This is a genomic window from Zhouia amylolytica AD3 (genome assembly GCF_000511935.2).
Lineage (GTDB): Bacteria > Bacteroidota > Bacteroidia > Flavobacteriales > Flavobacteriaceae > Zhouia > Zhouia amylolytica.
Genome location: NZ_AYXY01000026.1, coordinates 1 through 115343 on the forward strand (window position 1 = coordinate 1; position 115343 = coordinate 115343).

80 protein-coding genes and 1 tRNA gene (1 of these 81 running past the window's edge) are annotated in these 115343 nt (G+C 36.6%); 42 read left to right on the forward strand and 39 right to left on the reverse strand.

Annotated features, from left to right (window positions below):
- Positions 1-401: 401 nt before the first annotated feature.
- The 3 genes from P278_RS13645 (at position 402) to P278_RS13655 (ending at position 3991) form a co-directional block, all read left to right on the forward strand.
- Positions 402-947 (forward strand): hypothetical protein, encoded by a 546-nt coding sequence (locus tag P278_RS13645; protein WP_038268090.1) that lies wholly within the window; start codon positions 402-404, stop codon positions 945-947.
- A 669-nt stretch (positions 948-1616) separates the two neighbouring features.
- On the forward strand, positions 1617-2417 hold the full coding sequence (locus tag P278_RS13650; protein WP_038268092.1) for a helix-turn-helix domain-containing protein: 801 nt from the start codon (positions 1617-1619) through the stop codon (positions 2415-2417).
- A 164-nt stretch (positions 2418-2581) separates the two neighbouring features.
- Positions 2582-3991: an amidohydrolase family protein gene (locus tag P278_RS13655; RefSeq protein WP_038268094.1), complete on the forward strand. Its 1410-nt coding sequence runs from the start codon at positions 2582-2584 to the stop codon at positions 3989-3991.
- Positions 3992-4693: 702 nt separating this feature from the next.
- Here the strand turns inward: P278_RS13655 and P278_RS13660 are convergent.
- On the reverse strand, positions 4694-9283 hold the full coding sequence (locus tag P278_RS13660) for an ATP-binding cassette domain-containing protein (protein ID WP_038268097.1): 4590 nt from the start codon (positions 9281-9283) through the stop codon (positions 4694-4696).
- Between the two features lie 1346 nt (positions 9284-10629).
- On the opposite strand from P278_RS13660, the gene P278_RS13670 reads away from it, so the two are divergent.
- The 12 genes from P278_RS13670 to P278_RS13720 all read left to right on the forward strand — a co-directional run bounded on the left by P278_RS13670 (position 10630) and on the right by P278_RS13720 (position 24775).
- A complete protein-coding gene (locus P278_RS13670) occupies positions 10630-11385 on the forward strand; it encodes a hypothetical protein (protein ID WP_038268102.1) in 756 nt (251 codons plus the stop codon).
- Positions 11385-11777 (forward strand): DUF5675 family protein, encoded by a 393-nt coding sequence (locus tag P278_RS13675; protein ID WP_038268643.1) that lies wholly within the window; start codon positions 11385-11387, stop codon positions 11775-11777. Before P278_RS13670 ends, P278_RS13675 begins: the two co-directional genes overlap by 1 nt.
- A 402-nt stretch (positions 11778-12179) precedes the next feature.
- The gene (locus tag P278_RS13680; protein WP_051413580.1) at positions 12180-12449 is read left to right on the forward strand and encodes a hypothetical protein; all 270 of its coding nucleotides are present in this window, start codon (positions 12180-12182) and stop codon (positions 12447-12449) included.
- Complete coding sequence (locus tag P278_RS16610; RefSeq protein WP_161808364.1) at positions 12439-12612, forward strand: hypothetical protein; 174 nt, start codon at positions 12439-12441, stop codon at positions 12610-12612. Before P278_RS13680 ends, P278_RS16610 begins: the two co-directional genes overlap by 11 nt.
- Before the next feature lie 1174 nt (positions 12613-13786).
- Positions 13787-14524: a phage integrase SAM-like domain-containing protein gene (locus P278_RS13685; protein WP_055725827.1), complete on the forward strand. Its 738-nt coding sequence runs from the start codon at positions 13787-13789 to the stop codon at positions 14522-14524.
- Positions 14525-14641: 117 nt separating this feature from the next.
- A complete protein-coding gene (locus P278_RS13690; protein ID WP_038268106.1) occupies positions 14642-14980 on the forward strand; it encodes a hypothetical protein in 339 nt (112 codons plus the stop codon).
- 115 nt (positions 14981-15095) lie between these two features.
- Positions 15096-16697: a type I restriction-modification system subunit M gene (locus P278_RS13695; RefSeq protein WP_038268108.1), complete on the forward strand. Its 1602-nt coding sequence runs from the start codon at positions 15096-15098 to the stop codon at positions 16695-16697.
- 1 nt (position 16698) lies between these two features.
- Positions 16699-17925, forward strand: a complete 1227-nt coding sequence (locus P278_RS13700) for a restriction endonuclease subunit S (RefSeq protein WP_051413581.1) — start codon at positions 16699-16701, stop codon at positions 17923-17925.
- A 10-nt stretch (positions 17926-17935) separates the two neighbouring features.
- The gene (locus P278_RS13705; protein WP_038268647.1) at positions 17936-18631 is read left to right on the forward strand and encodes a DUF3800 domain-containing protein; all 696 of its coding nucleotides are present in this window, start codon (positions 17936-17938) and stop codon (positions 18629-18631) included.
- Positions 18631-19095, forward strand: a complete 465-nt coding sequence (locus P278_RS13710; RefSeq protein WP_038268110.1) for a hypothetical protein — start codon at positions 18631-18633, stop codon at positions 19093-19095. Before P278_RS13705 ends, P278_RS13710 begins: the two co-directional genes overlap by 1 nt.
- Positions 19096-19281: 186 nt before the next feature.
- The gene (locus P278_RS13715) at positions 19282-22110 is read left to right on the forward strand and encodes a type I restriction endonuclease subunit R (RefSeq protein WP_038268113.1); all 2829 of its coding nucleotides are present in this window, start codon (positions 19282-19284) and stop codon (positions 22108-22110) included.
- 19 nt (positions 22111-22129) lie between these two features.
- Positions 22130-24775 (forward strand): UvrD-helicase domain-containing protein, encoded by a 2646-nt coding sequence (locus P278_RS13720; protein WP_051413582.1) that lies wholly within the window; start codon positions 22130-22132, stop codon positions 24773-24775.
- 11 nt (positions 24776-24786) lie between these two features.
- On the opposite strand, the gene P278_RS13725 is transcribed toward P278_RS13720, so the two are convergent.
- The 9 genes from P278_RS13725 to P278_RS13760 all read right to left on the reverse strand — a co-directional run bounded on the left by P278_RS13725 (position 24787) and on the right by P278_RS13760 (position 31304).
- Positions 24787-25305 carry an integrase core domain-containing protein gene (locus tag P278_RS13725; protein WP_082436177.1) on the reverse strand — a complete coding sequence of 173 codons (519 nt, stop codon included), beginning with the start codon at positions 25303-25305 and terminating at the stop codon, positions 24787-24789.
- Positions 25306-25352: 47 nt separating this feature from the next.
- Entirely contained in the window at positions 25353-25475 is a 123-nt protein-coding gene (locus P278_RS16845) for a hypothetical protein (RefSeq protein WP_262507905.1), read from the reverse strand.
- 182 nt (positions 25476-25657) lie between these two features.
- Positions 25658-25924, reverse strand: coding sequence for a transposase (locus P278_RS13730; RefSeq protein WP_038268115.1), 267 nt, complete (start codon positions 25922-25924; stop codon positions 25658-25660).
- Between the two features lie 149 nt (positions 25925-26073).
- Positions 26074-26652 (reverse strand): hypothetical protein, encoded by a 579-nt coding sequence (locus P278_RS13735; RefSeq protein WP_038268117.1) that lies wholly within the window; start codon positions 26650-26652, stop codon positions 26074-26076.
- 296 nt (positions 26653-26948) lie between these two features.
- The gene (locus P278_RS13740; protein WP_038268120.1) at positions 26949-27863 is read right to left on the reverse strand and encodes a PD-(D/E)XK nuclease family protein; all 915 of its coding nucleotides are present in this window, start codon (positions 27861-27863) and stop codon (positions 26949-26951) included.
- Positions 27864-28048: 185 nt separating this feature from the next.
- Complete coding sequence (locus P278_RS13745) at positions 28049-28573, reverse strand: leucine-rich repeat domain-containing protein (protein WP_038268123.1); 525 nt, start codon at positions 28571-28573, stop codon at positions 28049-28051.
- A gap of 56 nt (positions 28574-28629) precedes the next feature.
- On the reverse strand, positions 28630-28854 hold the full coding sequence (locus P278_RS13750; RefSeq protein WP_038268125.1) for a hypothetical protein: 225 nt from the start codon (positions 28852-28854) through the stop codon (positions 28630-28632).
- Between the two features lie 116 nt (positions 28855-28970).
- A complete protein-coding gene (locus P278_RS13755; RefSeq protein ID WP_038268127.1) occupies positions 28971-30482 on the reverse strand; it encodes a hypothetical protein in 1512 nt (503 codons plus the stop codon).
- A 168-nt stretch (positions 30483-30650) separates the two neighbouring features.
- Positions 30651-31304, reverse strand: a complete 654-nt coding sequence (locus tag P278_RS13760) for an SLATT domain-containing protein (RefSeq protein WP_051413583.1) — start codon at positions 31302-31304, stop codon at positions 30651-30653.
- A gap of 2119 nt (positions 31305-33423) precedes the next feature.
- Here P278_RS13760 and P278_RS13765 point away from each other — a divergent pair.
- On the forward strand, positions 33424-33726 hold the full coding sequence (locus P278_RS13765) for a GIY-YIG nuclease family protein (RefSeq protein WP_038268129.1): 303 nt from the start codon (positions 33424-33426) through the stop codon (positions 33724-33726).
- A 580-nt stretch (positions 33727-34306) separates the two neighbouring features.
- Here P278_RS13765 and P278_RS13770 read toward each other — a convergent pair.
- A tRNA-Ile gene (locus P278_RS13770) sits at positions 34307-34380 on the reverse strand.
- Positions 34381-34541: 161 nt separating this feature from the next.
- A complete protein-coding gene (gene mce, locus P278_RS13775) occupies positions 34542-34943 on the reverse strand; it encodes a methylmalonyl-CoA epimerase (RefSeq protein ID WP_038268131.1) in 402 nt (133 codons plus the stop codon).
- Positions 34944-35102: 159 nt separating this feature from the next.
- Here mce and rbfA point away from each other — a divergent pair, with 159 nt between their 5' ends.
- Together rbfA and P278_RS13785 are read left to right on the forward strand one after the other, a co-directional pair.
- Complete coding sequence (gene rbfA / locus P278_RS13780; RefSeq protein ID WP_038268135.1) at positions 35103-35495, forward strand: 30S ribosome-binding factor RbfA; 393 nt, start codon at positions 35103-35105, stop codon at positions 35493-35495.
- A gap of 63 nt (positions 35496-35558) precedes the next feature.
- Positions 35559-36701 (forward strand): ABC transporter permease, encoded by a 1143-nt coding sequence (locus P278_RS13785; protein ID WP_316930421.1) that lies wholly within the window; start codon positions 35559-35561, stop codon positions 36699-36701.
- A gap of 7 nt (positions 36702-36708) precedes the next feature.
- On the opposite strand, the gene dusB is transcribed toward P278_RS13785, so the two are convergent.
- Positions 36709-37704 (reverse strand): tRNA dihydrouridine synthase DusB, encoded by a 996-nt coding sequence (gene dusB / locus P278_RS13790; protein WP_038268140.1) that lies wholly within the window; start codon positions 37702-37704, stop codon positions 36709-36711.
- An 89-nt stretch (positions 37705-37793) separates the two neighbouring features.
- Positions 37794-40205, reverse strand: a complete 2412-nt coding sequence (locus P278_RS13795; RefSeq protein ID WP_051413584.1) for an outer membrane beta-barrel protein — start codon at positions 40203-40205, stop codon at positions 37794-37796.
- Between the two features lie 274 nt (positions 40206-40479).
- Here P278_RS13795 and lepA point away from each other — a divergent pair, with 274 nt between their 5' ends.
- Both lepA and P278_RS16615 read left to right on the forward strand, forming a co-directional pair.
- Positions 40480-42276 (forward strand): translation elongation factor 4, encoded by a 1797-nt coding sequence (gene lepA, locus P278_RS13800; protein ID WP_038268142.1) that lies wholly within the window; start codon positions 40480-40482, stop codon positions 42274-42276.
- Between the two features lie 176 nt (positions 42277-42452).
- The gene (locus tag P278_RS16615; RefSeq protein WP_161808365.1) at positions 42453-42617 is read left to right on the forward strand and encodes a hypothetical protein; all 165 of its coding nucleotides are present in this window, start codon (positions 42453-42455) and stop codon (positions 42615-42617) included.
- On the opposite strand, the gene P278_RS13805 is transcribed toward P278_RS16615, so the two are convergent.
- On the reverse strand, positions 42582-44453 hold the full coding sequence (locus P278_RS13805) for a cation:proton antiporter (protein WP_038268144.1): 1872 nt from the start codon (positions 44451-44453) through the stop codon (positions 42582-42584). The genes P278_RS16615 and P278_RS13805 overlap by 36 nt on opposite strands.
- Before the next feature lie 141 nt (positions 44454-44594).
- Here P278_RS13805 and P278_RS13810 point away from each other — a divergent pair, with 141 nt between their 5' ends.
- The 3 genes from P278_RS13810 to P278_RS13820 all read left to right on the forward strand — a co-directional run bounded on the left by P278_RS13810 (position 44595) and on the right by P278_RS13820 (position 49182).
- Positions 44595-45455, forward strand: coding sequence for an MBL fold metallo-hydrolase (locus P278_RS13810; protein WP_038268146.1), 861 nt, complete (start codon positions 44595-44597; stop codon positions 45453-45455).
- 50 nt (positions 45456-45505) lie between these two features.
- Positions 45506-47128 (forward strand): S8 family peptidase, encoded by a 1623-nt coding sequence (locus P278_RS13815; RefSeq protein ID WP_038268147.1) that lies wholly within the window; start codon positions 45506-45508, stop codon positions 47126-47128.
- A gap of 164 nt (positions 47129-47292) precedes the next feature.
- Positions 47293-49182 carry a M1 family metallopeptidase gene (locus P278_RS13820; RefSeq protein ID WP_082436178.1) on the forward strand — a complete coding sequence of 630 codons (1890 nt, stop codon included), beginning with the start codon at positions 47293-47295 and terminating at the stop codon, positions 49180-49182.
- Positions 49183-49289: 107 nt separating this feature from the next.
- On the opposite strand, the gene P278_RS13825 is transcribed toward P278_RS13820, so the two are convergent.
- The gene (locus P278_RS13825) at positions 49290-50399 is read right to left on the reverse strand and encodes a lactonase family protein (protein WP_235444299.1); all 1110 of its coding nucleotides are present in this window, start codon (positions 50397-50399) and stop codon (positions 49290-49292) included.
- Positions 50400-50524: 125 nt separating this feature from the next.
- Between P278_RS13825 and rnpA the strand changes: the two genes are divergently transcribed.
- From rnpA to P278_RS13850, 5 genes are read left to right on the forward strand one after another with little or no spacing between them, the layout of a single operon-like run.
- Positions 50525-50914: a ribonuclease P protein component gene (gene rnpA / locus P278_RS13830; protein ID WP_038268150.1), complete on the forward strand. Its 390-nt coding sequence runs from the start codon at positions 50525-50527 to the stop codon at positions 50912-50914.
- 12 nt (positions 50915-50926) lie between these two features.
- Positions 50927-52555 (forward strand): S41 family peptidase, encoded by a 1629-nt coding sequence (locus P278_RS13835; protein ID WP_038268153.1) that lies wholly within the window; start codon positions 50927-50929, stop codon positions 52553-52555.
- 8 nt (positions 52556-52563) lie between these two features.
- Positions 52564-53583: an L-glyceraldehyde 3-phosphate reductase gene (mgrA, locus tag P278_RS13840; protein WP_038268155.1), complete on the forward strand. Its 1020-nt coding sequence runs from the start codon at positions 52564-52566 to the stop codon at positions 53581-53583.
- 11 nt (positions 53584-53594) lie between these two features.
- Entirely contained in the window at positions 53595-54581 is a 987-nt protein-coding gene (locus P278_RS13845; protein ID WP_038268158.1) for a phosphotransferase, read from the forward strand.
- A gap of 22 nt (positions 54582-54603) precedes the next feature.
- The gene (locus P278_RS13850) at positions 54604-55095 is read left to right on the forward strand and encodes a GNAT family N-acetyltransferase (RefSeq protein ID WP_038268161.1); all 492 of its coding nucleotides are present in this window, start codon (positions 54604-54606) and stop codon (positions 55093-55095) included.
- A gap of 208 nt (positions 55096-55303) precedes the next feature.
- Here P278_RS13850 and P278_RS13855 read toward each other — a convergent pair whose 3' ends face one another.
- The 9 genes from P278_RS13855 to P278_RS13895 form a co-directional block, all read right to left on the reverse strand.
- Entirely contained in the window at positions 55304-57043 is a 1740-nt protein-coding gene (locus tag P278_RS13855) for a RagB/SusD family nutrient uptake outer membrane protein (RefSeq protein WP_038268165.1), read from the reverse strand.
- Between the two features lie 16 nt (positions 57044-57059).
- Positions 57060-60578, reverse strand: a complete 3519-nt coding sequence (locus tag P278_RS13860; protein ID WP_082436179.1) for a TonB-dependent receptor — start codon at positions 60576-60578, stop codon at positions 57060-57062.
- A gap of 89 nt (positions 60579-60667) precedes the next feature.
- On the reverse strand, positions 60668-61612 hold the full coding sequence (locus P278_RS13865) for a FecR family protein (RefSeq protein WP_051413587.1): 945 nt from the start codon (positions 61610-61612) through the stop codon (positions 60668-60670).
- 68 nt (positions 61613-61680) lie between these two features.
- Positions 61681-62247, reverse strand: a complete 567-nt coding sequence (locus tag P278_RS13870; RefSeq protein ID WP_051413588.1) for an RNA polymerase sigma-70 factor — start codon at positions 62245-62247, stop codon at positions 61681-61683.
- A gap of 291 nt (positions 62248-62538) precedes the next feature.
- On the reverse strand, positions 62539-62982 hold the full coding sequence (locus P278_RS13875; protein ID WP_038268168.1) for a GNAT family N-acetyltransferase: 444 nt from the start codon (positions 62980-62982) through the stop codon (positions 62539-62541).
- A 12-nt stretch (positions 62983-62994) separates the two neighbouring features.
- Entirely contained in the window at positions 62995-63906 is a 912-nt protein-coding gene (locus P278_RS13880) for a cation diffusion facilitator family transporter (protein ID WP_038268171.1), read from the reverse strand.
- A gap of 5 nt (positions 63907-63911) precedes the next feature.
- On the reverse strand, positions 63912-64346 hold the full coding sequence (gene rpiB / locus P278_RS13885) for a ribose 5-phosphate isomerase B (RefSeq protein ID WP_038268175.1): 435 nt from the start codon (positions 64344-64346) through the stop codon (positions 63912-63914).
- A gap of 678 nt (positions 64347-65024) precedes the next feature.
- Positions 65025-65267, reverse strand: coding sequence for a hypothetical protein (locus P278_RS13890; RefSeq protein WP_038268178.1), 243 nt, complete (start codon positions 65265-65267; stop codon positions 65025-65027).
- A gap of 201 nt (positions 65268-65468) precedes the next feature.
- Positions 65469-65681, reverse strand: coding sequence for a hypothetical protein (locus P278_RS13895; RefSeq protein ID WP_038268181.1), 213 nt, complete (start codon positions 65679-65681; stop codon positions 65469-65471).
- Positions 65682-65775: 94 nt separating this feature from the next.
- Here P278_RS13895 and P278_RS13900 point away from each other — a divergent pair, with 94 nt between their 5' ends.
- The 4 genes from P278_RS13900 to P278_RS13915 all read left to right on the forward strand — a co-directional run bounded on the left by P278_RS13900 (position 65776) and on the right by P278_RS13915 (position 69928).
- On the forward strand, positions 65776-68031 hold the full coding sequence (locus tag P278_RS13900) for a ribonuclease R family protein (RefSeq protein ID WP_038268184.1): 2256 nt from the start codon (positions 65776-65778) through the stop codon (positions 68029-68031).
- A gap of 81 nt (positions 68032-68112) precedes the next feature.
- A complete protein-coding gene (locus tag P278_RS13905; RefSeq protein WP_038268187.1) occupies positions 68113-68787 on the forward strand; it encodes a head GIN domain-containing protein in 675 nt (224 codons plus the stop codon).
- A gap of 122 nt (positions 68788-68909) precedes the next feature.
- Positions 68910-69593, forward strand: a complete 684-nt coding sequence (locus P278_RS13910) for a LysE family translocator (protein WP_038268190.1) — start codon at positions 68910-68912, stop codon at positions 69591-69593.
- Positions 69590-69928, forward strand: a complete 339-nt coding sequence (locus P278_RS13915; RefSeq protein ID WP_038268193.1) for a hypothetical protein — start codon at positions 69590-69592, stop codon at positions 69926-69928. The genes P278_RS13910 and P278_RS13915 overlap by 4 nt, the downstream gene beginning before the upstream one ends.
- Here the strand turns inward: P278_RS13915 and P278_RS13920 are convergent.
- Together P278_RS13920 and P278_RS13925 are read right to left on the reverse strand one after the other, a co-directional pair.
- Positions 69925-71424, reverse strand: a complete 1500-nt coding sequence (locus P278_RS13920; RefSeq protein WP_038268196.1) for a GH3 auxin-responsive promoter family protein — start codon at positions 71422-71424, stop codon at positions 69925-69927. The two genes, P278_RS13915 and P278_RS13920, sit on opposite strands and share 4 nt — an antisense overlap.
- Before the next feature lie 6 nt (positions 71425-71430).
- Positions 71431-72300, reverse strand: coding sequence for a M23 family metallopeptidase (locus P278_RS13925; RefSeq protein ID WP_038268199.1), 870 nt, complete (start codon positions 72298-72300; stop codon positions 71431-71433).
- A 208-nt stretch (positions 72301-72508) separates the two neighbouring features.
- Between P278_RS13925 and P278_RS13930 the strand changes: the two genes are divergently transcribed.
- The gene (locus P278_RS13930) at positions 72509-72700 is read left to right on the forward strand and encodes a twin-arginine translocase TatA/TatE family subunit (protein WP_038268202.1); all 192 of its coding nucleotides are present in this window, start codon (positions 72509-72511) and stop codon (positions 72698-72700) included.
- Between the two features lie 45 nt (positions 72701-72745).
- Here the strand turns inward: P278_RS13930 and P278_RS13935 are convergent, their stop codons facing one another.
- The 3 genes from P278_RS13935 to P278_RS13945 all read right to left on the reverse strand — a co-directional run bounded on the left by P278_RS13935 (position 72746) and on the right by P278_RS13945 (position 76682).
- Entirely contained in the window at positions 72746-73735 is a 990-nt protein-coding gene (locus tag P278_RS13935; protein WP_038268205.1) for a DUF4837 family protein, read from the reverse strand.
- 24 nt (positions 73736-73759) lie between these two features.
- Entirely contained in the window at positions 73760-75322 is a 1563-nt protein-coding gene (locus P278_RS13940; protein ID WP_038268208.1) for a LysM peptidoglycan-binding domain-containing protein, read from the reverse strand.
- Between the two features lie 169 nt (positions 75323-75491).
- Positions 75492-76682 carry a phosphoglycerate kinase gene (locus tag P278_RS13945; protein ID WP_038268211.1) on the reverse strand — a complete coding sequence of 397 codons (1191 nt, stop codon included), beginning with the start codon at positions 76680-76682 and terminating at the stop codon, positions 75492-75494.
- Between the two features lie 213 nt (positions 76683-76895).
- On the opposite strand from P278_RS13945, the gene P278_RS13950 reads away from it, so the two are divergent.
- Entirely contained in the window at positions 76896-78041 is a 1146-nt protein-coding gene (locus P278_RS13950) for a DNA polymerase III subunit (protein ID WP_038268214.1), read from the forward strand.
- Positions 78042-78060: 19 nt separating this feature from the next.
- Positions 78061-78459, forward strand: a complete 399-nt coding sequence (locus P278_RS13955) for a hypothetical protein (protein ID WP_038268217.1) — start codon at positions 78061-78063, stop codon at positions 78457-78459.
- A gap of 36 nt (positions 78460-78495) precedes the next feature.
- On the opposite strand, the gene P278_RS13960 is transcribed toward P278_RS13955, so the two are convergent.
- The 8 genes from P278_RS13960 to P278_RS13995 form a co-directional block, all read right to left on the reverse strand.
- On the reverse strand, positions 78496-79347 hold the full coding sequence (locus P278_RS13960; RefSeq protein ID WP_038268220.1) for a DUF4249 domain-containing protein: 852 nt from the start codon (positions 79345-79347) through the stop codon (positions 78496-78498).
- A 12-nt stretch (positions 79348-79359) separates the two neighbouring features.
- Positions 79360-81726 (reverse strand): TonB-dependent receptor, encoded by a 2367-nt coding sequence (locus P278_RS13965; RefSeq protein WP_038268223.1) that lies wholly within the window; start codon positions 81724-81726, stop codon positions 79360-79362.
- 116 nt (positions 81727-81842) lie between these two features.
- Entirely contained in the window at positions 81843-82727 is an 885-nt protein-coding gene (locus P278_RS13970) for a LytTR family DNA-binding domain-containing protein (RefSeq protein ID WP_051413589.1), read from the reverse strand.
- 71 nt (positions 82728-82798) lie between these two features.
- Positions 82799-83308, reverse strand: coding sequence for an OmpH family outer membrane protein (locus tag P278_RS13975; RefSeq protein ID WP_038268226.1), 510 nt, complete (start codon positions 83306-83308; stop codon positions 82799-82801).
- A gap of 235 nt (positions 83309-83543) precedes the next feature.
- Complete coding sequence (locus tag P278_RS13980; protein WP_038268229.1) at positions 83544-84383, reverse strand: class I SAM-dependent methyltransferase; 840 nt, start codon at positions 84381-84383, stop codon at positions 83544-83546.
- Positions 84384-84493: 110 nt separating this feature from the next.
- Positions 84494-86365 carry a tRNA uridine-5-carboxymethylaminomethyl(34) synthesis enzyme MnmG gene (gene mnmG, locus P278_RS13985; protein ID WP_038268232.1) on the reverse strand — a complete coding sequence of 624 codons (1872 nt, stop codon included), beginning with the start codon at positions 86363-86365 and terminating at the stop codon, positions 84494-84496.
- Positions 86366-86390: 25 nt separating this feature from the next.
- Entirely contained in the window at positions 86391-86813 is a 423-nt protein-coding gene (gene ybeY, locus P278_RS13990) for an rRNA maturation RNase YbeY (protein WP_038268235.1), read from the reverse strand.
- Positions 86806-90099 carry a DUF4175 family protein gene (locus tag P278_RS13995; protein WP_038268238.1) on the reverse strand — a complete coding sequence of 1098 codons (3294 nt, stop codon included), beginning with the start codon at positions 90097-90099 and terminating at the stop codon, positions 86806-86808. The genes ybeY and P278_RS13995 overlap by 8 nt, the downstream gene beginning before the upstream one ends.
- A gap of 131 nt (positions 90100-90230) precedes the next feature.
- Between P278_RS13995 and gltX the strand changes: the two genes are divergently transcribed.
- Positions 90231-91775, forward strand: coding sequence for a glutamate--tRNA ligase (gene gltX / locus P278_RS14000; RefSeq protein WP_038268241.1), 1545 nt, complete (start codon positions 90231-90233; stop codon positions 91773-91775).
- Between the two features lie 128 nt (positions 91776-91903).
- Positions 91904-92836 (forward strand): SPFH domain-containing protein, encoded by a 933-nt coding sequence (locus P278_RS14005; protein ID WP_394331300.1) that lies wholly within the window; start codon positions 91904-91906, stop codon positions 92834-92836.
- 268 nt (positions 92837-93104) lie between these two features.
- Here the strand turns inward: P278_RS14005 and P278_RS14010 are convergent, their stop codons facing one another.
- Positions 93105-94787, reverse strand: coding sequence for a glutamine--tRNA ligase/YqeY domain fusion protein (locus tag P278_RS14010; RefSeq protein ID WP_038268247.1), 1683 nt, complete (start codon positions 94785-94787; stop codon positions 93105-93107).
- 254 nt (positions 94788-95041) lie between these two features.
- On the opposite strand from P278_RS14010, the gene P278_RS14015 reads away from it, so the two are divergent.
- From P278_RS14015 to folB, 5 genes are all read left to right on the forward strand, one after another.
- A complete protein-coding gene (locus P278_RS14015; protein ID WP_038268250.1) occupies positions 95042-97225 on the forward strand; it encodes a T9SS type B sorting domain-containing protein in 2184 nt (727 codons plus the stop codon).
- Positions 97226-97228: 3 nt separating this feature from the next.
- Positions 97229-99253: a PorP/SprF family type IX secretion system membrane protein gene (locus tag P278_RS14020; protein WP_082436181.1), complete on the forward strand. Its 2025-nt coding sequence runs from the start codon at positions 97229-97231 to the stop codon at positions 99251-99253.
- 42 nt (positions 99254-99295) lie between these two features.
- Positions 99296-113176 carry a T9SS type B sorting domain-containing protein gene (locus P278_RS14025; RefSeq protein WP_082436182.1) on the forward strand — a complete coding sequence of 4627 codons (13881 nt, stop codon included), beginning with the start codon at positions 99296-99298 and terminating at the stop codon, positions 113174-113176.
- A gap of 77 nt (positions 113177-113253) precedes the next feature.
- On the forward strand, positions 113254-114231 hold the full coding sequence (locus P278_RS14030; protein ID WP_038268257.1) for a PorP/SprF family type IX secretion system membrane protein: 978 nt from the start codon (positions 113254-113256) through the stop codon (positions 114229-114231).
- Positions 114232-115217: 986 nt separating this feature from the next.
- Positions 115218-115343 carry the beginning of a dihydroneopterin aldolase gene (gene folB, locus P278_RS14035; protein ID WP_038268260.1) on the forward strand. The gene runs 231 nt beyond the window's last position, so the window shows 126 of its 357 coding nt (coding positions 1-126); it begins with the start codon at positions 115218-115220; its stop codon lies off the right edge, out of view.

The following is a 115343-nucleotide window of genomic DNA, read 5'->3' on the forward strand; positions in this document are numbered from 1 at the left end:
GGGTGCCCGTCGAGAGGTATTTTTGCTATCGCAAAACCATGAATTTTATCCTAAATGGTCTCCAAGGCTTCGACCATTTTTAACGGATTCAATTCAAATATACTGCCGACGGGGGTACGCTCCTATCAACATTATTAACCAATTAAAGAATCTTAACCTCGCCTGCCACGGCCTAGGGCGGATTTTATTATAAGGTTAATCCTAACAAACCGTCATTGCGAATGGAATACAGTGGAGTGTGGAGATCTTTTGAAGGCTGGTAACTATTATTGAAGAGATTGCCACGCCTTGCTAACGCAAGACTCGCAATGACGTTGCCGAAAACAATTGAAAAACCCAACATTCATTATGGCATTGTATTTGTGGCATAAAAAATATTATTTTTTTACAATACCACCATCATGAAACTGCACCACCTCATTGTAACGATACTAATCGTTATTTTCGTTAGTTGTTCTTCAGATCCAGCATCTCAAGAAAAAAGTGCTCCCACTTCTGATTTTAATTTACAAACTGATTATAATGACCTGAATGCCAAACTAACGCATTTAGATACCCTAATCGTGGAAACCGATTTGTCGGTTTGTACTTCAGAACGATATGAGCGGCTTACCATTACCCAAAAAGATAGTGTACTTCATTATAGCATGGAGATCAGGGATACTGATAATCCGGCTAAAGTGACACTCGAAACCCAACATTCTAAATCGAGTGTCCGGTGGAACCTCAGCTCATTTTTGACTGAAAACACGAATCGATTCAACCCTGTTACCGATCAGGATCGTGAGCGTATGCGAATTATGTGCAATGGGGATACCTTAAATCTTTATACCCAAAACTTAGTTGATACCAACAAATTCATAGGAGCATACTACACTACAATGAGTGAGCTTTTTCCTTATGCAACAGATTATGACTTTGTGAAGGTAGTTTTAGAGGAAGAATAAATGAATCTTAACAAGATTATTTTATGATTTAATCTTGAAGAAGATATAAACTGTTATTGTATTAAGGGATAAAGGGTTTTTATTCTTCATGTCATTCCGCACTTGTTGCGGAATCTATTGAACTAGAGTTAATTCTTTTATTTTGATAAGGAAGTATCCAACTAAATGACAAAAGCATGTTTCGTCTTTATTCTTTTTTATTCGCGCTGGTTTCTATTGTTTTATATAGGAGCTCATGATGTGCTACGCAATTGCATCGCCAAATGCTTTGCATTCATGAATACCATATAAAACAGTAATTATTACATGAATAAAAAAAGAACCAAAAAACGCTAGCCTTGGGTTTTCAGTGACCCATTTTCATTTTAAATCCTAAATTAACCGAACTCGTCTGTTTCTTGAAACAGACTCAAACAGCGCTTAATTTATACGGATTCTTCAATGAATGGGTCCCCACTTCCAAACCCTATGGCGGATTTTATTATAAGGTTAATCCTAACAAAACGCCATCGCGAACGGAATACAGTGGAGTGCGGCCTGTACGCCTTTTTCATTCATTTGGGCGATCTTTTTCCTTATGCAACAGATTATGACTTTGCGAGGGTGGTTTTAGAAAAATGACAGAATTTTCCTTTATATTTATGTGCTGAAAAATTACAGTCAACTATTTTGAGCATATACTCCGAACATCAATTAAAACACAAATCACGATTTGTTAATAAAATATGGGCTTTAGATAATAGCCAACAAAAAACTGAAATTCAAAATCTAAAAATTCTACCTAATGGCTGTTTCAATTTTGCTTTTTTAATTGGCAAAGGGGCTAAGGTTTATTTAAAGGATACACAATTCCATTATAATCAAGGAATTTATCTTTGTTCTCAACTTACCGAGTACATTAACTTAACTCTTTCAGGAAATTCCAAGTTAATCTTAGTACAGCTAAAGCCTTGGTACTTTTCATATTTTCAACACAGTGATTTTAAAAATTTTGTTGATACCATTTCAGAAAGTTCCCAAAGTGATAAATTGTTTGGTAAAGATGTCAACCTTAATGCCTCGTCTATTTTAGAAGATATAATTGCGATAACTGAACACTATTTTTCCGAATTTGAAAAGTCCAATGTCAAACAAAACACCATTGAGTTAATCTGCAGAAAGATTATCGCTCATCATGGAAACTGCAAAATCTCCGGGATTTTAAAAGACTACCCCTATTCAGAAAGATGGATTCAATCTCGTTTTAAAAAAGCAACCGGTTTAACACTTAAACAATTTTCAAAAATAATTCAGTTTAGAAGCTCCGTAGATGAAATTGCTTTTAACGAAAAGAATGACTCCTTAACCTCGGTTGGTTACAAATCAGGATACAACGACCAATCTCATTTTATTAATAATTTTTATCAGTTCTCTAAGATAACTCCGAGTAAATTCAATCCGGAAAATTATGTGTTGTCTTTTAGGGAGTAGTTCGTTTTTTTACAATTTCTATCCTTTTTATAGTTTTAGTTTTGTCAAAAAGTCACACAATCACTGGGCTATAGGAGGTTCTATTTGTTTTCATAATCGGGTTATTGTAACGATTAAAGAATTTATAGTCTAATCATTAAAATCATCATCAATCAAAAATCGAAATGAAATCTTTAAAGCTATTAACACTAATTGCATTTATCAGTTTAGGTTTAAATGCTCAGAGCAAAGCAGAATCCGAAAATGACACTTATGTCGTAAAAAATGTCAACATCATTCCAATGACTACAAACAATGAGGTCATTGAAAATGCTACCGTTGTAGTTGAGGGTCAGAAAATCTTATCAATCAACAAACCAATTCCCAATAACGCTAAAATCATAGACGGGAAAGGGAAATGGCTCATTCCCGGACTCATTGATATGCACGTTCATAACCTGGCCGATGGTCCTTATACCTCGTACCCTACCAGAGGTCCGGCGATTCATATTGACACCCAAAATCTTTTTACGCTTTATGTAGCCAATGGTGTTACTACGGTATTTGAACTTAGCGCAAGAGCTGAGCATATTGGTCAGCGAAACGAAATATTAAGAGGTGATGTTATAGGTCCAAGAATCGCTTTAGCCGGGTTAATAGATGGTGGCAATGCAAATATGACTGCTACCACCCCTTCCGATGGAAGGCAAACTGTTAGACTGGCCAAAGGTGAAGGGTATGAGTTCATAAAAGTATATTCGCAACTGAACAAAGAAACTTATAAAGCGATCATAGATGAGGCGGAAAAGCAAAACATGAAAGTTGTTGGGCATATCCCAAGTGCATTTGAGGGCCAAACGGAAGAAGCTTTTGTACCGCATTTCGGTCTGGTTGCTCATGCAGAAGAGTTTTCAAAACAAGCTGATCAGTTCACTGATGAAGAAGCTGAAAGGTTTGCCAAAATGAGTAAAAAGAATGGCACCTGGTTAATACCTAACTTGTCCAATCTTGTTTATATAGCTAAACAGGCTCGCTCACTGGATAGCGTTCGGAATCTTGAAAGCTTCAAATATGTTCATCCTCTTATGCAAAGTAAGTGGATTGTCTCTAATCAATATAATGAAGGCTCTAGTGCTAATCGTATTGCTTATTTCGATAAACTCGTTGATTTTCATATTAAGATCGTTAAGGCTTTTAAAAAAGAAGGAGTTCCCATGGTAGCCGGAACTGATGCAGGAACTTCCGGAATTGTTTGGGGGTTTTCTCTTCACGATGAATTAAAACTTTTAAAAGAAGCCGGTTTAACGAATGAAGAGGTTCTGGCTTCTGCGACACGATTGGCAGCGGAATGGTTAGAAATTGACGATAAAATAGGAACTGTTGAAGCAGGGAAGTTTGCTGATCTGATATTACTGGATAAAAACCCATTGGATAACATTAGCAACACAAAGGAAATCTCGGGCGTTTTTGTCAACGGGAAGTGGATTGATAAAAATAAAATCGATACCATGCTCTCGGATGTTGAGCAATGGAACAATGCCAATAAAGAAAACTATAACTGGAAAGAGGTTTTAAGGAAAATCAGAGGTGAGTAGGGTTGGTAAGTACTATTGAAAAGATTGTCACGCCTTGCTATCGCAAGGCTCGTAATGACGTTGCCGAAAACAATTTCTTTCCCACTGCACCCCTAAAGGGGAGAAATTGTTTTTTTTACTTTTGTCATTCCGTATTTATTACGGAATCTATTGATCCGAAATTGGACCTATTTTTTTCCTGATTGGGAATTGTCGAACTGAATGTCAATAACATGTTCATTGTTTATTCATTTTCTTTATTCACCTAAAGAAAACGAATCAAAAGAAAGGGTGCCCGTCGAGAGGTATTTTTGCTATCGCAAAACCATGAATTCAATCCTAAATGGTCTCCAAGGCTTCGACCATTTTTAACGGATTAAATTCATATATACTGCCGACGGGAGTACTCTTCTATCAAAATTTCTAATCGGATATATATGAAGGTTTTCATGAAATAGCTGTGGCTCAAGTGGAAGTGCGTTAGCGATAGCTAACAAAGCATGTAACGCTAGAGACAACAGCGGTTTTGCAATAGCAAAAATTTCCTATAAACCTTCTTGATTTTTTGGTTCGTTTTGCATCAAGGCAAAATGAACAAGGAATATAATATTATAAACGAATGGTTATGGCAATGACGTTGCCGAAAACAATTTCTTTCCCCCTGTACCCCTATGATCTAAATGTCATTCCGCACTTGTTGCGGAATCCATTTTCCATATAACATTACTCCAACACTACTCCAACGCCTATCTTTTCCAGTAAATAAGGGTTATGGTCTATCACTAAAAGATCATTGTTCTCACTTAGTTGTTGCAATACTCCGTACAACAAATCTATATCGGCATAATGCAATCCGATGCTTGGCTCATCTAATATTAATAGTTGATCTTTGGTTTTGTTTTCCAACCAATTGAGCAATAACAGCCTTTGCTTTTCTCCGGAGGACAGTGATTTTACCGTTTGGTCCAATTGTACATGAGAAAGTCCTATTTGACTGAGTGCCTGTAATTGTTTTACGGCCTTGGTCGTACCTGCAAAAGGGGCTATCCAATCCAGTAATTCTGTAATATTCATCCCTAATACTGCTGCAATATCTTTTCCTTCGATGGTATATGCTAAAATAGCTTCCTGATAGCGTTTCCCTTCACAGACATCACACGTTTCTATATGCATGGCCGCTACATCCAAACTTGTGGTTACCACACCGCTTCCCTGGCAATGAGAACACTGACTCGTTTTGGTTTTATATGAAAAGTCTTTGGCCTTACCTCCTGTTTCCTTTGCGAAAACCTTAGTGATCACTTTTAAGATATCTAAATACGCTACTAATAAGGTACTGTTGTAGGCTTGTAGTTTCTTTGGTTCGAAATAATGTACCCCCTGGTATGGCTTCGGAAAATCAATACGGTTGCAATATACGGGTTGATGCTGCTGTAAACTTGGCATCACCACTTCTTTTACCAAGGTAGTCTTCCCAATACCTGACTTTCCGGTTATGGCCGTAATACCTCCTACAGGAATATCTAGTTGAGCTTTTTTCAGACTGTGACGTTCTACCCCTTCGATATGAATATGTTCTTTCCCTTGCTGAAAGTTTATCGCCCTACTTTCTGTTTTCACATACGGATGACATACTTCTGAAGACTGGTAAGCTGCTGCACTTCCCTGAAACGTAATTGCTCCACCCATGCTTCCTGCTTTCGGCCCTATCTGCACTATCTGATCGGCCGCCAATATAATGTCTTTATGATGCTCAATCACAATAACCGTATTGCCTTTGGCTACCAGGGCTTTTAACAGTGCAATCAGATCCGGTATATTGTTTTGCGATAAACCTGCTGAGGGTTCATCCAGTAAATAAGTTACTCCTTGCAGCGGACTATTCAATTGCTTGATGAGTGAAACCCGTTGTTGTTCACCGCCACTCAAAGTACTCGACTTTCGGTTGAGGTGTAGATGGTCTATGTGCAATTGACGCGCTCGTTCTAAGGTATGTTGTAAATGCGCTTTTAGTTTTGCTAACAGTTCAGCGTCAATGGTTTCTATTGGTTGCGTCTTCACTAACCATTCTTCAAATGTCTGTAGGCTCATGGTCTTCAAATCTCGCATAGAATTACCGTCGATGGTTACCGCTAATCGCTCAGGTTGCAATCCGCTGCCCTGGCAATTACTACAAACCTGCGGAGCTAACAAAGCACGCAGATGTTGAATGTTTTTATTCTTACGGGTCAGAAAGTACTCGTCCATTAAATAGGTAAACAAGCCTTTCCACACCATCTTCACGTGTTGGGTTCCCGCTCGTGATTTGGTTTTGAAAGTCCACGTAGCTTCCCAGGTTTTCTCCGGAATTCCATGAAAAATAATCGTCCGTTGTTCGGGTGTCAACTCCTTAAAAGGCGTTTGCAAACTAAAACCATACGCCTTCCCTATTTCAGCTAGAACCGCCATGTATTGTCCACCTGCCTGTCCGTAGTAATACAATGCTTTATTATGCTCGAAGAGTCCGTCGGCAATGCTCAGGGCTGAATCTAATACTATTTTGGAGCGATCAGGGAGTAATTCTTGTCCCACGCCATCACAAACACCACATTTCCCCAATTCGTGAGCATTCGAAAAATGACTGGCCGACCATTCCTTGCCTTCGTATTGTGCTTTTCGGGAAAAGGCAAATCGTAAACTTTTATCAATATCCGTTTGCCTGGCTACATCCGAACGCTCAGAAAACTGCTGATCTTTTCGGGTGATGCAAATGCTAGGGGTTAGTCCGGTGATATGATCTACCTCAAACTGATAATCAACGCCTACTCTGTTTTGTTGATAGCTTGAAAATTGTTTGCTCATTTCCTGTAATCCGTATCCGTGCAGGGTATCGATCACCAACGAAGATTTTCCCGATCCTGAAATACCCGTCACCACCGTGAGTTGTTGTTTCGGGAATGTAATATCAATGTCTTTCAGCGCATGGGTTCGTGCTCCTTTGATACGGATGGTATCGGTGGCTGATGGTTCGGGAATAGGTTCGCTTACTGTAGAAATAGGTTCCGTATTATCTACCCACACATCACAGTCGGACTGAAACAAAGCATGATTCTCAAAACATACAATCCCGGAAGTTTCGTGTTTCAACTGATGCAGGGCCTTTAGCAGTTGTACTACATTCTGCTGGTGTAGTCCGATGCTGGGTTCTTCCAGCAATAGGATGGTTTGTTTATTAGGTTTCGCAAAATACTTGGTTAGTTTAATCCGCTGTGCTTCGCCTCCACTTAGGGTGTTAGAGGGTTGCCCGAGTTTGATATATCCCAGGCCTAAGCGTATCATCAGCTTCAGGGTTTCAGATAATTTCTTTTCTTGCTGAAAGTAATCATAGGCTTCTGCAATGCTGAGTTGATAAATTTCGGCAATGTTTTTATGGTTCCAGTGTACTTGAAGTACTTCGGATTTAAAGCGTTTCCCGTTACACTCGGGGCAAGTCTGGTTGATGGTTCCCATCACACTCATGGAAAGGGTAATAACTCCTGCTCCTTCACACCGCGGACATCGTCCCGCTTTATTATTAAAAGAAAAGGCACTCTTCTTTAGTTGCAAGGTTTTGGCCTCCTCCGTTTTTGCTAGCAGATCCCGAATCTTATCGGCCATGCCTGTATATGTCGCCGGATTGCTTCGCGGTGTTTTCCCTATGGGTTGATCGGTTACTGTGAGTAATTGCAGTGCTTTTTCTTCACTATAGGCATTAATGTTATCTAATACAGCAGCTGTTTTTTTACTTACTACAGCCAAGTTCCTGGCTTTTGGATAAAAGTCTGCTGCTGAAAGCTCTTGCCGCTGGCTATTCAAACATTGGGAAGGGGCACGAAATTCAGCTAGGGTTGGGCTCTCTATCCCTTCTGCCTGTAGAAAGTCCGTTCGCTTTCCGTTAAAGATGACTTCTCCGCCATGAATCCCGGCTTTCGGACCTAATTCTACGATCCAATCCGCTTTTTGAATCAAATTTAAATCGTGCTCTACGACCATAACGGTATTTCCCCGGCTGATCAGACGTCTTAAAATGCTATATAAGTGCTGTTGATAGGTTGGCGACAATCCGATAGAAGGTTCATCAAAAACATATAAGATGCCTTGTAAACTGCTATTTACCTGTTTTATGAGTTTGATCCGTTGTCCATCGCCACTGGAAATATCCATACTCGGTGTGCTCAAACGGTAATGATCCATTCCCAACCGAATCAAATCGTATAATGGGGTGCATAGTTTGTCTACCAATACCTGTTCACCTGCCTGGTATTTCCCTGCTTTCAAGGTATCATACAATTGCTGTAATGGCAACTCCATCCACTCCTGAAAGTTTAATCCTTTCCATCGATATTTCAGATGTTCAGCCTTGATCCGTGCGCCCTGGCAACTTGGGCAAAGTTTAGCGCTGGTAAACCGTAGAATGCTTGGGTTTCTATCGGTCCGAAGAATATTGCTCATTATTGGCAATACCCCCTTGTAATAACCAATCTCGCGTGGTTTCGCTTTAAATCCTTCCCAGCGCAAACGCGATTCCAGGCTGTGCTTTCCGTAGTACACCTGTACCCGCTCACTACCATTCCATATCACCTCTTGTTGTTCGGGGGTTAGGTCTTTCCACGGAATGTCCACATTAAATCTATGTGCTTCACAAACCTTATTCAGCTCCTCCACCGTTACCTGTGAATACACGATATAGCCGTTGGGCAAGGTGGTTACAATAGCGCCTTCACGTAACGTTTTGGTTTCATCCCCCACCAATTTATTGGTGTCAATATATTCGGCCTCCCCAATGCCGCGACATTCCTCACAAGCCCCTTTCGGGTGATTGAAGGAAAACAAGGACTTGCTCACAAAGTGAGATTTATAAGGCTCTGACGCCTGGGTTAAAATGCTTTTGTTTGGATTTTCCGATGGGTGGCTCTTGGACTTACCAGGAGGAAGTTGACTCATGCTTTCTTCTGCAGCATACCGCGCAAACAAAATCCGAAATATGGGCGTCAGTTCGGATAGGGTGCCAAAGGTAGCGTTGATGGACTGAAAACGCCTTGATTGTTCTACCTTGATCACCGGTGGAAGCTCCGCTATATGATCGACGGAAGCTGTGGGTATTGCAGCTGCATTTTGTTGATTGTACGCCGGCAAACTCTCTAAAAAATACCGATAGCTTTCATTCCCGATCACTCCCATGGCCAGGGAAGACTTCCCAGAACCGGAAAGTCCGGTAACCACAATTAATTGGTTTTCCGGGATGGTTAGGGATATATTTTTAAGATTGTTTTGGTAGGCGTTGTGAATGCGCATGTAGAACTTTCTTTTAATAGTATTGCCAAAGGTAAGGTAGTTAGGGCTCGTTTAAAAACAATTTAATTGGCTTTAAAAATGACCGTTTATCTTTATTGATGTTTTTGGCAGACCTTTATCGCGAACTGAATGGGGTGCAACAATTTCTTACCCCTGCACCCCTAAAGGGGGAAATTGTCTTAGGAACCTCTTTGTCATTCCGCACTTGTTGCGGAATCTATGGATTCATTGTTTAGTCTGTTTCATTATCTTAAAATAAGTGACTTCTATATCCCTAAGACTCTTTTCTATTAACTACTTATCCTATGATATGGGGAAGGACTTCATCAAATTTCAGCCCTGTATACTCACAGAATTCACCTATACTTACAAGCTGATGCCTGCTTTTATTATAGTATATCCTGATTTGTTTTAATAGACGACGTGATTGCCTTTCGCCTTTACCTGTTATTCGCTGGATATCTTTGGTATAAATACATGCACGGTTTAATCTATGTTTTAATTTCATTATTATTTGGGATTAGTAAGGTTAGTTCAAATGTTTGTTCTCAGCACCATGAGTGTGAAATCTTAATTAAATGACTTTTACCAAATTCGGTCATTTTCAATAGCATTAGGACACTACATGACAAATACGGCAATAACCAACAATTTAAATTTCATACTCTATCCTAGCCTTTGGTATGCCTTTGGTATTCTTTATCCATACTGGAACCAGGCTTAAAGCACTTCAAACATTCTGGAAATTTTTTATTAAAGCTTCTAATACCACATCTTTAGAAGACATTATGTGGCTTCATTGTATTACAAAAACAATAACAATATATGTTATTTAATTTAATAATACAAATGTATATTCTTACTAAATAATTAGATTAATACTACATATGGACACTTTTGAACATTAAAGGACAATTACGGACAAAGGCTACCAATAGAGGTCTTAGCATTTTTTTAATTGATTTTTTTGTTCGAGGTTTGAGGTATGAACGGGATACAATGATATGAATATCGTTGATTATGAAGAATACACTAATATTAGTTTTGGCATCCATTAGCAGACGGATTCTTGTATAAAACTTTGATGACAAAATTCTAATATCTCTCATTTAACTTAGGTATTAACCATTCCGTATAACTGCTTTTACAGAAATCAGTTATAGACTGATTACATCATATTATTTAGCGCTTTAAAGCACAATTAAAAGACTTACTAAAGTATACTCTTCCAGAAACACTGCAGTATTAATTGAAGGAAGACTTGTGGTGATTAATTGATCAGAATCACCTACAGGCTGAGAGTGTATGCCTTAAATACACGTATTGTATAACAAAAAATTAAAATTATGGCTAAACAAAAAGGGATTATCAAGCTTCGAGGAACGCTTGGTGATATTTCGTTCTACAAGACTCAAGACGGTCACATGGCTCGTGAAAAAGGAGAAATTGATAAGAGTCGGATTGAAAATGATCCGAGATTTAGACGTACCAGAGAAAATGGATCTGAATTTGGGAGAGCTGGTAAAACAGGGAAATTATTACGTGATTCATTACGTATACTTATCCTAAATGCTTCTGACTCTCGCGTGGTCAGTAGATTATTAAAAGAGATCATGGCTGTTATAAAAACTGATTTGATAAATCCGCGAGGTGAACGCACCGTTATTAATGGCTCTCTAAATTTATTACAGGGATTCGAGTTTAATAATGATGCCGTTCTAAGTCAGACATTCTATGCTCCTTATTCCAAAGCCTTTGATCGTACAACTGGGGTCGTCACTATGAATGTAGAGGCATTTACACCAATGGTACATGTTAAGGCTCCGGCGGGAACCACACATTTTAAGATTGTTAGCGGCAGTGCACTTATTGACTTTAAGAACAACAGCTTTGAGATGGCTCAAAACTCTACTGACTATATAGTGTGGAATGGTACCGAGCAAGCTGCAATGGACATTGGGCATACCTTAACAGCAAATAGCGACCTACCTCTATTCACTGTATTGGGGGTGAATTTTTACCAAATAGTAAATGGTGTAAATTATCCTCTAAATAACGGATCGTTTAACGCACTAACATTAGTGCAGGTAGATCAAGTATGATGAAAATTTTCATTAGACGATCATACTTGAAAATGAGTACTACCGGTGATCTTTATATCGATGGACATTATTGTTGTAAAACACTTGAGCTACCCTGGAAAGATAATCAAAGGAGTGTCTCGTGTATTCCTGAAGGGACTTACAAAGTAAAAAGTCGATATAGTACGAAATTCGGTGAGCACTTACTGGTTGAAGGTGTGCCTGACCGGTCGTATATCTTATTCCACCCGGCAAATGATGTTAAAGAACTAGAAGGTTGTATTGCTCCTGTTGAAAAGTTGACTAGTAGTACCACAGGCATTTTTTCGCAGAATGCGTTTCAACAAATACTCTTTGTAGTTCTACAAGCCAAAAAGGAAGGAAAAAGAGTGAAACTAATCATTGAAGGGTAATTGATGGCTGGAGTAATCAAGGAGTGGGGTCTTGTGAAGAGTCGGCAGTAGTCTTGCTAATAACCACTGTGAAAAACCGGTGATTCATGAGTCCCAGAAGGGGTGAATGTTGAAAAGCTCTCATTAGGATTGCCTAAATATTTTTAAAAAAGGGGCATCCTGAATTAATTCCTGTGGACAGACAGGATCTTTCAGAATCTCATCACTATGGTTTACAATCCACTTTGAGAACCTGAAAATCCAAAAGTCTCGGGAAGGATTGACAAAATATGATCTTTTCGACATCCTCCTTCTTCCTTTTATCAATGACGCTCAATTTAAAATTACTAATTCTAGAAGAACTATTAATCCCTCTGTTTATTTATGAGGTAATAAAAATGTTTAATTAAAAATATTATTTATATGAAAACTATTATAGCCAGGGCAAAGGCGCCCACACCAAAGTTTTTTAAAGTCTTAAGAACTATAGGACTGGTATTAGCAACAGTTGGGGGAACCATTGTTGCTTCTCCTGTGGCAATACCCACTTATATTTTAACCATTGCAGGTTATATGACTGTAGCAGGCGGTGTATTGACTTCTGTTAGTCAGCTTACTGTTGACAAGGACAACGAGGATTCGGAATATCTGAACACTCCTCCTGTGAGAAGTATATGGGAGCATGCAATTTGATATAAACACCCGATATGGTATTATTGGCGGTACGCTTTTTAGCGTACTGCCTTTATATGGTTTAGAAGCACTATGGGAAACAGCGATTACAGCGGCCATAGGTGCTAGTATAAGTTTTTTTATGTCTATACTGTTGAAAAAAGTCAGGGAATGGTGGAGCTAGGCGATGGGCGATAAGCAGATTATATTTATAAATAAAGGTTTAAGGAATTTGTATGTGGATAATATTTATAATCTGGCTTATAAAACTAAAACAACATTGTTGTCTGCTCCATTGAATTGTAGTCCTATTCTTACTTTTAATTATTTTTTGTATATTACAACTTAAACCTAAAAAGGCCTCTGGAAAAAAGTTACTCGCAGATCTTTTAGTTGACAGTATTATGCAAGAATTAAACTCAGGCAATGCAGTATGACTATGCAAAACAACAAATGGTTAGTTAAATGATGAAATTGATATAATCTGAAGAAATTTTACATGTAAGATCAGGGATAAATGGTTGAAGCCCTGTATAAAAAAGTAGACCCTAATCTAAATATTTTAACTTATGAGCTATAACAGATTACACTACGGTTAAGACACTAATTAACTTTTGTATTACAAAAACATGAAAGCACTACTCTAAGGGTAGTGTTTTTTCTCAATAAAGCCATAGAACAACGTATTCGCCTTTCTTTAGGTAACACTCTATGGGAAACCATATAAAGCTCTCTTGGTTCAGCCTTGTCTTGCTTTTCGTGTCTATCTATTAGTAAACCATTTCCTTTTTTTCTTTCTGCTCTTAAATAATGGAAAAACAGCTTTTAAGATGCTTGTTGTGCTATATTGAGTTTCGTAATCCTTATACGGAACAAATTTCAATGTATTCAATTATAGTTTTAATTCACGAAATTTTTATTTCTTTTTCGCCATTCTAAAGTTATTTCAAACCAAACATACAATTTAAATGATTTATTTTTTATTTGTCCCTCATTCGTCCCCTTAAAAGAAAATACCCTTGCAAACACTTAGTTTACAATTCTTATAACTTATTCTCCTGTGGTCCCACCTATACTACAATATTGTTCCATTTTGAAACATATTTAATGACAATTGCTAATATATCAGCACTTTAAGTTAAAATCTTCTGCTTGTCATTAAATAACGCTCAATGTATTTCAGAATTATTTAAACCAAAAACACCCTATCGTACACCCTTGATTGGTACATAATTCGCTTTACAAAGAATTAAAGAAACAACAAATTAAATTGTGATGTCAACAGTTAAAAGCACACACGGGGTATTTAGATTTAGCTTAAAAGTTTAGAAGTAACACCGAAAAAAGAAAGTTTAATTATGATGCATTTTGCCTCTAAAGGTAAAAGGTTTAAAAAAAGTATCGGATATAAATGTTCCTTAAGTCCGTGGGATTTTAGTAAACAACGCATTAAAACAGGAAAAGGAATGCTTACAAATGCCTATAAAGTCAATGCCTTTATAAATGGCCTTCAAACCTTTGCTGAAGATTGTTTATCAACTATAATAAAAGACAATGATTCAATAGACATTGATAAACTTTCAACGATTATTAATAATAAAATAAATGGCTGTGACGATGAAAACACAAAACGAGAAAACCAAAAGGTAATAAACTATGCCAAAAATCTAATTGAATCTAAAAAAAGTCGAATAAAAATAACAACCTTTAGATCTTGTAATCAAACAATAAAAATGCTTGAAAAATATCAAGATTCCCACAACACAATCCTAAGATTTGATGAAATTAACCTATCCTTCTATCGTAAGTTTGTTACTCTTTTAGAAAATGAAAACTATAGTTTTAATAGTATTGGTAAGCATATTAAAAACTTAAAAATCTTTTTAAATGATGCTCTTATTAATGGAATCAGTACTAGTACTATATTTAAAAACAGAAGCTTTAAAGTACTTAAAGAGGTTACTACTGAAATATATTTAACTGAAGAAGAAATTCTGAAACTTTCTAACAAAGACTTTAGTAACAGGCCTCGAATAGAACTAGCCCGAGACATATTCTTTATAGGTTGTTATACTGGCCAAAGAGTTAGTGATTAAAACGGATTAACCAATAAAAACATTGATGTTCTAGACGGTCACAAATTTATTAAGGTACGTCAAAAAAAAACTGATACAATAATTCATATTCCTAACACCTCTTCCATAAAAAAGATAATGAAACGTTATAACAACAGCTTTCCTCCCAAATTAAGCGAACCTATTTTAAGGGAAAATATTAAAACGGCTTGTAGCAGTGCAGGGTTTAAAGATTTAATTAATGTTTCATATACAAAGGCAGGAAAATTGGTTAAGAAAGAAATTCCAAAATATCATTTGGTAAAAACACATACCGCCCGCAGAAGCTTTTGCACAAATCATTATGCAGCTGGGAAATCTATTCAAGATATTATGTTAATCTCAGAACGCAAAACAGAACGGGAATTTTATAAATATATAAGAATAGAAAAAGAACAAAAGGCGTTAGCAATTCTTAAAAATGGATTTTTTGATTAACTAATTTGTTCTTCTGGCCATAGCTGTATTACAAAAACTATTTAATACACACAATTCGTTTATTATGGTAAAAATCTTTTTATTTTTAACATTTTAAAATATACCGTACCAATCAATGTCAGAAGAACAAAAAAAGTTACTTGAAAAACAATTATGGGCTATTGCCAACCTACTACGTGGCAAAATGGATGCAGACGATTATAGGAACTACATCTTGGGCTTTATATTCTTTAAATACCTTTCAGAAAAACTACATATATACGCTAATAAAATTTTAGCACCAGACAATTTAACTTACGAGCAATTAGATGAAAATTCAGATAATGGTAAGTTATACATAGAAGCTGTTAAAAAAGCCTGTATTAAAGAATTAGGGTACTTTTTAAAACCGAGTGAATTATTTACATCTATTGCTCAAAAAGGAAACAACTTATCAGAAATTCAAACGAATGAAATTGATGAAGCAAAACAGTTTTTCATCATTGAAGATTTAGAGCGTATTCTTACCAATATTGAGCAAAGTACAATGGGAACAGAATCAGAAGATGATTTTGTAAAACTATTTGAAGATTTAGATTTAACTTCTGGAAAGTTAGGTAGAAACGTAAAAGCCCAAAATGAAACTATTGCAAAAATTATTACGCATTTAGATGCAATAGACTTTCAATTAGAAGACACTGAAAGTGATTTATTGGGTGATGCTTATGAATATTTAATAGGCGAATTTGCATCAAGAGCAGGTAAAAAAGCTGGCGAATTTTACACCCCTCAAGAAGTTTCAACCATATTGGCAAAAATTGTTACTACTCGTAAAAAGCGTTTAAAATCAGTATATGACCCAACGTGTGGTAGTGGGTCCTTGTTGTTGCGTGTAGCCAAAGAAGTTGATGATGTAGGAATGTTTTACGGTCAGGAATTAAACCGTACTACCTACAACTTGGCTCGTATGAATATGATTCTACACGGTGTAAATTATCGTCAGTTTGATATTAAACAAGAAGATACTTTAGAAGAGCCTCAACATATGGCAATAGACTTAAAGGCAGAAGCTATTGTAGCAAATCCACCGTTTTCTGCTAAATGGAGTGCAAAAGGTATTTTTAGTACTGATGATAGGTTTAGTCAGTATGGTAAATTAGCACCAAAAACAAAAGCAGATTTTGCTTTTGTACAGCATATGATTCATCATTTAGATGAAAACGGTATAATGGCAACGGTGTTACCTCACGGTGTATTATTTAGAGGAAGTAGTGAAGCGCATATAAGACGTTATTTAATAGAAGATAGAAACTATATTGATGCAGTTATTGGCTTACCTGCAAATATCTTTTTCGGTACAGGTATTCCAACCTGTATTTTGGTGATTAAGAAATGTAGAGAAGTTAATGAAGATGTATTGTTTATTGATGCATCACAAGGTTTTGAAAAACAAGGTAAAGACAATAAATTATTACCAAATCATATTGATGATATTGTTGATACATATACCAACAGAGAGGTTATAGATAAATACAGTTATAGAGCTACATTACAGGAAATAAAGGATAACGATTACAACCTAAACATACCACGCTATGTAGATACTTTTGAAGATGAAGAGCCTATTGATATTGATGCGGTTGCAGAAGAAATACAAGCGTTAGATATAGAAATAGCAGAAACAGACAAACGTATTGCTTCCTATTGTAAAGAGTTAAATATTAAAGCACCTTTTTGATATGGAAAAGCGTTTAATACCACAATTAAGGTTTCCAGAATTTACGTCAAGTTGGGAAAAGAAGTATATAAAAAGCATTGCTAAAGTTGTAGGAGGTGGTACACCATCAACTACCAATGATGAATATTGGAATGGTGAGATAAATTGGTTTACACCAACTGAAATTAAATTTAATGTTGTTTCAGAAAGTAATAGAAAAATAACAGAATTAGGGTTAAATAATTCTTCTGCTACAATATTACCTAAAGGTACAATACTGCTTACAACAAGAGCAACTATTGGTGAGGTGGCAATAGCACAAGAAGAGTGTACAACAAATCAAGGTTTTCAGTCATTGATTGTAAATAAGAGTAATTCTAATCAGTTTGTGTTTGATTTAATAAAAGTTTATAGAAATGAACTCTATAAACGTGCTAATGGTTCAACTTTTAAAGAAATTAGCAAGAAAGAAATAGAAAAAATTAAGGTTTTAATACCACAACTTCCAGAACAACAAAAAATAGCATCATTTCTTACTGATGTAGATGCTAAAATTACTCAACTAACTAAAAAGAAAGAACTTTTAGAGCAATACAAAAAAGGCATAATGCAAAAAATCTTTAGTCAAGAACTACGATTTAAAGATGATAATGGTAATGAGTTTCCTAAATGGGAAGTGAAGAAGTTGGGAGATATTTGCAAAATCAAATCAAGTAAAAGAGTAATTCAGGAAGATTGGAAAGATAAAGGAGTTCCATTTTATAGAACAAGGGAGATAATTAGTTTATCTGAAAACAAAGAATTTAGAACACCAATTTTTATAACAGAAAAAATGTATGATGAACTTATAAAAAAATATGGTGTACCAAAAGAGAATGATATTCTTGTAACTGGTGTTGGTACAATTGGCAAGACTTACAAAGTGAGAAAAGATGATAGATTTTACTTTAAAGATGGTAATGTACTTTGGATAAAAATAAACAATAAGATAAATTCAGAATTTCTTCATCAACAATTTAACACTCGATTTATTCGTAAGCAATTATCAGATAACGCATCTATTACTACGGTAGCTACTTTTACTATTGATGGCGCAAGAAATACAATAATAAAAATACCATCTATTGAAGAACAAACCAAAATAGCAAATTTCTTATCAGATATAGATATTAAAATAGAAGTTTTAAATACCAAAATAGAAAATAGTAAAGCCTTTAAAAAAGGTTTATTACAACAAATGTTTGTTTAAAATTAGAGATATGGATTTCGAGGTATATTGTGATGAAAGCGGTTTAGAAGCCTTAACTCAAAAAGATGCTCATTTATATATAGCTATTGGTGGTATATGGATGCCAGCAAATTATAGGCCTATATTCAAAGAGAAGTTTAATGAGATAAGAAAAAAATATAATGTGTCTCGTGAATTGAAATGGAATAAAATTTCCCCTAAATTTTTTGATTTACACAAGGAGATCATTGACTACTTTTTTCAAACTGAACAATTAAGATTCAGAGTTATTCTAATTGAAGCTATTAAGGTTGATAATTACACTTTTAATGATAAAGACGGCGAATTGGGTTTTTATAAATTTTACTACCAATTACTTCATCATTGGATTTATGATTATAACAGTTATAATATTTTTCTAGATTTAAAAGAAAATAGAGATAAAGGCAGATTAAAAGTTCTATATAGATGTTTAGATTATGCTAACTTAACATCTGATATTAAACAAGTTCAAGGGTTGCCATCAGATGAATCTTTAGGTATACAATTGGCAGACATATTAACAGGTTTAACTAATGCGAAATTTAACAATAAGATTACAAGTTCTGCAAAATTGGGTTTAATTGAATATGTTGAAAACACTTATTTAGGTAAAGCAATTAAGCCAACACCTAAATGGGAAGAGAAATTTAATGTTTTTAAAATTAATCTTCAAGGTGGTTGGTAATGGCTTATAAAAAAATTAAACCTCATTTAATTCCAGAAGAGGAAAGGGAAGAAAAAATGAGAGCTTTATGGTATGAGGAATATTGTAAAGAAGATATAGAGACTTTTGATGGTGTAAAGGTTAGATTTTATGAAGATATGTTTGAACATTGTTTTTTTGAAAGTTATAATAGAAAAGAAAAGGACAAGTCCATCTTATCTCTCAACAGACTTGAAAAAATGCTTTGGATAAAAGAAACGTTAATGGATAACGCTGCTATATTAAAAAAAGGATGGAATAATACCGAGAAAGTTTATTATACTGATAGACGTGTAGCAATAGTAAAAGAAAACTACGTTGTGGTAATAAGATTTACAGGTTATTTAAAGGCTAAATTAGTAACAGCTTATGAGAAAAACGATATAGAGAATATTTTACAAGGTCCAGATTTTGAAAAAACAGTTGAGTTTTTCGGTGAGAATTAAGCATAAAAAAAACGTTGATTCGGGTTCAACGTTCAAGACCTTTGTAGATTCCCTACCAACGGTAAAGAACATTGCAAAAATACAAAATTTGTTTCACTTGTGCAACAATTATAATTGTATATGAACTACATATATTAAGAATCGCAACTAATATGCCATTTTAATTATAAATAAAAAATTAGGAGTTTGACAAGACAACCAGAACAAGTATTAGAAAATAATTTAATAAGCCAACTCATTAGTTTGGGTCATAAATCAGTTGTTATAAAAACAGAAGGTGATTTATTCAGTAACCTAAAAACACAATTAGAAAAGCATAATAAGACTACGTTTACAGCTTCAGAGTTTGAAAGAATAGTTATCCACTTATCTAAAGGTAACATTTTCGATAAAGCCAAAACCTTACGAGATAAATATGTGCTTCAAAAAGATAATGGAGATAAAGCATATATCGAGTTTATTAATCAAGATTTCTGGTGTCAAAATCAATTCCAAGTAACCAATCAAATTACAATCAACGGTAAACGAGAAAACCGTTACGATGTTACTATTCTTATTAATGGCTTACCATTAGTGCAAATAGAATTAAAGCGTAGGGGTATAGAACTAAAAGAAGCCTTTAATCAAATACAACGTTATCAAAAAGAATCATTTGCTTTTAATAATGCACTATTTAATTATGTACAGATTTTTGTAATTAGTAATGGTGTAGATACCAAGTATTATGCAAATAGCCAAAAACAGAGTTTTAAATTTACATCGTTCTGGAGTGATGAAAAGAATAAAAAAATCACCCAATTAGAGCCTTTTGCAAATATCTTTTTAGAGCCTTGTCATATTGCTAAAATGATTACTAAATACATAGTTTTACACGAAAGTGATAAAACACTTATGGTATTAAGACCTTATCAGTTTTTTGCAGTAGAATCAATAATCGATAGAATAAAGAATAGTGATAAAAATGGTTATATATGGCATACTACAGGTTCAGGTAAAACACTAACATCATTTAAAGCAAGTCAAATAATAACTCAAAATCCTAAAATTAAAAAAGTAGTATTTGTAGTTGATAGACAAGATTTAGACGACCAAACAGTTAGAGAATTTAGAGCATTTGATAAAGATAGTATTGATGGTACAGAGAACACCAAAATGCTTATTAGTCAATTTTTAGACAATAACAGACCTTTATTAGTTACTACTATTCAAAAGCTAAATAGTGCCATATCAAAGGCTAAATTTAGAAAGCAAATAGAAGTTTTAAAAGATGAAAAAATAGTATTCATTTTCGATGAATGTCACCGTTCACAATTTGGAGATACGCATAAGCGTATTGTAAACTTCTTTACAAATCATCAATTATTTGGTTTTACAGGAACACCAATATTTGTAAAAAATGCGATTAGTAAAAAAAGTATTAAACAAACAACTGCAAACCTTTTTCACGAGTGTTTACATCAGTACGTAATTACAGATGCTATTAGAGATGAAAATGTATTAAAATTCTCTATTGAATATTATAATGTATTTAAGTCAAAAGAGGGGATTGATGATACTAAAGTAGAAGATATAAACAAGCAAGAAGTATATGAAAGTGATGATTATCTGAACACTATTACCAACTACATAATAGCAAATCACAATCGTAAAACCCGTCACAGAGCGTTTACAGCAATGTTTTGTGTGAGTAGTGTGGATATTCTAATAAAGTATTATGAGCTTTTAAAAGCCAAAAAAGAAGCAGGTGAACATAACTTAAATATAGCTACTATATTTTCTTATAATGTAAATGAAGAAGATAAAGATGCTAATGGTCAAATTCAAGAAGAAGATGTAAACGATGATAAGCCTGTAAATAAGCATTCCAGAGATAAATTAGACGAGTTTATTGCAGATTATAACAAACAATTTGGATCTAAACATTCTACTAAAGATGGTAATGCATTTCTCAATTATAAAAAGGATATTTCAAAAAGAGTTAAGAACAAACAGATTGATTTATTATTAGTAGTAAATATGTTTCTTACAGGTTTTGATAGTAAGTCTTTAAATACTCTTTATGTAGATAAAAATTTAAACTATCACGGTTTAATACAAGCCTATTCTCGTACAAATAGGATATTAAACGAAAAGAAATCACAAGGCAATATTTTAGCGTTCCGTAATCTAAAGCAAAATACAGACGATGCTATTGCTTTGTTTTCAGATAAAAATGCACAAGAAACCATTATAATAGCACCTTATGAAGAGCAAGTAAAGAAATTCAATGAAGCTTATAAGGTATTAATGGGTATTGCACCAACGGTAGATAGTGTAAATGATTTGGTTACCGAAGAAGACGAATTAGAATTTGCAAAAGCCTTCAGAGAAATAATGCGACTTAAAAATATACTATCATCATTTATTGAATTTAGTTTTGATGATACCTATATGAAAGAACAAGAGTTTGCAGATTACACAAGTAAATATTTAGACTTACACGATAAGATTAAAACAAATAATCAAAAAGAATCAGTATCTATTTTAGATGAAATTGATTTTGAATTAGAATTAATACATCGTGATGAAATTAATGTAGCCTACATAATGCGATTATTAGCGCAATTAAAAGAAGCTAAACCAAAAGACCAGGCAAAACAGAAAAAGCAAATTATAGATTTAATTTCAGGAGAATCTGAATTAAGGAGTAAACGAGTATTAATAGAAAAATTCATTCAAAATAATCTTCCTAAGATAAACGATAGTGAAGCTGTTGAAGATGTATTTAAAAGCTATTGGCAAGAAGAAACTAAAAAAGCATTACAAGCATTAAGTTCAGAAGAAGCATTAAAACAAGACAAAGTAGAAGACATTATAAACGATTATTTATTTACCGGCAGAATGGCAACCGAAGATGAGGTAATTGAAGCATTAGAAAAGCAACCAAGTGTCTTACAACGTGAATCTATAAGCAATAGAATAACCGAAAAAATAAAAGATTTTGTAAAGACTTTTATTAATGGTATAGACAATTAATTTTTCAAAATCTTTTTAAATGATAGGTTATATTGTAGTTGGTGGTATTACTTTAACAGCTATTTCGGTTTCAGCATATTCAAATGCTAAAAAGAAAAAAAGGCTTGAAGAAGAAGCGCGTCAGTGTAGAAGGGAATACTTGTTAAAATGCGAGGAACTAAAAAAAAGCCTTCAAAAACAATTAACCGAAATCAAACAATTCAATCTTGATATTGATTCATTCAGAAATAAAAGAAAGTATCTATCGAATTACGATGCATTTAATTTTAAGTCCAATTACACAGCTTTATTTAATAAGTTAAAAATTACTGATTATAAAGACTTACCAGACTTTCAAGAAGAAATTAGGCTTATTGATACGTTTATTTCTGAATACTTAAATTTTGAGGATTTAATTAAGGTTAGAAATAACATTTTCGTTACTAATGAACTTGAAAAGGTTGATGAATTATTAAGTGATGTTGAAGGTAAATCATTAGATAAACAACAAAGAAATGCAGTAGTAGTAAACGAAGATAATAATTTGATTATAGCAGGAGCAGGTTCTGGTAAAACCTTAACAATAGCAGGTAAGGTTCAATATTTAACCAAAAGATTAAGGGTGAATCCTAAAGAAATATTGCTTATTTCTTTTACTCGAAAATCTGCTGATGAAATGGCTGAAAGAATCCAAAAGAAAATGGATATTTCACTACCTGTAAAAACATTTCATAAATTAGGTTTAGATATAATTGCTGAATCAACAAATGAAAAACCATCAATTTTTGGCTTATCACAAAAGGAAATTTTACAACTACTTTCTTCCTTTATTTCCAATGCTAAATCAAATAAGACATATTTCAATAATTTAATAGACTTTTTAGCATACTATTTAAAACCTTATAAAAACATTCATGATTTTAAATCTGATGCAGAACATCAAAACTATCTAAAAGAACAAAAACTTGAAGGGTATAAAATTGTAAAAAGAAAAACTAAAGATGGTGTAAATATAAAGTATCGAGAAAGATTTAAAAGTCAAGAAGAAGTACTGATAGCAAATTTTTTATTTAGAAATAATATTGAATACAAGTACGAAGAAAGTTACCAGTACAAAACAGCAAGTAAAAAGTTTGGCCAATATAAACCAGATTTTTATTTACCTGAATATAACATATATATAGAACATTTTGGTATAGATGAAAACAACAATGTTCCATCTTGGTTTAAAGGAAAAGAAGGTATATCTGCAAAACAAGTTTATAATGAGGGTATTGCTTGGAAAAGAAATGAACATCAATTTAACGGTACTACACTTGTTGAAACTTATTCTTGGGAACAAAAAAAGGGTGTTCTTTTATCAAGTCTAAAAAATAAATTAGAAGAAAAAGGTGTAGAGTTTAACACAATGTCAGATGATGAACTTTGGGATTACATTCAAGAAAACACACCTGAAGATATTGATACATTTACACAATTACTCAATACCTTTTTAGTATTGTTTAAATCTAATAATGAATCTATTAATAATCTTTTATTTAGATCTAAAAAAGAGGATAACCAAAGAGCAACATTATTTTTAAAGTTATTTGAACCTATATTAAAGAATTACGAAAACTACTTAAAAGACCATAATGAAATTGATTTTAGTGATATGATTAATATGGCTACAACTCTAATTTCAAATACTCAATTTTCATCCCCTTTCAAATACATTATCATTGATGAATTTCAAGATATATCGCAATCAAGATACCATTTAATTAAAGCATTATTAGACCAAAAACCTAATACAAAATTATTCTGTGTGGGTGATGATTGGCAATCTATTTATCGTTTCGCAGGTAGTGATATAGGTGTATTTACAGGCTTTTCAGAATATTTTGAAGCTTCTACAATTTCAGGATTTAAAAGAAAAACAAACAAGTCTTATATAGAACATACATATAGATTTGATAATAAACTTATTGACCTTTCAAGCAACTTTATTTTAAAGAACCCAAATCAAATTGAAAAATCTTTAAAAAGTAATAAGCAATCAAAATTAAATCCGTTAACCATTCACAAATACAATGATGCAGAAAGAAATAGTAATGAAGCACATAAAGTATTAAACCAAGCACTTGATGAAATAGTTAAGAAAGAAAAAGATAATGATGTTTCAATATTACTATTAGGACGTTATGATTTTGAAAGACGTATAATAGATGATTCCAAACATATAACTAAAGAATACAATAAGCTACTTAATAGATACGACTACATATATAAAGAAAATCATAATCTTAAAATAAACTTTCTAACAGTACATACATCTAAAGGTTTAGAAGCCGATTATATCATAATCTTAAATGGTAATTCTGGTACTTATGGTTTCCCTTCTGAAATATCTGATGATCCTTTGTTAAACTTTTTATTGTCGAAAGCAGACCAATTTCCAAATGGAGAAGAAAGACGTTTGTTTTATGTTGCAATGACAAGAGCAAAAAAGCACGTTCATATTTTATCAAGTTATGAATATCCTTCAAAATTTGTTACAGAAATTGAAGCAAACGAACCTATCACATCTTTAAAATGTGGTTGGTGTGATAATGGTAAGTTAATTGAAAGAAAAGGTCCTTACGGGTATTTTTATGCCTGTAATAACTTTCATTATTGTAATTATACTAAAAAGATTGAAGTGTAGCCTTACCCAATTTAAGACACAACTAAATTCAACAAATTTTCATTAATATCATTAGATTCGGGGAAGAGTTCTTCTCCGAATCTGGGTTTATATTCTCTAGGGGATTTATTCCCTAGTGATTGATGCGGATGGTTATTATTGTAATCTTCCATCCATTTATTGCTTAATGATCGTAATTGATGTAAATCGTTAAACCAGTAAGCATCTAATATATCTTCTCTATAAAATCTATTCAAGCGTTCTATATATCCATTTTGCATTGGTTTACCCTGTTGAGTATAACGTATTTCAATGCGTCTTCTATTGCACCATTCACTAAATGTTTTGGATAAAAACTCAGGGCCGTTGTCACAACGCACAGTTTGTGGAGGCCCAACCTCTTCTTCTAATTGTTCTAAAGTTTCAATCAACTTCCTGGCAGGATAGTTTAATCCCGGATCTACAGCCAATACTTCTCGGTTGCAATCATCCATTATATTTAAGATACGTACTTTTCTTCCATCAGAAAGAACATCTGACATAAAATCCATACTCCAGACTTGATTTAATTGTTCTGGAGTCTCTAAAGGATGTTTTATTATATCTGTGATACGCTTTTATGTTTACGTCTTAGTTTAAGTTTCATCTGACGATATACTCGTAATACCCGTTTTTCGATTCCACTGATGGCCTTCGCCACGTATTCGTTTATAATACTCATCAAAACCCCTGGTTGGTAACTTATCAGCCAACTCAGAGAGCTTGTCGATTACCTCGCGACATCACGCTTAGTTTGATAATACCACATGGAACGGGTTAACCCTACTACATCACAGGATCGCTTTATGGATACCTGATACTCCTTAATCAAATAAACCGCTCTATGCTTCTTGTCGGAAGGCCTTAGAACTTTTTTGACAAGAGATCTTTTAACATTCTATTATCAAGGCTCGCGTCTGCATACATCTGCTTGAGCTTACGGTTTTCTTCTTCTAATTCCTTAAGGCGTTTTAGCTCTCGAGTCTCCATCCCTCCATACTTCTTACGCCAATAATATATAGTGCTCTTATCTACACCCAATTCACGAGCAATATCGCCAATGGCTCGACCTCGTTCGTTTTCCTTTAAGATCTTGATGATCTGACTCTCGGTAAATCTACTTTTTTTCATCTGACAGTTTAACGGTTTAAAGTTAATAAATTCGAATTTTAAACTGTCTTACTTTTAGGGAAGGCTACACTTTTAGGGAAGGCTACAGAATCTTTAAGAACTAATTCTGCAAGTTTATGAAATGTCATAATAAATCAAATTTTATTTGATTAAAAGAATTGGAATATTGCTAATATAAATCCAAAAATCGTAGCTAAGGCAGCTATTAAATTAATAACATCCCTATATTTTTGATACCAATCACCAATTATAGTAAGCCAACCTTTATTCGATTGTTTTTTTGAATTTATGGGAGGAGTATTAAGAACAATATTTTCAGCGCCGGTATTTTGACCTAATTTAGTTTTATAAAATTTACCTTCTAAATAAATTTCCCCTTCTTTTTCTAATTTTTTTATAGCGTATCTTTCAAGACCTGGTGTTGATTTAGTAATTGTATATGAATTGTTTTTTATGTTATTAAACACTTTGTTTATAACCCAGTGGTCTATCCCTTGAGTTATTGCTTGAGCACCATCGTCCGTTAAAGCATATTTAACCTCAGAATCAATTTTTTCTGTTGTTATCAAACCCAATGTAATAAGATCTTCGCATTTCCTTTCAACAGAGGTAATTCCAAAAGGGAATAATGCTCTTATTGTCATAAAATCTAAATGGTCGCGTTCAGAAAGTATCTGAATAATCTTTTTCTCTATATTTCCTGGTTTGTTGTAATCAAATTTATTCATTTAGGAGATTATAGTATTCAATGTGAGTTTTATTCCAAATATAATAATAAAACAGAGTTGCTTTTTGGGCAATACAACCTTTTGTTTCCTGCGGGGGGTTACAGATATTATACACAAAACAAAACCTCTGCAACCGGTCACGGGAATTATTCGCTTTCCAAAAAGAGATCAGACTTATTTAGAAGCATCTAACAGTTTAACTTCGTTGAATCTTCGATTTCCCTTATGCAAAAAACAAACCTAGCTCAACCAACACGACATTCATGTTTGGCCATTTCGACCACATGAATGATTAGTTATTGTAACCAGTTTTTATTTTCTTTTATCCAGTTTCTTAGTTTTACCATGTTTTGCAATCCTTTCTCTACAATCTCAATTTGATCGGAAAATTCTTTTGTTCTATCAATTTTTCCCGAATAAACTCTAATTGAAAAACTTTTGCCATGCTTTTCTAGTTTTGCCCATTCAGGAAGTAATTCTTTAATTTTATGTTGTACTTCTTCGGAATATCCTTTGAAAGTTGCATCTGCATTTCCTTGTCTAAGTTTATGATAAAATACAATATCTTTTAAACTATTGTCATATAGCATGGGCCAATCGCTATTGTGCGGTACAATGTCAGGCTTTCTCATAGATAAACTGGGATAGTTAGCTTCCTTAAACCTCCAATATGAATGCCAAAATTTTTGAACTGGAATAGAATTCACTGGTTGATATCCACGTCTTGATTTTTCGCTTGCAATTTGAAGGAGTTGGCTTTTAAATAGATTTCTTTTTGTTCCTGTGAAATCTAATCTTTTTGTAATGGATTCGTAGGTTAGGTAGTTTTCAAATACGTTTTGATTTTCACAGTATAGTTCAGGGGCAATTAGAATTGAAAAAGCTAGATCGCAGTTATTGTTGTTTAAATAGTTTTTTGCTCTTTTTGAATAACGTTCTGATTGTTCTTCTTGAAAAGAGGCCTCTAATTTGTTTTCTATTAGAACAAATACCTTTTTATCAGTAGAGTAATAGGAGAAAAGGATATCTGTTTCTCCTAAGCCAAAATCGGAAATGCTTCTCCAGACTCCCTTTACTGCCGTGAGTTTAGGTAGGTCTAGTTCATTAACAAACCACTCACAGAAGCTATTATCTGTAGAAAATTCTTCAAGTAAAATTAGGTCAACGTCTCTTTCTTGAATTGATTCAACTGGAAGGATATTGTTGTCCATTTCTGAGGGTTGTTTTTAAATTGGTTACAACGTATATACAAACACCATATAATATTTATTCTCAATTTATAAAAATAAAACAAAATCCCCCCAATCTTACTCTGGGCTTTTTCCCATACTTGCAAAAAAACAGCCTCCTATTTACCCGTTCCGACAACACGAATGTTAATTATTGAGCACAGTTTTTATTCTCCTATCCACCATTCAATTCTATCTTTAAATTTATTTTTGACAAAATCATAAGCAACGAAGAATCCTGATTGCAACGATGGATGCTCATTTTGGATGAACTCTCTTTCTTGGTTTTTCATTCGCCAATGTGCATCAAGTCTTTTGAGTTTTTTGAGTTCTAAAATTGGTCTGTAATTTTTATCCCTTAATGATGCACAGGACATGTTAAGTTCAATTAGTTCATTTAAGTCAGTAAATGGTTCCAGACTTTTTAACATTAAATTTTTTGGAGCGAATGTATCCCCACCAAGTTCCAAGGATTTTAACCAGTTCATTTTTCCTATTAGTTCATAATTAACAACCTTAAAAGACCCGAGAATTGAAAGACTCTCCAATGATTTTAACTCAATCAATGATGATATATCTTCCAAACGAGAAAAATTGCTAAGAGACAAGGCCCTTAGTTTCGTTAGCTTTTTGATTGAACTGATGTCTGTAACTGTAGAAGTCCTAATATTTAAAACTTCTAAATTTTCCATTTTGCATACGACATCAAAGTAGTCTTGGTCTACTCTATGGCGTAGGTCGAGCCTCTTTATATGACTAAGGTTGGGTAGCTTTTCCTTCCAATGTTCATCAATTTCTTTTTTTTTGCAGTGGTGCTTGAAGGAAAATCCATAGCTAAAGTCGATATGAAGATATTGTTTGTTTTCAAGACATTGTCTTCATACTCCTGAAAAGCTTGTTCCTCATCCAAATCCGCTATTGTAGGATAATAGGTGTCAACTATCTGGTCTTTTCCAGCAATTGGTGTGTCCATTTATTGTTTTCTCTAAAAATTAAATCAACGATTTGACGTTATTGGTAGATAGCACTGATCTTTCATAAACCACTGAACGCCCTATTTGCCATATACCGTGTTGTGTGCAGTATAAATTAGTAGCCTAGCTCCTTTACATATTCCATAGCTTTATTCAAAACATACTGTTGAATATGTCCTAAAGTTAAGGAGTTTTGTCTTTTAGCCAATTCATCCGGAATTTCTCTACCTGTTGTACGCCAAGTTGGTTCAAAACAAATTACGTCTTTTTCATTTAGTCTTATTTGGATATCAGGTTTTAATGTGAAACCTTCCAATTCTTGTTGCTCAATATAAACAACGGCTTTTATTTTTTCTTCATCTAATGCCTCAATGAAAGCATCTCCTATAGCTTTATTGAGTAGTTTATCTTGGCTATCAGCTAGCTTTTGCAATCTTAGATAATCATAAGCCGTAGCGTCTGTTGTTCTCGAGGGACTTCTTTCTGATGATGAATAATCTTCAAATAATAATTTGAAAATTGAACTCTTTTTAATCACTTGTGTCGCTACTTTTTTCTTTTCTACCTTTTTTATTAATGATTTTTTTATAGAATCTTCTCCAAAAGCACGAACAGAAGCGAGAGATAGGTTTGGATAAATAGGTAAAATTCTAACATCAAGAAGTCGCATTAAAAATGCAGCTCTATCTCTTCGAACTCTCCAATCATTTAGATATGCACTTTTATTGGAAGTGTCATCGAGGGTTGCTATAAATCTCTCTATATCAATTCTATTTTTCAAACCTTGAGTAAGAGATTTCACAGTTCTATCTATTTCAATTGCATCGTCACCAGAAAGTAATATCCACACCTTAGGAATAATCTTATTTTTTAAAAATAGGTCAGTTTTTTCAGAAAGCTCAATGGAAAATGTCTCTAATTCTGTGAAATACTCACCTATTGTTGATACTTTTTTTAATATTTTTCTAGTTGATTCTTTAGTTATTCCGAAAGATTCAAGATTTATTCCATTTATATTTTTAGAAGTTATATCAGCAACATTATAGAAGTTTGATTTATCAATTCCAATAAACTCGTAAATACCTCCATTGGAAGTAATACTATCCCTTCCAACATCCCACGCAATTTTAGCAATTGAATCAGCTGATTCCTTGTCTGTTATTGGCCAAATAATTATTACTTGCCCTTCTGGTTGACGAAACATTACTCTTAATTCTTCAAAGAAAATTTTTAAATCCTCATTTGATTCATTCGGATTATCTCTGTCCTCAAAAACGAATATATTATTTGATTCAGTTCTTTCCTCTTTTATAAATTCAGGAATTTCATCAATGGTAATCAGCCTTGGTATTATGATAATTTTAACATTTGAAAAAAATGATGTTAGTGTTTTTAAGAATGTCGTTTTTCCCGCACCTGATATACCATAAAATATTTTAAACCTCCCAATTTTATTATATGTCAATTGTTTTAAAAGTGATTGTATCTCTATCTTAGCATTGTCTACTTCTTGAACAATTTGGGTTATGCTCAATCCTTTTTCGGTTATTTCCCTTTCTAAAACTTCATATCTTGAAGGTAATCTTAAATATTCCAATTCTAAATCAACTTCAATTTTTTTAATCATAATTATTTATGTTTGAAAGTTTCGTGATATTGCACACAACAATGGAATAAACACCATATGGTATTAATTTTACTCTATAAATATAAAAGAAAATTTTCTCAACTATTAAGAATTCATTATAGCCACTTTCTAACTATCTACCTTTTTTGATTTAATCATTATCCAAAGCTATCCAATATTAGTTATTAATAAATAAAGTATTACTCCTGGAATAAGCATCATACCTAAGTATATTAACCTTGTATTAATGAAATATCTTGAAGGAGTAAAAATCCACTCGTACCATTTTATTGTATAATAGTCAGGATGTTTAAGTCTGAAAAACTTATTATCAATTGGGTCGTGATTATCGTACCTTCTTAATATATTCTGATATTCTTTTTGAAGATTTTGACAAAATTCCAACCTCTCCTTTAACGAGGCATCTTTTTCATATGATTTATAGTTTTGAAGTTCATTATATAAATCAGCCAAATCTAAAGCACAATCGTGAAAGTTTTTTGCTTTAACAGGATAGTTTTGAGAATTTTCAAGGAGAGAAAAAATTAAGACCAATATTGATAGTGCGGTTATTGTAAATGCAATTACATTGGGATTAATTGCATTTGGCTTATATAAATTATAAACAGAAACTAATCCAAAAATAATCAGATATGCAGAAAGAAAACTTATACTTAATGTTGAATATTTCGCTATGGTTTTCAATCGACTATCTGCCGTAAAACGAGTTCCTTTAGTAGACCAAATTTTATGCTTTAGTTCTTCAAGAAAATCTTTATCCAAATGTTCTTTCCCCTTTCCTTTTTCAAAACTCTTTGCCATAAATTGTTTCAATTATTTTCTAACTGTAATTCCATTATATTAATCAGATAGCGACACATCATCCTAATCACAGATCATAAAAATAAAACAAAATCCTCCCAACATTCAGAGGGGAAAATTCCCCTTTCCCTCAAAGAAAAGTAAAAAGACTATATCCGCTTTACGGAAAACCATAATTTATAGAGAAAGGGTTTAGGGTTTTTGGTGGGTTTGGTTACCGCCTGGTGAGAATGCCATGCTTTATTTTTTTAGAAAGGTTGCATAGAGGTCAATATAAATCTAAGTTTATAAGATATATTCATTTCGATATAATGTTTTGTCCTTTTTTACTCGGGGTATTTATTTATTGTATTTAATAGTACCTCATGATGTGCTGCGCAGTTCTTGAAACAAAAACGAACCAAAAAATTCAAGCCTTGGGTTTTCGGCTATCCACTTAATTCTTGATCACTAAACCAGACAAACTCACAGCCAGTTCGGTTCTCATAATTAATGTGGGAACAGCTATTGAAGGTAGGTGAATCTTATAGGTGAGATTGCCACGTCAGGCTAAAGCCTTCCTCGCAATGACGATTCTTTTTGGTTTCTACCCTGTATTGATGATGAATCTCTGGGTTGTTTGGATTTATAATTAATGTGGGGGCATTTTTTGAAGGTAGGTGACTCATTTGGTGAGATTGCCACGCCTTGCTGTCGCATGCCTCGCAATGACGATTCTTAACGGTTTATTATAGTGCTTTAAACGAAGGTTTTCATGAAATAGCTGTGGCTCAAGTGGAAGTGCGTTAGCGATAGCTAACAAAGCATGTAACGTAAGAGACATCAGCGGTTTTGCGATAGCAAAAATTTCCTATAAACCTTCTTGATTTTTTGATTCGTTTTGCATCAAGGCAAAATGAACAATAGATTATAATTTGGGATATCTTTTGAGGTAGGTGACTCATTTGGTGAGATTGCCACGCCTTGCTGTCGCATGCCTCGCAATGACGTTACTGTATATTATTTATAAAAATATATTTATCATTCATTTTCTTTGCTCATCCAAAGAAAACGAATCAAAAGAAAGGATGCCCGTCGAGAGGTATTTTTGCTATCGCAAAACCATGAATTCAATCCTAAATGGTCTCCAAGGCTTCGACCATTTTTAACGGATTCAATTCATGTATACTGCCGACGGGAGTACTCTTCTATCAACATTTTTAACCCATTAAAAAACCTTAACCTCGCCGGCCAAACCCTAGGGCGGGTTTCTTTGTATGTGTTGACAAACTCACAGCCAGTTCGGTTCTTATAATTAATGTGGGAACATATATTGAAGGTAGGTGACTCATTTGGTGAGATTGCCACGCCTTGCTGTCGCAAGGCTCGTAATGACGTTACTGTATATTATTTATAAAAATATATTTATCATTCATTTTCTTTGCTCATCCAAATACATAGTATTCACGAACACATTGACAAAAATAATAAGGACGTGAGTAAAGAAAACGAATCAAAAGAAAGGATGCCCGTCGAGAGGTATTTTTGCTATCGCAAAACCATGAATTCAATCCTAAATGGTCTCCAAGGCTTCGACCATTTTTAACAGATTCAATTCATATATACTGCCGACGGGAATACACTCCGACTAACATTTTTAACCCATTAATGAACCTCAACCTGGCCTGCCACAGTCTAGGGCGGGTTTTTTGCTGGATTTGGTTACCGCCTGAAGAGATTGCCACGTCAGGCTAAAGCCTGCCTCGCAATGACGTTTCTTTGCGGTTTTTTATAGTATTAAATGAAGGTTTTCATGAAATAGCTGTGGCTCAAGTGGAAGTGCGTTAGCGATAGCTAACAAAGCATGTAACGCAAGAGACATCAGTGATTTTGCGATAGCAAAAATTTCCTATAAACCTTCTTGATTTTTTGGTTCGTTTTGCATCAAGGCAAAATGAACAATAAATTATAATTTGGGATATCTTTTGAGGTAGGTGACTCATTTTGGTGAGATTGCCACGCCTTGTTAACACAAGGCTCGCAATGACGTTTTTGTTGTACATATATTAATGAGACCACCACATCAGGCTAAAGACCTCCTCGCAATGACGTTAAATTTGTAATTAGGTATATTTATATCATGATTCGAAAGAGCTTTGTCTACTTTATGACTAATGAAAATAACACCGTTATCTACATAGGGGTTACAAGTAACCTAAACAAAAGAGTGTTTCAACATAAAACAAAATCTTATAAAGGATTTACTTCAAAATACAATTGTACTAAACTGGTCTACTTTGAAGAGTTTTTAGAGGTAAATGAAGCTATTGCAAGGGAAAAACATTTAAAAAACGGGAATAGGAGTCGAAAAGAATCATTGATAAATAAAAATAATCCTGATTGGCAAGACCTGTCCGAAGGGTGGTTGTTTAATGGTATTTGAAGAGGTTAGGGGTTTTTTGCTGGATTTGGTTACCGCCTGAAGAGATTGCCATGCTTTATTTTTTTAGAAAGATCGCAAAGATGTCATTGTAAATTACGTTTATAAGATAAATTTATTTCAATATAATGTTTTGTTCTTTTTTGCATTGCCAAAAAAAGAACGAAAAAACGCTAGCCTTAGCTGTTCGGCTACCCGCTAGTTTTTTGAACACTAAATTATCTGAACTCGGCAATTTGCCTCAGACAGCAGATAATTTTACGTATTCTGCAAATAGCGGGTCCCAGCCTGCCACAGCCTATGGCGATTTTTTTTGTATACGTTGACAATCTCATAGCCTGTTCGGTTCTTATAATTAATGTGGGGGCATTTTTTGAAGGTAGGTGACTCCTTTTAATGAGATTGCCACGCCTTGCTGTCGCATGGCTCGCAATGACGTTTTTGTGGTACATGTATTAATGAGACTACCACATCAGGCTATAGCCTGGCTCGCAATGACGATTCTTTGCAGTTGATATCAATTTCTCACTTAATGTCTTAAAACAAAAAAACCCCAACTATCGTTGAGGTTTCGTGTTACCTGTGGTCCCACCTGGGCTCGAACCAGGGACCCCCTGATTATGAGTCAGGTGCTCTAACCAGCTGAGCTATAGGACCGGCTAAAATTGGAGTGCAATATTACTACTATTTTTAAAATCGTGCAAGCCTTTTTTAATAATTACTCACCTGGTGAGATTTAATATACTCCTACACTTGCGCTTATGATCTATTTTTTGGCTTTTCCGTTGTCATATCCGGCGGGGTTACTCCCGTCCGGTTTACTTAATTTCTTCGCACAGCTCCACCAGCACGCCATTGGTGGATTTAGGGTGTAGAAAAACAACTTTCTTATTATCGGCTCCCTTTTTCGGGGTTTCATTCAATACGACAAAGCCTTCTTTCTTTAATCTTTCTACCTCTGCTTCTATATTATCCACATCAAAAGCGATGTGGTGTATGCCTTCTCCTTTCTTTTCGATAAACTTAGCGATCGGACTCTCCGCATTAGTCGCTTCGAGCAGTTCGATCTTACTTTCGCCGGTTCTGAAAAACATGGTCTTTACTCCTTCTGAGGCTACTTCTTCGGTTTTGTAGGCTTCCGTGTTCAACAGCTTCTCAAATAAAGGTCCTGAAACGCCTAAGTCTTTTACGGCGATGCCTAAATGTTCTATTTTCTTCACGTGTGTGTTTTTGTGTGTTTGAAATACATTGAATATAACTACTGAGAATCCTTACCTGGATGCTTTGTTAGCCTTCTCAAATAAATTTATCTTCACTTCTTTTCAAAACTCAAAGTTAATACTTTTATACTGTAATCTTTATTGTTGTATTTTTGTGCCATGGAATCTAACAGACAGAAAAAAATAGCAGGGGTAATTCAGAAAGATCTAGCCGATATATTACAACGTGCTTTGAAAGATAGTGGCTTAATGGGAACGTTGATTTCAGTCACCAAAGTAAAGGTTACTGTAGACCTTTCTATCGCCAAGGTATATCTTAGTATCTTTCCGAATAAGAATGACAAAGAGATCTTAGAGGATATTCGTACCATTCAGCCTAAAATAAAACACGAATTATCACAACGTACCAAGCATCAATTAAGGAGAATTCCTGAACTTGAATTTTTTATTGATGATTCATTAGAATATATCGACCAGATCGATCGTTCTTTAAAAGGTGGGGAGAATCCTTTGGAGAATCCTGACCTATTAGGCAAAAGAAAGAAATCATAATTATTGTTTTTCCCTTTTTACATAGCGAAACGGTACCTTGTTTCTAAAAGCAGTCAGAATGCTGTGAACATCATCAATATGGTTACCTTTCTGGTGATCGTTATCGGTGCTGCTTCCCTCTTTATTGTACTTTCTGCTTTTGCCGGACTCAAAACCTTTAGCTTGTCTTTTGCCAATGCCTTCGATCCGGATCTGAAGATCGTTCCCGTGAACGGCAAGGTCATTTCCTTCGATTCGGAAACCAATAAAAAGCTTGAGGATATCGATGGGATCGCTTCGTATTCCAGGGAACTGGAGGAGCGCGTTTTTTTAATGCACGATCAGAAAAATCACGTTGCTTACATTAAAGGGGTGGATGAGAACTACAATTTAGTCACCAAAACGGATAGCACGCTTTATGTGGGGGAATGGCTGAATGTCTATCCCGACCAGGTGGTTACAGGGATTGGGATTGCTAATATTTTAGGGCTCGCTGTCAACGACCGGCTTAACTCGCTGGTTATTATGGCGCCTAAACCGGGTACGGGTCCGATCAGGACATCTCAGAAGAAACCTTACAATACTTCCTATGCTTCCGTAAGCGGGGTTTATGCGGTGAATGAGGATCTGGATAAAAAATATGTTTTTGCGCATTTAAGCACCGTTCAGGGACTTTTAGAACGCGGACCGAGTGATATTAGCGGAATCAATATTAAACTTAAAGAAGGGGCCGATACGGCTGTTGTGAGCGAGGAGATCGCTACGGCCTTCGATAATCAGGTGGACGTTAAAACGCGTGCTGAACTGAATGCTACCTTGTACAAAATGCTCAATACGGAAAACCTGGCTATTTACCTGATCTTTACCCTGGTTCTTATCATTGCGCTCTTCAATCTTGTGGGGGCGATTATAATGATGGTACTGGATAAAAAGTCGAACCTGAAAACCTTATACAGCCTGGGTATTACGATAAAAGGCTTGAGACAAATCTATTTCTACCAGGGACTCATCGTTTCTGCCGTAGGGGGTATCATCGGTATTCTGATCGGATTTGTGTTGACGTGGACTCAGAAAACCTTCGGGTGGTTTATGATCACACCATCACTACCTTATCCGATGGATCTGACGGTTATGAATTTTGTGGTGGTATTATTCACCATTCTTATCCTTGGGTATCTGGCCGCTAAAATAGCTTCCCTAAGAATTAACAGGAAGCTGATCGATTAAGATCAGGCTATACCATAAACTCTACATCCGTAAACTTCTCGATTACCTCATCCAGAACAGCAAATATATCTGCTGCATCGTCTGTGGTTACCAATTGCTGACGGTACGGTTTAAAATTCGGGATGCCTTTGAAGTAGTTGGCATAGTGTCTGCGCATTTCCAATACTCCTAATTTTTCACCTTTCCAGTCGATAGACATTTCCAAATGGCGACGTGCCACTCGTACGCGTTCTTCCATCGATGGGGGTGCTAAATATTCTCCGGTTTTAAAATAGTGTTTTACTTCGTTAAAAAACCAAGGGTATCCGATACTGGCTCTTCCGATCATCGCTCCGTCGAGACCATATTCATCACGCATTTCTACTGCTTTTTCGGGACAGTTTACATCACCATTTCCGAAAACGGGAATGTGCATACGCGGATTGTTTTTTACGGCGGCTATGGGTTTCCAGTCGGCATTTCCTTTGTACATCTGTACGCGGGTTCTTCCGTGGATGGAAATTCCCTGAATACCTACATCCTGCAGTTGCTCGGCAACTTCTACAATTTTGATGGAATCGCTGTCCCAACCTAAACGCGTTTTCACGGTAACAGGGAGGTTGGTGCGTTTTACCATGGCTTCGGTAAGTTTTACCATTAGCGGGATATCTTTAAGGATTCCGGCTCCGGCATTTTTACAGACTACCTTTTTAACCGGGCATCCGAAGTTGATATCAATAATATCAGGTTTGGATTGTTCCACGATATCGATAGCTTCGAGCATAGAATCCATTTCGGCTCCAAAAATCTGGATCCCTACAGGGCGTTCCTTTTCGTAGATATCGAGTTTCTGCACACTCTTGGCTGCATCGCGTATTAATCCTTCCGAAGAAATAAATTCGGTATACACCACATCGGCACCATTCTCTTTACACAATGCACGAAATGGTGGATCACTCACGTCTTCCATCGGTGCTAACAACAAAGGAAAATCTCCTAATTCTATGTTACCTATCTTAGCCACAGTATAATTGCTTCAAAATTTCGAGGTGCAAAGATAAAGGATTATTTCAAAATGTAAAAAATTGATTATCTGTATGTTAGTTCTCAGATTTACATCACCGGTTTCTCTTCCAATCGCTCCTGCTCTTCGGATTTGGTTTCTCTGTTGTTATCGGCTAGTCGGAAGTTTCCAAACTTGTATTTAAATCCAAGGGTGATGTTTCTGTTTTCAGCCATCGATTTATAGGCGTTATCCTGGTTTAAGTACTGCGAGCGAATCCACACCCGGTTGGTATTGAAGATATCCGCGATGTTTAAACTGATCGTGGCTCTCTTATTCCACAGCGATTTCGTGAGTCCGAGGTCTACGTAGAACTGATTCTTAAAATGGTACGACCCCTGGATAAAATTAGAGAGGTAATACAGGGTCATATTCGCATTCAGCGTTCCGTCTTTTGCCAGGCTGAATTGGTTATATGCTTGTCCGAGGTAGCCCACGGTATGGTTCTGTTCCCTGACACCTCCACTTTCTAAGGCCACAAATTCATTTTCCAAATAGAATCCGGACATATAGGTATATAAATACCACCATGAGTTTACATACCCGTAATAGGTAAAGTCGAGGCTGTATTGAAATTCATGATCGATATTATAGAAGGATTCGTATAGGATCTGATTCTCATTCTCCTGGAATACGAGCTTGGAGAGATTGTTATTTACATGCTGGTAATAGAGTGAAAAAATGAACTGCCCTTTGTAGGTATAGTCGAAGGCTATTTTATTTTCAATGGCCCTGGTTAAGCTTGGGTTTCCTCCGATGTACTGATCTTCGTTATAGTAATAGCGATATGGATTTAGACTCCCGTACTTCGGGCGCTCCAGGCTTCGTTTGTACGACATGCTATACTGATGATTCTCTGAAGGTGCATACGTAATGATAGACGTTGGAAACAGTTCGAAATACTTTTGGGTATTGATGTCGCCCAAAGCGATTGAATTCGCTTCCACATCGGTATACTCCCCTCTTAGTCCGGTGGACAATGACCATTTTTCCCATTCTTTGTTGAACTGAGCATAACCGGCATATACATTCTCGGTATACTTAAACTGGTCGTCGACCGTGTTTAAGGGTACCACATCGCCGGAATAATTAACCAAACTATTGCTTTTGATGGCACTGTACTTAACCCCTGTTTCAAAAGAAGAGGCTTCTGAAGGGATCGAGAAGTCTAATCCCTGCGTATAGATATCATTCTTTTGTTCTGCATAAAAATCGAAACTATCGCTACCGGTGGACGTATTATCGACCGCGTAATAGTTGGTTTCCAGAAACTGATTTTGAGCGTCTTTGTAATAGATATAGTCCGATACCAGATTCATGGTTGCTCCTTTCTCACCTATTTTCAATTCATAGTCGAGGGTTACAGATACGTTGGAACGGTCGTTGTCCAGATCGCTATCGGTATTGAAGTAAGAGGCTAACTGCTCGTTGGCATCGTATACATCGGTTCTGATGTCGTTGGCTAATTTCGTGTTTGGTGAGTGCAGGATATTCGAGCTGAGGCTGATATCACTTTTAGCACTCAGGGTGAAATCTAAAATGGTACTTAGCTGATGTGCATACGAACGGGTTACTTTTCTAAAGTCTGATTCCCATTGTCCGTTTGGGGTATTCCCGTCGAACCAGTTGACATAGCTGTTATCGTGTTTGTATTGTTTTTTAGGGTTGTAGCTATAGTTAAGAAAGGCATTTACAAAATCGTTTTTGTAGTAGTGACTGGTTCCGAGTGTGTATTTTGGAAAAACGGCCTGGGTCCATCGGCCTTCAACGCTTCCTTTGTAGCCAATAGAAATGCTTTTTGCGGTGGTGATATTAATGATCGTGCTGGCTTCGGCATCGTATTTGGCGGAAGGATTGGTAATGACCTCCACCGATTTTATGTTAGAACCTGAATAGTTGGTGAGTAAGCTATTGAGCTCCGACCCTGTTAGGTACACAGATCGGTCGTTGATATACACTTCTGCAGAAGAGTTTTTTACCAGGATGGAACCATTGGTAATGATGACTCCCGGGGTTTGTTTCAGAATGTCATAGGAAGATAATTCTGAAAGGGAGGTGTTTTCTACATTAAAGACCAGGCGATCGGACTTGCGTTCTATGGTCGGTTGGTTAACAACAACGCCTTCTAACTCTTGCACATTTTTGGTTAACACCAATTGTATGTCTTGAATGGAATTGGCGATCACCAAAGGTTGGGCATAATCGGTATAACCTACGTAACTCGATTTAAGAATATAGGTACCGGCTTCGATATGGGTAAACTCAAACGCCCCATGCTCGTTGGAAGAAACGGCTTTCACCAAAGTCGAATCTGAGTTTTTTAGTAAAAAAACATTGGCGTAGATTAAGGCTTTTTGCTCGTCGGAAACCACTTTTCCCTGAACTGAATATTTCTGGGCATTCCCTGAATAAGCAATAAAAACAAAGACCAAGCCAAGTAATTTGGTTAGTTTAGTTAGCATGTTTTTAGTTGAGGCGTGTTTATTTGAGGTTAAATTTAAGAATATCTGCAAATGCCGCAAATTTTATATAGAGTATTTTCTGTAAATCTGTTATTTTAAATCCTTTCCAAAGTTCAATTTCAACTATTTTACCTCTTGAAAATAATGTATATTTGCAGATTCAACGATTGCTGAATCTTTTTAGGCCTAAAGCGCTCTAATTGATGAAATTGAAAACGACGGGATTGTTTGTATAAACCAAACACTGGAAAGAAGCGGCAACTAAATTGTACAAATGAAAAATATCAGGAATTTTTGCATTATTGCGCATATAGACCACGGTAAAAGTACGTTAGCAGATCGCTTGCTGGACTTTACAGGTTCAGTTACTGATCGTGAAAAGCAGGATCAATTACTCGATAATATGGATCTTGAACGCGAGCGCGGGATAACCATTAAGAGTCACGCCATTCAGATGGAGTACACTTACAAGGGGGAGCAATACATATTGAACCTTATCGATACTCCCGGGCACGTCGACTTCTCTTATGAGGTTTCTCGTTCGATCGCGGCATGTGAAGGAGCCCTGTTAATTGTTGATGCTGCACAAAGTATACAGGCGCAAACCATTTCTAACTTGTACCTGGCACTTGAAAACGATTTAGAAATTATTCCTGTTCTTAATAAAATTGATCTTCCGAGTGCGAATCCTGAAGAGGTGACCGATGATATCGTAGACTTATTGGGTTGTGACCCTGAGGATGTAATTCCTGCCAGTGCTAAAACAGGACTCGGAATCGAAGAGATTTTAGAGGCGATTATCGAGCGTGTTCCTGCTCCTAAAGGAGAGCCGGATGCTCCTTTACAGGCCTTGATCTTCGATTCGGTTTACAATCCGTTCAGAGGGGTTGAAACTTACTTCAGAGTACTTAACGGTGAGATCAAAAAGGGCCAGAAGATTAAGTTTATGGCTACTGATAAGTCTTATTTCGCTGATGAGATCGGAACGCTTAAACTAAAGCAGCAACCGAAAACTATTATAAAGACTGGTGATGTAGGATACCTGATTACGGGTATTAAAGATGCCCGCGAGGTCAAAGTGGGTGATACGGTAACCAGTACTGAAAATCCATGTGACAAGCCTATTGAAGGTTTTGAAAACGTAAAGCCAATGGTATTTGCGGGGATCTACCCTGTTGATACGGAAGATTATGAAGAGCTTCGCGGGGCTATGGAAAAGCTACAGCTGAATGATGCTTCTCTTGTATTTGCTCCTGAAAGTTCGGCAGCATTAGGGTTTGGTTTCCGATGTGGATTCTTAGGGATGTTACACCTGGAGATCATCCAGGAACGTTTAGAGCGTGAGTTTGACATGACTGTGATCACTACCGTTCCTAACGTTAGTTACCACGCTTACACTAAAAAAAATCCGGACGAGATCATTATTGTTAATAACCCTTCTGACCTTCCTGATCCTTCTAAATTAGAAAGGGTTGAAGAGCCTTTTATCAAAGCAACGATCATTACCAAAGCTGATTTTATCGGTCCGGTTATGTCATTGTGTATTGAGAAGAGAGGGGTTATCACGAATCAGACTTACCTGACTCCGGAGCGTGTTGAATTGAGTTTCGACATGCCACTGGCAGAAATCGTATTTGATTTCTACGATCGTTTAAAAACGGTTTCAAAAGGGTATGCTTCATTTGATTACTCTCCTATCGGGATGCGTCCTTCGAAATTGGTGAAGGTAGATATCCTTATCAATGCGAACTCTGTAGATGCATTGTCTGCCCTGGTACACATGGATAACGCTCATACCATCGGTAAAAAGATGTGTGAAAAGTTAAGAGAGCTTATCCCGCGTCAGCAGTTCGATATTCCGATCCAGGCGGCTATTGGAGCTAAGATCATTTCAAGAGAAACGATTAAAGCCTTGCGTAAGGATGTAACGGCTAAATGTTATGGTGGTGATATCTCTCGTAAGCGTAAGCTTCTTGAAAAGCAGAAAAAAGGTAAAAAACGTATGCGTCAGGTGGGTAATGTAGAGATCCCTCAACAGGCATTTATGGCAGTGCTCAAGCTGAACGATTAATACGGCCGATATATTATAATGAAAGCCTTCCTGAAGTACCATTCGGGAAGGCTTTTTTAATGCTATATTCTTTCTTTTGTAGGTGATTTTCTTGTAAAAACCTTAAGTTTTTATATCTTTAAGTAATTCACAACAAACAATTTACCTTACTTATGGCGGATTCAAAACCTATAAAAATGAAGTTCCTAAGGCTATTCGGAATCATTATATTCATGTTCGGAATGATCGCCTCTACCGTATATCATTCTGCTTCTTCAGATATCAATTGGATCGATTTTGTACTTGGTTCAATCACTGGTGCCGGATTAGGCCTCGCTCTTGGCCTCCTCAGACGGGGCTGATACCTTCTTTTTGGTTTCTTTTACCACCGGTTTTCCCATATAGACGAGTTTAGATCCTTTTTCGATTTCAAAATCTTCGTCAAGGGAACAAATGATATGCAACTCTCCGGTAAGGTCTTTTACAAATAAAGGAACTGCTTTTTGTTCTTTATTCAAATCGGCAATCTGCTCTAAATATTGTTGCGTAGACTCTAATTCCAATTCATTAATGGTCGGGTAATCTCTTGCCACCTCACTCAGGTTAATATAGTCGTCCTTCTTAGAAAACAGATCCTCTACCGGTAATTTGTTCGGATTCCTTAATTCTTCGGAAGTGATTAGCCTGAAGGCTCCATTTTCTCCCAGGTAGTTCTTGAACCTGGCCAGGGCATGCTTGTTTACATCATCACTACCCGTTAAGGCTAATAAATACCCAATATCACTCAACTCCACATCGGTTGATATATCTTCTGAATAGATATTTGATTCCATTGCATCCAGGTCGATCGCTTTCGCCTTGGCTACATTGTCGCTGTTACTATCGATCAGCACTACGTGACGATCGTTATTTTTCAGGTATTTAGCAATCAATCGCGAAGCTTTGGAAGCTCCAACGATTAAAATACCGTTTGATTCTTTTAAGAATACCCCGATCAGTTTGGCAAACATCCTTGCGGTTGTTCCGTTCAGGAGTACGGTCACCAACACCAAGGTAACTACCAAGGGGGTTATATATTCTGCATTCGGCACTTCGTTCAGGGTTAGTTTAGTACCCAATAAAGAAGCGATACCTACCGCTACGATACCTCGTGGGCCTACCCAGCTAATAAAGAGTTTTTCGTTTGTTTTCAGGCTTGAGTTATAGGTACTGAAAAACACCGACAACGGTCTTAAGATAAATACAATTACTGCCATTAAGGCTGCGGTTTGCCAGTTATAAACCAACAACAGGTCGCTGATATTGATGTTAGCGGCCAGGAGTATAAATAGTATTGAAATCAACAATACACTCAATGATTCTTTAAAGTACAATAGTTCTTTGAGGTTAGGAAGGTTACTGTTTCCTAATACCATTCCCATAACCACCACTGATAATAAGCCTGATTCGTGTGCAAAGACATCCGATTCTACAAAGACTAGTAACACTACTGATAAGGCTGTTACATTCAGTAAGTAATGCGGAATTAACTTCTTCTTCATGGCGAAGTACAGGGCGTAGGCCGCTGATACCCCGAAAGAGAAGCCGACGATGGCTATTTTTCCAAACTCCATAAAGGCTTGCTTGGTGAAGCCTGCGGATCCGCCTACGTTAATAAACTCGAATACCAATACGGCTACTAGTGCTCCCAAAGGGTCTATCAATATTCCCTCCCATTTTAAAACGGCGGAAACATCTTTCTTTAGCGGGATGTTTCGTAGGATTGGTGAAATTACCGTAGGTCCGGTAACGATGATCAAAGCGGCAAAAAGAAATGAGATCTGCCAGGTTAGGTCGAAAATATAGTGTGTAGCAACGGCAGCACCGATAAAGGTGATAAGGGCTCCGATACTAATCAGCTTCAGAATCACGGGTCCGACCTTCGAGATTTCATTCTTCTTCAGGGTAAGGCCTCCTTCGAATAAAATGATCCCCATGGCGAGGGAAACAAAGTAATACAAGCTATCTTCCGGGAACAATCCGTGGTTCCCATTCCACACGGGTTCTATCCATTTGCTACCATCTTCGGTAAACAAGGTTGACACCGGTCCAACGAATAACCCTATGAGTATCAATGGTAGTATCGCAGGAATTTTCAATCTCCATGCCACCCATTGAGCCAAAATACCAAGTATAACAATTCCTGCAAGCTCTAACATAAGCGTCGAATATTACATTATTTGAGTTCCTAAATATAGGAAAATGTTAAAAAACGCCTAATAAAATAAGGTAATAATGACTTTTCAGCAATGCTTTTATTAATTTGCAAGACTAATTTCTGAATATAGAAAATTGATTTTATGACACTTTACCCCATTGAATCCGGAAATTTTAAGCTTGATGGTGGCGCTATGTTTGGTGTAGTACCAAAGTCTATCTGGCAAAGAACCAATCCGGCAGATGCAAATAATATGATAGATATGGCTGCCCGATGCCTGCTGATTGAAGATGGTAATCGACTTACACTAATCGATACCGGAATGGGCAATAAGCAATCGGATAAATTCTTTGGTTATTATTATTTATGGGGCAATCACGATCTTGACACTTCTTTGAAAAAGGCAGGTTTTCATCGGGATGATATAACGGATGTGTTTATGACTCATTTGCATTTCGATCATTGCGGAGGGAGTGTTCAATGGAACAAGGACAGAACCGGCTATGAGCCGGCATTTAAAAATGCGAAGTTCTGGACCAATAAAGATCATTGGGATTGGGCCGTAAAGCCGAATGCTCGTGAAAAAGCTTCTTTTCTTCCTGAAAACATAAAGCCGATGGAAGAAAGCGGACAATTAAATTTTATCGATAATAATGGGGATTCATACGAAAGGTCTGCTGAAATGGGCTTTGACATTTTATATGTCGACGGCCATACGGACAAACAGATGATTCCTCATATTACATACCAAGGCAAAACTCTTGTGTTTGCCGCTGACCTTTTACCAACCACCGGGCATATTCCTTTGCCTTATGTAATGGGCTACGACACCAGGCCATTACTCACTTTAGACGAAAAAGAGACTTTTCTTGAAACCGCTGTTGATCAGGAGTACTACATCATGTTGGAGCACGACGCCCATCATGAGATCTGTACCTTGCAGCATACTGAAAAAGGCGTTCGTTTAAAAGACACCTTCACCTTTGATGAAGTTTTTAAATAAGCTTTCAAAAAAATGAATCACTAAAAATTGAACTATAATTGATATTGAAAATGAGAATTGTTAAACCTATTTTAAGTACGGCCTCTATGGCTCTTATTTTGGCTGCATGTGGATCGCCAAAATTAGTTTCTACCCCAATAGAAAACATAGATAATACTCCTTTAAAAGTAACTGAACTTACAGATACTGAAATGAAGCACTGGGGTCATCTTGACCTGGTTCAGGATACCATCCCGGGAATGTCGGTTGAAAAAGCCTATAACGAAATCTTAAATGCTCGTAAGGGACAACCTGTGATCGTTGGGGTTATTGATTCGGGTGTGGATATTAACCACGAAGATCTGAAAGATGTGATCTGGATCAATAAGGATGAGGTTCCAAATAATGGAATCGATGACGATAAGAATGGTTATATCGATGATGTTTACGGATGGAATTTCTTAGGGGAGGCTGTTGATGAAAACCTCGAATTGACCAGAATCGTAAAAAAAGGGGATGATGGTTCGGCAGCTTATCAAAAGGCAAAAGCTGAATTTGATAAGAAGAAGCAGGAGGCCTCACAGAATGCACAGCGTTATGAACAAATATACCAGGTGGTTTTAGATGCAGATGAAGCCATCGCTAAACACCTGGGTAAAAAGGAATACACTAAAGAGGATGTCAATGCCATTGAAACTGACGATCAGGCTCTTTTACAAGCAAAAGGGATGATGTCTCAGTTTTTAAGCAGAACTGATGGTGTTGCGGATTTAAAAGATCAAATTAAAGGTGGGGTTGATTATTACACGGATCAACTTAAATACAACCTAAACCTTGAATTTGACGGAAGAGCTGTTGTTGGTGACAACCCTTATGATATCAATGATACTGATTACGGTAACGGTGATGTTATTACGGATAGCGAGCTTGCAAAGCACGGTACACACGTTGCAGGAATTATTGCTGCTACCAGAAATAACAATATCGGAATGGATGGTGTTGCTCAGAACGTAGAAATTATGGCGGTTAGAGCGGTACCTAACGGTGATGAGTACGATAAGGATATTGCTTTGGCTATTCGTTATGCGGTTGATAATGGTGCTAAGGTGATTAACACGAGTTTTGGTAAGTATTACTCTCCTAACCCGGAGTGGGTATGGGATGCTATTAAGTATGCTGCTGAAAAGGATGTACTGATCGTTAATGCTGCCGGAAACGAAGGTGAGGATCTTGATAAAACAAATGTATATCCTAACGACGCTAAGGATAACAGTCCGGAGATCGCTGACAACTTTTTAACGGTTGGTGCTTTACACTACAAATACGGTCCTGAAATGATCGCTACGTTCTCTAACTACGGTGAGGTTAATGTGGATGTTTTTGCTCCGGGTACCAAGATATGGGCTACTACTCCTGAAAATACTTATGAATACCTACAGGGTACTTCTATGGCTGCACCTGCGGTTGCCGGGGTAGCTGCTACAATCAGATCTTACTATCCTAAGCTAAGTGCTGCACAGGTGAAGCAGGTTATTATGAACTCTGGTCTTGCGGCTAAATCTAATGTGATCTTAGGTGGTAATCCTGCGGATAAGGAGTCGTTTGCAACGATCTCTAAATCAGGGAAAATGGTAAACTTATACAATGCCATCATCCTTGCTGATAAGGTTTCGAGAGGAGAAATCAATTTATAAATATTATTCAAGAGGTTGTCTAAAAAGTGGTGAAAATTTATGTCACACTGAGCTTGTCGAAGTGTAATCTGTTGGAGATCAAATTGTCTTCGACAGGCTCAGACTGACAATTTTTATAAAAACAAGCTTTTTAGACATGCTCTTTTTTTCTAAACTAACTTATTATGAAACGAACGCAATTATACATGAACTTGTCTGGTGTCTTGATGTTGTTTGGTATTGCTTTAGCTACTGCTCAAAACAACACTTCGTATTGGCAACAGCATGTCGATTATAAGATGGATATCGATATGGATGTTGAAAATTATCGGTATGAGGGGCGTCAGGTGTTAACTTATACCAATAATTCTCCAGATACGCTAAACAGCGTTTATTATCATTTATATTTTAATGCTTTCCAGCCGGGAAGCGAAATGGATAGCCGTTTACAAAATATTCCTGACCCTGATGGTCGTATGGTTAACAACCTGGGGACTAAGGAAAATCCTAAATACGAAAGTCGTATTGCGAAGTTATCGCCTTCTGAGATTGGTTATATCAAGGTAAAAAGTCTTAAGCAAAACGGAAAGGCTGTAACTTATAATGTTGAGGGAACGGTACTGGAAGTTAGTCTTAATAAGGGTATCCTTCCTGGTGAGTCTGCTACTTTTACTATGGAGTTTGACGGGCAGGTGCCTGTTCAGATCCGAAGAAGTGGTAGAAATAGTAAGGATGGGGTTGCATTATCGATGACGCAATGGTATCCTAAAATGGCTGAATATGATTTCCAGGGATGGCATACCAGTCCGTATATCGCTCGTGAGTTCCAAGGTGTTTGGGGTGATTTTGACGTGAAACTGACTATCGACAAGGATTATGTAGTTGGTGGTACGGGTTACCTGCAAAACCCTAATGAGATTGGTTACAACTACGAAAAAGAGGGTACGCAAGTTAAGCGTCCGCGCGGAAAAAAATTAACCTGGCATTTTAAGGCGCCTATGGTACACGATTTTACCTGGGCTGCTGATCCGGAATACATTCACGACAAACTGGAGACTGAAAGTGGGGTTACCTTACACTTCCTTTATAAAAATGATCCTGAGATTGTAGCTAACTGGAAAAAGGTTCAAGGGCCTACTGCTGAGCTTTTAGCTTACTTTAATGAGCACATCGGACCTTACCCATGGAAGCAGTACTCTGTGATTCAAGGTGGTGACGGTGGCATGGAGTACGCTATGTGTACGCTTATTGCGGGAGGTAAAAGATATGGTAGTCTTTTCGGTACTACGGCACACGAAATGGCTCATGCCTGGTTCCAGCATTTATTGGCTACCAACGAGTCTAAGTACGAGTGGATGGATGAAGGGTTTACTTCTTATATCTCTACTCTGGCGGAAAATCACGTTGAAAACAAAAACCCTGTGAACCCGAGTATTGGTTCTTACAAAGGTTACTATTATATCGTTAAATCGGGAGTAGAGCAACCGCAAACTACGCATGCTGACAGGTATAACTACAATGCTGCATACAGTATTGCTGCTTATAGCAAAGGGGCTGTGTTCTTATCTCAGTTGGGATATGTAATCGGACAGGATAATTTAAAAGAAACGATTAAGCGTTATTACAACGATTTTAAGTTTAAACATCCGACGCCTAACGACTTTAAGCGTGTTGCTGAAAAGGTTTCGGGAATTCATTTAGACTGGTATTTAACGGATTGGACTCAAACTACCAATACTATTGACTATGGTATTAAAGGGGTTACTGCTGAGGGGAATAAAACCAAAGTAACTATGGAGCGTATCGGTTTAATGCCAATGCCTATAGATGTTATCGTTACCTATAATGATGGTTCTCAGGAGTATTTCTATGCCCCGCTACGAATGATGCGTGGTAAGAAGCCTACGAACCCGTATACAAATACAAAACGCACTGTATTGCCTGACTGGGCATGGGCGTATCCTACTTACGATTTCACTATTGATAAATCGAAGTCTGAAATTAAAAGTATCGTTATAGACCCTAACGGCTTTATGGCTGATATTAATAAGGATAACAATACTTATTCGGAATAATATTTTAAGTGTTATATTATTTCTGATAAAAATGCCGACCTTAATTATTGAGGTCGGCATTTTTTATGTGGTTAATTATAAACTCTTTTTTTCGAATTAGTACCGATTTAAAACAGGATACACACCGGAGAAGGTGCCGCTACTTCGCTTACATATGTTAGCAGTCCTGTTGTTTGATCTCTTTTAAATGCAATAATATTGTTGCTGTTTTGGTTGGCAACCAATAAAAAGTCTTCATCGGGTGATAACGCAAAGTTTCTGGGCCAGTCGCCTCTTACCGAATCAAAACCTATATTCATTAGCTCTCCATTCTCTTCCACCTTAAAAATGGCTATGGAATTATGTCCGCGATTAGAGCCATATACATATTGACCATCTGAGGATATGTGTATATCTGCGCAATAGCTGTCGCCTTTAAAATCGGCTGGCAGGGTACTGATGGTTGATTGTTTTTCCCACTCGCCTTCAGCGTTTTTCTTTAGGGTTACAATGCTGCTGCTTAATTCATTAATCACATAGGCATAGGTGCCATTTGGGTGAAAGGTCATGTGCCGCGGACCGTCGCCAGGATTCATATCGAGGGTTGCCGGTGCTTTGGCTATGAGGCTGTCATTTTTAATTTCAGAGAACCACAATTGATTGGTGCCGAGGTCGACTTCCACCAAAGAACGGTCGGGTTGTACCCAAACGGAATGTGCATGAGGTCCTGTTTGTCTTGCGTTTAAGGTATCGCCATGGTGTTGATGTATATCGAGTAAGTCTGATAGTTTTCCATTGGCATCCAGTTTTAAGAGTCCGGTATTTCCTCCTGTATAATTTGCTGTTAGCACATAATTATCGGGTGTGGTGGTAACAAAACAGGGATGTGCCCCCCCGGAGGAACTTCTGTTTATAAACACCAGGCTATCCGGAGTAATTTGGTAGGATTCTACCGTGCCTGTTTCATTTTCATTAACCGCCAATAAATAGGCTTTGTCTGCGGTATACGACAGAAAAGATGGATTTTCGGTAGCAGCCAGCAGTTTTTGTTTTTCGAGGGATCCGTCTTCAGAGAGTGCGTAGCGATAAATTCCACGGCTTTCTTTATCCGTATAGGTTCCGACGTAGAAATAGGTAACGTTTTCCTTTTTTTCTTCGGTGGTATCTTGTTTTTCTTTTTCCTTTTTACAACTTACAATAAGCATAAGCGTAAGGCTGGTAATAAGTAATTTCTTCACACTATTTTTGTCATGGTTATTAACTTCTGAAAGATACAATATCTATTCATAAAACAAGAGCCTCGGGTTTTTGAGACTTATGTGAATAGGTTTTTCTATTTTTACACAGAATGATATTTTGCTGCATGGATTACACATTTCCTAAAAAAGAGAAATTAAAAAGTAAGAAACTGATAGAACGCATGTTTACTGAGGGTTCGTCGGTTTCTAAATACCCTTTAAGGGTTGTTTATATTAAAAATGATGATTGGTTTGAAGCGTTTACGATTCAGGCGGGTTTTTCGGTTCCTAAACGCAAGTTTAAAAAAGCTGTAGACCGGAATAAGGTAAAAAGGTTGATGCGTGAAGCCTACCGTCTGAACAAAGAGCTCATTTTTAACAATCTGGAAACAAGTCATGCCTTTATGTTTTTGTACCTTGGAAAGGAAATTCCGGATTTTCAGGAATTAAATACCGCCATGCAAAAACTTTTAAATAAATTCATAAGTAAGATTCAGCAAGAATCGAACTCATAAAATACGATTGTTATGAAGAAGCTATTAAGAAAAAGAGTGCTAATCCCTGTTTTAGCGGTCTTCGTTTTAATTTCGGCAAGTTCGTTTAAAAACGATTTCTTTGAAATTGCCAAGCAGATAGAGATATTCACTACGATGTTCAAGGAGTTGAACATGAATTATGTGGATGAAACCAATCCTGCAGAACTGATGGATACTGCCATTAAGAATATGCTCGATGATCTCGATCCGTATACGCAGTTTATGAATGAACAGGATGTGGAAGAATTCAGGATTCGTAAAAATGGTGAATACTCGGGTATTGGTGCTGTGGTGCGCAACTATCCTGACAAAATTCTTATTGTAGAACCTTATAAAGATTCGCCTGCAGATAAGGCTGGTTTAAAGGCAGGAGACGAAATTATTAAAATAGATGATGTCGATGTATCAGAATACAATGAAGATGCCTCAGAACTCCTAAAAGGAGCCAATAACAGTCAAATTAAGCTTACTTACAAGCGACAGGGAGCCACTGAGACGGCCACTATAGAGCGTGAAGAAATTGAAATTGATGCGGTACCGTTTTATGGAAAGATCGACGATAAAACCGGGTATGTTGTTTTATCGCGATTTAACAGAAAGGCTTCCAAACAAACCCAGGAGGCTATTGAGGCTTTAAAAGCCCAGGGCATAGAGCGTTTGGTTCTTGATCTGAGAGGGAATCCGGGAGGACTTTTAAGTGAGGCGATTGAGGTTTGCAATTTGTTTGTTCCTAAAGGCGAACTTATTGTGAGCACTAAATCGAAAGTTAAAAAGTTCAATCAGGCGTATTATACCAAACGTAAGCCTTTGGATGAAAATATTCCTTTGGTGGTATTGATTAATGGAAGAAGTGCCTCGGCGAGTGAAATTGTTAGTGGAGCTCTTCAGGATCTGGACAGAGCGGTGATTATAGGATCACAGAGCTTTGGAAAAGGACTGGTGCAACGTCCGCTTAAACTGGTGTATGGAACACAGTTAAAAGTAACGATCTCGCGTTATTACACGCCAAGTGGAAGGTGTATTCAGTCGTTGGACTATTGGCATAGAGATGAACAGGGAAATGCGGTTAAAAACACGCAATTCAACGAGTTTAAAACCAAAAACGGCCGTAAGGTATACGACGGTGGAGGGGTTATTCCGGATCTTAAAATTGAAGCGCTTCAAAACAATGCTATCACGCGTGCATTGATTCAAAATAATGTGGTTTTTGATTACGCCACCAACTATTATTACAATCATCCGATTTCGGATATGGCTGACTTTGAACTAACCGAGTCTGATTACAGTGACTTTAAATCTTTTGTGGCAGCGGCAGGTTTTGAATATGAAACCAAAACAGAAAGGGAACTCAAGGATTTAATGAGCTCAGGGGAGACCAAAGATTTTGGCGCCGAGGTACAAGCTGATTATGAAAAGCTATTAAAGGATATTCAGCAAAGTAAAATAAGCTCGATAGATACGTTTAAGAAGAATATTATTAAAGAGTTAGAAGATGAGCTTATTAAGCGTTATTTCTATCAGGAAGGACTTTATAATTACTATTTGAAAAATGATGAAGCGATAGTAACCTCATCAAAACTATTAGCTGATTCAGCAAAATTTAACAGCATATTACAATAAACACCCCAATGAACACAAACGATCATAATCCATTACCCTTATATGTACCAAATGCGAACCGTTATGAAACCATTCCTTACCGAAGGTGTGGGCAAAGCGGGATATTACTGCCTTTAATTTCACTTGGGCTCTGGCATAATTTTGGACACTCAAACGATTTTAAAAATGCGCGATCAATGGTAAGAACTGCTTTTGATCATGGTATTACTCATTTCGATCTCGCGAATAATTACGGTCCGCCATATGGTTCTGCTGAAGAAACCTTTGGCCGCATCCTTCAAAAAGATCTTGGTACTTACCGCGACGAACTCATTATTTCAACCAAGGCCGGATGGGATATGTGGCCGGGTCCTTATGGTAATCTTGGTTCGAGAAAATATCTTATTGCCAGTCTCGACCAGAGTTTAAAGCGTATGGGCTTAGACTATGTCGATATCTTTTATCATCACCGTCCGGATCCTGATACGCCGCTGGAAGAGACCATGGGTGCTTTGGATCACATTGTAAGACAGGGAAAAGCTTTGTATGTAGGTATTTCACAATACAATGCCGAAGACACAGCCAAGGCGGCTAAAATCTTAAAAGACCTGGGAACTCCATGCCTGATCCACCAGCCGCGATACAATATGTTCGACCGCTGGGTAGAAAACGGGTTATTGGATGTACTGGGAAATGAAGGGATCGGGGCTATTGCTTTTTCTCCACTGGAACAGGGTATATTGACCGATAAGTATATTAACGGCATTCCTGAAGATTCGAGGGCGATTAAAGACGGTCGTTACCTACAGCGTGATAAGATTACCCCTGAAATTATTGAAAAGGTTAAGAAACTCAACGAAATTGCTCAACAACGCGGTCAATCGCTGGCACAAATGGCTATTTCGTGGTTATTGAAAGATGAAAGAATTACTACCGTATTGGTAGGGGTGAGTAAAACCGAGCAATTGAAAAATAATATTGAGGCTGCTCAAAACCTGAACTTCAGTAAGGAGGAATTGCATGCCATTGAAAAAGTTTTAAACGCTTAGTATCTATTTCAATGAATCATATTCCTGCGTTAAGTTCCATCCTTTGCCCGGAACATCTGGCAACCTGGGCGGAGACGAAATATGGCCTGTCAACTTGTACACAAACGGGTATTTTAAAAACGGGTATCAACCATAATTACAGCATTCAAACTACGAATGGTAACTATGTGCTCAGGGTTTATTTTAAAGACTGGAAAACAGAAGAGGAGATAGCAGAAGAATTAAAACTGCTCCATTATTTAAATGAAAATAATGTTGGTGTTTCTTATCCGATAAAGGACCTGGAACAGCAATATATTCAACAAATTGAAGCTCCTGAAGGGCTAAGATATGCTGTGTTGTTTTCTTATGCGGAGGGAGAAAACATTAAGAATCCTTCAGAAAAGGTGTGTAGATTGTTGGGTAAGTCTATGGCTGAAATGCATCAGTTGACAGCGCATAAATCGATCGATCGAAAAACCTATACTTCCGATACTTTAGTTGCCTGGGCTTATGACACCGCTCTGAGCTTTTTTCCGGAATCTAATCCTGAAATGCATTATTTTAAGCGTGCTAAAGAATTGATTCACGAAAGGTTCACCAGTGCAGATCCTACTAAATTGCGATCGGGGATCGTTCATCTGGACCTCTGGTATGATAATATGGCGGTTCAAAATGAGGATCGAATAACGTTCTTTGATTTTGATAATACCGGCAATGGTTGGTTGTTTTTAGATATCGGGTATAGCCTGATGCTGATTTTTAAAAATGAACCTGACAAGGAGCTGTTTAAAAGAAAAATGGCTGCTTTCTACGAGGGGTATGAATCTATAACCGGTATTTCAGAAGAAGAAAAAGAGCTGGTGCCTTTTGGCGGATTAGCCATTTGGCTTCATTATACCGGTATTCATGTGCAAAGATTTAACGATTTTACGAATCATTTTCTCAGTAATGATTTTTTGAAGTTCTGGATACATACCGTCAATGAATGGATGAAATATAACAGGATTAGTATTTAATTTAAACACTAAGAAGGGAATCATGAATGTTATTTATGCAAACGAGGCGCAATTAGGCATTGTACGTGCTTTGGCGTTAGAGACATGGCCTGCTACCTTTAAAGATATTCTATCGCCTGAACAAATTGATTATATGCTGGATTGGATGTATAGTGCTGCTTCGCTGAAGGATCAATATAAGGGAGGCATTAAATTTATACTCGCAGAAGAAAACGACGACTATTTCGGCTTTGCGGCTTACGAGTTTAATTATAAGAACGAAGCTAAAACCAAGATTCATAAAATCTATATTCACCCTAAAAGTCAGGGTAAGGGTGTCGGCAGGATTTTAATAAACTTTATAGCTGAGGAGGCTAAGAAACATCGTAATAATACCTTAACCCTGAATGTAAACCGTTACAATAAAGCAACTGGGTTTTATGAAAAACTGGGTTTTAAAACCATGTATTCGGAAGATATTGATATCGGAAACGGGTATTTAATGGAAGATTTCGTGATGGATAAAGGGCTATAACGATCGGATAGTAGTATTGCTGGTGATGGGTGCAACAAAAGGCACTAATATAAAATCGGGCTCGGAAGGTATTTGTGGTAACGGGACCTCATTTTACCCGGCAAGAAACTGACCGCCTCTTATAAAATAATCAGGCCATTGTATGATACAATGGCCTGAATTAATCAACCAAATTAATCTATTTCTATGTGTAGATAATAGATTTTTTTTACTCCCAACCAGGATTTTGCTCCAGTTTAGGATTTAATGTAATTTCATTTAAAGGCACAGGAAGTAAGTAATCTCTGTTCACATTAAATTGATTTCCTGATGCGATTTGATTTTGATGCGGATCTACATATCCGTCAGCATCTACCAAAACATCTACCCCAGGGGTAAGGTTTGGAAAATCTTCCTGTACAAAATAAACTCCTTTGAATCTTTTATTTACAATTAACTCATCTGCAGCTTGCCAACGCATGATATCATCAAATCGATATCCTTCAGCAGCGAACTCTACATGGCGTTCTCTTCGCACTTCATTAATAATTGGAGATAGCCCAGGGAAATTCCAATTCGGATCTGCAGGGATGCTGTTTAAGGTTAAATGAGGCATTCCTACACGATCTCTCAGCGCATTAATGGTCATATCGATATCCGTTTGGGTAATAGTTCCTAATTCCGCTTTTGCTTCTGCGTAGTTTAAAAGCACTTCGGCGAATCTAAAGATCGGTGATGACGTTGTACCTACACCTCCTGAAGAATATTGCGCAGGATCGGGATTTGCACCTTTAAACACCATATATCCTGAAGGGCAACCGGCAGATCCGCTCTGACCTAACGGAGCTTGTTCGAAAGCGGTAATTATTTCACCATTTACTTCCTCCATAGGATCTCCTGGTAAATATACTGTTTGGGCGAAACGTGGATCTCTGTTTGCTGACACGTTTTCCAATCCCTGATCGCCCTGGTATTGACCAGAGAGTGAAATTGGTAGGCCGTCGGCACATAGATACTGATCTACAAGGTCTTTCGTTAATCCTACATCTCCTCCGATTCTCGGTAAATAACGTTGTCCGTTGTGGGCAATTCCCAAATCGCGATCGAAAGCTCTCCAAAGCATTACCTCAGGATGGCCTGAAAAATCGGTTTGATTGAATAATACCCAGTAGTCGTTATCTGTGGCTCCGGTATTATAAACACCATAACCTGCAGGGTTATCTATTAATTGTTTAGCTGTATTAGCAGCAATTTGTAAATATTGTGTTCCGTCAGATCCACTAACTCCGAAAGGGGTTCCTGAATGATACTTTTCCCAGGTACCTTCATACAATGCTACTCTTGATTTAAACAATAAAGCAATCTCTTTGTTTAATCTGTTCCCATTGCTTACTTCTCCGGAAGGCATATATTCTATAGCCTTATCAAGATCTGCGAGGATATTGTTAATTACTTCATTTCTAGGGGTTCTTTCACTGTATAATTCTTCTGAATCCGGGCTTAAAGGATCTGTGATCCATGGCACATCTCCGTAGCTTCTTACAAGATTAAAATAGTAATAAGCTCTGAAAAAATACCCTTCACCAACGTATTGTGACATCTCTTCAAAGGGTGCATCTATTTCCTGGTATTTTGATAACATGGTATTTACAGAACGGATGTTACTATAGTTCCAGTTACCATTACCTGAGTTGATGGTATTTCTTCCGGATAGCCTGTTATTGACATTGGTTCTAAGCATATTGTCACTACTGGCGTCATACCAGTAAATTCCTCCACTCCACTCTCCCGGACTCCATCCTGGAAATGAGGTGTAAAACTGAATGACAAATAAGTTTAAGTCATTCGGGGTTTGCCAATAATTATCGGTGGTTATATTATCCAGATCCGGGCGATCTAAAAAATCTTCATTGCATCCTACCAGTAGCATGATAGATGCTATAAATGATACTATTCTTATTGATTTCATAGTTATTTTTTTTTGTTTATAGACCTAGGTTTACTCCAAAAGACAATACACGTTGTAATGGATATATCTTACCATTACCCCAGGCACCTCCCAGCGCTTCCGGGTCAAAGTTCTCGTGTAAATCAGTAATGGTAAACAGGTTCTCACCACTGAAGTAAACTTGTGCTCTTGTTAAACCAATTTCATTAATTAAGCTGGTAGGTAATGAATAGCTTAATTGTACGTTCTTCAATCTTATATAAGATGCGTCTTGTAAATATTTAGTTTGCGAACGCGTGTTCTTAACATGTTGACCTCCCATATAAGGTTTCGGGTAATATGCATCGGTATTTTCCGGTGTCCAGTAATCAAGAGATGTTTTGGTAATTGAGTTCTGCCACTGGTTTCCTCTGAATCCCCAGAAAAGGTTAGCTCCGGTTCCGAACATATAGTCTCTTTTTCCAACTCCCTGGAATAGAACAGACAGGTCAAAGCCTTTCCATGTAAGTCCGGCATTGATACCGTAGTTATAACGAGGTGTGCTGTTACCTATAATTTTTCTGTCGCCAGGATTATCGGTGGTATTATCACCTATGTTAATTACTCCATCACCGTTTAGATCGGCATACTGAATATCACCAGGTCCCCAGGTAGAAAAATAGTAAGATTGGTCTGCTGCATTTGCTACGTCTTCATCTGATTGGAAATAACCCACTGTTTCATGACCCCAGATCTCTCCTAACATTTGTCCTTCTCTATAAGTAGAAAAGATATTGGTAGGGTTGTTAAACGAAACCACTTTGGTTTTGTTATCTCCAATGTTCACTCCTATACGGTATGATACTTGTCCGATTTGATCTCTCCACTTCAGGCTTAATTCCCATCCTTCCGTTCTTAATTCAGCATTGTTTTCCTGCGGTGCAGAAGCTCCTAATAAAGAAGGTAATGCTTCTACCGGTCCGATCATATCGCTGGTAGTTCTGCTAAACCAGTCGAAGGTCATGTTCAATTTATTGTTAAATAAAGCTGCATCTAAACCAAAATCGATACTGGTAACGGTTTCCCAGGTAAGGTTTGGGCTTACCAAAGAACCTAAATACACCACATTTGGTCTGGCTCCGTTTAACAAATAAGAACCGTTTCCAACATTTAAGAACTCTTGGAATCTGTTAGCTAAAGCCGGATCGTGATTTCCTAATTGACCCCATGATCCTCTGAACTTTAAGGTATTAACCGTATTTTTTATGCTTGACCAAAAATCTTCCTGAGATATCACATAACCGGCAGAAACCGATGGGAATACTCCACGACGCTTTCCTTCTCTAAAGAATGAACTTTCATCAATTCTTGTTTTACCTGAAAGTAAAAACTTGTCTTTATAGTTATAAGAAAGGCTGTAGAAGAAACCTCTTGTTGAATACTGACTTAAAGCATCGTCAGCAATGTCATCACCCACTGCCGTACTGATCGTTGGTACATTTTCAGTTACCAATTCAGATTTACGTCCGGTTAAGCCGGTATACTTTACTTCGCGTTGTTCATAACCTAATAAAAGGTCTATGTTATGATTCCCTATAGACTTTTTATAGTTGGTGGTGATGTTGAATAACTTATTGGTGTTTTCACTGAAACTACGAATAATTTCATCCGGATTGTACCCTACATTGTTAGAGGTTCCGTCTGGTAGAGGAATATAATTTCTCAACTCGATTCGTTCGGAATTGGCGTTCGTAAGATGATAGTTATAACTCATTCTGGTTACCCAGTCGGTGATAGGCTCTAATTCTACCGCACCTTGAAGAATGGTGTTGTTGGTATAATTATTTGTATTCCCTGAATCCTGGATTCTTTTTACATCACTATTTACAATAGTTCCGTCAGGAGCGTACAATGGATTAACCGGCCACATTCTTGAAATCTGGTGATAGATGATGTTTTTGTCATAATTTCCAAATCCACCACTAGGCAATAAGGTATGTTCACGCGTATACTTAGAGGAAATATCAAATCGCAACCAATCGATAGCTTCTGTGTTGAGGTTTAACGTAAAGTTATAACGATCGTACTCGTCGTCGGCGTATTCTAAATTACCTAATTGATTGTAATAGTTTCCGGATAGATAGAACGTTGTTTTTTCTGTTCCTCCATTTACCCCTAGTTTATGCTGCTGTCTCGGAGCATAATCTTTGTACATTATATCATACCAATCATTATTGGCATATCCGTCTGTATAATACATCCAGTTGGTTCCTGAAACATTTGGTTGTGTTTCATCGGTAATATTTCCGGCAAGATAGTCCTGAATACGTTGTATTTCTTCGTCATCAAATAACGGGGTAGCCCCTCCGTTTGTTGCTGCATCATTATAGGCTCTTGCAAAGTCTAAACTGTTACTTGATTCAGGAAGGCTGGTAGGGGATGCAAATGCAATATTACCTGAATACTCAACAGAAATTCTACCCGCTTTACCTCTTTTAGTTGTAATTAAAATAACTCCATATGCACCACGTGAACCATAAATAGAAGCTGAAGCTGCATCTTTAAGAACGGAAACAGATTCTACATCATATGGGTTGATACTATTCATTTGACCCACAGTAATTGGCACACCGTCTAATAATATGTATGGGGTACCTCCGTTACCGGTTAAAGTTCCTGCACCACGAATATTTAAATTGGTTGTAGATCCGGGTTCACCACCACTACTATTTGTAGAAACATTAAAGTTGGCAATGGCTCCTTGAAGCATTTGATTTACTGATGCTACAGGTCGTTCCCCGATTTCCTTATCCATATTTACATCGGCAACCGCATCTGTTAAGTTGATTTTTTTCTTGGTACCATACCCTACAACTACCACCTCATCTAATTCTGAAGTATTTTCTACCAGGCTAATATTAATTTCCGTCTGGTTATTAACAGCAACCTCTTGCGTAGCAAATCCGACATATGAAAAGACCAATACAGGGTTTGATGCAGAAGTATTAATAGCAAATTTACCATTAAAATCTGTTGAGGTTCCGTTGGTGGTTCCCTTTACCATAATGGTAACTCCGGCCAAAGGTAATCCTTCGCTATCCGTTACCACACCTGTTATAGACTGTTGCATACGCGCCACAATCTGATCGTTTATTTTTTGTGGAGCCAGGCTTGATAATTCAGAATATCGCGATGTTAATAAATCAGTGAATTTTTGCTTGAGTTCAGGTTTACCCTTTGGAAACAAAATAATCTGATTTCTAACAAAACTATAGTCGATAGGACTTTTTGTAAAAAGAAGATTCATTACTTCTTCTAACTCCGTATTCTCTACAGAAATTGAAATTCGCTTTTTCACATCTATAATACTACTATTATAGAAAAAACTGTAACCACTCTTTTCTTCAATAGAAGAAAGAACAGTTTTTAATTCTTCGTTGTTGACACTTAATGATATGCTCTGTGCAAAGGCTTCAGATGCAAAAATTTTAGAAAGCGTAACACAAAGTAAAATGGCATAAATTTTCATAATCCGAAGCATGTGGATTTTTGAAAAAAGAAGTCTTCTTTTTTTCATAACTTTGGTCGGGTTTTAATTGTTTGTTTTACTTATTGTCTGTAACTAAATAATTAGCCTGAAAAGGTAAGTGCTGCAACACTTGCCTTTTATTTTTTCATTAATACTTCTATTTCGGTTTTATCATTGATTTTAAAGGTTATTGGCGACGATAATTCAAATAATTCTAATATTTGATTCAATGAAAGATTATCGAAAATGCCATTGTATTTATGTTCTAAAATTTTACTTGATTGTACTTTGAATACAACGTCGTAGGTTCTTTCCAGATCTTTTAAAACCTGGTCCATTGGAGTTTCGTTATAAATAAGTTTTCCTTTTCTCCAGGAGGTATAATGATGAGGATCTACATCTTCAATAATGATTTGATCTTTTGTCTTTATATAGGTTGCCTTTTGAGAAGGATTTAATTCAACTGTTTTAAAAGTAGAATCTTCTATAATCTTAACCTTCCCTTCCACTAATGTGGTTTCTATATATTGATCTTCCCGATATGATTTTATATTAAAGCTGGTACCTAAAACCTTTATTTTCATTCCGCTGGTGGTATAAACAATAAACGGTTTTTCTTTATTCTCAGTTACATCAAAAAAGGCTTCTCCTTCAAGTATTACCTTGCGTTTAGAGCCTTCAAAATGTTTTTGATAGGTTAGGGAACTATTGCTGTTGAGAATAACTTTGGTGCTATCGGATAAATAGAATTCTTTCTTTTCACCTTTCTCTGCAATTATCTGAATTTTTGCATTCGAATTTTTAATTGGCAGTATGTCAGATTTATAGTTCCAATAAACCACAGAGGAGGTTATAATAGCTAATAAAACAATGGCATACTTATAAACATTCTTCGTGAAAGGTTTTCTTTTGGGAGATGAAGTACCTGGGTCAGTACTTAAGGATTGAGCAATATGCTTTGCTTTTAACAATTCATATTGTCTTTGCCTTTTTGGGTTTTTAAACAACCATGCAATAACTTCCTTTTCCTTTTTTTCCGGAAGTTCATTTTTAATAAGCTTTAATATTGTTTTTTTATTCATTCAAGAAACCCTTTATTATTATATACGAGAAAAGAGTTTACTACCCCCCAAATAAAAATCTGTTTTTATTAATTAAAGTACTCTGACAGGGTAGTTCTTAAATGCTTCAATACCTTTGTTATATGGTTCTCTACCGTCTTTGGAGCAATTTGCAGTTCTTCTGAAATTTCTTTGTGTTTCTTTCCTTCGAACCTGCTTTTAATAAAGACAGTTTTACATTTATCAGGAAGTTGTTCCAGACTTTTTTCCACTTGTTTTTGAAGTTCTCTTTCTATAATACCAGATGCGGTATCGTTCGATAATGCATGATAGTTTAAAAGGTGTATTTGTTGCAGTGTATTAGATTCAACAGATAGTCTATTCTTTTTTGCTCTTAAATAATCAAGACACGTATTACGGGTTATTCTGTATAAGTACCCTGTTACATTATTAGTAAAGTCTAGTGAATTTTTATTTTTCCAAACCTTTAAAAAAACGTCTTGTAAAAGTTCTTCGGCGTCCTCTTTAGAAACCACATACTGTCTTATAATTTCAAACAGCTTTGATGCGTGAAGTTCATATAAGGTATCAAACAAGGTATCTCCTTTTATTGGATCTGTTTTAACCGCATTCTTTGTTTCATCAAGAGATCGCATATCTGGAAGATTAATTCATAGTTTACTAATATAAAAAAACATGTATCTATTTTTACAAATAAACAATTTTATTATTAATTAAATCTTAATTTAATGTAAGAAAAAGTAATATATTGAAAAATTATTAACCAATGAAATATTTTGAAGTCTTACGAATTCAGTTTTTTAATAAATAAATGAAAGTAAAGTTATGTTAATCTGTTTCTGGCAAGAAAATATGCTCAAAAAGTCCTGAAAGGACTTTAATTCATGGGTGTGAAGGGTAATGAAAATAAGCTATAAAAATTGAAGTTATTCACGGATCATGGCAACATGAGGAATACCATCTTCCAGGTATTCTTCACCAACAGGTTCAAAACCATGCATTTGATAGAATTTAATCAAATAGGTTTGCGCTGATATTTTAATTCTGGATTGTTGATAGTGTTTTTTTATCGCTTCTATGGAAGCTTTAATTATATCATGGCCATAGCCGAATTGACGCTCAGTTTCTTTAACAACTACACGTCCGATACTAGGAAATTCAAAATAATCCCCAGCATTAAAAAGGCGGGTATATGCTACGATCTTTCCATCTTTTATACCCAATACATGAAGTGCTTTTTGATCTTTACCATCAATATCCTGATAAACGCAATCCTGTTCTACCACAAAAACTTCACTTCTTAACTGAAGTAGTTCATACAATTCATTAGTAGTTAATTCATTATAGGTTTTAACAGTGATATCGATCATTCGGTTTAACTTTTAATCTTGAACAATAAAATCTTTTGGATCGTCTTTTTTAAACTCCGGTTGAATATTGACGTGGTTAATTCCGAAGTCTGTTTTAAGAAGTTCTTCTATTTGGTGTAGTATATGATTAAATTCATATAGATCTATGTTCTCTTTAAAATCAAGATGGGCTTCCAGGTGCATTTCATCATCATTTAAACACCAGATATGAATATGATGTAATTTATTAACTTTTGGTATTTGATGAACAGCTCGTGCCACCGCTTTTACATCTACACTATCAGGCGTAAAAAGCATTAACATTTTTGTAGATTCTTTTAAAAGGTCAAAACCTACATAAACCAGGTACACAGCAATTATAAAGGTGAGAAGACTATCTACCCAATATACCTGATAATACTTCATTAGTAATCCTCCAATGAATACGGCAACACTTGCTAACATATCTGTTAATAAGTGTAAATATGCCGAACGCATATTGATGTTTTTATCAGCGTCTTTCTTAAGAATAAAAACACTTAAGCCATTCGCTATAATCCCCAAAAGGGATAACCAAATAACTAATTCTGAAGCAATTTCGTGGGGTTCTAAAAACCTTTTTACAGATTCTATAATAAGTAAAATGGCGATTACCACTAAGGTAACGCCATTTATAAACGCAGCTATTATTTCTGCTCTCTTATATCCAAAAGTACGATGGGTAGATGCCTTTTGTTTTGAAAGTCGATTCGCTATATAACTAATGACCAGCGAAACAACATCGGTAAAATTATGTAAGGCATCTGAAAGTAATGCTAAACTACCGGAAATAAAACCACCAATAACCTGAGAAAGGGTAATTACTATATTTAATATGATAGATATTAAAAGGTTTTTACCACTTATTGCGTTATGTTGATGCGATTGATGATTTACCTTCCCCATTTAATTTAGCAACCCATAGGTATCTTATTAATTCGGTTTTGATGTCTTCCACCTTCAAATTCAGTATTTAAAAAGGTTTCAACAATTTCAATAGCTTGTGGAATCGCCGTAAATCTTGCAGGAATACATAAGATATTAGCATTATTGTGAGCTCTGGTTAACTCCGCTATTTCCTTATTCCAGGAAAGACCAGCTCTGATTCCCTGATGTTTATTAGCAGTCATCGCTACCCCATTAGCACTTCCACATACTAAAATACCAAAATCAGCTTTGTTATTCTCTACATCATTAGCTACGGGATGAACAAAGTCAGGATAATCAACACTAGAAGTCTCATCAGTTCCATAGTTGGTTACTTCTATCCCTTTAGATTTTAAATACTCAACGATGGCAAATTTATAATCTGTACCAGCGTGATCGTTTCCTATTGCAATTTTCATTTGTTATAATTGTGTTGTTTAAACTGGTACAAAGGTAGTAAATAGCCTAGTTTAGAATCGTTAAGATGAAAATAAAATTATTTTGCTTCCTATTTTTAAACCTAAACAATATAATTATAAGGTGGATTACCTAATAATCGAGGTATTCAACACGATAATGTATTGTATTTAAAGGGTTTATATCGTAATTAAACAGTTATTAACAATGGTGTTTATTCAAAAGGTAAAAGCCTTATAAATAAAGAGGTTCTTTATTAACACAATCGTTAATAACTAATGCTTAAAAAAGGAATTAAAAATTTGGTGAATACAATTATAATCGAATAATGATTTTTTAATTGAATTGTGCAACTAAAGTTTTTTGGATTTGTTTCTTTTTTATCAATACCGAATTCAACAGTTATCAACATAAATTAACAGTCGATTTATTAAAATTTAAATCCAGTTAACAATTATCAACGGTTGTTAATTAAATATAAAAACTGTCTTATTTACAATTATTTAACGCCAAATAGAATTGTTAATTACTGTTTATAACGCTCCATAACTTCAACAAAAAAGAAAATCAACGAAAAGTTTTTCTACATATTCACAAGCAATAATAACAATCATAATAGATTTAAAATTTTTTAAAAAAGAAAAAGTATATAATGTATAATGTTTAAAATGTGAATAAGGTTAAACTAATTTTAGATGTGAGTTAGGTTGATTTAAATCGTTTATGATTTCCTTTACGAAATCTACGTATGCCTTGTGTACTTTTAATTTAATGCCTCCGAGGGCGAATGAATAGAAGGGAGATACGGAAACAATGGTTTCATTCTCAAAAAAAAAGGGTACTTCCTCTTCGGTTAATACAGATTTTAAAACGATGTATTCGTGAGGATACGTAAATGTAGCTACGGTAATGAAATTTTTCATAAGCACCTGTTTTTTGGGCTTATAATAAAGATACCAAGAACTTTTTAATATTAATTTGATATTCAGTAAAATTATTTGTTTTGCTTGAATTCAAGTACTTTATGGATTGTACGATGTTTAAGATCGAAGATTAAATTTAGAACAATTAATGGTTGTTAAATAGCGATTTTCTGGATAGGAAACCAGGAAGCTTACAGAAAATTAATACTTGTAAATGGTTCTGATATGATCTTTTTGCTTAGTTTTGCTACTGTCTACTGCATGTAAGACCTCCTTTTTCTCTAAAGAGTAGTTGATGTATACTGTAAAAGAGATTAAACCCATTATAAAAATGGAGGCAAAAAATATGATTATTTTATAAACTCGTTTCACAGATTCTAAGACTTTGTACTTTATAGACGAAGATAAATCCATAATGTTACAGTTTTTTTAATAAAATTTTAACTTTTTTTAAAGCCTGTAGATTCAAATCTTTTATTTGTATTTTACAGCAATTATTAATTTATATATGACGAAAAGAAAGAAAAGAGCTGAAAAGCAGCGGAAGATAGAAATAACTAAAGGAATTTTTTCCGTACTTGAAAAGAACAAAAATCAACCACTAAACTATAAACAAATAGCTTCTAAACTTGGTATTAAAGATACCAGCGGAAGAAATTTATTGATTAAACGTTTAGGTCAGTTAAAAGCTAAAAATAAGATTGAAGAGGTTGAAAGAGGAAAATATAAAGTTATTCCTTCTCAAAATTATTATACCGGAATTGTAGATATTACCGGCAGAGGAAATGCTTATGTAATTTGCGACGACCTGGAAAAGGACGTTTTTATTCCCTCATCCCTTTTAAGTAAAGCACTTCATGGCGATGAAGTGGAAGTATATGTTTTTCCACGAAGAAGGGGATCCAAGCGTTTGGAAGGTGAGATCACCAAGGTTATCAACAGAAAGCGAACGACCTTTGTTGGGATTGTACAAATGCAGAAGAATTTTGCCTTTGTCGTACCTGGAGATTTTAGAATGTATACAGATATTTTTGTTGCTAAAAACAAAATTAACGAAGCAGAAGATGGCGATAAGGTGTTGGTAGAAATAACCGATTGGCCGGATAAGGCTGAATCGCCATATGGTAAAATCATTAAAGTTCTTGGAAAGCCAGGAGAGCATCAGACTGAAATGCATGCGATTCTAGCCGAATATGGTCTTCCATATGAATTTCCAGGGGATGTGGAACATTTTGCCAATAAACTCGATACTTCTATTCAGGAGAGTGAAATTAAGAAAAGGCGCGATATGCGTGGGGTTACCACTTTTACCATCGATCCTAAGGATGCAAAGGATTTTGATGATGCCTTGTCTTTTCAGGTACTTGATAATGGTAATTATGAAATAGGAATTCATATTGCTGATGTATCGCATTATGTTCAACCTGGTTCTATACTGGATGATGAAGCTTATAATCGTGCAACTTCGGTTTATTTAGTTGACAGGGTGGTGCCGATGTTACCTGAGGTATTATCGAATAATGCTTGTTCCCTAAGACCAAATGAAGAAAAGTATACCTTTTCGGCGGTCTTTGAAATCGATCAAAACGCAGGGATTAAAAATCAATGGTTTGGAAGAACCGTGACCTATTCTGATCAGCGTTTTGCTTATGAAGAAGCACAACACATTATTGAGAATTATGAACTTGAGGATGGTGTTGATAACCCTAAAATTCTTCACAAGGAAACAGGAAAAGCTGATGCTGTGGCTATTCCTCAGGAATTATCGTTAAGTGAAAAAGAATACGAGGTTAGCGATACCATTGCAGAAGCAATTTTGGTTTTGGATAAACTGGCAAAAGTTATGCGTCACAGAAGAATGGATGCCGGGGCTATTTCATTTGATAAAGTGGAGGTTAAATTTCGATTGAATGAAGAAAACGATCCGATGGGAGTTTACTTTAAGGAAGCTAAGGATGCCAATAAACTTATTGAAGAGTTTATGTTATTAGCCAATCGCCGGGTAGCTGAATTTATTGGTAAACAAAAAAAGACTTTTGTTTACAGGGTGCATGATGAACCTGATGACGAAAAATTAATACAGTTAAATGGCGTTATATCTCGTTTTGGATATAGTGTTAACCTTAAGAGTAGAAAAACCATTACAAGCTCTCTAAATCAGTTATTGGATGAAGTGCAGGGTAAAAAGGAACAAAACCTTGTGGATACCCTTGCTATCCGAAGTATGAGTAAAGCTGAGTATACTACTGAGAATATTGGTCATTACGGATTGGCGTTTGATTATTATACCCACTTTACATCTCCGATAAGAAGGTATCCTGACGTTATGGTACATCGTTTATTGCAGCATTATCTGGATGGTGGTGAATCTGCAAAGGAAGAAGAGTATCAGGAAAAATGCAGACATTCTTCTCAAATGGAAGGTCTTGCTGCCAGTGCGGAACGTGACTCTGTGAAATACATGCAGATCAAATTTATGGAAGATCATAAGGATCAGGATTTTATTGGTGTTATTTCGGGAGTTACCGAATGGGGAATTTACGTAGAAATCATTGAAAATAAATGTGAGGGCATGGTGCGCATCAGGGACATAAAGGACGATTATTATGTTTTTGATGAACAACAATACGCGCTTGTTGGAGAGGTTACCAAAAATATGTATCAGTTAGGTGATGAAGTCATGGTGACTGTTAAGAATACAGATTTGATTAAACGTCATCTCGATTTTGAATTGTTAGGAAAGAAAGAAGACCTATTGAGCTGATTATTTTTAGATTTTAGGATCACAAAGGCACAATAATTGTTGGAAGGATCGTTAACAATTAAATCTAAAATGTATTTACGTATGAAGAAAGTATTTTCAATACTCATGTTTGTATCAAGCTTTACGCTCTTGGCGCAAGATAAAGTTGTTAAGGAGTTAGGTGAGTTTTCAGAAATAAAAGCCTTTGATGGGATCTCTGTTAACCTGGTTAAATCTGATGAAAATAAGGCTATTGTTACCGGAGATGATGTTCATAAAGTAGTATTTGTTAACAATGGTGGAAAGTTAAAGATCAGGATGGAGATCGATAAAGTATTCAGTGGTTTTGAAACTTTTGTAGAGGTACATTACAAAGGAAGAATAGAAACTGTAGATGTTAATGAGAATGCCTTTGTAACTTCTAAAGATCTTATTAAACAGGAAACTTTAGAGCTAAAAGCACAGGAAGGTGGAGAAATTGATTTGAAACTCGAAGTACTCCGACTGAATGTAAAATCTATTACCGGTGGTATTATTGAAACCAGTGGTACTGCCAAGAATCAGGTGGTTCGTATCAATACCGGCGGACAGTACGAGGGTGACCGCTTGCAAACCGAACAAACCGATGTAGATGTCAATGCAGGAGGTACCGCTTATGTAAAGGCTTCTGAATTGGTTGAAGCTAAAGTTAGGGCCGGAGGTACGATTCGAATATTTGGTAAACCTAAGGTAATTGATCAGCAAAAACTTATCGGAGGTAAGATTATAGAACAATAAATATTGTTAAAATATATCTTTAAAAAATCAGCATATTCCATATTATATGCTGATTTTTTTGTTTTATCTCACTATTTTTGAAAATGTAAACCTTAATTATTACATTTTTTAACCGTTTCTAAATGACTCAAGACATTCTTTCTGCCATTCCGTGGGGTATATTATTAGCATTTACCATAGGACCGGTATTTTTTGTTTTGTTAGAAACCAGTGCATTAAAGGGATTCAGAGCTGGTTTGGCTTTAGATGTTGGTGTGGTATTAGGGGATATATTCTTTATTCTGATTGCTTATTTCAGTACCAATAAAATTTTAGAGCGTCTTAAGGATGAACCGGCATTGTTTATATTCGGTGGACTTATTCTATTGGTTTATGGAGTTATCTCTTTTATAAGAAACAGACGTAATTATCGAAGAGTTAAGGATGATGAACTGGAAGATTTCTTACCCAAAAAGAATTACCTGAATCTGGCGTTAAAAGGTTTTGTGCTCAATTTTATTAATATTGGTGTACTTGGGTTTTGGTTGGGAGTTATTATTGTTTTCGGACCTAAATTAGATATGAATCCAAATAGGATTTTTGTTTTTATAGCAACCATCCTTGTGACCTATTTATTGGTTGACTGTATTAAAATTTTACTTGCTAAGCAATTAAAAAGTAAGCTTACTCCTTACCGGATATTTAAGATTAAACGGGTGATTAGTATTGTCTTGATGTTTTTTGGATTTGCTTTAATCATTCAGGGTTTCTTTCCGAATGAAAAGGAAAAACTCAAGGATGCTATAGAAGACATACGAAACCGATGATTAACTACCATAATAAAATTTTTAAAACTGTTCGTAATTCCGATAACGGCGAAACCTCTTCTGAAACTGAATTTCGTTATCAGCAGGAGGGCAATATTTTAACTTCTGTTTATAAAGGAGGTCGTATTGTTTATGGACATTTATTGGGAATTGTACATGAAGATAGTAGTATCACCATGAAGTATCATCAGATAAATAAACAGGGTGAATTACTGACTGGTCAATGCCATTCAATACCTGAATTAATGCCTAATGGAAAAATAAGGCTTCATGAGACCTGGCAGTGGACTTCGGGCGATTTATCTGAAGGGACTTCGGTTATTGAAGAGGTTTAGCGAATAACAAAATCTTTTAAACCTTCTGCTAATTTTCGATCGTTAGATAACCTTTGAATTTTATTTTGTCCTCCGAGTTTACCAATTGATTTCATATACGAGGTAAAACCGCCATTTTCGATTTTACTTATTTTTAAGGTTTGCAATATCCTACCTTGAATTAGATCGTAATAATAACTATTTTGTTGTTGTAATGACGCATCTATTGTTTGAGCAAAGGATGCGAGATCCTGAGGTTCTTCTTCAAATTCTATAAACCATTCATGGTAGGGTAATTCATCACCTTCCGGATTGATCTGAGGTGCCACCGTAAATTCATTTATTGAGGCATTAGAAGCTTTTATCGCTTCATTTAAGGCCTCTTCTACTTCCTTGGCAATAACATGTTCACCAAAGGCAGAAATAAAGTGTTTAATACGTCCGCTAACGATAATGCGATATGGGTCTGTCGAAGTGAATTGAATAGTATCTCCTAGATTGTATGCCCAGAGTCCGGCATTCGTAGAGATGATCATTACATAATTAACACCAACCTCAACATCTTTAATGGTAAGACGTTTTGGATTCTCATCAAAGAATTCATCGGCTTTTACAAATTCATAAAAAATACCGGCATCCAAAAGTAGCAGCATACCGTTTTCTTTTTGTGAATCCTGATATGCAAAAAATCCTTCACTTGCCGGAAATAATTCAATACTATCTACTTTTCTGCCAATAAGATTTTCAAATTTAGATCTGTAGGGTTCGTAATTAACACCGCCGTAAATAAACAACTGAAAGTTTTTAAAAATATCACCTACTTTTTTATTGGTTTTATCATGTAAGCGTTCAAAATACATTTGTACCCATGAAGGTATACCGCTAATCACAGTCATATCTTCCTTTATGGTTTCTTCTACAATGGCATCTACTTTTGTTTCCCAATCCTCAATACAATTGGTTTCCCAAGTGGGCATTCTGTTTTTTTGGAGATACTTCGGAATATAATGTGCCACGATTCCTGAAAGGCGACCGAGTTTTATACCATGCTTTTCATTAAGAACCGGGCTCCCTTGTAAAAAGATCATTTTACCATCGACAAAAGCTGCATTTTTAGTTTCATGAATGTAACATAGAATAGCATTTCTGGCTGCTTCTATATGATATGGCATGGATGCTTTTGTAATTGGAATGTATTTAGCTCCGGAGGTGGTTCCTGAGGTTTTGGCAAAATAGAGGGGTTTACCAGGCCAAAGAATATCTTCTTTCCCTTCTACAACTTTATCAACATACGATCTTAAAGCTTCGTAGTCTCTTATAGGAACGCGCTGAAGAAAGTCTTCATGATTGTTAATACTTATAAAGTCATGATCTTTACCAAAAGCTGTCCCTGCAGCACTGGCTATTAATTCCTGAAATACCTTTTCCTGAGCTTCAACCGGATGTTGAGCCCATTTTTGTATTTTTTTATAAACGTTTCTGGCAAATATTCTCGCAGCAAATGCTTTTATCGACATAGGTATTTATTCAAAATCAATATACTCTTCTGGGTTTACCGGGTTACCCTCACTCCACAATTCAAAATGTAAATGCGGACCGGTAGTGAGTTCTCCGGTATTGCCAACATTGGCAATGACTTCACCTGATTTAACTAAATCTCCTTGCTTTTTAGTTAATGAAGCGTTGTGTTTATAGACAGATATAAGGCCATAACCATGTTCAATGATTATGACATGCCCTGTTTCTGCAGTCCATTCTGAAAATATTACCGTACCATCTGCAACCGATTTAACAGGACTTCCCTCGGGGGCAACAATATCTACCGCAAAATGCTTTTCTTTTGCGTTGTAGGTATTGGTAATGGTTCCTTTTATAGGGGGAAACAACACAAAATCCATGCTGGATGATGCTGTTTCAAAGACATTGTATTTGTCTTCATGTGCTACTTCGGCACGTAGTAAAGAATCTTGTTTATTAGGAAGTAGATTTAACTGGGTAGTATCCTTCTTAAATTCGTCAAAGAGGGAATCTTTATCCATCTTTTCCATTTTGATATCACCTCTTAAAACCTGTTGAATTCTATCAAAATACAATTCATTGGTTGCTAATTTAGTTTCCAGTGAATCTACTTCATAGGCTAGTCTGGTGGCTTTCTGCTTAAGTGCGGTAGAGGCATATCCTGGTATGTATTCCCTCAATGGAGTAAAAGCAATAAGTACCGTAGTAATAGCAATGAGGAAAATAGCGAATAGGGTGCCTATTACAAATACATTCAGCCTGTTGAGTTTAAGAGAAAAGCGTTCTTCGAACGTATCTTCATTTAAAACTACTAACCTGTATTTATGCAGTAACTTTTTCTTTAATTGCTTTCTTTTACTTTTCTTTTTCTCCATGGAAAAACAAATATAGTTTTTAAACTTTTTATTTATCCTAAAATATTCTGAAATCCCTATAAATTGTAGTTATGTTTATAGTGTAGTTTCTTTTATATAAGTGAATTTCATCACACTTTTAATTGGAATATTTATAATATAAACTTATGAAATAACGTGGGTATTAAAGTTTTCTTATTACCTTTGTTTCAATAAAATTAAGAATCAAATGTTTGGATTACATATTTTTCTAGGAATGATTGGCCCATGGCAAATTGCAATTATCGTTGTTCTAGTGCTATTATTATTTGGTGGAAAGAAAATACCAGAATTAATGAGAGGCCTTGGTAGTGGTATAAAAGAATTTAAAGATGCCACTAAAAATGAAGATGAAGATAACCAGATTGAAGAAAAGAAATAAGTTATCAATAAAAAAAAACCTCGCTATTAGCGAGGTTTTTTTTGTTTATATAGTATTCTTCTTTTCTATTCTAAGTGTTTTCAGTATAGATTCTAACTGAAACATATAATCGCGTTTATCGGTTGAAGGGGCAAAGGTAAATCCTTCAAGAACCAATGTACGGTCGTTAATAGGATCCTTTACGATATAATTTATAAACGGACCTGCCATAAAGAAGTTTTTAACCTCCCACATACCTTTTGTTTCAATGGCTTCGTATCCATTAATATTGGAATCAAAGATATAAGGCGCATAGGCTTTCTCAGTTACCATCCACATCGTTTCCGGATTTCTTCCAGGAACATATTTTTTACCGATAGAATCTCTCATTTTAATAATTTGATCTACACGGGTACTATCTGTGGGATAATAATCTTTAGGCATTTCATAAACGATAATGTTCATGGTTCCTTTCGGAATTTGTCTTTCGATCCAAAAGAAATTATGATCTTCTTTTACGATCTTATAAACAGAAGGCATCGTTAATGAAACTCCTAACTTATTCTTTAATTCATTCTCCTTATTCAGGGACAGTTTAAACCTGTTTTGAGTTTCTTTGATGTCATGTTTTTTGAAGGTACTTATAATTTCATCAGAATTGGCCTTGATAGCTTCTATCAGGCTTTCTGCTGTACTTCCTTTAATAAAGGCTACCTTTTGTGGTCTTGCGTATACATCGTCTTTAATAGCTGCTACATTAGAAGAATCTTGAGCTACATAAAGAATGTTACGACTATTACGAGCAAAATCGGTAAAGACTTCAGGAGGCATCTGATGAATGGTAAAAAGTGGCTCTTCCCAAGGTAATCCATCTACCGGTGCAGCAAAATGATCTCTGATCTCATCCCCTACCTTACCATTCCAAAGGTTATTGTCGATAACCACAGATAGTGTATTTATAGCACCTACTGAATTAGGTAAAACTCTTTTCGAATCCTTCTCATTACAAGAGAAAATAAGCACACCAAGGGTTATTAAAACAAGAATTTTTTTCATTTTATTTTTGATTTAGCTGTGTTTCTAACATTTGCATAATTTAATTTTCATGCCAGGTTTTAAACTTCTACCGCTAATATCGTTCCATTCTTGTAAGTTTTTAACAGAAATTCCAGGAAATTTATTTGCAATACCCCATAGTGTGTCACCACTTCGAACCACGTATTCTTTTAAACCCTTAGTGTTTACAGTACTTGAGCTGCCAGATGACTTCTTAACTGCAACAGGTTTTTTAGGATAAATTTTTAAACGTTGACCAATTCGTATGGTATTACCTCTAAGGCCATTCCATCTTTTTATATCACTAACCCGTACGCCGTAACGTTCGGCTATTTTACCTAATACATCTCCACTTCTTACTCTGTGAGTAACCTGAGAATCCATTTTAAAGAGTTGAGGAAGCGGTTTCTCTTTTTTGGCTAGTTCTTCATCAATATGTTTATAGATTGCAGCTTCATTGGCTACAAATCTGCCAATATCCTTATTAGGCAGTCTTAAGATATGTACCTCGTCTTCGATATAAGGAATAACATCTATTTTATATGAGGGATTGAAGAATTGAACTTCTTCAACATCTATGTTTATCAGTTCTGAAATCTGATCAAAGGTGATCATTTTTTTAACCTGAATCGTATCGGTTTCAAAGTAGGCTACTTCTCCTCTTGGATCTGTTTTAAAGCCATGTTCTTCAGCATATTCAAAAATATACATCATAGTTAAAAATGCAGGAACATATCCGGCGGTCTCTCTTGGTAAAAATGGTCGTAGATTCCAATAATTTTCGTAACCACCACTTCGTCTTATCGCCTTGGATACATTACCCGGACCTGAATTATATGCTGCCAGTGCCAGGTCCCAGTCACCAAAGATATCATACAGTTTTGACAGATATTTAGAAGCTGCCTGGGTCGATTGAATAGGATCTCTTCTTTCATCTACATAGCTATTAACTTCTAAGCCATACATTCTACCCGTTTGAAACATAAATTGCCATAGACCTGTTGCACCAACCCTGGATCTGGCTTTAGGATTCAATGCTGATTCTATAACTGCCAGATATTTCATTTCTAACGGAATATCATTACGATCTAATTCTTCTTCGAACATTGGAAAGTAGAAACTACTTTTATTGATCATTCGTTGAACGAAGCCCCTCCTGTTTTTCAGGAACATTTTAATAACACTTTCTAATGATGGATTGTACGCAACATTAAATGGTGTTTTTTGATTTAATTTCTCTAATCGCTTTTTAAGGGTATCGGTAGGAAGCTCCTGATATTCTACCTCTTCATAATCTAAACTTGTTATGTCGTTATAAAGGGTGTCAAAAAGTTCAGATTCATAGAGTTCCTGTAACCACAAACTATCATATTTAGCCGCCATCTCATTATCTTTGAGATTGTATCGACCTTCTGCTTTTAATAGTTTTTTGAGATCGTTAGAAATAGAATCTTTTGAAGTTTCGATGGTAATTTCTTGCTGATTCTTTATGATTGAATCGTTCGATTGTTCTGGTTTTGCAGGTAGCTGAGCAGCCGTTAAAAACGGAACAATGAAGGTTATCAGTATCAAAATCCTTTTCATCATCAAATTAATTTATTTAGAAAATAACACGAATTCGCCAAAAATCGTATTTTTTTGGTTATTTAACCGTTTAGAAATGTTAAAATACACGTAAAGTAGCCTTTATAGTGGCTTTAATAAAAAAGCGATATCAGATTTGATATCGCTTTTTTTATACGAATTTGTGGTATCCTTAATCTAGAATAGCCGCTATACCAGGTAATTTTTTACCTTCTAAACTTTCAAGCATGGCCCCACCACCGGTAGATACATAACTTACTTTATCTTCAAAACCAAATTGTTTAACTGCAGCAACTGAATCTCCTCCACCAACTAATGAAAAAGCTCCATTCTTTGTGGCTTCGTCTATAAAATTACCAATGGCGATTGTTCCTTTAGAAAAGTTTTCCATCTCAAATACTCCTACAGGACCATTCCAAAGAATAGTTTTCGATTGATAGATAACCTTTTTAAAGTTTTCCAGGGTAAGCGGTCCGGCATCCAGTCCTTGCCATCCATCCGGGATTTTATCTACGTCTACCGTTTGAGTGTTAGCGGTATTACTAAAGTCATCTGCAGCAATTACATCGACAGGAATATGTACTTCTACCCCTTTCTTTTTAGCTTCGGCTAATATGTTTAAGGCAAGTTCTTGTTTATCATCTTCACAAATAGAATCACCGATTTTACCTCCCTGAGCTTTCACGAAAGTATAGGTCATACCACCGCCGATTATTAAATGATCTACTTTATCTAAAATGTTTTCTATAATGGTAATTTTCGAAGATACTTTTGCACCTCCAAGAATAGCTGTAATTGGTTTTTCACCACTTTGTAATACCTTGTCGATAGCTTCTATTTCCTTAGCCATTAGATATCCAAAGCATTTATTATCATCAAAAAACTGAGCTATAATAGCAGTAGATGCGTGTGCTCTGTGTGCTGTTCCGAAAGCATCGTTAATATAAATATCACCTAGTTTCGAAAGTTGAGCGGCAAAATCTTTATCACCTTTTTCTTCTTCAGCATGAAAACGCAGGTTTTCCAACAAAAGGATTTCACCTGATTTTAGATTAGCAAGTGCTTCTTCAGCTTTTTGCCCAACACAATCTTCAACAAATTTTACTTTTACACCCAGAATTTCAGAAACAGTGTTAACGATATGGGTCATAGACATATCCGGGTTTACCTGTCCTTTCGGACGTCCTAAATGACTCATTAAAACAGCGCTTCCGCCATCTTCTAAAACCTTTATGATTGTAGGTTTAGCTGCTTCTATTCTAGTGGTATCCGTTACATTAAAATCAGCATTTAAAGGAACATTAAAATCTACTCTTATAAGAGCCTTTTTACCTGAAAAGTTAAAATTGTCAATTGTCTTCATACACATAATGTTATTGAAGCCCAAAGGTAGTTATTTATTGTTTGTAGAGAAATTAGAATTCTTTATAAATCGTTAAATATTGGAGTTATTTGTTGTAATAAACAACTGGTTAATACATTTTATGGACCGAAATCGTTTTCAAAAAGTTTTATAGCATTATTCTATTCTTATAAAATTCTTCATCTTTGCTGTATTCTAGTTTATCAATATTACATGTTATTTTCTGAAATATTAGGACAGTCTCATATTAAAAAGCATTTAGTGTTCAGTGCTGATAATGGTCGTATTCCTCACGCACAATTGTTTATAGGTCCGGAAGGTTCCGGAACCTTACCATTGGCAATTGCCTTTGCTCAATATATTTTATGCGGTAATAAGGATGGAGAAAATGACAGTGGAAATGCTGCGTGTAATGCTAAGTTTAATGCGTTAACCCATCCTGATCTACATTTTGCATTTCCGGTGGCAACCACCAGCAAGATAAAGCAACATCCGGTAAGTAATCATTTTCTGGAGGAGTGGCGATCTTTTGTAAAAGAACAACCCTATGGTAATTTATTTGATTGGTATCAGGTGTTGGGAATTGAAAATAAGCAAGGTCAAATTGGTGTTGATGAAGCGCAGGATATTGTAAAATCACTTTCTCTGAAGTCATTTGAAGGAGGTTATAAGGTGATGATTATCTGGATGGCGGATAAGTTGAATACATCTGCTTCAAATAAGCTATTAAAACTTATTGAAGAACCACCTAATAAAACGGTTTTTTTACTGATTGCTGAGGATGAGGAGCAGATCATACAAACCATTAAATCTCGTTGCCAAATATTGCATTTTCCACCGTTGGCAGAGAAGGATATTGTCGAAGCACTGGAACGTAGGAATATGAATAGTAATGAGGCCGTTAAAATTGCACACCGCGCCAACGGTAACTTTAACAAGGCTATTGATTTAATGAACAGGGATTCTGAAGATTTAGTCTTTGAACGTTGGTTTGTAGCCTGGGTAAGGAGCGCATTTCGTGCTAAGGGAAATAAGAAGGTAATTCACGATCTTATAAACTGGAGTGAGGAGGTTGCCAAAACGGGTCGGGAAACCCAAAAGAAATTTCTGGGTTATTGCCTCGATGTATTCAGACAAGCCTTGTTATTGAACTATAAGGCCGATTCATTGGTGTATATGGAAATGGAAACTGAAGGCTTTAAACTGGAGAAGTTTGCCCCTTTTGTAAATGGAAGTAACATCGTGGAAATTTCGAAGGAAATACAAGATGCGATCTATCATATAGAGAGGAATGGTAATGCCAAGATCATTTTTACGGACCTTAGTATCAAACTAACCCGATTATTACATAAGAAATAAACCTTTAACACAATTATTTATGCATAACCTAACTACTAATATTACCGAGATTTTATTGTTATTATTTTTAATTATCACTTTCGGACAAAGTGGTTATGATAAAATTGCAGATTGGAAAGGAAATGTGAGTTGGTTGAAAGAACATTTTGCAAATACGATGTTTAAAAACCTCGTTCCTTTATCTGTTTTTGCTATTCTTGTAATAGAATTAATTGCAGCAGTATTATGTATTTGGGGTATTGTTGAACTTATGAGCAATAATGATCCGGTTTATGCCTTATGGGGCGCTGTGATTTCTTGTATTGCATTGTTGGCCTTGTTATTTGGGCAGCGGGTAGCCAAGGACTATGACGGAGCTCGCACCATAGCGATTTACTTTATGGTAGCGATTTTTACAGTATATATGTTATCAAAATAAAAAAGCGGCTTTAAAGCCGCTTTTTTTATAACTTTCTTAGTTAAAGGTATAGGTTGCTTTACTTACCTGGGTAAGTCTGAAATAACCAAGTGCATTATTTTTGGGATTCGTGTTATTTATAACGTTTCCTTGTAAGGTAGTGGGTATAGCTGAAAATGGATCTCCTCCTACTTCGCTTTGTTCGATAAGGATAGCCATGTAATTATAATAACGTTTGGAGATTCCGTATAAGGAAATAAAGACTTTATCTCCAGGAACGAATGGCTGCTGGTTGATATCTTCATCATCTTCTTTTTCAAAGAAATCATTTTTCAAATTTCCATTAGAAAATTCATCATTATCAACCTCTAATACCGGAAATAAATCGCCTTCTTCCAGGTATTTTATGAGGTAATAGTTTGTTTCATCTTCCGGATCTTGAAAGCTAATGTTGACTTCTAAATGCTCATCGTCAAACCCCCCTTCTTTGCTCTGGTATATAGATGTAATATCAATTCCTTTTGTCATCGTTTCGGTTGCGGTATAAACCTCATTTTGATTCATAATTTCCAGGGTGTATGACGTATCTAGTTCAGGTGTAAATTCAGTTGTACTATAGGAACCGTCGTTATTATCGGTAAATGTAATGGTTTGATTTGTGTTATTCTTTGTCAATGTTACAGAGGCACCAATAACAGGTTCAAATTTATTTTCTGCAAAATAAGGAGTAGTGGTACTCAATAGTATTGTTTGTTGATTACCTGCCGTCCCTTTTTCCCAATCAATTGAAGCCTCCACTACTAATTTGGGTTTTGCCTCGGGTACCTCGACCTCGATTACGTCTGTGCAAGCGGTTAATACTATAATCACAAGAACCATATTCATAAGTATTTTATATATCGATTTCATTAGAATTCTGCTTTAAAATTTAAAATTATAAGTAACTGAAGGTACAATACCAAAGATTGCTGTCCTGGTGGCTTCATTGGCTCCGTTCTTTCTGTTCTGACCAAAGGTGATAGAAGCGGCATTTTTGCGATTATAGATGTTGTAAATGCCGAACACCCATTCACCTTTCCATCTTTTTGCTGGTTTTCTGTTTGGAATATAGGTTGCGGAGATATCAACCCTGTGATATGATGGTAGTCGATTTTTATTTCTAAGTCCGTAATTGGCAATCGATAAGCCTTCGTATTGGTATTGGCTATTCGGATATGTTACCGGACGTCCTGTTTGAAAAATAAAGTTCGTTCCAAAACTCCATTTATCACTTAGCTTGTAATTAGTTGTTATCGAAATATCATGTGTTCTGTCGTATCCGGTATAATACCATTGGCCATTATTTATACCTGGTCCACCTGCACTGCCTCCTGGCGTTTGTTGTTCAGATTTCGAAAGGGTGTACGCGATCCATCCTGTTAGAGGGCCTTGATTCTTTTTAAGTAATATTTCTATACCGTATGCTCTCGATTTACCATTTAGTATTTCTGTTTCTATGGTATTATTTCCTATTAAATTTGATCCGTCTATATAATCAATCCTATTCTTTACGTTTTTGTAGTAAGCCTCAAATTCAAAGCTATAGGTATTGTTATTAATTTCTTTAAATAATCCTATTGCCCATTGATTAGACATTTGTGGCTTTATATACTTTCCACTAGGTGCCCATATATCTACCGGGGTGACAGAGGTGGTATTCGAAATCAGGTGTAAGTATTGTGATGCTCTTGAATAACCGGCCTTTATGGCTGTAGCTTCATTAAGTTGATACGAGAGTCCGAATCTGGGTTCAAAATTGGTGAAGTTTTTAATACGATCACCCTTTTTATAGGGTGTTTCAGAAACGGGAGTGCCTTCTTCATAAATTTCCAGTTCCTCATTGTATACAACAGGTTGATTGTTAGCATAATTGGTTAGTGTCTGACCCCCCATACGATTAAAAAAGCTTGTTCGTAGTCCGTATGAAAGGGTTAGATTTTCGACTAGGGTGTGGTCGGCGCTGACATATACAGCACTTTCCATAGCCCTTTTTTCATCTAGTTTAAGATAATTTATTTCAGAGTTTTCATCAGTAGGTTTAACCTCGCCAGTGTCGAAGTTATAATGAATACTACTCAAGCCAAAATTAAGTTTCACATTGGGAGTAGCATAGTATTTAAGATCGTATTTAATGTTATAATTATTTATGCTGGAAACCCAGTCTAAGCCTATAAAATCTAACACCACCTGATAGTCGTATTTGCTGTATATAAGTGATAGGTTGGCAAATAGTTTTTCATTAAAGATATGATTCCACCGCAAGTTACCTGAGAGATTACCATAATTGTTTTCAATAGCATTGTTTATTTCTAAGAAATCCCTGCCAAAGTAACCTGATAAAAACAGTTTATTGTTTTTATTTAACTGATAATTGGTTTTAAAGTTTATATCATAAAAACCAGCTAAATTATCCTGATCGGCGGCTTTTAAAAAGAGGTGTGCATATGAGCTTCGCCCGGCAACGAGAAATGAGCTTTTTTCACTTTTTAAAGGCCCTTGTGCCGTCAATCTGCTAGAGATAAGCCCTATCCCACCATCAAGCTGAAAACGCTTGTTATTTCCTTCCTTTTGATAGATATCTAAAACAGAAGATACTCTTCCTCCATACTGTGACGGGATGTTTCCTTTGTAGAGATTTAAATTTTTAATGGCATCCGCATTAAAGACTGAAAAGAATCCAAAAAGATGTGATGTATTATATATGATGGCTTCATCTAATAACACCAGATTTTGATCAACAGCGCCTCCCCGCACATTAAAACCTACTGTTCCTTCTCCGCTATTTGTTACACCGGGAAGCAACTGAATAGATTTTAACACATCTACCTCACCCAACACTGCTGGTATTTGTTTAATGGTTTTTGTGTTCAGTTTACTAACACTAAGTTTTGGTGAACGTAAACTTATGTTTTCTGTTTCTTTGGCTATCACTTCAACCTCCTTGAGTTGAGTTGAGGAAATCTCCAGTTCGAAATTTAGTTTTTTATTGGCATTGAGAATTATTGGTATCTGAGTTTCCTTAAAACCTATATATGAAACTACCAGGGTATAGTTACCTGCCGGAGCTGTTAGGGAATAAAATCCATATTCGTTTGTTGTAACCCCGTAGTTTGTGTTTAGTAGAAACAAATTAGCCCCTAATAATGTTTCTCCGTTTTCACCATCTTTAATAGTACCACTAAGGGTATATTCTTGTGCTAACAAATGGTTGCTGGCACAAATAATGATTAAATAAAAGAGTTTTCGCATGTTATTATCAGATTGATGTTAAATTATTTACATGGCAAAATAATAGTGCTTTCCTCTGGTATAGGGCATGTTTACTGTAAAATGGAGTGAATTATATAGATTTTGGAGTGGACGATTTATAAATTTATTTCTCCTTTGATTAGAGCCAAATATGATTTAGATACGGGGATGCTTATTTTCTGTATATTTTCAATAATTATTACATACGCGCTTCCTTTTTTTTGTAAATAATTTACGTTCATAAGATTCACAAGATAGGATCTATGGCAACGTTTTATTGGAAGCATTTCGAAGCTTTCTTCAAGGTTTTTAAGACGAGTTCTGATGATTCTTTTTTTAAGTTCGTTATTTAAAACGTAATGTATCAATACATATTGATTACTCGCTTCGGCATAAAGAAACTGTTCTAACCTAATTGACAATTCTGTGTTCTTATTTTCGTCTTCGATATTTAGTGTTTCAACAGACAAGTTTTTACGAATATTTTTTTTGTAATGTATTAGTTGACTTTCCAGTTCACGTATTTCCTTTGATAGGTTCTGAATGTTTTCGTAAACTATGCAAAACATAAATGGGAACAGTAGAAGCACTATCGCCCTGAAAATGTTTTTAAGTTGAAAAAGAACGTCTAATTCTCGTTCAAAATCATTTCCTAAATCGGGTATGAAGAATGATAATGCAAAATACATCATTGTTATCAGTACTGCTTCGAAAAGAAACCATAACGCATACTTTTTTATACTTACCTGTATGAAGTTAAACAGAGGGCGTAAAATAAATTGGGATAATGATAAACCCAAAAAGGTACTTACCATAATGCCCTGGAAAAATAATATGATACTTAGGGTAGTATTTTCAGGATTTATAATCTCGGTATGCAGTCCGTAGGGCTGAAATAGTAGTAAGAATACTTGGGTAAATAACGAAGAGGTTATAACGTAGGTTAGCTTACTTTTACTGGAGGCCAGATAGTTAAATGGCATTTGTAATACCGAGTTCATAAAGTATTTTTAATTATGAAAAATAAAAAAAGCGCTGATGACTCAGCGCTTCTAAAATGTTAAGATTGTAATTACTTTTTGTAACTATCATTTAAAGCGTTTAACACTTCTTCAGTAATATCCTTAGATTCTGCGCCATATAGTACGCTACCAGCTTCGTTAGCACCTAAGATAAAGGTATAACCGTTTTTCTTTCCATAGTCCTTTACAAACGTTCTAACTTTCTTTATTAAGCTATCTATTTCTTTTTGGCTCTCTTGAGATAGTTGTTGTTCTTCCATTTGCAACTGCTGCCCCATTGCTTGTCTTTTCTGTAAAAGAGCATTGTATTTTTCCTGGGCAGCTTGTTGAGATAGTTTTTTAGCTTCAGCCTCAAAAGCTTGTGCTTCTCCCTGGAATGCTCTTCCTAAACTGTCTGCTTTTTTATCGAAAATTTCGATCTTACCTTTAAACTTGGTTTCGATATCAATTTTCTCTTGATAGTCGTTTATTACTTTTGTGTTGTCTACAAAAGCAATTTTATCTTGTTGACAAGAAACGAAACTCGTCGCTGCAATAATTCCTAAAATAATTTTTTTCATTTGATTCTAATTTTTCGGTCTTCTTTTTTTCTTTCAGTTGAACAGCAAAAATAGAAAAGTTGTGGTCATATCAATAAAAAATTTATCTATTTGTATTTGTTATCAATATTAAACAAACTATAAGATTTACTTATAATAATCAGGCCTTTTATTTTGCGTGTATAACATTATTAAATTTTATAAAGGTCTTTGTATAGGTTTTGCAATGAAAACCGCTCTAAAGGGCTAATATTGCTTAATGGGCTTTTTTTATCACGTAAATGAGTGATGAGTATTCACCTGTCTGTTTAGCTTTAAGATTTGAAATAGTTCCACGTGTAAATGCTTTAATAAATCTCATTTTAGATCCTTTGTACTTTTCTGATAGCAGACTAACATAAAAGGAATCAAAAACCATAGGTAGGATTTTTACTACACGCATATTTTGCTCCTTGAAAAGCTTTGAAATGGATTTTCTTGAAAAGTGCCAAAGGTGTCTGGGAACATCATATGCGGCCCAATGTTCTTCATAGTATTTTGCGTCATATGATTTGTAATTTGGTACTGCTATAAAGATGGTTCCGTCATCTGATAATAGTGCTGATAGTTGTTGTATTTGTTCTTTCAAATTTGGAACATGTTCCAGTACATGCCACATGGTTATGACATCGTATTTTGTTTTTTCAATGGTGAGTTTTTCGGCTATGCTTATGCCTTTTTCTTTTGCAAGTATGCGTGCCTTTTTATTGGGTTCAATACCTTGCACCTCCCAACCTAGTTTTTGAGCATAAAGTAAAAAGTCACCAGTGCCCGCTCCTATATCAAGTAGCAACCCTTTCTTTGGATTGGTCGTATTAATGTATTGAACTTTTTTATTGAGGTTTATTTTTTTAACGCGTTGGTAAAGCTTATCCAAGATCGTTTTGGCAGCATCGGTATGTGAAATATATTCATCGCTCTGATAATACGCAGGTAATTTTTCTGGGTCTGGTTGAGGATGTGTAATCAACATGTCGTAATCCTCATCATATACCAAATCAAAATTTTCACCGGTAACGGTATAATCCTTACATGATAAATATTTTGTTTTAGTCATAGGTGATATTTTTTTTAAACCTTCGAAGGTACTATTTATTTTTTTATGGTATAAAAAAAGCAGGTCATTGACCTGCTTTTACAAAATGTTCCACGTGGAACATGTCATGTTTATCTTCCCATATAAACCAACATTACACTAATATCACTTGGTGAAACTCCGCTTATTCTAGATGCTTGTGATAGCGTTGTGGGTTTTATGTTTTTCAATTTTTCTCTTGCTTCATACGATAAAGATTTAAGTTTATCGTAATCAAAATTATTTGGAATGCGAATGTCTTCTAACCGGTTTAGTTTGTCCGCATTGTTTTTTTCTTTTTGAATATATCCCGCGTATTTAACTTTTATTTCCGCTTGTTCCAGTACTTCGTTATCTAGATTTTGATCGATAATAAAATCATTCACTCCTGGTAATTGACGCATGTGGTCCAAGGTGATTTTTGGTCGCGAAAACAACTTATACATTTTATCAGGTTGTTTCATGGTTGAAGAATGGATATCTTCTAATATAGGATTTGCGTCTTTTGGTTTAACGCTTGTTTCTTTAAAGAATTTAACCAGTGTTTCGGTTTTGTTCAATTTCTCTTCTACCCTACGCATGCGATCTTCTTTTGCTAATCCAATTTCATAGGCTTTATGCGTTAGTCTAATATCTGCATTATCCTGTCTTAAAAGTGTACGGTATTCAGCTCTGGAAGTAAACATTCTGTAAGGTTCTTCAGTTCCTTTTGTTATTAGATCATCAATTAATACACCAATGTATGCCTCATTGCGTTTTAGTATGAATGCCTCTTTTTCCTGAACTTTTAAGCTTGCGTTTAGTCCTGCCATTAATCCTTGACTTGCCGCTTCTTCATATCCTGTGGTACCATTAATTTGTCCGGCGAAATAAAGTCCATCAACAAGTTTTGTTTCCAAAGTGTGCTTTAATTGTGTAGGCGGGAAATAATCATATTCTATAGCATAACCGGGTCTAAAGAATTTTACATTTTCAAATCCTTCTACTGCACGTAATGCTTTGAACTGAACATCTTCTGGTAATGAAGTTGAAAATCCGTTTACATACACTTCAACAGTATTCCATCCTTCAGGTTCTACAAATAGTTGATGACGGTTTTTGTCGGCAAATCGATTGATTTTATCTTCTATTGATGGGCAATATCTAGGACCAATACTTTTAATTCTTCCATTAAACATTGGTGATCTTTCAAATCCTTCTTTAAGTAATTCATGCACATGTTCGCTAGTGTAGGTCATGTGACAATCGCGTTGATGCGTTAGAGGTTTTGTAATGTTTGAATACGAGAATTTTTCTGGGTGTTCATCACCCGGTTGAGGAGTCATTTTAGAATAATCTAAAGATCTTCCATCTACTCTTGGCGGGGTACCTGTTTTCATTCTGCCGGCCTCAAACCCAATTTCAACTAAATCTGCAGTGATTCCCGTAGCTGCTTTTTCTCCTGCTCTACCTCCGCCGAATTGTTTATCACCGATATGTATTAATCCATTTAAAAATGTTCCATTGGTGAGTACAACAGTTTTGGCGTAGATGTGTAAACCGAGGCTTGTTTTCACCCCTTTTATTTTGTTGTTTTCTATGATGAGACCAGAAACCATTTCCTGATAGAAATCGAGATTTTCTGTTTGTTCTAACATGTTTCTCCACTCTTCAGCAAATCGCATACGGTCACTTTGTGCTCTTGGAGACCACATTGCTGGCCCTTTAGATTTGTTAAGCATTTTAAATTGAATAGCAGTTTTATCGGTAACAATACCGCTATAACCCCCAAGCGCATCTATTTCACGAACAATTTGTCCTTTAGCTATTCCTCCCATTGCCGGGTTGCAAGACATTTGTGCAATGTTCTGTAGGTTCATGGTGATCAATAAAGTTTTAGATCCCATATTGGCAGCTGCAGCAGCAGCTTCAGAACCTGCATGGCCTGCTCCAACAACAATTACATCATATTCATTATAAAACATAAGTCTGTTTTTTTCTTGTTTTTTATTAAGAGTGTTTCACGTGGAACATTGAGATTTTTTCATTCTCTTTTTGTCTCATTAATGCTTTTTCTTCTGATGTTTTATCCTTGTAACCGCAATAATGTAAAACCCCATGAATCATAACTCTTTTTAATTCTTCTTCGAAATCTATATTTAAATCTGCCGCATTGTCTTTGACTCTTTCGATCGATATAAATACATCTCCTCCTATGGTTTGTCCTTCCGTGTAATCAAAACTGATGATATCAGTTAAAGTATCATGGTTTAGATATTCAACGTTTATTTTATGGAGATAATCATCGTCGCAAAAAATATAATTCAATTCTCCGATTAAAAGGTTTTCAGAATCAACACAGCGTTTGATCCAGTCATTATATGCTGCTGTTGCTTCTAGTTGAAATTCTGTTTCGTAATGAAAATTAATCATCTGTCTTAAAATACTGTTGAACCTTACGTTTGTAAATTTGCCGCAAAGGTAAGCTTTGTCTATTTAAAATTTCAACTTGATTGAAATATTGTTGTATATCAGGTGTTTGATTTTGAAGGTTATTGGTGTAATTTTTAGTGTTTGTTTCACTTTTTCGCTCTTTATTTTCGCCTTGCTGAAATGTAGCGTCGTCTAGTTTTAAAAGTTGATGCTTTAATCGAATCATACGTTGCAAGGTTTCATTATTAAAACCCTTTTCCAAAAGATCATTTTCAATTCGTTCCATTTGTCTTAGTAATTGCTCCTCGTTACCAGACTTTCCTTCACCTTTTTTATTGTTTAATTGCTTTTCTAAAGCTTGTCGTAATTCCTGTTGCTGCTGGAATAAATTATAAAGCTCCTCACTCATTTGCTCATCAAGCGTGTTTCCGTTTTGTTGTTTGGACCCTCCTTTTTCCTGCTCTCCTTCTTTACCTTGCTCCCCTTCTTTTTGTTGTTGCATACCCTCTTGCATTTGTTGATTTAATTGTTCCTGAGATTGGATGATGTCGGGAAGTTGCATTTCCTGACCAGATCCCTGGCCTCCACCTTGAGACATAGATTGCTGTAAATTGTCTAGGATATCACTTAAAAAATCAGATAGTTCATTGGTGGCTGTAATAGCATATTGTTGATTGGATACACCAATATAATAATTGGTTTCCGCAAAGGCTTCAAGACTTTTGTCGATGTTATAATAAACATCAGTAATGTTTTTATTAATTACCTCAGACATTTTTGGTTGTCTTAGCGAAAGAGAAAACAAACTATCATCTACATGTTTAAAGAGGGCACGAAGGTCATTTTGTCTTTTTAGGTAATTAGCAATATTAGGATTGTCATCTTCAATATTGTAAAATCGATCCATTAAACTTTCTTGATCTAAAGAAAACTGAAGTAGATTATCGAGAATCTGTCTGAGCATTTCAACATCTTCATTAAGAGATTCTGTACTACTTCCCTGCATAGACATCGATAATTGTTTTGCCATTTTTTTCATTTTCTGGGAAGCATTTTGCTGAGATTTCTTTGCGTTTTCATTGTTTTGTTTTTGTATTTCGTCTCCGGCATTTTTTAAGTCATCAGAAGTTTGCTGCTCCAGGTTTTTGTCTCGCTCCAATTCAAATGGCTTTTTTAAAGCACCGTTCTCTTTTTCAAGTTCATCTAATTGTTTTTTGATATTATCATATTTTTCTTCTATATCTTGCTGTTTATTCTTAGATAAAGAATCAATTTTTTCTTTAGAAAGTTCCTCTTGTTTTTTAGCCAATTCATTAAGATCCTTACTTATTTTTTCCGTTTTAGAGGAAACATAATATCGCTTTGTCAATTCTAAAAGTTGTTCCAGATTTCTTTTATTATTGGTATTGTTCTTAGAAAGCTCCTCTAACTTTTTGGTAAGCTCTTCCTTGTTTATTTTTTCGGAAAGCTTTTCTATCTCCTCCATTAACTTTTCGTTTTTTTCTAGTTCCTTTTGTTGACGTTCCAGGCGCTCTTGTAACAATTCATTCATTTCATTTTTATCCGCTTCTTTTTCAAAATCGTTCAAGTTGTCCTCCAGGTTTTTGGAAAACTTTTTCATGAGTTCGTCTTGTTGTTTTTGACGCTTGATAAAATTTTCTAATTTCTTTTTATCGGAGTAGTTCAGGTTGTTCTTTTCTTTATTCAACCGAAGCATTTTGTTTAACTCTTCCTTTTGTTCCTCAGTCGATTTAATAGTTTTGTCAAGATTATTGATACTATTGCGTTGTTGATCTAATTGTTGTTGTTCTCTTTCGCTTTGCAATAGGCGATTATAACTGAAAATTTTACTCTTCGTTTTCTTTCCTCCCCTGAATGGATCATTGTCGGTAATACTAAAATAATAGCTATAAGAAACACCATCGTCCAGGGTGAGGCCGCTCGGAAATGTATAGTAGAATTGATCGAAATTGGCTTTTTTTACTGGTAATATCAATGCCTTTTTAGCTTCTTCCTGGTTGGTTGGATAGTAGACAATTTCCAGTTTTTTTAGTCCATAATCATCGGAAACCTGACCCAGATAATAAATCGTCTCCGTATTGGTTGAATCAACCACCTCTTTTAAGTTTATTTTGGGATACTGATCTGCTTCAGATTTTACAGAAAAACCCAGTTCTTCATAGTTTTTTAAGGACTCGTTGTTGGTGCTTAGTTTGTAATCAAAATTAGAAAACACCGTTTTATTATAAGTGAACAACTTCTCTTTTGCAGCGAAGGAGACCACTGTATCTTTTGTTATGAACTGAATGCTTTTTGTATTCGCTGCATTAATTTCCCAGGAAATTCGGCTGCCTTCAGGAACCGTAATATTTCCGGTACTTTCCAGGGTTTCATCAGTTTTGTTAGTATAAGCCGGATAATCGATGTTTAATTTAAAATTTAAAATTTTTGGAGCTTTTATTACTTTCAGTTTGTAGGGGGTTGATACGACATCAGAAGACTGAATTTTAAAAGTCAGGTCTTCTTTGGGCTGATTGAAAGTGTATTGAAAAGTATGATCTGCTTTTTTTTGAAGGTAGTAAGATTCATCATCAATGACTATCGATGCGTCTTCAGGAACCAGCTCCCCAACGGTTTGAATCCGAAGATTAAAGGTTTCATTCTCTATAGCGGTGAGTTCATCATTTAGAATTACAAACTGAAAAGGTGCTGGAGGCACATAGGCAGTTTGATAATGAATTACGCGGTTGTAACTATCTGAAAACCATGTTATTTTTCCACTTACCCAGAACAACAAGATGATGCCGATTGGAATAAAAACATATTTAATGTATTTGAGATTAGCTTTGAAATTAACGGCCAGATGAAAAGGTATTGGATTGATTTCCAATGATTTTTGTTCGATACTGGCGAGAAGTAAATCAGACTTTTGTTCATTTTTAGCCAATTGCAGGAGATTGGTAAGCTTATCGCCTACTTCAGGAAAATAAGCGCCAATAATACTGGAAGCCTCTTTTTCATCGAGACCCTTTTTAAATTTAAATAGTTTAAAAAGAGGGATTCCTATAAATCGTATAAGCAACAAAAAAGAGATACTGATAAACAGCCAAAATAAAATACTGCGCCCCAGTTCATTAAGCCATAAGAAATATTCCAACAGTAAAGTTATTATACCGTATAATAAGAATATCGTTGCAAAAAGGATGGCACCTTTTATCAACTCATTGGTGTGATATCGCTTTATAAACTGTCCTAGTTTCTGTTGTATGTGCTTGTAATCGTTCATTTACAATGGTTATAACTAATAAATTTACAATTAATTCGGAATTATAAAGAAAGATTAAAGCGAATAGATTGTTAAAACTGATTGCCTTATTCCTGTGTAATAATTCATACTTTTGCATAAAATTTAAAAAAATGACGAAGAAAGTACGTGTTCGATTTGCTCCCAGCCCTACCGGGCCATTACACATAGGTGGTGTTCGTACAGCCCTTTTTAATTATTTATTTGCAAAAAAACATGATGGTGATTTTGTACTTCGTATTGAAGATACGGATCAGAATCGTTATGTAGAAGGCGCAGAACAATATATAATAGATGCTTTAAATTGGTGCGGTATTCCATTTGATGAAGGTCCGGGTAATGAAGGAAGCTTTGGTCCGTACAGACAAAGTGAGCGTAAAGCACTTTATAAGGAATATGCCGATCAGTTAATTGAAAGTGGTTGGGCCTATTATGCATTTGATACCTCTGAGGAACTTGATGCGCACCGTAAAGACCATGAAGCTAATGGCAAAACGTTTATTTACAACTGGCACAATCGTTTAAAGCTCAAGAACTCACTTGCTTTAACTGCAGAAGAAGTAAAGGCTAAAATAGATGCGGGTGAAGATTATGTGGTTCGATTTAAGTCGCCTCAGGATGAAACACTTCATCTAAAGGATATAATTCGTGGCGACATTAAAATAGACACCAATTTACTGGATGACAAGGTATTATTTAAGAGTGATGGCATGCCAACCTATCATTTAGCCAATATTGTTGATGACCATTTAATGGAAATAAGCCATGTTATTCGTGGTGAAGAATGGTTGCCGTCCCTGGCATTGCATGTTTTATTATACCGTGCTTTTGGATGGGATTCACCGGAATTTGCCCACTTGCCTTTAATCTTAAAGCCAGTAGGAAAAGGAAAATTAAGTAAGCGAGATGGTGATAAATTAGGTTTTCCGGTTTTCCCAATGATGTGGACAGATCCAAAAACCAATGATGTTTCACGTGGATACAAAGAAGATGGTTACTTCCCTGATGCCTTGATGAACTTTCTGGCGTTTTTGGGCTGGAACCCTGGAACCGAGCAGGAATTATTTAACCTTACTGAACTTATCGAAGCTTTTGATCTTAAAAGAGTCAATAAATCTGGTGCCCGCTTTGATCCCGAAAAGATAAAATGGTATAACCAGCAGTACTTGCAACAAAAAGATAATGCCGAGCTGGCAGAGCTTTTCATAAATTATATCGCAGCTGATCCGGTCATAGCGAATTCAATAGAGAAATCAGATACTTCTCTATCCATTACCTATGTTACTGAAGTTGTTCGTTTGATTAAAGAACGGGCTGCATTCGTTGCTGATTTCTGGAGTTTAGGTGGATACTTTTTCAAGGCTCCTGAAAATTTTGAGGCCAAAGCCGCCAAAAAGCAATGGAAAGAACAAACTCCTGAAATTCTAACTGAGCTGATTGGAGTTGTTGAAAATATTGAAGATTTTTCTTCTTCAAACGTCGAGACGATAGTTAAGGCGTGGATTGCGGAAAAGGAATTAGGCTTCGGACAAGTAATACCGCCGTTTAGATTATCGCTGGTTGGCGAAATGAAAGGCCCGCATGTATTTGATATAGCTACATTGTTAGGAAAACAAGAAACACTAAGCCGTATAAAATACGCTATAGAAACACTTTAATATATTTCGAATGTTTATAAAGCCGCTATGAGCGGCTTTTTTTATGCCTTTATTTTCGATTTTATCTAAGTAAGATTATTCTTTTTTGTAAATTCACTCTTACAAATTCTTAAACCTATTTTTCCATGATGGATTTTTTAATGTATCCCATTATTTTTGTGGGATTGGTCATTCTATTTAGCTCGTTTTTTATTGTAAAACAGCAAACAGCTGTAGTTATTGAACGTTTTGGGCGTTTTCAAAGTATCCGAAATTCCGGACTGCAAATGAAGATTCCTATTGTCGATCGTAAATCAGGACGTCTGAGCTTAAAGATTCAGCAATTAGATGTTATTGTTGAAACAAAAACCAAAGATGATGTTTTTGTAAAGCTTAAAGTGTCAGTGCAATATGTGGTTATTAGAGATAAAGTTTATGAAGCGTTTTATAAACTGGAATATCCACACGATCAGATAACCTCCTATGTTTTTGATGTGGTTCGTGCTGAAGTACCTAAAATGAAATTAGATGATGTATTCGTTAAAAAGGATGATATTGCTATTGCAGTGAAACGTGAATTGCAGGAAGCAATGCTGGATTACGGGTATGATATCATTAAAACCCTGGTCACTGATATTGATCCGGATGCTCAGGTTAAAGCTGCAATGAATCGAATTAATGCCTCAGAACGAGAAAAGATAGCAGCCCAGTTTGAAGGAGATGCACAACGAATTTTAATTGTAGAAAAAGCCAAAGCCGAAGCAGAGAGTAAAAGATTGCAAGGTCAAGGGATCGCCGATCAACGACGTGAAATTGCAAGAGGACTGGAAGAATCGGTAGAAGTATTGAACCGGGTCGGAATTAATTCGCAAGAAGCCTCTGCCCTAATTGTTGTTACCCAGCATTACGATACCCTTCAGGCGGTTGGTGAGGAAACAAATAGTAATTTAATATTATTACCGAATTCGCCCCAGGCAGGAAGTAATATGCTAAATGATATGGTGGCCAGCTTCGTTGCAAGTAATCAGATTGGTGAAGCCATGAAAAAGCAACAAGACAAAAAAGATGACGATTCTAAGTAGCAAAAACCCATTTTAAGCACTTTTAAGAGCTCTTTATAATAAGGGCCTGGTATAACGATATAGATCGACCGTTTTGTGGGTTAAATGACAGTTAACAAAGCCACTTTTAATAGATTTGATTAATTATTTCAGGATTATATATAGTTTTCTTCAATAATAGATTAAGACTATTAAAACATGAATAACCATAAAAAAACCCAAGATATTGGTCTCGGGTTTTTTATTTAAATATGTCGAACCGCAACAGGTGAATTCCTGTTTTAGTGCTTTATTTTTTATCCTGAAGTTTTGCCCAGGTATCTCTTAAACCAACAGTTTTGTTAAAGACGATTGCATCTTTTGAAGACTCTGTATCTACACAAAAATATCCCAAACGTTGAAATTGATATTGTTCGCCTGGTTTACTTTCCTTTAAACTTGGTTCGGCGTATCCTTTTACCACAGTGAGGGATTCAGGATTGATAAATTCCATAAAATCTTTATTATCATGTCCGTCAGGCTCCGCATCATTGAATAATCGGTCATAAACACGAACCTCTACTTCTTCCGCATGCGCTACCGAAACCCAATGCAGGGTTCCTTTCACTTTTCTCATGCTGGCTTCAGTACCACTTCCACTTCTACTTTCTTCATCATAGGTACAATGAATTTCAGTTATGTTCCCCTCATCATCTTTTACAACACTTTCAGCTTTAATGATGTAAGCGTTCTTTAATCGAACTTCCTTACCAAGTTTTAAGCGGAAAAATTTACGGTTGGCTTCTTCCCTGAAATCTTCCCTTTCAATATAGATTTCACGAGAAAACGGAACCTTTCTATAGGTCATCTCTTCCTCTTCAGGATTATTCTCTGCTTCGAGCCACTCTTCCTGACCTTCCGGATAATTAGTAATAACTACTTTTACCGGATCTAACACAGCCATAACACGGTTGGCCTTTTTATTTAAATCTTCACGAATACAAAATTCAAGCAACGAAACATCAATAAGATTTTCTCTTTTAGCGATACCAATAGTATCTGCGAATTTTCTTATAGACTCAGCCGTATATCCACGCCTTCTTAATCCTGATATGGTAGGCATTCGAGGATCATCCCAACCTGTAACAACACCCTCCTCAACCAATCGCAATAGCTTACGTTTACTTACAACCGTGTGACTTAAATTTCTTCTCGCAAATTCTCGCTGTTTCGATCTTACATTTTGTTCCTCATAAACCTGGTCTAAAAACCAGTCATACAGTTCTCTATGCGGTAAAAACTCGAGCGTACATAGGGAATGTGAAACCTGTTCTATGTAATCACTTTCGCCATGCGCCCAGTCGTACATAGGATAAATATGCCAGTCATTACCAGTTCTGTGATGTGACTTGTTCAGGATACGATACATTACCGGATCGCGCATTAACATGTTGGTTGAGCTCATATCAATTTTGGCTCTTAATACATGCGCACCCTCTTTAAAGTCACCATTTTTCATGCCCTCAAAAAGTTCGAGGTTCTCCTCTATTGATCTATCCCTGTATGGGCTTGGAGTACCAGGTTTTGTAGGGGTACCCTTTTGTTCAGCAATTGTTTCGGAATCCTGACTGTCAACATAGGCCTTTCCCTTTTTTATCAAGTTAATCGCCCAGTCGTATAATTGTTGAAAGTAATCAGACGCATAACATTCTTTTTCCCACTCAAATCCCAGCCATTCTACATCGCGTTTGATAGCATCAACATAAGCTTGTTCTTCCTTGGCAGGATTCGTGTCGTCAAAACGCAAATTAACAGGAGCATCATATCGCTCGCCTAATCCAAAATTAAGACAAATAGAACTCGCATGTCCAATATGCAAATAACCGTTTGGCTCCGGTGGAAAACGAAAACGGAGTTTATTCTTTTGAAACCCCGCTTTTAAATCGTCTTCAATAATATGTTCAATAAAGTTTAATGATCTCTCTTCTGACATTTTACAGCTTATTTAAGATTGCAAAATTAGTGAAATCCACGAGGTAATCAATGGCTATTTTTTAAAAAGCTAATTTGTTTCAAACCTTTGGAAACGGATTTTTTTATCGAAAATTGTAAGCATTTTATTAATAATTAAATAAAAAGTCTTATTTTAGTTTTGTTAAAAGGACTGTTACGCCTAATATAAGTCACCCCAAACACTTTGTTAAGTACTACAAGTTCCTTGATTAACTAATTGAACCTAACCGAATTATGGATAGAAAGTTTTACCCCAACGCTATTCATGCTATTATGCTTTTGGTGCTTTTCTTTAGCGCGCAGATCGCTAGTGCCCAAACATTAAGTCAGCCGGTTTTAGGTTTTTCAAATCCCTGCCCTTCAGAAGGTTTTAATTCTTTTACAGTAGATTTTGCATGGCAAATCCCATTAGTTAATGAGGATAACAAATTTATTCTTGAATTATCTGATGCGAATGGCAGTTTCGACAATGCTACTACTCTTAGTACGGTTACCGATAAAAATACAGTGCTAACTTTTTCTTTCAAGTTTGCATTTCCGGAAACGACTTATGGTGAAAAATATCGAATCAGGGTTAGAAGCACAAGTCCTTCAAAAACCAGTTCGGCATCAGGAAGCTTTCCTGCATATTACAGAACAGTCAATGAAAGCCTGGTATTGAATAACTTTCAGGATGCCACACTATGTAGTGACCCTATTTTACTTGAAGTTAATAATTACCCAGGCGAGGCCTATTATAACTGGTATAAAGATTTTAATCTGATACCAGGCGAAAAAAACGCTTACCTAGAAGTTACAGAACCCGGCCTATATTTTGTAGAAGTGGACTACGGTTTTTACTGCTCGAGTGAAACCTCGTCGAACCTGGTAAGCGTTACCCAAAACGATCAGTTAAGTGTTACTATTTCGGGAGATGCGAATGTGGAGCTTTGCCCAAACGGCTCATACACACTAACAGCGTCAACCGATATTACACCTGATGAAAACTTTACCTATCATTGGTATAGAGGTGAAACATTACTGTCTTCAACAGCTTCTAATTCATACACCGTTACAGACCGTAACGGTGATGCTGCTGGAGAGTATTTTGTGGAAGTAGATCCCGGTTCAGGTTGTCCTGCACTGTCATCTTCTGTAGTATTATCCATCAATGATTTTGAGGTAACAACCAATCTGGCAACAGACATTGTTTTAATGCCTTCCCAATCAAAAACGATTCAAGCTACCACCACCGCTTCAAATCCGGTGTATCAATGGTATAAGGACGATGTAGCGATCGCAGATGCAACCACAGCAACCCTGTCAATCAATGGTCCTGGCTCTTATTATGTTGAAGTAAAAGAAAGTGCCGGATGTGGGATCGCTAAAAAATCAACACCAATAACCGTTTCGTATCCTTCAGATTTTGAAATTAAAATTGCTGTAGGGGATTATACTGCATGTGCTTCCTCTCAAGCTGTCTTAAGTTTAAGTGAACTTAAAGCACTAACCAATGACGGTACTGTGATTGCGGTAGATGAATCCATCGTCGAGCAATTCAGCTTCCAATGGTACCTGAATGGTTCTGCTGTTTCGGGAGCAACAACCCGACAAATTACTGTGAACAACACCGCAGCGAATGGTAACTATACGCTTAAAGGTACTTTGGAATCGTTTAATTCAACCTCGAATGCTATAGCCATTAAAATTGGTATTGGTACTCCTGCAATTACGGCTGACCTCATGAAGATTTGCGAGGATGTAGATCAGGTAACAATTTCATCCTCAATTACAGCAACTACATATACCTATTCTTGGTATAGAGACAACATACTTTTAGATGAAACCAGCGCAACACTTAAAACCTTAAAGTCAGGGACGTATCAGCTTAAAGTAAAAAATAATGATTGTGAAGTAGCTTCCAATACTGTTACGATTGAACCATATACCGACGACCAGATAACATTGAATAAAGAAGGGGTGATATACCTTCAAAAGGGTCAAGCACAAGAAGTTATAGCCAGTGGTGCCGATACCTATGTATGGTATGATAATGCCCAGCAAGTAGTAGGCACAACTGCAAGTTTATTAATCAGCACAGAAGGAGTGTATACCCTGGTTGCTTCCATCGGAGGATGCGAGTTTGTTAAAACTATTGAAGCAGTGTTACAAGAAAGTACCATTATTCCAAATGTTATTAGTCCGAATGGAGATGGAATAAATGATACCTGGGCAATTCCGGTTACTTATCTGAACAATCCTGAAATACAAATAAATATATATACATCGAGCGGAGAACTAGTGTTTTCCGGCGCGAATTATCAGAACAATTGGCCTGAGAGTACTATCAATTACTCTGGCAGAAATCCTGTGTATTATTACAGGATTATAAAGAATGGTGCAACCATTAAAAAAGGAACAATAACCATAATTAAATAAACTATGCGACGATCCCCCCTCCTTCTCGGCATTGTAATGATGTTTCTCGGTCTGCATTTTGTAAATGCACAGGAAGAAGATCCGTATATCTCTATTGATATACCGTCGCAAAACATGTTAAAGTTTAATAGATTTTTAATCAACCCAACTTTTTCAACTGTGAAAGAGACCAAGTCATATTTTAACCTATACCATCGTAATGAATGGGATAATAGTAATAAAACCTACTTAGGGAGTTATTCAGGGAGAATTAACGACCGAATGGGACTTGGGTTGAGTGTATATCATCAAAAATTCGGAGTGATATCTAATTTCGGATTGATGGGGAATTATACCTATGGGGTTCGTCTAAGCGAAACCGTAAACATGCACATGGGGGTTAACTTATCATATTATAATAGTGGCTTTGATCAAAGTGAAGCCCAAACTGTAGATGTAGATCCTATTATTCAAGAACTGAGTGGAAACTCATTAATTTCAGTACAACCCGGAATCAATATATCAATTGGTAATTTCGATTTTGGTGTTTATGCAGAAAACCTGGTTGATTTCAATTTGGATACAGGTGATGCACTTACCGAATTTGGAGAAAAAACCTTCTCCGGACATTTAATGTATACCAGAAATATTGCTAACGGAACCGGTTTGATGAAAAATGGCCGTTACAGTGTTCTTACACGCGCACGAAAAAGAGGCGACGAAAATATTTCACCATCTGCAAGTTTTATTCTAGATCTTCCAGCGGGTTGGTTTCAAACAGGTTACGACGATTACTATGGAGGAAGTGTCGGAGTTGGGTTTAATATTTCAAACCGAATCTCGATTGGATACGTATATGAAAAAGGTTTGAAGAATCCGATTTCTAACTTTGGATCTACTCACGAAATTAATTTTGCCTATTCATTCCAACCACACTTAACGGATGACATGGTTCAAAATGAGGAAGATGAAGATGCAGAATTAGAGGAAAAACTTGCCGCATTAACTGAAAGTCAGGAACTGGAAGAAGGTGATACGGTGGTAGTTGAAAATGATACAATCATTGTTTATAAAAACGATGAAATGGCTATTGCATCATTAATTGAAAAAGAACAGGATGCTATTATGCGTAGTAGAGATACTACCCTGGAAAAGAAAATAATGGCAAGCGAAGACAGGAAACGTCAGTATGTAGAAAAATATATGGGTGAGTTAGCTGAAAAAGCACAACAAAACCCACAGACACAACAACAGGTTGCTCAGTTGAAAGATGAAATGGGCATCGAAGATCAGCCGGAAACAGCTATTGCTGTCGCGAATGACACGAAACCTGTGGTGACTAGGAAAGAAGATAATAATATAGCTGGAACTAATAATGCCGCGAGCAAAGCTCCTGTAAGAAAAAGTTATAACAAGAACAACAAGAACAGTAGATATTTAGTAATCGCAAATGTTTTTAAAGAACAGAAAAACCTGGATGGTTTTATGAATGAAATGCGTTCGCAGGGAATTAATGCGAAAACTTTTTCTAAAAATGGATTACACTATGTGTACCTCGATGAATATAGAAATTGGGGTGAAGCAGCAGTGGCTTCTAATAATGGCTTGAACGGACAATACAATAATGATACGTGGGTGATGAGAGAACGAGTAAATGGGTATGAATCCGGTAAATATGGTGGGGCAAGAGATGGATGGACCAATGCCGGGCTTCTGGAATGTACAAAAGAAGATATCGAACGTTTAAATGCAACCAGTTTTTCCGGATTCAGAGGAAATGCGGGTATGCAAAAAATGTTAGATGATAAAATGCAGAAAGGGTATTACCTGATCGCAAATGTGTTTTCAGATCAAAATAATGCATCAAAGTTTATTGATCAGTTGAAATCGATGGGTATTGACGCCCGATATTTTATTAACCCTAATAACAATTATAGCTATGTGTACCTGAATGCGGATACAACATGGCAAAGTGCAAAAGCTTTATACAACCAAAATAAGAATAAAGAACATGCTTTTGATTTGTGGATCATGCATGTAAAAACATAACAAACTCAAAAGACTCAAAAAACTCAATTAGCCCCAGCAATCATGAAAAAAAACTACTCTAATATTCTAATAACGCTCCTTTTTTCCGGGTTCTTCATATATATGTACTCGGGAAATTCAGCCGAAAAGGTGCTTTATGAGAATGTTGAAAAATTATTCACTTTTATTGAAGAGACCAAAGCGTCCGTTGTGGAAGAAGTGTTTGAATCCAAAGCTTCGTCGGATAAGGGACTTTTTGAAACTGCTTCATTTGCGAACGAAATTGAATTAGTTAAACTAATTGAAGATACCAGTGGTAATACATTAAATACGAATGTAAATCCAGGGCAACAGCTTGTATATTCCCTGAATTACCACAATTCATCTGCAGCAACGATCTCTAATTATATAATTACTGACGTTCTGCCAGACAACCTGACTTATGTTAGTAATGACGCTCCGGGAATTACCTCTTACGATGCCAATACCAGAACAGTTACCATAAATGTGGGTAACCTGGCAGCTGATGAAGTTGGTGAGGTTAATATTACCGTTCAGGTTGCAAGTGATATAGAACTTTACAGAGATGCTTGTACAACAGCATTCAGTAATCAGGCGATTTCAAATTATAATGGACTGCAAGAAGGTAGTTACCCAAGTGTTGGGGCTACTACCCCTGCTCCATCCGTTTTTACGCTGAATCCTACAGCGGTTTCAACAGAAAGAACAGAGATATTATGTGGTGATACCTCTATTTCTGCCGGTGATGGATTTGATACCTATCAGTGGACACAAAACGGATCTTTTGTAGGGAATACCCAAACGATTACAGTAAACAATATTGGAACCTATGAAGTGGTGAAAACAAAAGATTGTAATGGTACTACCGTGAGTTATAAAGAAACGGTTCATATGCGATCTTTTAACAGTCTTACGAACCCTATCCTTGCTTATGCAGATGCTGTATCTGAATGTGTGAATGATGGTTCCGATATGCCGAACATTTTACTTTGCGGAGGAACTACTAGTAAAACCATTCAAACTGAATTTCAAGATATACAGAGCATTCAATGGCAAACCCTCAGTGGAAGTTGCTCTGCAGGCTCATTCAATTGCCCGAATACCAATAGTTCTTGCTGGACAACGGTTTCTACATCAAATGATTTTACAGTTGCTGCAGCTGGTGAATACCGTTTGGTACTTACCACCGATGGAGGATGTTTTAAAACCTATTATTTCAAAGCCTATACAGGATTAAATAACGTTCAGACGAGTTCTACAGATTATAACTCTCAATCTCTGGGTACTATTAGTATAACAGGAGCCGGAGACGGACCAATTTATACCTATAACTTAACCGATGGAAACGGCCTTACTACAACTTATGGGCCGACAACTGATAATAACTATACTTTTACCGGACTTAATACAGGAACCTATAACCTTGAAATTACAACCGATTCAGGTTGTTCTTATACCGAGAGTATAACTATTTCCGATAATAACCCACTTTATTTCGAGGCTAGAAAAGTATACGAAACGAAGGATTGTAACCGTGCTAAAGTACAGGTACACAGAGGTGGAGGTGATTCTCCTTATCGATTTGCGATCTGGAGTATCAATGGGGAAGCACTATATGATGATTTTAGTGAAATACCTGATTCAGAGTTTTCGAATGAAGAAAGTGATGGTACCGGAGGTTCTCAAGCACGTGTATTTGAAGTGCCTGTGCAGGAACAAGGGTACTATGTCTTTGTAATGAAAGATGATTCAGGAAACTATGCTTTATCAAATTCAGCATTAGTTGAGCTTGACCCTGCTTACCAGTTCAGCCTTTCTACTGAAAACGTTTCTTGTTACGGTGGGAATGATGGTTCGGTTTCCGTAGATTTCGTTCACGAAGATGATATTAAAGATTCGAGTATAGCGCTGTATATAGAAAATGAAGATGGCACTTATACCCTTCTTGGAGAAAATGTTGATGGAACCTATCCTAACCTTATTGCTGGTGACTACTTATTGGATGTTACCATTACCCTGCAACAAGGGAATGCAACCTGTACGTTCAGAAGGAACTTTACGATCACACAACCGGATGCCGCTCTAGTGGCTTTTGCCGGGGTGTCATCTGATGTTTCCTGTAATCCTGAAGATAACGTATCTGAAGTGCGTATTACCAATGCCAGTGGAGGGACTCCTCCTTATCAGTACAGTTTTGATGGAGGTAATACCTGGAGCGGTAATAACGTAGGTACCATGGCGAGCGATGGCTATGTGTACATCAGAGATGCGAACGATTGTTTACATGAAATGTTTGTAGACGTTAATGACGCTACCGAAATACCAGCTTTAGATTACGATACGGTATACGATTGTAGCGGAACAGGAACGGTAACCATCAACCCTTCAGTAACCGATCCGGACCTGGTTTATGAATATCAGTACAGTCTGAATGGTGGTATACCACAGGACAGTAATGTCTTTGATAATTTAGCTCCCGGACAACATACCGTTACGGTATATTACGAAAATGTAACCCCTGATATGCCAACACCGGGAATCCTGTTGGCAGAAGACTTTGGCGTTGGTGGAAATACTACCAACGATAATGTAAACCAAGACTATATTTATGAATCCCAAATGGGACAGGAAAATGATAATGTCGATGGAGATTCAGATAATATGTTGGATGATGGAGAATATGTTGTTACCTCAGATTTACAAGTGCTTGGAGGTCAGCAATGGTACAGCCCAACAGATGCTCAAGGAGTAACCGACGGCCGTTATTTAGCAGTAAATATCGGTGGAACCGCAGGTGAAGGAGGAGCTATCTATGAAAAGGAAATTTTTGATATTATTCCAGGTCTCGATGTTGAGGTAGATATTAGTCTTTACAATATCCTTTATTCTTCATCTAATCAGGCAGATCCAAATATTAGAGTAGAATTGGTGGATGCATCAGGTAATGTAGTGAGTTATGACGATACCGGCTCTATCAATAATGACGAACAATGGCATCATCTAAAACTTACGTTACCTTCAGTAGACGCTACCAACCTTACCTTTAGAATACGTAGTTACTCTACGGTATTCTCTGGAAATGATATCGCTATTGACGGATTAAAAGTATACCAGACTCCAATTATTTGTACCCAGTTTGGTGAGATTGTTATTGACGTTGAAGAAGCACAAGGGATTCAGGCTCAACTTATCGGAACTGATGACGTTTCTTGTTTTGGCGGAAATGATGGTAGTGCAACCTTCGAAGTAACGAATTTTGATGCTTCAACAGGTTTCGTATATAGCACGGATGGTGGAACAACCTGGTCTGCTCCGCAATTTTCTTCTCCTATAGTTATTGAAAACTTGCCTGCGGGTGATGTGGAAGTTATTGTGAGAGATTTACGTGATGAGGCTTGTGTAACTGAGCCAATTACGGCTACCATTACCGAGCCGACAATGCTTACCGTTACTGCTGATGTTACGAAAGATATAACTTGTGATACGACCCCTGGTGCAACAATCGTTGCAACCGCAGATGGGGGCACGCCGGCGTATGAATATGCTCTTGACGACGGTGCCGGAACACCACTGGTTTGGCAGTCAAATAATGTTTTTGAAAACATTACTGCTGGGACTTATACCATTTATGTAAGAGATGCCAACGGATGTCAGGCGAACGCTTTAAATACGATTACGCTCGAAGATCCAAACCCTGTTGAATTTACTGCGGTTCCAACCGTATGTTATGATGGAACTAACGGGGAGATCGTGGTAACCGTAACCAATGGAAATGGAGACTACCAGTTTAGTATCGATGGAGGTACCACCTGGTTCAATGCAGATGCCACTACCCCTAACACATATACCTTTACCAATTTAACACCTGGTACTTATACGGTTAATGTTAAAGATGCTTCGAGTTGTCAGGGTACACCTATAGATGTTACCATAAATGAAACGCTGACGCTTTCTGCAACTTCACAAAGTAATGTAGACTGTTTCGGATCCAATAATGGGTCGGCAGTAATAACTGTGAATGATTTTATTCCACCATACAGTTACAGTGTAAATGGTACACCAACCGCAAGTGGTCAAACAAGCGGAACAATCAATTTGGATAATCTGGCTCCGGGAACTTATAATGTTGAAGTAACTGATGGAAATGGCTGTACTGCTGATGCTTCAGTAACGATTGAAGGGCCGCCGGCAACCTTAACAATGAGCCTGGATGTTACCCCGATGAGTTGTTCGGCAACTCCTTCCGGAAGTGTAACGGTTACAGCGGCCGATGGATGGGGAGGTTATGAATATACCCTAACGTATCCTGACGGAACTACAGCCGGACCTCAATCAACAAATGTGTTTACCGGTCTAACCCAAACAGGAACTTATTCAGTGGCAGTAACAGATGCCGGAGGATGTACAATTACAGATACCTTTAGCCTGGAACCTGCTACCCCACCAACATTAACACTTAGCGATAGTGGTTGTTACGATGGTTCTTCCAATGTAACCATTACAGCAAATGCAAGTAATGGAACCGCTCCATACGAATACAGCCTTAATGGAGGTGCATTTGGTAGTTCAAATACATTTAGTGTTGCACCGGGAACTTATACAGTAACCGTGAGAGATGCGCTTAATTGTACGGATCAGGAGCAAATTACTATTGATGAAGAATTAACAGTTACTGCTACCGCAGGAATATTACCAGCGTGTGGAGCTACTGCAAGTACTGATATAATAATTACGGCTGCTGGTGGCGATGGAAATTATGTGTATAGTATCGACGGCACGAATTTCCAATCCGGAAATACATTTGCAGTATCAACCTCAGGTACCTATACTGTTTATGTAAGAGATAATAACGGAAATCCAGTATACTGTGAGGCAACCACCCAGGTTACCATTACACAAGACAATGCCGTTGATTTTACTGAAAATCATACCGATGTTACCTGTTTTGATGGTACGAATGGAACCATTACGTTAACAGGCAGTGGAGGAACAGCACCATATACCTATCAGATTGAAAATACAGCTGATGGCATCGACATTACTAATACTACAGGTCAATTCGTTAACCTGCCGGCAGGTGATTATAATGTTACGGTTACTGATAACAATGGATGTACCGATGTCGGAACCATTACGATCACGGAACCAGCTGAAATTAATGCAACTATAGATGCTACTCCTTATACTTGTGTTAACGATGCCACAATAACAGTTAATGCAACAGGCGGTAGCGGAAGCTTTGAATATAGCTTAAACGGAAGTGCGTGGGATAGCAATAATGTTTTTGCAGGTTTACAGGATGGTACTCATACCATAAGAGTAAGAGATGCTGCTGCAACGGATTGTTTTATTACATTAACACATACGATAGATCCATTACCGCCAGTACCAAGTTTAACGGCAACAGTTGATTATAGCTGTGATGGTACTGGGACAATAACGGTATTACCGAACGATCCGACCTATACTTATCAATTAGGTGCCGGAACACCTCAGGCTTCCAATGTATTTACAGATGTAGCTGCCGGAAGTTATGTGATTACAGTTGATTATGGTAGTGAATGTACAACTACAGTGCCGGTTAGTGTTCAACCTGGAGAGGCTTTAGCAGCCGATATCACTGCAGTTTCACATGTAACTTGTAATGGTGGTGTTGATGGAAGTATCACTTTCAGTGTAGATAACTTTGATCCTGCTGCAGGATATGATTACCAGGTAATTGAAACTACCGGAGGATCTACAGTAGCCAGTGGAACGACAGAAACAAATCCTTCTGTTACTATTAACGGATTGGCTGCCGGAGACTATGAAATTATCATTACAGATCCAAGCGATAGCGCTTGTTCGATTACCCTGACACAGACTATTTCAGAATCAGCTGCACTTACGGTAGCTGCTGAGGTAACTACTGAAATGACTTGTAATAATGGGAATACGGCTGTGATTACAGCAACCGCAACCGGAGGTTCTGGAAATTATGAGTTCAGTATAGATGGAACTACTTTCCTATCTGACAATACATTTACTGTGACTACAGCGGGTAATTATACGATTACTGTACGGGATGTGGATAATCCTGGATGTACTGCTTCAACGCCTGCTCCAATCGCAGTAGACGAACCAGAGTTGGTTGATTTTACTTTCGATCCAACGTTATGCTATAGTGGTAATAATGACGGTACCATCGATATCGAAATTACTAGCGGAAATGGAAATTATTCAGTAAGCTTGAATGGAGGTCCATTTGTGCCTACTAATGTTGATGATACCCACCATCAGTATACAGGTTTAACCCCTGGAACTTATAATATTACCGTTAGAGATGGTTTTGGTTGTGATGTAACCAAATCAGTGACGATTCAAAGTCAGTTATCAGCGAATGCGATTTTAACTAAAGGACTAGACTGTAGTGTGAATGCTGATGGAGAAATCACTGTGAACATTAGTGGGGGAAATCCTGACTATGTTTATGATGTAAACATTAATGGTTCAGGTTATTCAGGAACAACCACAGCGGTTGGAGCAGGGAACACCTCTTTTGTTTATACATTCCCGAATCCGGCGGTAACTACTACATATCAATTTCAAATTACGGATAGTCAAGGTTGTACCGCTGAAACAGGTGTAATTACCATAGAACCTATTTCTGTACCACAAGCAACACACAATGTTACCCCTATTAGCTGTAGTGGAAATGATGATGGTGTTGTTAATATTAACATTAATAACAGTTTTGGAACCCCTCCATATCAGGTTAATTTTAATGGGTTAGGGTTCTCAAATCAAACAACATATTCTGGGTTAGCAGCTGGCACTTACAGTTACATAGTACAGGATGCAAATGGTTGTACCTATACCGATGATGTAACAATAGACCCTGTAGATCCTATTGAGGCAACATTAACCAAAACAGATGTGACTTGTAATGGGACAGGTGTAGACCCCGGAAGCGTTACGGCAACCATTACTTCTGGTGGGGTTGCTGACTTTACTTATACCTTATTTGATAGCAGCCATACACAGATCGACCAGGTGACAACTTCTTCTACAAGTTATACTTTTAGTAATATCGATTATGGATTTTATTATGTTCAAATTGTAGATGCAAATGGTTGCGCCGGTGAAGAAGGTTCCATAAATGTAATTGCAGATCCTTTCTTAACACTAGAAGCGAATGTAACAGCTCCTGATTGTGTAACAGGTGGTTCCGTTACACTATTGGCCTCAACAGGTTCGGGAGATTATGATTTTGAAATTTATGGTTCATCACCTCTTGTTACTCCAGATAGTGAATATGCAGGATCTACGGTAGATGAAGAATATGCTGTATTTAATGGCTTAATTCCTGGATTGACCTATATATTTAAGGCAACAGATAATGTAAATGGTTGTATAAGTTACGTTGAGGTTGACATACCTTCAATTTCAAGCATGACCTTAACACTTTCTACTACTGATGTATTGTGTACTGCTGCAGATGATGGAACTGTGACCTTTTCGGTTGATCAGTACGATGCAACAACAACAGAATTAAAATATACAATTCTTAACAGTGTTACCAACACCTCCTTAGGTGCGGCGTATGAAGGTAATATTCCATCAATACCGCAACCAGGTCCAACGAGTGATGTTACCGTTGGAAATCTTCCTCCGGGCGATTATGTATTGTTAATTGAGGAAGTTGATGGATTGCAATGTACGGTAACAGAAACATTTAGAATTACGGAACCAACTCCGGTTGATATAAGTTTAATTGATCAAACAAATGCCAACTGTAATGATGGTGCTTTTGTAACCGTTAGAGGATCTGGCGGAACCGGTCCTTATGAATATGCTTTTGTTGAAAATGGGGTAGCACCAACGGTTACAGACTATATCACAAATGCTACATCAGAATTAGATCCGGCCGTAAATACCGAATGGGATGTTTGGGTTAAAGATAGTAACGGATGTACTGATGTATTAGATGTTACGATAATTTTAGATCCTTCACCAATTATTTCTGCGATTGTAGTCGATGACTGTGTGAACGAAGGAAGTTTTGCCGTTGATGTTAATATAACAACAGCTGGCATACCTCCATATAGTATAAGTCTTAATGGAGGGGTTTTCCAAAGTGCATCATTTGCATCAGGAACCTATCAATTAACAGGATTAAATTCAGGATTAAATCAGAGTGTAACTGTTAGAGATTCGAATGGATGTTTAACTACCGCTAACTTTGACATCTATCCTCCACTGGAGCTTAATGCTCAATTAATGGAAGGACTCGATTGTCAGGTTGGTGATGAAGATGCTGAAATCCAAATCGAAGTTAATGGAGGTTCTTCAGCAACCCCTTCTAATATTACTTATAGTATTGACGGTCCTGCTGGGTTTATAGATGTTAGTGGTGTTACTTTAACAGCGAACCCACTTACCATAACCAATGCTAATGTAGAAGGAATTTATACTATCACCATCAATGATACGGTGACAGGATGTTCCGTGATGACCACAGTTACAGTACCACCATTGGTAGAACCTGACCCGTATATTGACTCATATACCAATGCTACTTGCTTCGGTGTGGCTGACGGATCAATTACCGTGGGTGTAAACGACAATGGCTACGGGCCTTATACCTTTGAAATTACAAGTGCTTCTGACGGATCAGTTGTTACACCAATTCCAGCAGATAACACGACTCCGGGATACAGTGCCACTTTTAGCAATTTAGCCGGAGGATTTGCGCCGGATATTGAATATACAATTACAGTGACCTCAACGGTTAATGATTGTTCTGCAGTGGTATCTCAAATTATTACCCAACCTACAGAAATCACCGGCTTAACCGCTACGGTAACTGACTTTACCTGTACTGCAGGAAACACCGTAAACACGGCAAGGATTGTCGTTACGGGTGTAACCGGAGGTACTGGAAGTTATATCTACGAGTTCATTAATGATGCTACTAGTACGGTTGTTCAAAAAGGACCAAGCAATGAATTGGTATGGTCTGATCCTGCCGGTGGTGATTTCACTATCAATGTGTATGATCAGAACAATTGTCCTGCTACTACCAATGCTACTATTGAGCCATTTATAGAGTTAGATTCAGTTGATGTAACACCAACAGATCCAACTTGTACGACTGATGGAACCATCGTTGTAGATGTTACATTGAATCCATCTACCGGCACTGCCAATCTTACTTATGAGTTGTTTAATGCAACGGATATGAGTGTAGCTACGGCGGCTGTGAATCCTATTGCTTCATCTACGAATATTCAGGAAACATTTACAGGCGTAGGCGTAGGTGATTATGTGATCAGAGTAACTAACGACGACACAGGTTGCTTTATAGAAACCACCACCCAGTTAAGAGATCCGGATACTTTCGATCTTGATATTGATATCGTAAGCGATGTAGATTGCTTTAATACGACTACAGGTGTTGTAGATATCACCATTGTCGATACCGATACATCTAATGGAGATCAAGCAGGACAGTTTACCTACACCATAACCGGCATTACGGATCCAGGCTTCACTGCTTCAGGAACCAGTTCCGGAATCAATGCTCAGGTTAATAGTTTGCCTGAGGGTGAATACACAGTAACGGCTACTTTAACGGGAGTTCCTGAGTGTTCAGTAACTGATACATTTAATATCCTCGGACCTGAGGCAGCATTAACGGCTACCGCTATCGTAACTGATATTACCTGTTTAGGTAATGATGGCGTTATCGAAATCACTGCCACTGGTGGTTGGGGAGACTATAGCTATTACGTATCCACTACGAACATTGCAGATCCAACAGATGCAACTTTATATACTGCAGGTCAGGCACGATGGGAAGGATTAATACCAGGTACTTACTACATCTATGTAATGGATGCCAATGGTTGTTATGTTGATCTTGGTACAGAAGTATTGGAAGACCCACAACCAATTACGGCCGATATCATTGCCAGCAATGCAAATTGTGATGGTAACAACGGTGAGATCACGGTTAATAATATTCTTGGCGGACAAGGAAGTAATTATACCATTCAACTCATTAAAGACGGGGTGCCTTACGGAGCGCCGCAAACCGGAATGAGTGCAGTATTTACAGGTCTTGGTGCCGGCGAATATACTGCTGAGATCAATGATCAGTGGAGTTGTCAAACAACGCTGACCGCACCGGTAACATTATATGATGCCTTTACGCTAAGCTATAACATAGATAAACAAATATCTTGTGAGGCTCCGGTGGGAGGTCAGATAACAATTACGACAGCTGGTGGCTCAGGAAACTTTAATTACAGTGTTGAGCTACCTGATGCAACTACGGTCGATAATGGAAATAACAATGTGTTTAGCGGATTAGACCAGGCAGGCACTTATACCTTTACGGTAGAAGATCTTGATACCGGATGTATCGAAACGATCGAAGTGATCCTTGATGATCCTGTGATCCCAATTATTGACACCATTGAAACTACCAATGTAACTTGCGTGGGTAGCGATGGTACAATAACAGTAAACCTCGATCCTGCAACTGAAACTGATCCTCCATATACCTATGAGTTGAGTCAGGGAGGTGCTGTCGTTCAAACGAACACTGATGGAATCTTTACAGGATTGGATGCAGGCACCTATGATGTGACGGTTACCTCTGCCTTAGGCTGTGAGGTTACGGGTACCGCTACTATCGGAACCGATCCTACACCGCAGATCTCACTATCGGTTACCGATAATTGTGATCCTGCAGGTGGATACGATATTACCGTTACATTAGATCAGGCGGGTATTGCTCCTTATAATCTAAGTGTAAACGGGGCGATCAGAAATATAACTTTCGACACCAACAATCAATATGTAATTACCGGATTAACAGCTGGCAGTTACGACATACAAATATTAGATGCTAATAATTGTGGTGATACAGCCAATAACAATATTGAAATCATTCCACTTGATTTCAATGCTCAGGTAACTGAATTATTAGATTGTGAAACTCCGGATCCTGCAGGTAATGCTGAAATCACTATCAGCGATATATCAGGTTCGGGATCTTATGAATATGAAATTACAGGTCCTTCAGGACTTACAAGAACAAGTCTTGATCCTGCGGGAGCTACCTGGAATGGTGCTGATGTAGCAGGTGATTATATCGTTACTGTATACGACTTGAACGGTAACTGTTCAGTGAGTAAAACGGTAACTGTTCCGGAACGATTAGAGCCGGAAATGGAGATTACCTATGTAGATGACGTAACCTGTGCCGGAGGTAGTGATGGAACCATCCACGTTCGAGCGATCGACAATGGTATCGGACCATTCATCTTCGAAATCACCGCGGTTGATGGAAGTGCAGCAACCATAGCTCCTACTTCTTCAACAGGCTATACCGCAATATTTGATGGATTAACCGGAACAACTACCGGAACGATCTATACCATAACGGCAACTGCAGCGAATAGCTGTGTGGTTAGTGAAGATCAGGTAATCACCGAACCGGATCCTGTTGATATCACAGATGTAAATGTATCTCAATTCTTGTGTACAGTGGGGAACATTACCGAGTATGCATTGATTGAAGTTGATACGGCTCAGATTACCGGAGGTAGTGGTACCTATACGCGATTTGAATTTATTCAAAATGGCACGGTACTTCAAGATGGAAGCAATCCGCAGTTGATCTATACAGACCTTAACGGAGGTACTATAACTGTTAATGTATATGACAGCAATGGATGTATGGATAGTATTGATGCTGTTATAGATCCGTTTACAGGTATTTCTGATCCTGTGGTAACGGTAGAAACAGCAGTAACTTGTGATACCGGAGAAAGTATCCGTGTCGATGTTACCGTTACGCCAGCTACAGCTACGCCTAACTTGCAATACATCATAGAAGACTCCAGTGGAAATGTAGTACATGACTCAGGAATTCAGAATACGACTTCTTATACCTTCTTTGATCTGGTTAAAGGCGGATATTATATAACCGTATTAAACACAGATACTGGATGTGAGGTGAATACTGTTCATAATGTGTTAGAACCAAACACTTTCGCATTAACAGCCAGACAAGAAAGCAGAGTAGCTTGTTATGATACCCCTTCAGGAAGTGTAGAACTTACGGTTGTTGATACATATTTGGCGGATGGAGATCAGTCAGGTAGCTTTAGCTATAGCATTGTGAACATAAATGATGCTTCTATAAGCTTCAGTGGTACCAGCACGGGCAATTCAATTGTAGTGAATGGTCTTCCGGCAGGCACGTATACAGCTTCAGCGATTCTAACCGATAATAACCAGAATTGTTTGATGAACCCGACATCGTTCAATATTTCACAATCTTTAGCTCCGCTTTCAGTGGTATCTGAAGAGGTGGCTAATGTGACATGTACAAATGACAAGGGTGAGATTTATGTGAATCCTGATGGCGGATATGCACCATATGATATAACCATCGTAAATAATCTGACCGGATATACTGAAACAGCAACAGATGTTAATGGATTTGTTTTTATCGGTCTCGGTGAAGGAACCTATGATATCTCAGTAATTGATGATGGTGGTTGTGAAATTACCGATCAGGTAACGTTGGTAAGACCGGAATTTATTCAGGCTGAGATTGAGAAAACAGATGTACTTTGTTTTGATACAAATACAGGGGAAGTTAGAGCAGTAAATGTTACAGGAGGTACGGGTCCTGAAGGTTGGTTCTTTGTATTAAAGAATCACGATACAGGAGAATTATCAGAGCCTCAGGATAACGGAACATTTAGTGATCTTCCAGTTGGAACCTATAGTATCATCATCGACGATTCTTGGAGTTGTTATTTCGAAACAGAGCCAATCACCGTTGGACAGCCTAATCTTGTTGAGATCGTTGAGGTTGACAAACCAGCCCTGATCTGTTATGGTGAGAGTAATGGTTACTACCAGGCCCATGTAAGTGGTGGAATTGCACCATACACAGCGACCTTAACGAATGTAGATACAGGAGATGTAGTAGAAACGCAAACCAACGTCCCTGATGACTCAGATATACTATTCAATTCATTGAGTGGTGATGTGAATTACCAGATTACTGTTGTGGATAGCAATGGTTGTGAGCAAGTATTACCATTCATGATTCCTGAAGGTCCGGATTTAACCGCACAAGTAGAGGTGATCGAAGAATGTGTAGATAATTCAGCAACCAATAGAATTCGTGTAACCCTGGTTACCGCAGAGATTACGGTGAATGATGTATTATATGCATTGAATTCAACGGATATCAACGACGCGACTATGTTCGATTATGTAGATGGAGATGCAGGTATTGTAGAGAATCTGGCACCGGGAGCAGATCAGTTTATTACGATCTTCTACGAAGGTTGTCAACAAATGATTCCGGACGATCAACGCTTTACCATCAATGAAATTGATCCGGTAACAGTGGTAGATGCTTCAGATCCAAATACAATGAACTTGATTGAAGTAAATGCATCGGGCGGAGTACCACCGTATTCATATTACTTTAATGATAAGTATCAGGGCAGTGATAACACCTACTATTTAAGTAGTTCGGATCCTGGTTACACAGACGCTTCGGGTGCAGAAATCAAGCAGATTACCGTAGTTGTAACCGATGCCCTAGGATGTAGTCATGAAATTGTAGTAGAAAAAGAATTTATTGACATCGATATACCAGATTATTTCACTCCGGATGGAGATAGCTATAATGATACCTGGGGGCCAGACAATGACGAAGGATTCCCTGAAATACGAACAAGAATTTACGATCGTTATGGTAGAATGGTAGCTGAGATACGTGTAGGTGAAAAATGGGATGGTCGCTATAAAGGCCAGGAGTTACCTACAGGAGATTACTGGTATGTAATAAAATTAGAAGGAAACGATGAACGCGAGTTCATGGGTCACTTCACCCTAATGAGATAACCCCAATTAAACAAAGGGCTGGTAAAGCCCTTTGTTTTAACCATAACTTAAGTGTTGAATAGAAAAATTAAAAGCTAGTGAAACAAGTTGTAACCTATTTATGCGGTATTATATGTGTTTTAATGTCAGTGTGGCAAACTAATGCACAGGAATTAACCTTACCGCCATACACACAATATTTAGCAGATAACCCCTTTATCTTATCGCCGACATTCGCTGGTATTGGAGATCATATTCGAACCCGGCTAAATGGAGTCACCCAGTGGGTAGGTGTTAAAGATGCTCCGGATACTCAGTCGTTGGCGATAGATATGAGGGTAGGTAATCGCTCTGGTCTTGGAGCTATCCTTTTCAATGACCGAAACGGGTATACCCATACACGAGGGGCACGAGTATCTTTTGCTCATCACCTTACCTTCGATGCTTTTGATAATCATTATATGTCCTTCGGACTTTCCTATAATTACAATCAGTTTCGAATAGATACGGAAAGCTTTGATCCGAATGACCCAAGTGTAAATGACAGAAGAACGAACAACCACAACTTCGACGTGGGCTTTTTATACCGTTTACAGGACTTTTATTTTAGTTTGAATGCCTCGAACCTTTTAAACAAAGATCTGGACTTATTCGCCATTAATGAGCCTAATTCACTAAGAAACTATTATATCTATACAGGATATAAGTGGAGAGCTACCAGAACAAGTAATTTTGAGATCGAGCCATCAGTATTTTTTCAACTTTATGAAAGTGACCAACGTTCGAATACCGACATGAATGTGCGCTTTAGACAATACGATCTTGAAAACAGCTATTGGGCTGCCATTTCATACCGTTTTTTGAATGATCAGTTCTTCGATCCTTTGAATATTACCCCTATGGTGGGCTTTAATATTAAAAACTTCTTTTTTGCCTACGGATATCAGGTAACTTTAAACGAATTAATAGGATACAATTCAGGAACCCATATGATAACTATTGGCTTCGATTTCTTCCAGGGAATGAGTGAATGTCCATGTACCCAGAAGAAAAGTAGTGCGCCAAAGATTTTTTAAACAAGCACTCAATACAAAACATAACATAGCCTGATAACTTCTCCTGAGCCTTGCGCTTTGGAGAAGTTATTTTTTTATGCCTATAGGAGTTAAATAGGCATTCTCTTATCAGGTATCATTTATATCCCTACCAGGAAAATTGGATTCCGCAACAAGTGCGGAATGACAAAAAAACACGGAATGACAAAAGGAAGAAAACAATTTCCCCCTTTAGGGGTGCAGGGGTAAGAAATTGTGTTACGTCATTGCCATAACCATTCGTTTATAATATTATATTCCTTGTTCATTTTGCCTTGATGCAAAACGAACCAAAAGATCAAGAAGGTTTATAGGAAATTTTTGCTAGCGCAAAACTGCTGTTGTCTCTAGCGTTACATGCTTTGTTAGCTATCGCTAACGCACTTCCACTTGAGCCACAGCTATTTCATGAAAACCTTCATATATATCCGATTAGAAATTTTGATATAAGAGTACCCCCGTCGGCAGTATATATGAATTGAATCCGTTAAAAATGGTCGAAGCCTTGGAGACCATTTAGGATTGAATTCATGGTTTTGCGATAGCAAAAATACCTCTCGACGGGCACCCTTTCTTTTGATTCGTTTTCTTTAGGTGAATAATTGCGTAGCACATCATGAACTCCCTATAAAACAATAAGCAAATTGGTGAATAAAGAAAATGAATAAAGAATAAACATGCTTTATTAATTCAGTTCGACAATTCCCAATCAGGAAAAAACAGATCAAACAGTGGAATAACAGATTCCGCAACAAGTGCGGAATGGCAAAAAAATACGGAATGACAAAGTAGTGCAGAAGGATATATTCAGGTAACTTAAAACCCTCTAGGCCCGGTGCTAAAGCATAGATAAGCCATAGTTAAGGTGTACCAAACTAAAGGAAGTAGATATTTAAATGGCAGATAAAATCATAATATACGATTAAAAAGAAACCAATAAAAAGGCTAATTTTGCTTAAAAATTAAGCGTGGGAATAATTAGAGTAACAAACATTCAGGTATATGCTTATCACGGATGCCTTGTAGAAGAAGGAAAAATTGGTAGTGATTACAGAGTTGATGTGGAGGTAAAAGCCAATCTGCAACCCTCAGCA

Bases quoted from the DNA above. Each gene is read 5' to 3' on its own strand.
- P278_RS13645 (WP_038268090.1), top strand. From the start codon at position 402: ATGAAACTGCACCACCTCATTGTAACGATACTAATCGTTATTTTCGTT.
- P278_RS13655 (WP_038268094.1), top strand. From the start codon at position 2,582: ATGAAATCTTTAAAGCTATTAACACTAATTGCATTTATCAGTTTAGGT.
- P278_RS13660 (WP_038268097.1), bottom strand. From the start codon at position 9,283: ATGCGCATTCACAACGCCTACCAAAACAATCTTAAAAATATATCCCTA.
- P278_RS13670 (WP_038268102.1), top strand. From the start codon at position 10,630: ATGGCTAAACAAAAAGGGATTATCAAGCTTCGAGGAACGCTTGGTGAT.
- P278_RS13675 (WP_038268643.1), top strand. From the start codon at position 11,385: ATGAAAATTTTCATTAGACGATCATACTTGAAAATGAGTACTACCGGT.
- P278_RS13680 (WP_051413580.1), top strand. From the start codon at position 12,180: ATGAAAACTATTATAGCCAGGGCAAAGGCGCCCACACCAAAGTTTTTT.
- P278_RS16610 (WP_161808364.1), top strand. From the start codon at position 12,439: ATGCAATTTGATATAAACACCCGATATGGTATTATTGGCGGTACGCTT.
- P278_RS13685 (WP_055725827.1), top strand. From the start codon at position 13,787: ATGATGCATTTTGCCTCTAAAGGTAAAAGGTTTAAAAAAAGTATCGGA.
- P278_RS13690 (WP_038268106.1), top strand. From the start codon at position 14,642: ATGAAACGTTATAACAACAGCTTTCCTCCCAAATTAAGCGAACCTATT.
- P278_RS13695 (WP_038268108.1), top strand. From the start codon at position 15,096: ATGTCAGAAGAACAAAAAAAGTTACTTGAAAAACAATTATGGGCTATT.
- P278_RS13700 (WP_051413581.1), top strand. From the start codon at position 16,699: ATGGAAAAGCGTTTAATACCACAATTAAGGTTTCCAGAATTTACGTCA.
- P278_RS13705 (WP_038268647.1), top strand. From the start codon at position 17,936: ATGGATTTCGAGGTATATTGTGATGAAAGCGGTTTAGAAGCCTTAACT.
- P278_RS13710 (WP_038268110.1), top strand. From the start codon at position 18,631: ATGGCTTATAAAAAAATTAAACCTCATTTAATTCCAGAAGAGGAAAGG.
- P278_RS13720 (WP_051413582.1), top strand. From the start codon at position 22,130: ATGATAGGTTATATTGTAGTTGGTGGTATTACTTTAACAGCTATTTCG.
- P278_RS13725 (WP_082436177.1), bottom strand. From the start codon at position 25,305: ATGGATTTTATGTCAGATGTTCTTTCTGATGGAAGAAAAGTACGTATC.
- P278_RS16845 (WP_262507905.1), bottom strand. From the start codon at position 25,475: ATGAGTATTATAAACGAATACGTGGCGAAGGCCATCAGTGGAATCGAA.
- P278_RS13730 (WP_038268115.1), bottom strand. From the start codon at position 25,924: ATGAAAAAAAGTAGATTTACCGAGAGTCAGATCATCAAGATCTTAAAG.
- P278_RS13735 (WP_038268117.1), bottom strand. From the start codon at position 26,652: ATGAATAAATTTGATTACAACAAACCAGGAAATATAGAGAAAAAGATT.
- P278_RS13740 (WP_038268120.1), bottom strand. From the start codon at position 27,863: ATGGACAACAATATCCTTCCAGTTGAATCAATTCAAGAAAGAGACGTT.
- P278_RS13745 (WP_038268123.1), bottom strand. From the start codon at position 28,573: ATGGAAAATTTAGAAGTTTTAAATATTAGGACTTCTACAGTTACAGAC.
- P278_RS13750 (WP_038268125.1), bottom strand. From the start codon at position 28,854: ATGGACACACCAATTGCTGGAAAAGACCAGATAGTTGACACCTATTAT.
- P278_RS13755 (WP_038268127.1), bottom strand. From the start codon at position 30,482: ATGATTAAAAAAATTGAAGTTGATTTAGAATTGGAATATTTAAGATTA.
- P278_RS13760 (WP_051413583.1), bottom strand. From the start codon at position 31,304: ATGGCAAAGAGTTTTGAAAAAGGAAAGGGGAAAGAACATTTGGATAAA.
- P278_RS13765 (WP_038268129.1), top strand. From the start codon at position 33,424: ATGATTCGAAAGAGCTTTGTCTACTTTATGACTAATGAAAATAACACC.
- rbfA (WP_038268135.1), top strand. From the start codon at position 35,103: ATGGAATCTAACAGACAGAAAAAAATAGCAGGGGTAATTCAGAAAGAT.
- P278_RS13795 (WP_051413584.1), bottom strand. From the start codon at position 40,205: ATGCTAACTAAACTAACCAAATTACTTGGCTTGGTCTTTGTTTTTATT.
- lepA (WP_038268142.1), top strand. From the start codon at position 40,480: ATGAAAAATATCAGGAATTTTTGCATTATTGCGCATATAGACCACGGT.
- P278_RS16615 (WP_161808365.1), top strand. From the start codon at position 42,453: ATGAAGTTCCTAAGGCTATTCGGAATCATTATATTCATGTTCGGAATG.
- P278_RS13805 (WP_038268144.1), bottom strand. From the start codon at position 44,453: ATGTTAGAGCTTGCAGGAATTGTTATACTTGGTATTTTGGCTCAATGG.
- P278_RS13810 (WP_038268146.1), top strand. From the start codon at position 44,595: ATGACACTTTACCCCATTGAATCCGGAAATTTTAAGCTTGATGGTGGC.
- P278_RS13815 (WP_038268147.1), top strand. From the start codon at position 45,506: ATGAGAATTGTTAAACCTATTTTAAGTACGGCCTCTATGGCTCTTATT.
- P278_RS13820 (WP_082436178.1), top strand. From the start codon at position 47,293: ATGAAACGAACGCAATTATACATGAACTTGTCTGGTGTCTTGATGTTG.
- rnpA (WP_038268150.1), top strand. From the start codon at position 50,525: ATGGATTACACATTTCCTAAAAAAGAGAAATTAAAAAGTAAGAAACTG.
- P278_RS13835 (WP_038268153.1), top strand. From the start codon at position 50,927: ATGAAGAAGCTATTAAGAAAAAGAGTGCTAATCCCTGTTTTAGCGGTC.
- mgrA (WP_038268155.1), top strand. From the start codon at position 52,564: ATGAACACAAACGATCATAATCCATTACCCTTATATGTACCAAATGCG.
- P278_RS13845 (WP_038268158.1), top strand. From the start codon at position 53,595: ATGAATCATATTCCTGCGTTAAGTTCCATCCTTTGCCCGGAACATCTG.
- P278_RS13850 (WP_038268161.1), top strand. From the start codon at position 54,604: ATGAATGTTATTTATGCAAACGAGGCGCAATTAGGCATTGTACGTGCT.
- P278_RS13855 (WP_038268165.1), bottom strand. From the start codon at position 57,043: ATGAAATCAATAAGAATAGTATCATTTATAGCATCTATCATGCTACTG.
- P278_RS13860 (WP_082436179.1), bottom strand. From the start codon at position 60,578: ATGAAAAAAAGAAGACTTCTTTTTTCAAAAATCCACATGCTTCGGATT.
- P278_RS13865 (WP_051413587.1), bottom strand. From the start codon at position 61,612: ATGAATAAAAAAACAATATTAAAGCTTATTAAAAATGAACTTCCGGAA.
- P278_RS13870 (WP_051413588.1), bottom strand. From the start codon at position 62,247: ATGCGATCTCTTGATGAAACAAAGAATGCGGTTAAAACAGATCCAATA.
- P278_RS13875 (WP_038268168.1), bottom strand. From the start codon at position 62,982: ATGATCGATATCACTGTTAAAACCTATAATGAATTAACTACTAATGAA.
- P278_RS13880 (WP_038268171.1), bottom strand. From the start codon at position 63,906: ATGGGGAAGGTAAATCATCAATCGCATCAACATAACGCAATAAGTGGT.
- rpiB (WP_038268175.1), bottom strand. From the start codon at position 64,346: ATGAAAATTGCAATAGGAAACGATCACGCTGGTACAGATTATAAATTT.
- P278_RS13890 (WP_038268178.1), bottom strand. From the start codon at position 65,267: ATGAAAAATTTCATTACCGTAGCTACATTTACGTATCCTCACGAATAC.
- P278_RS13895 (WP_038268181.1), bottom strand. From the start codon at position 65,681: ATGGATTTATCTTCGTCTATAAAGTACAAAGTCTTAGAATCTGTGAAA.
- P278_RS13900 (WP_038268184.1), top strand. From the start codon at position 65,776: ATGACGAAAAGAAAGAAAAGAGCTGAAAAGCAGCGGAAGATAGAAATA.
- P278_RS13905 (WP_038268187.1), top strand. From the start codon at position 68,113: ATGAAGAAAGTATTTTCAATACTCATGTTTGTATCAAGCTTTACGCTC.
- P278_RS13910 (WP_038268190.1), top strand. From the start codon at position 68,910: ATGACTCAAGACATTCTTTCTGCCATTCCGTGGGGTATATTATTAGCA.
- P278_RS13915 (WP_038268193.1), top strand. From the start codon at position 69,590: ATGATTAACTACCATAATAAAATTTTTAAAACTGTTCGTAATTCCGAT.
- P278_RS13920 (WP_038268196.1), bottom strand. From the start codon at position 71,424: ATGTCGATAAAAGCATTTGCTGCGAGAATATTTGCCAGAAACGTTTAT.
- P278_RS13925 (WP_038268199.1), bottom strand. From the start codon at position 72,300: ATGGAGAAAAAGAAAAGTAAAAGAAAGCAATTAAAGAAAAAGTTACTG.
- P278_RS13930 (WP_038268202.1), top strand. From the start codon at position 72,509: ATGTTTGGATTACATATTTTTCTAGGAATGATTGGCCCATGGCAAATT.
- P278_RS13935 (WP_038268205.1), bottom strand. From the start codon at position 73,735: ATGAAAAAAATTCTTGTTTTAATAACCCTTGGTGTGCTTATTTTCTCT.
- P278_RS13940 (WP_038268208.1), bottom strand. From the start codon at position 75,322: ATGATGAAAAGGATTTTGATACTGATAACCTTCATTGTTCCGTTTTTA.
- P278_RS13945 (WP_038268211.1), bottom strand. From the start codon at position 76,682: ATGAAGACAATTGACAATTTTAACTTTTCAGGTAAAAAGGCTCTTATA.
- P278_RS13950 (WP_038268214.1), top strand. From the start codon at position 76,896: ATGTTATTTTCTGAAATATTAGGACAGTCTCATATTAAAAAGCATTTA.
- P278_RS13955 (WP_038268217.1), top strand. From the start codon at position 78,061: ATGCATAACCTAACTACTAATATTACCGAGATTTTATTGTTATTATTT.
- P278_RS13960 (WP_038268220.1), bottom strand. From the start codon at position 79,347: ATGAAATCGATATATAAAATACTTATGAATATGGTTCTTGTGATTATA.
- P278_RS13965 (WP_038268223.1), bottom strand. From the start codon at position 81,726: ATGCGAAAACTCTTTTATTTAATCATTATTTGTGCCAGCAACCATTTG.
- P278_RS13970 (WP_051413589.1), bottom strand. From the start codon at position 82,727: ATGAACTCGGTATTACAAATGCCATTTAACTATCTGGCCTCCAGTAAA.
- P278_RS13975 (WP_038268226.1), bottom strand. From the start codon at position 83,308: ATGAAAAAAATTATTTTAGGAATTATTGCAGCGACGAGTTTCGTTTCT.
- P278_RS13980 (WP_038268229.1), bottom strand. From the start codon at position 84,383: ATGACTAAAACAAAATATTTATCATGTAAGGATTATACCGTTACCGGT.
- mnmG (WP_038268232.1), bottom strand. From the start codon at position 86,365: ATGTTTTATAATGAATATGATGTAATTGTTGTTGGAGCAGGCCATGCA.
- ybeY (WP_038268235.1), bottom strand. From the start codon at position 86,813: ATGATTAATTTTCATTACGAAACAGAATTTCAACTAGAAGCAACAGCA.
- P278_RS13995 (WP_038268238.1), bottom strand. From the start codon at position 90,099: ATGAACGATTACAAGCACATACAACAGAAACTAGGACAGTTTATAAAG.
- gltX (WP_038268241.1), top strand. From the start codon at position 90,231: ATGACGAAGAAAGTACGTGTTCGATTTGCTCCCAGCCCTACCGGGCCA.
- P278_RS14005 (WP_394331300.1), top strand. From the start codon at position 91,904: ATGGATTTTTTAATGTATCCCATTATTTTTGTGGGATTGGTCATTCTA.
- P278_RS14010 (WP_038268247.1), bottom strand. From the start codon at position 94,787: ATGTCAGAAGAGAGATCATTAAACTTTATTGAACATATTATTGAAGAC.
- P278_RS14015 (WP_038268250.1), top strand. From the start codon at position 95,042: ATGGATAGAAAGTTTTACCCCAACGCTATTCATGCTATTATGCTTTTG.
- P278_RS14020 (WP_082436181.1), top strand. From the start codon at position 97,229: ATGCGACGATCCCCCCTCCTTCTCGGCATTGTAATGATGTTTCTCGGT.
- P278_RS14025 (WP_082436182.1), top strand. From the start codon at position 99,296: ATGAAAAAAAACTACTCTAATATTCTAATAACGCTCCTTTTTTCCGGG.